Annotated in this window: 98 protein-coding genes and 2 tRNA genes (1 of these 100 cut by a window edge); 59 read left to right on the forward strand and 41 right to left on the reverse strand. The window is 69.2% G+C overall.

Going from position 1 to position 113,107, the window contains the following annotated elements; genetic code table 11:
• Positions 1-80: 80 nt before the first annotated feature.
• The gene (locus ACX9GQ_RS02725) at positions 81-731 is read right to left on the reverse strand and encodes an alpha/beta hydrolase (RefSeq protein WP_459628004.1); all 651 of its coding nucleotides are present in this window, start codon (positions 729-731) and stop codon (positions 81-83) included.
• Positions 732-1,024: 293 nt separating this feature from the next.
• On the opposite strand from ACX9GQ_RS02725, the gene ACX9GQ_RS02730 reads away from it, so the two are divergent.
• The 8 genes from ACX9GQ_RS02730 to ACX9GQ_RS02765 all read left to right on the forward strand — a co-directional run bounded on the left by ACX9GQ_RS02730 (position 1,025) and on the right by ACX9GQ_RS02765 (position 8,586).
• Complete coding sequence (locus ACX9GQ_RS02730; RefSeq protein WP_459628005.1) at positions 1,025-2,206, forward strand: cysteine desulfurase family protein; 1,182 nt, start codon at positions 1,025-1,027, stop codon at positions 2,204-2,206.
• A gap of 59 nt (positions 2,207-2,265) precedes the next feature.
• Positions 2,266-3,735, forward strand: a complete 1,470-nt coding sequence (sufB, locus tag ACX9GQ_RS02735; RefSeq protein ID WP_459628006.1) for a Fe-S cluster assembly protein SufB — start codon at positions 2,266-2,268, stop codon at positions 3,733-3,735.
• Between the two features lie 94 nt (positions 3,736-3,829).
• Positions 3,830-4,579, forward strand: a complete 750-nt coding sequence (gene sufC / locus ACX9GQ_RS02740) for a Fe-S cluster assembly ATPase SufC (protein ID WP_459628007.1) — start codon at positions 3,830-3,832, stop codon at positions 4,577-4,579.
• A 9-nt stretch (positions 4,580-4,588) separates the two neighbouring features.
• Complete coding sequence (gene sufD / locus ACX9GQ_RS02745) at positions 4,589-5,920, forward strand: Fe-S cluster assembly protein SufD (RefSeq protein WP_459628008.1); 1,332 nt, start codon at positions 4,589-4,591, stop codon at positions 5,918-5,920.
• A gap of 116 nt (positions 5,921-6,036) precedes the next feature.
• Entirely contained in the window at positions 6,037-7,275 is a 1,239-nt protein-coding gene (locus ACX9GQ_RS02750) for a cysteine desulfurase (protein ID WP_459628009.1), read from the forward strand.
• A gap of 15 nt (positions 7,276-7,290) precedes the next feature.
• Positions 7,291-7,668: an SUF system Fe-S cluster assembly protein gene (locus ACX9GQ_RS02755; protein ID WP_459628010.1), complete on the forward strand. Its 378-nt coding sequence runs from the start codon at positions 7,291-7,293 to the stop codon at positions 7,666-7,668.
• Between the two features lie 128 nt (positions 7,669-7,796).
• Positions 7,797-8,180: a HesB/IscA family protein gene (locus ACX9GQ_RS02760; RefSeq protein WP_459628011.1), complete on the forward strand. Its 384-nt coding sequence runs from the start codon at positions 7,797-7,799 to the stop codon at positions 8,178-8,180.
• 4 nt (positions 8,181-8,184) lie between these two features.
• The gene (locus tag ACX9GQ_RS02765; protein ID WP_459628012.1) at positions 8,185-8,586 is read left to right on the forward strand and encodes a TfoX/Sxy family protein; all 402 of its coding nucleotides are present in this window, start codon (positions 8,185-8,187) and stop codon (positions 8,584-8,586) included.
• On the opposite strand, the gene ACX9GQ_RS02770 is transcribed toward ACX9GQ_RS02765, so the two are convergent.
• The 9 genes from ACX9GQ_RS02770 to ACX9GQ_RS02810 form a co-directional block, all read right to left on the reverse strand.
• Positions 8,558-9,613, reverse strand: a complete 1,056-nt coding sequence (locus ACX9GQ_RS02770) for a GGDEF domain-containing protein (protein WP_459628013.1) — start codon at positions 9,611-9,613, stop codon at positions 8,558-8,560. The two genes, ACX9GQ_RS02765 and ACX9GQ_RS02770, sit on opposite strands and share 29 nt — an antisense overlap.
• Positions 9,614-9,703: 90 nt before the next feature.
• Positions 9,704-11,254 carry a DEAD/DEAH box helicase gene (locus tag ACX9GQ_RS02775; RefSeq protein WP_459628014.1) on the reverse strand — a complete coding sequence of 517 codons (1,551 nt, stop codon included), beginning with the start codon at positions 11,252-11,254 and terminating at the stop codon, positions 9,704-9,706.
• A gap of 424 nt (positions 11,255-11,678) precedes the next feature.
• Positions 11,679-11,927: a hypothetical protein gene (locus ACX9GQ_RS02780; RefSeq protein WP_459628015.1), complete on the reverse strand. Its 249-nt coding sequence runs from the start codon at positions 11,925-11,927 to the stop codon at positions 11,679-11,681.
• A 102-nt stretch (positions 11,928-12,029) separates the two neighbouring features.
• Positions 12,030-12,599 carry a cytochrome b gene (locus tag ACX9GQ_RS02785; protein ID WP_459628016.1) on the reverse strand — a complete coding sequence of 190 codons (570 nt, stop codon included), beginning with the start codon at positions 12,597-12,599 and terminating at the stop codon, positions 12,030-12,032.
• 170 nt (positions 12,600-12,769) lie between these two features.
• Positions 12,770-14,851 carry a DNA topoisomerase IV subunit B gene (gene parE, locus ACX9GQ_RS02790; protein ID WP_459628017.1) on the reverse strand — a complete coding sequence of 694 codons (2,082 nt, stop codon included), beginning with the start codon at positions 14,849-14,851 and terminating at the stop codon, positions 12,770-12,772.
• A 182-nt stretch (positions 14,852-15,033) separates the two neighbouring features.
• Positions 15,034-17,016 (reverse strand): PhoX family protein, encoded by a 1,983-nt coding sequence (locus ACX9GQ_RS02795; RefSeq protein ID WP_459628018.1) that lies wholly within the window; start codon positions 17,014-17,016, stop codon positions 15,034-15,036.
• Positions 17,017-17,097: 81 nt separating this feature from the next.
• Positions 17,098-17,274: a hypothetical protein gene (locus ACX9GQ_RS02800; RefSeq protein WP_459628019.1), complete on the reverse strand. Its 177-nt coding sequence runs from the start codon at positions 17,272-17,274 to the stop codon at positions 17,098-17,100.
• A 184-nt stretch (positions 17,275-17,458) separates the two neighbouring features.
• Positions 17,459-18,868, reverse strand: coding sequence for a type I glutamate--ammonia ligase (gene glnA, locus ACX9GQ_RS02805; RefSeq protein ID WP_459628020.1), 1,410 nt, complete (start codon positions 18,866-18,868; stop codon positions 17,459-17,461).
• A gap of 85 nt (positions 18,869-18,953) precedes the next feature.
• Positions 18,954-19,292 carry a P-II family nitrogen regulator gene (locus ACX9GQ_RS02810; RefSeq protein ID WP_293857627.1) on the reverse strand — a complete coding sequence of 113 codons (339 nt, stop codon included), beginning with the start codon at positions 19,290-19,292 and terminating at the stop codon, positions 18,954-18,956.
• Between the two features lie 278 nt (positions 19,293-19,570).
• Between ACX9GQ_RS02810 and ACX9GQ_RS02815 the strand changes: the two genes are divergently transcribed.
• Positions 19,571-21,076, forward strand: a complete 1,506-nt coding sequence (locus tag ACX9GQ_RS02815) for an NAD(P)H-hydrate dehydratase (protein WP_459628021.1) — start codon at positions 19,571-19,573, stop codon at positions 21,074-21,076.
• 15 nt (positions 21,077-21,091) lie between these two features.
• On the opposite strand, the gene ACX9GQ_RS02820 is transcribed toward ACX9GQ_RS02815, so the two are convergent.
• Positions 21,092-22,561 carry a multicopper oxidase family protein gene (locus ACX9GQ_RS02820; protein WP_459628022.1) on the reverse strand — a complete coding sequence of 490 codons (1,470 nt, stop codon included), beginning with the start codon at positions 22,559-22,561 and terminating at the stop codon, positions 21,092-21,094.
• A 227-nt stretch (positions 22,562-22,788) separates the two neighbouring features.
• On the opposite strand from ACX9GQ_RS02820, the gene ACX9GQ_RS02825 reads away from it, so the two are divergent.
• The 7 genes from ACX9GQ_RS02825 to ACX9GQ_RS02855 all read left to right on the forward strand — a co-directional run bounded on the left by ACX9GQ_RS02825 (position 22,789) and on the right by ACX9GQ_RS02855 (position 30,197).
• Positions 22,789-22,873 (forward strand) — tRNA-Leu (locus tag ACX9GQ_RS02825).
• Positions 22,874-22,939: 66 nt separating this feature from the next.
• Positions 22,940-24,379: a trigger factor gene (gene tig, locus ACX9GQ_RS02830; protein ID WP_459628023.1), complete on the forward strand. Its 1,440-nt coding sequence runs from the start codon at positions 22,940-22,942 to the stop codon at positions 24,377-24,379.
• Positions 24,380-24,548: 169 nt separating this feature from the next.
• Positions 24,549-25,172 carry an ATP-dependent Clp protease proteolytic subunit gene (locus ACX9GQ_RS02835; protein ID WP_459628024.1) on the forward strand — a complete coding sequence of 208 codons (624 nt, stop codon included), beginning with the start codon at positions 24,549-24,551 and terminating at the stop codon, positions 25,170-25,172.
• Positions 25,173-25,461: 289 nt separating this feature from the next.
• Complete coding sequence (gene clpX, locus ACX9GQ_RS02840) at positions 25,462-26,727, forward strand: ATP-dependent Clp protease ATP-binding subunit ClpX (RefSeq protein ID WP_459628025.1); 1,266 nt, start codon at positions 25,462-25,464, stop codon at positions 26,725-26,727.
• Positions 26,728-26,956: 229 nt separating this feature from the next.
• Positions 26,957-29,380 carry an endopeptidase La gene (gene lon, locus ACX9GQ_RS02845; RefSeq protein WP_459628026.1) on the forward strand — a complete coding sequence of 808 codons (2,424 nt, stop codon included), beginning with the start codon at positions 26,957-26,959 and terminating at the stop codon, positions 29,378-29,380.
• A gap of 275 nt (positions 29,381-29,655) precedes the next feature.
• Positions 29,656-29,931, forward strand: coding sequence for an HU family DNA-binding protein (locus ACX9GQ_RS02850; protein ID WP_459628027.1), 276 nt, complete (start codon positions 29,656-29,658; stop codon positions 29,929-29,931).
• 190 nt (positions 29,932-30,121) lie between these two features.
• A tRNA-Val gene (locus ACX9GQ_RS02855) sits at positions 30,122-30,197 on the forward strand.
• Positions 30,198-30,434: 237 nt separating this feature from the next.
• Here ACX9GQ_RS02855 and ACX9GQ_RS02860 read toward each other — a convergent pair.
• On the reverse strand, positions 30,435-31,157 hold the full coding sequence (locus ACX9GQ_RS02860; RefSeq protein WP_459628028.1) for a helix-turn-helix domain-containing protein: 723 nt from the start codon (positions 31,155-31,157) through the stop codon (positions 30,435-30,437).
• A 499-nt stretch (positions 31,158-31,656) separates the two neighbouring features.
• On the opposite strand from ACX9GQ_RS02860, the gene ACX9GQ_RS02865 reads away from it, so the two are divergent.
• From ACX9GQ_RS02865 to ACX9GQ_RS02875, 3 genes are all read left to right on the forward strand, one after another.
• Positions 31,657-32,013 (forward strand): HdeA/HdeB family chaperone, encoded by a 357-nt coding sequence (locus ACX9GQ_RS02865; RefSeq protein WP_459628029.1) that lies wholly within the window; start codon positions 31,657-31,659, stop codon positions 32,011-32,013.
• Positions 32,014-32,129: 116 nt separating this feature from the next.
• Positions 32,130-32,465 carry a hypothetical protein gene (locus ACX9GQ_RS02870; RefSeq protein WP_459628030.1) on the forward strand — a complete coding sequence of 112 codons (336 nt, stop codon included), beginning with the start codon at positions 32,130-32,132 and terminating at the stop codon, positions 32,463-32,465.
• 213 nt (positions 32,466-32,678) lie between these two features.
• Positions 32,679-34,433: an ABC transporter ATP-binding protein/permease gene (locus ACX9GQ_RS02875; protein ID WP_459628031.1), complete on the forward strand. Its 1,755-nt coding sequence runs from the start codon at positions 32,679-32,681 to the stop codon at positions 34,431-34,433.
• A 6-nt stretch (positions 34,434-34,439) separates the two neighbouring features.
• Here ACX9GQ_RS02875 and ACX9GQ_RS02880 read toward each other — a convergent pair whose 3' ends face one another.
• Complete coding sequence (locus tag ACX9GQ_RS02880) at positions 34,440-36,605, reverse strand: mechanosensitive ion channel family protein (protein ID WP_459628525.1); 2,166 nt, start codon at positions 36,603-36,605, stop codon at positions 34,440-34,442.
• A gap of 227 nt (positions 36,606-36,832) precedes the next feature.
• Here ACX9GQ_RS02880 and ACX9GQ_RS02885 point away from each other — a divergent pair, with 227 nt between their 5' ends.
• Genes ACX9GQ_RS02885 through ACX9GQ_RS02895 form a run of 3 tightly spaced genes read left to right on the forward strand, consistent with a single transcriptional unit; the run spans position 36,833 to position 39,271 of the window.
• Entirely contained in the window at positions 36,833-38,221 is a 1,389-nt protein-coding gene (locus tag ACX9GQ_RS02885) for a sensor histidine kinase (RefSeq protein ID WP_459628032.1), read from the forward strand.
• Positions 38,211-38,618, forward strand: a complete 408-nt coding sequence (locus ACX9GQ_RS02890; protein WP_459628033.1) for a response regulator — start codon at positions 38,211-38,213, stop codon at positions 38,616-38,618. Before ACX9GQ_RS02885 ends, ACX9GQ_RS02890 begins: the two co-directional genes overlap by 11 nt.
• Positions 38,615-39,271 carry a helix-turn-helix transcriptional regulator gene (locus tag ACX9GQ_RS02895; RefSeq protein WP_459628034.1) on the forward strand — a complete coding sequence of 219 codons (657 nt, stop codon included), beginning with the start codon at positions 38,615-38,617 and terminating at the stop codon, positions 39,269-39,271. Before ACX9GQ_RS02890 ends, ACX9GQ_RS02895 begins: the two co-directional genes overlap by 4 nt.
• An 85-nt stretch (positions 39,272-39,356) precedes the next feature.
• On the opposite strand, the gene ACX9GQ_RS02900 is transcribed toward ACX9GQ_RS02895, so the two are convergent.
• The 3 genes from ACX9GQ_RS02900 to ACX9GQ_RS02910 form a co-directional block, all read right to left on the reverse strand.
• The gene (locus tag ACX9GQ_RS02900; RefSeq protein WP_459628035.1) at positions 39,357-47,504 is read right to left on the reverse strand and encodes a peroxidase family protein; all 8,148 of its coding nucleotides are present in this window, start codon (positions 47,502-47,504) and stop codon (positions 39,357-39,359) included.
• Positions 47,505-48,052: 548 nt separating this feature from the next.
• Positions 48,053-49,771, reverse strand: coding sequence for a hydantoinase B/oxoprolinase family protein (locus tag ACX9GQ_RS02905; RefSeq protein WP_459628036.1), 1,719 nt, complete (start codon positions 49,769-49,771; stop codon positions 48,053-48,055).
• Positions 49,768-51,813 carry a hydantoinase/oxoprolinase family protein gene (locus ACX9GQ_RS02910; protein ID WP_459628037.1) on the reverse strand — a complete coding sequence of 682 codons (2,046 nt, stop codon included), beginning with the start codon at positions 51,811-51,813 and terminating at the stop codon, positions 49,768-49,770. The genes ACX9GQ_RS02905 and ACX9GQ_RS02910 overlap by 4 nt, the downstream gene beginning before the upstream one ends.
• Positions 51,814-51,996: 183 nt before the next feature.
• Here ACX9GQ_RS02910 and hydA point away from each other — a divergent pair, with 183 nt between their 5' ends.
• The 3 genes from hydA to ACX9GQ_RS02925 all read left to right on the forward strand — a co-directional run bounded on the left by hydA (position 51,997) and on the right by ACX9GQ_RS02925 (position 55,275).
• Positions 51,997-53,463 carry a dihydropyrimidinase gene (gene hydA, locus ACX9GQ_RS02915; RefSeq protein WP_459628038.1) on the forward strand — a complete coding sequence of 489 codons (1,467 nt, stop codon included), beginning with the start codon at positions 51,997-51,999 and terminating at the stop codon, positions 53,461-53,463.
• Positions 53,464-53,572: 109 nt separating this feature from the next.
• A complete protein-coding gene (locus ACX9GQ_RS02920) occupies positions 53,573-54,280 on the forward strand; it encodes a GntR family transcriptional regulator (RefSeq protein WP_459628039.1) in 708 nt (235 codons plus the stop codon).
• Between the two features lie 68 nt (positions 54,281-54,348).
• Positions 54,349-55,275 carry a DMT family transporter gene (locus ACX9GQ_RS02925; protein ID WP_459628040.1) on the forward strand — a complete coding sequence of 309 codons (927 nt, stop codon included), beginning with the start codon at positions 54,349-54,351 and terminating at the stop codon, positions 55,273-55,275.
• On the opposite strand, the gene ACX9GQ_RS02930 is transcribed toward ACX9GQ_RS02925, so the two are convergent.
• Genes ACX9GQ_RS02930 through ACX9GQ_RS02940 form a run of 3 tightly spaced genes read right to left on the reverse strand, consistent with a single transcriptional unit; the run spans position 55,259 to position 57,155 of the window.
• Positions 55,259-56,386, reverse strand: coding sequence for a DegT/DnrJ/EryC1/StrS family aminotransferase (locus tag ACX9GQ_RS02930; protein WP_459628041.1), 1,128 nt, complete (start codon positions 56,384-56,386; stop codon positions 55,259-55,261). The two genes, ACX9GQ_RS02925 and ACX9GQ_RS02930, sit on opposite strands and share 17 nt — an antisense overlap.
• A 5-nt stretch (positions 56,387-56,391) precedes the next feature.
• The gene (locus ACX9GQ_RS02935) at positions 56,392-56,796 is read right to left on the reverse strand and encodes a RidA family protein (protein ID WP_459628042.1); all 405 of its coding nucleotides are present in this window, start codon (positions 56,794-56,796) and stop codon (positions 56,392-56,394) included.
• Entirely contained in the window at positions 56,793-57,155 is a 363-nt protein-coding gene (locus ACX9GQ_RS02940) for a hypothetical protein (protein ID WP_459628043.1), read from the reverse strand. The genes ACX9GQ_RS02935 and ACX9GQ_RS02940 overlap by 4 nt, the downstream gene beginning before the upstream one ends.
• Before the next feature lie 59 nt (positions 57,156-57,214).
• Between ACX9GQ_RS02940 and ACX9GQ_RS02945 the strand changes: the two genes are divergently transcribed.
• Positions 57,215-58,819, forward strand: coding sequence for a GMC family oxidoreductase (locus ACX9GQ_RS02945; RefSeq protein ID WP_459628044.1), 1,605 nt, complete (start codon positions 57,215-57,217; stop codon positions 58,817-58,819).
• Positions 58,820-58,845: 26 nt separating this feature from the next.
• Here ACX9GQ_RS02945 and ACX9GQ_RS02950 read toward each other — a convergent pair whose 3' ends face one another.
• Entirely contained in the window at positions 58,846-59,871 is a 1,026-nt protein-coding gene (locus ACX9GQ_RS02950) for an ABC transporter ATP-binding protein (RefSeq protein WP_459628045.1), read from the reverse strand.
• Complete coding sequence (locus ACX9GQ_RS02955) at positions 59,868-60,884, reverse strand: ABC transporter ATP-binding protein (protein WP_459628046.1); 1,017 nt, start codon at positions 60,882-60,884, stop codon at positions 59,868-59,870. Before ACX9GQ_RS02955 ends, ACX9GQ_RS02950 begins: the two co-directional genes overlap by 4 nt.
• Positions 60,885-61,065: 181 nt before the next feature.
• Here ACX9GQ_RS02955 and ACX9GQ_RS02960 point away from each other — a divergent pair, with 181 nt between their 5' ends.
• The 11 genes from ACX9GQ_RS02960 (at position 61,066) to ACX9GQ_RS03010 (ending at position 71,606) form a co-directional block, all read left to right on the forward strand.
• A complete protein-coding gene (locus ACX9GQ_RS02960) occupies positions 61,066-61,830 on the forward strand; it encodes an SDR family NAD(P)-dependent oxidoreductase (protein WP_459628047.1) in 765 nt (254 codons plus the stop codon).
• A complete protein-coding gene (locus ACX9GQ_RS02965) occupies positions 61,827-62,576 on the forward strand; it encodes an SDR family NAD(P)-dependent oxidoreductase (protein WP_459628048.1) in 750 nt (249 codons plus the stop codon). The genes ACX9GQ_RS02960 and ACX9GQ_RS02965 overlap by 4 nt, the downstream gene beginning before the upstream one ends.
• On the forward strand, positions 62,573-63,817 hold the full coding sequence (locus tag ACX9GQ_RS02970; protein WP_459628049.1) for an amidohydrolase family protein: 1,245 nt from the start codon (positions 62,573-62,575) through the stop codon (positions 63,815-63,817). Before ACX9GQ_RS02965 ends, ACX9GQ_RS02970 begins: the two co-directional genes overlap by 4 nt.
• A gap of 78 nt (positions 63,818-63,895) precedes the next feature.
• Positions 63,896-65,491 carry an ABC transporter substrate-binding protein gene (locus tag ACX9GQ_RS02975; protein WP_459628050.1) on the forward strand — a complete coding sequence of 532 codons (1,596 nt, stop codon included), beginning with the start codon at positions 63,896-63,898 and terminating at the stop codon, positions 65,489-65,491.
• A 72-nt stretch (positions 65,492-65,563) separates the two neighbouring features.
• A complete protein-coding gene (locus ACX9GQ_RS02980; RefSeq protein ID WP_459628051.1) occupies positions 65,564-66,490 on the forward strand; it encodes an ABC transporter permease in 927 nt (308 codons plus the stop codon).
• Complete coding sequence (locus tag ACX9GQ_RS02985; protein ID WP_459628052.1) at positions 66,487-67,368, forward strand: ABC transporter permease; 882 nt, start codon at positions 66,487-66,489, stop codon at positions 67,366-67,368. Before ACX9GQ_RS02980 ends, ACX9GQ_RS02985 begins: the two co-directional genes overlap by 4 nt.
• Positions 67,368-68,564, forward strand: a complete 1,197-nt coding sequence (locus tag ACX9GQ_RS02990) for a pyridoxal phosphate-dependent aminotransferase (RefSeq protein WP_459628053.1) — start codon at positions 67,368-67,370, stop codon at positions 68,562-68,564. Before ACX9GQ_RS02985 ends, ACX9GQ_RS02990 begins: the two co-directional genes overlap by 1 nt.
• Positions 68,565-68,584: 20 nt before the next feature.
• Positions 68,585-69,076, forward strand: a complete 492-nt coding sequence (locus tag ACX9GQ_RS02995; RefSeq protein WP_459628054.1) for a VOC family protein — start codon at positions 68,585-68,587, stop codon at positions 69,074-69,076.
• A gap of 2 nt (positions 69,077-69,078) precedes the next feature.
• On the forward strand, positions 69,079-70,107 hold the full coding sequence (locus ACX9GQ_RS03000) for a succinylglutamate desuccinylase/aspartoacylase family protein (protein WP_459628055.1): 1,029 nt from the start codon (positions 69,079-69,081) through the stop codon (positions 70,105-70,107).
• 52 nt (positions 70,108-70,159) lie between these two features.
• Positions 70,160-71,104: an allantoinase PuuE gene (locus ACX9GQ_RS03005; protein ID WP_459628056.1), complete on the forward strand. Its 945-nt coding sequence runs from the start codon at positions 70,160-70,162 to the stop codon at positions 71,102-71,104.
• Between the two features lie 13 nt (positions 71,105-71,117).
• Positions 71,118-71,606, forward strand: a complete 489-nt coding sequence (locus ACX9GQ_RS03010; protein ID WP_459628057.1) for an ureidoglycolate lyase — start codon at positions 71,118-71,120, stop codon at positions 71,604-71,606.
• 55 nt (positions 71,607-71,661) lie between these two features.
• Here ACX9GQ_RS03010 and ACX9GQ_RS03015 read toward each other — a convergent pair whose 3' ends face one another.
• Entirely contained in the window at positions 71,662-72,510 is an 849-nt protein-coding gene (locus tag ACX9GQ_RS03015; protein ID WP_459628058.1) for an NHL repeat-containing protein, read from the reverse strand.
• A gap of 244 nt (positions 72,511-72,754) precedes the next feature.
• On the opposite strand from ACX9GQ_RS03015, the gene ACX9GQ_RS03020 reads away from it, so the two are divergent.
• From ACX9GQ_RS03020 to ACX9GQ_RS03070, 11 genes are all read left to right on the forward strand, one after another.
• Positions 72,755-74,365 carry an ABC transporter substrate-binding protein gene (locus tag ACX9GQ_RS03020; protein ID WP_459628059.1) on the forward strand — a complete coding sequence of 537 codons (1,611 nt, stop codon included), beginning with the start codon at positions 72,755-72,757 and terminating at the stop codon, positions 74,363-74,365.
• A gap of 71 nt (positions 74,366-74,436) precedes the next feature.
• Positions 74,437-75,372, forward strand: coding sequence for a nickel ABC transporter permease (gene nikB / locus ACX9GQ_RS03025; RefSeq protein WP_459628060.1), 936 nt, complete (start codon positions 74,437-74,439; stop codon positions 75,370-75,372).
• Positions 75,369-76,271, forward strand: coding sequence for an ABC transporter permease (locus ACX9GQ_RS03030; protein ID WP_459628061.1), 903 nt, complete (start codon positions 75,369-75,371; stop codon positions 76,269-76,271). Before nikB ends, ACX9GQ_RS03030 begins: the two co-directional genes overlap by 4 nt.
• A gap of 29 nt (positions 76,272-76,300) precedes the next feature.
• The gene (locus ACX9GQ_RS03035; RefSeq protein WP_459628062.1) at positions 76,301-77,746 is read left to right on the forward strand and encodes a hypothetical protein; all 1,446 of its coding nucleotides are present in this window, start codon (positions 76,301-76,303) and stop codon (positions 77,744-77,746) included.
• 19 nt (positions 77,747-77,765) lie between these two features.
• Positions 77,766-78,989: an amidohydrolase family protein gene (locus tag ACX9GQ_RS03040; protein ID WP_459628063.1), complete on the forward strand. Its 1,224-nt coding sequence runs from the start codon at positions 77,766-77,768 to the stop codon at positions 78,987-78,989.
• 2 nt (positions 78,990-78,991) lie between these two features.
• Positions 78,992-80,176: a pyridoxal phosphate-dependent aminotransferase gene (locus ACX9GQ_RS03045; RefSeq protein ID WP_459628064.1), complete on the forward strand. Its 1,185-nt coding sequence runs from the start codon at positions 78,992-78,994 to the stop codon at positions 80,174-80,176.
• Between the two features lie 11 nt (positions 80,177-80,187).
• The gene (locus ACX9GQ_RS03050; RefSeq protein WP_459628065.1) at positions 80,188-81,240 is read left to right on the forward strand and encodes a Gfo/Idh/MocA family protein; all 1,053 of its coding nucleotides are present in this window, start codon (positions 80,188-80,190) and stop codon (positions 81,238-81,240) included.
• A complete protein-coding gene (locus tag ACX9GQ_RS03055) occupies positions 81,237-82,217 on the forward strand; it encodes an NAD-dependent epimerase/dehydratase family protein (RefSeq protein ID WP_459628066.1) in 981 nt (326 codons plus the stop codon). Before ACX9GQ_RS03050 ends, ACX9GQ_RS03055 begins: the two co-directional genes overlap by 4 nt.
• Positions 82,214-83,203 carry an ABC transporter ATP-binding protein gene (locus ACX9GQ_RS03060; protein WP_459628067.1) on the forward strand — a complete coding sequence of 330 codons (990 nt, stop codon included), beginning with the start codon at positions 82,214-82,216 and terminating at the stop codon, positions 83,201-83,203. Before ACX9GQ_RS03055 ends, ACX9GQ_RS03060 begins: the two co-directional genes overlap by 4 nt.
• An 8-nt stretch (positions 83,204-83,211) precedes the next feature.
• Positions 83,212-84,252: an ABC transporter ATP-binding protein gene (locus tag ACX9GQ_RS03065; RefSeq protein WP_459628068.1), complete on the forward strand. Its 1,041-nt coding sequence runs from the start codon at positions 83,212-83,214 to the stop codon at positions 84,250-84,252.
• A 131-nt stretch (positions 84,253-84,383) separates the two neighbouring features.
• Positions 84,384-85,445, forward strand: coding sequence for a Gfo/Idh/MocA family protein (locus ACX9GQ_RS03070; RefSeq protein ID WP_459628069.1), 1,062 nt, complete (start codon positions 84,384-84,386; stop codon positions 85,443-85,445).
• Positions 85,446-85,545: 100 nt separating this feature from the next.
• Here the strand turns inward: ACX9GQ_RS03070 and ACX9GQ_RS03075 are convergent, their stop codons facing one another.
• The 4 genes from ACX9GQ_RS03075 to ACX9GQ_RS03090 form a co-directional block, all read right to left on the reverse strand.
• Positions 85,546-86,541 carry an ABC transporter ATP-binding protein gene (locus tag ACX9GQ_RS03075; RefSeq protein ID WP_459628070.1) on the reverse strand — a complete coding sequence of 332 codons (996 nt, stop codon included), beginning with the start codon at positions 86,539-86,541 and terminating at the stop codon, positions 85,546-85,548.
• Entirely contained in the window at positions 86,538-87,515 is a 978-nt protein-coding gene (locus ACX9GQ_RS03080; RefSeq protein ID WP_459628526.1) for an ABC transporter ATP-binding protein, read from the reverse strand. Before ACX9GQ_RS03080 ends, ACX9GQ_RS03075 begins: the two co-directional genes overlap by 4 nt.
• Positions 87,516-87,586: 71 nt before the next feature.
• The gene (locus ACX9GQ_RS03085) at positions 87,587-88,768 is read right to left on the reverse strand and encodes a M24 family metallopeptidase (RefSeq protein WP_459628071.1); all 1,182 of its coding nucleotides are present in this window, start codon (positions 88,766-88,768) and stop codon (positions 87,587-87,589) included.
• Positions 88,765-89,814: an Ldh family oxidoreductase gene (locus ACX9GQ_RS03090; protein WP_459628072.1), complete on the reverse strand. Its 1,050-nt coding sequence runs from the start codon at positions 89,812-89,814 to the stop codon at positions 88,765-88,767. The genes ACX9GQ_RS03085 and ACX9GQ_RS03090 overlap by 4 nt, the downstream gene beginning before the upstream one ends.
• A 303-nt stretch (positions 89,815-90,117) precedes the next feature.
• On the opposite strand from ACX9GQ_RS03090, the gene ACX9GQ_RS03095 reads away from it, so the two are divergent.
• From ACX9GQ_RS03095 to ACX9GQ_RS03110, 4 genes are all read left to right on the forward strand, one after another.
• Complete coding sequence (locus ACX9GQ_RS03095; protein WP_459628073.1) at positions 90,118-91,692, forward strand: ABC transporter substrate-binding protein; 1,575 nt, start codon at positions 90,118-90,120, stop codon at positions 91,690-91,692.
• Between the two features lie 106 nt (positions 91,693-91,798).
• Positions 91,799-92,776, forward strand: coding sequence for an ABC transporter permease (locus ACX9GQ_RS03100; protein WP_459628074.1), 978 nt, complete (start codon positions 91,799-91,801; stop codon positions 92,774-92,776).
• 13 nt (positions 92,777-92,789) lie between these two features.
• Positions 92,790-93,728: an ABC transporter permease gene (locus ACX9GQ_RS03105; RefSeq protein ID WP_459628075.1), complete on the forward strand. Its 939-nt coding sequence runs from the start codon at positions 92,790-92,792 to the stop codon at positions 93,726-93,728.
• Positions 93,729-93,732: 4 nt separating this feature from the next.
• The gene (locus ACX9GQ_RS03110) at positions 93,733-95,106 is read left to right on the forward strand and encodes a M20/M25/M40 family metallo-hydrolase (RefSeq protein ID WP_459628076.1); all 1,374 of its coding nucleotides are present in this window, start codon (positions 93,733-93,735) and stop codon (positions 95,104-95,106) included.
• A gap of 99 nt (positions 95,107-95,205) precedes the next feature.
• Here ACX9GQ_RS03110 and ACX9GQ_RS03115 read toward each other — a convergent pair whose 3' ends face one another.
• Both ACX9GQ_RS03115 and ACX9GQ_RS03120 read right to left on the reverse strand, forming a co-directional pair.
• The gene (locus tag ACX9GQ_RS03115; protein ID WP_459628077.1) at positions 95,206-95,952 is read right to left on the reverse strand and encodes a glycerophosphodiester phosphodiesterase family protein; all 747 of its coding nucleotides are present in this window, start codon (positions 95,950-95,952) and stop codon (positions 95,206-95,208) included.
• On the reverse strand, positions 95,952-96,419 hold the full coding sequence (locus ACX9GQ_RS03120) for a RidA family protein (RefSeq protein WP_459628078.1): 468 nt from the start codon (positions 96,417-96,419) through the stop codon (positions 95,952-95,954). Before ACX9GQ_RS03120 ends, ACX9GQ_RS03115 begins: the two co-directional genes overlap by 1 nt.
• Before the next feature lie 183 nt (positions 96,420-96,602).
• Here ACX9GQ_RS03120 and ACX9GQ_RS03125 point away from each other — a divergent pair, with 183 nt between their 5' ends.
• The gene (locus ACX9GQ_RS03125; RefSeq protein WP_459628079.1) at positions 96,603-97,427 is read left to right on the forward strand and encodes a cell envelope integrity EipB family protein; all 825 of its coding nucleotides are present in this window, start codon (positions 96,603-96,605) and stop codon (positions 97,425-97,427) included.
• 16 nt (positions 97,428-97,443) lie between these two features.
• Here the strand turns inward: ACX9GQ_RS03125 and ACX9GQ_RS03130 are convergent, their stop codons facing one another.
• A complete protein-coding gene (locus ACX9GQ_RS03130) occupies positions 97,444-98,784 on the reverse strand; it encodes a DNA polymerase IV (protein WP_459628080.1) in 1,341 nt (446 codons plus the stop codon).
• A 7-nt stretch (positions 98,785-98,791) separates the two neighbouring features.
• On the reverse strand, positions 98,792-99,091 hold the full coding sequence (locus tag ACX9GQ_RS03135; RefSeq protein WP_459628081.1) for a DUF3572 domain-containing protein: 300 nt from the start codon (positions 99,089-99,091) through the stop codon (positions 98,792-98,794).
• Between the two features lie 122 nt (positions 99,092-99,213).
• Here ACX9GQ_RS03135 and ACX9GQ_RS03140 point away from each other — a divergent pair, with 122 nt between their 5' ends.
• Together ACX9GQ_RS03140 and ACX9GQ_RS03145 are read left to right on the forward strand one after the other, a co-directional pair.
• Complete coding sequence (locus ACX9GQ_RS03140) at positions 99,214-99,585, forward strand: response regulator (protein WP_459628082.1); 372 nt, start codon at positions 99,214-99,216, stop codon at positions 99,583-99,585.
• Between the two features lie 13 nt (positions 99,586-99,598).
• On the forward strand, positions 99,599-100,978 hold the full coding sequence (locus tag ACX9GQ_RS03145; RefSeq protein WP_459628083.1) for a PleD family two-component system response regulator: 1,380 nt from the start codon (positions 99,599-99,601) through the stop codon (positions 100,976-100,978).
• Positions 100,979-101,553: 575 nt separating this feature from the next.
• Here ACX9GQ_RS03145 and rpmG read toward each other — a convergent pair.
• The 6 genes from rpmG to ACX9GQ_RS03175 form a co-directional block, all read right to left on the reverse strand.
• Positions 101,554-101,721 (reverse strand): 50S ribosomal protein L33, encoded by a 168-nt coding sequence (gene rpmG, locus ACX9GQ_RS03150; protein ID WP_459628084.1) that lies wholly within the window; start codon positions 101,719-101,721, stop codon positions 101,554-101,556.
• 200 nt (positions 101,722-101,921) lie between these two features.
• Positions 101,922-102,233, reverse strand: a complete 312-nt coding sequence (locus tag ACX9GQ_RS03155; RefSeq protein WP_459628085.1) for a hypothetical protein — start codon at positions 102,231-102,233, stop codon at positions 101,922-101,924.
• 67 nt (positions 102,234-102,300) lie between these two features.
• Entirely contained in the window at positions 102,301-103,782 is a 1,482-nt protein-coding gene (gatA, locus tag ACX9GQ_RS03160; protein ID WP_459628086.1) for an Asp-tRNA(Asn)/Glu-tRNA(Gln) amidotransferase subunit GatA, read from the reverse strand.
• Positions 103,783-103,795: 13 nt separating this feature from the next.
• Complete coding sequence (gene gatC / locus ACX9GQ_RS03165) at positions 103,796-104,083, reverse strand: Asp-tRNA(Asn)/Glu-tRNA(Gln) amidotransferase subunit GatC (RefSeq protein WP_459628087.1); 288 nt, start codon at positions 104,081-104,083, stop codon at positions 103,796-103,798.
• Positions 104,084-104,509: 426 nt separating this feature from the next.
• Positions 104,510-104,857, reverse strand: coding sequence for a hypothetical protein (locus ACX9GQ_RS03170; protein ID WP_459628088.1), 348 nt, complete (start codon positions 104,855-104,857; stop codon positions 104,510-104,512).
• 101 nt (positions 104,858-104,958) lie between these two features.
• The gene (locus ACX9GQ_RS03175; protein ID WP_459628089.1) at positions 104,959-105,657 is read right to left on the reverse strand and encodes a metal-dependent hydrolase; all 699 of its coding nucleotides are present in this window, start codon (positions 105,655-105,657) and stop codon (positions 104,959-104,961) included.
• A gap of 192 nt (positions 105,658-105,849) precedes the next feature.
• Here ACX9GQ_RS03175 and ruvX point away from each other — a divergent pair, with 192 nt between their 5' ends.
• On the forward strand, positions 105,850-106,344 hold the full coding sequence (ruvX, locus tag ACX9GQ_RS03180; RefSeq protein WP_459628090.1) for a Holliday junction resolvase RuvX: 495 nt from the start codon (positions 105,850-105,852) through the stop codon (positions 106,342-106,344).
• 33 nt (positions 106,345-106,377) lie between these two features.
• Here the strand turns inward: ruvX and ACX9GQ_RS03185 are convergent, their stop codons facing one another.
• A complete protein-coding gene (locus ACX9GQ_RS03185) occupies positions 106,378-106,893 on the reverse strand; it encodes a hypothetical protein (protein WP_459628091.1) in 516 nt (171 codons plus the stop codon).
• Between the two features lie 232 nt (positions 106,894-107,125).
• Here ACX9GQ_RS03185 and ACX9GQ_RS03190 point away from each other — a divergent pair, with 232 nt between their 5' ends.
• Positions 107,126-108,052: an AEC family transporter gene (locus tag ACX9GQ_RS03190; RefSeq protein ID WP_459628092.1), complete on the forward strand. Its 927-nt coding sequence runs from the start codon at positions 107,126-107,128 to the stop codon at positions 108,050-108,052.
• Between the two features lie 165 nt (positions 108,053-108,217).
• Positions 108,218-108,454, forward strand: a complete 237-nt coding sequence (locus ACX9GQ_RS03195; protein WP_459628093.1) for a hypothetical protein — start codon at positions 108,218-108,220, stop codon at positions 108,452-108,454.
• 3 nt (positions 108,455-108,457) lie between these two features.
• On the opposite strand, the gene dprA is transcribed toward ACX9GQ_RS03195, so the two are convergent.
• From dprA to ACX9GQ_RS03215, 4 genes are all read right to left on the reverse strand, one after another.
• Positions 108,458-109,729: a DNA-processing protein DprA gene (gene dprA, locus ACX9GQ_RS03200; protein WP_459628094.1), complete on the reverse strand. Its 1,272-nt coding sequence runs from the start codon at positions 109,727-109,729 to the stop codon at positions 108,458-108,460.
• Positions 109,726-110,316 (reverse strand): glycerol-3-phosphate 1-O-acyltransferase PlsY, encoded by a 591-nt coding sequence (gene plsY / locus ACX9GQ_RS03205; protein ID WP_459628095.1) that lies wholly within the window; start codon positions 110,314-110,316, stop codon positions 109,726-109,728. Before plsY ends, dprA begins: the two co-directional genes overlap by 4 nt.
• Positions 110,317-110,443: 127 nt before the next feature.
• Positions 110,444-111,751: a dihydroorotase gene (locus ACX9GQ_RS03210; protein ID WP_459628096.1), complete on the reverse strand. Its 1,308-nt coding sequence runs from the start codon at positions 111,749-111,751 to the stop codon at positions 110,444-110,446.
• Positions 111,752-111,755: 4 nt separating this feature from the next.
• A complete protein-coding gene (locus ACX9GQ_RS03215) occupies positions 111,756-112,706 on the reverse strand; it encodes an aspartate carbamoyltransferase catalytic subunit (protein WP_459628097.1) in 951 nt (316 codons plus the stop codon).
• A 240-nt stretch (positions 112,707-112,946) separates the two neighbouring features.
• Here ACX9GQ_RS03215 and topA point away from each other — a divergent pair, with 240 nt between their 5' ends.
• Positions 112,947-113,107, forward strand: partial view of a type I DNA topoisomerase gene (topA, locus tag ACX9GQ_RS03220; RefSeq protein WP_459628098.1) — the 5' end (the start) only. Its footprint extends 2,569 nt past the window's final position; 161 of the gene's 2,730 nt are visible here — the first part of the coding sequence; the start codon lies at positions 112,947-112,949; the stop codon falls past the right edge of the window.

Genomic DNA, 113,107 nt, shown 5'->3' on the forward strand with positions numbered 1-113,107 from the left:
ATGACAAGGCTCCTTTCCAGAAGCCTTGAATCAGCATCGCCACCGCGCCGCTAGACCTTATTGAGTACAGACCCTAGGGGTCAGGCGTCCTTCGGGCCGAGGCGCCGGTCGAGATAGGTGCCGACGACACCCATCAGGTCCTCGACCTTGTTCTCGAAGAAGTGGTTCGCGCCTTCGACCGTGGCGTGCTCGATCTGGATGCCCTTCTGCGTCTTCACCTTCTCGATGACGCTCATGACGTCCTTGATCGGGGCGACGCGATCCTGCGAGCCGTGCACGAACAGGCCCGACGAAGGGCAGGGGGCGAGGAAGGAGAAGTCGAAGCGGTTGGCGGGCGCGGCGACCGAGATGAAGCCCTCGATCTCCGGTCGGCGCATGAGCAGCTGCATGCCGATCCACGCGCCGAAGGAGATGCCGGCGATCCAGCAGGCCCGCGCCTCGGGGTTCACCGCCTGGGCCCAGTCGAGCGCCGCGGCAGCGTCGGAGAGCTCGCCCTGGCCGTGGTCGAAGAGCCCCTGGCTGCGGCCTACGCCCCGGAAGTTGAAGCGCAGCGCGGAAAAGCCGCGCTCCACGAAGCCGTAGTAGAGGGCGTACACGATCTGGTTGTTCATCGTGCCGCCGAACTGCGGATGCGGGTGCAGCACGATGGCGATCGGCGCGCCCTTGGTCTTCGACGGGTGATAGCGGCCTTCGATGCGGCCTGCGGGACCGTTGAAGATGACCTCGGGCATGGGCTTTTTCGACCTCTCGTCCGCCGTTCCTGTCCGGCGTGTTGTCAAGGGTGGCATGGGACCGCCGCGCGCCTTGACTCCGGAGAGCGGTGGCCCCACAATTCTCTTAGAATAATTCTAACAGCGTCGTGCTTCCTCGTCCCTCGCGGGACGGCTCGCGTCGCTGGGGAGCGCAGCTTTTAGCACGGTCGCGGGGGTCGCTTGCAAGCGTTTGCTTGCGGGCGCACCGGTCTTGCGTCCCGAAAAGTTCGCGCAGCGGCAGGCGACGGGATTTCGGGCGGGATTCTTCGGGAATGGCGGGCGCGGCGCGCACCTATCTCGACCACAACGCGACGACGCCCCTGCGGCCGCAGGCGCGCGACGCCATGCTGGCTGCCTTCGCCCATGTCGGAAATCCCTCGTCCGTGCATGCCGAGGGCCGTGCCGCCCGCGCGCTCGTCGAGGCGGCTCGTGAGCAGGTGGCCGCGCTCGCGGGCACCCGACCGGCCGACATCGTCTTCACCAGCGGAGGCACAGAAGCCGCGGCCACGGCGCTGTCGCCGCATGTCGAGGCGGGCGGCAACCGTCGCCCCTTCGACCGCCTTCTGGTGGGTGCCACCGAGCATGCCTGCGTGCTGGCCGGCGGCCGGTTCGCGCCCGAGCGGTTGGAGCGGCTCGCGGTGACCGCCGACGGCCTCGTCGACCTCGGTCGGCTCGACGAGCGGCTGCGCGAGATGACTGCGGCGGGCGAGCGGCCGATGGTCGCCCTGCAGGCTGCAAACAACGAGACGGGCGTCGTGCAACCGGTTGCGCGGGCGGCGGAGGCGGTCCATGCCGCCGGCGGTGTGCTCGTTTGCGATGCCGTGCAGGCGGCCGGGAAGCTCGACTTGCGCGAGGTGGTGGAGGGGGCCGACATCGTCCTTCTGTCCGCCCACAAGATCGGCGGCCCGCAGGGCGTGGGCGCCGTCGCGATCCGCTCCTGCGACGTTCGCCTCGGCCGTCCGCTGCTGGCCGGCGGCGGACAGGAGCGGGGGGCGCGCGCCGGGACCGAGGCAGTCGCCTTGATCGCCGGATTCGGCGCCGCTGCCGCGGCCGTTCGGGCCGAGGGCGAGGCCGAAAGGCTTCGCATCCGCGAGTTGCGGGACGACCTCGAGGCGCGCTGCCGTACGCTGGCGCCCGACGTCGCCGTCTTCGGCGCCGACGCGCCCCGCCTGCCCAACACCGTGCTTCTCGCCATTCCCGGCCTCGCGGCGGAGACGGCGCTGATCGGGTTCGACCTTGACGGGATCGCCGTCTCGTCGGGCTCCGCCTGCTCGTCCGGCAAGGTGCGCCGCTCCCACGTGCTCGATGCCATGGGCGTGGACGCCGCGCTGGCGCAGGGCGCGATCCGCGTCAGCCTCGGCTGGACGAGCACGCCGGACGACGTGATCCGCTTCGCCCGGGCCTTCGAAAAACGTCTTGAAACCCTATCTCTGCGTCGGGAGCGCGCGGCCTGACGCGCGACCCCGACGACGCCTACACCCGCGGCCCTTGAAGCCGTAGAGGAGGACCAGCAATGCCTGCCGTGCAGGAAACCGTCGAAACCGTCCGCTCCATCGATGTGGACCAGTACAAGTACGGCTTTGTCACCGACATCGAGGTGGACAAGGCCCCCGCGGGCCTGAACGAGGACATCGTCCGCCTGATCTCCTCGAAGAAGGACGAGCCGGCGTGGATGCTGGAGTGGCGCCTCGACGCCTACCGGCGGTGGCTGACCATGCGCGAGCCGACCTGGGCGCGCGTGTCCTATCCGGCGATCGACTTCAACGCGATCCACTACTACGCCGCGCCGAAGAAGAACGCGGCGCCGAAGTCGCTCGACGAGGTCGATCCGGCGATCCTGGACACCTACAAGAAGCTGGGCATCCCGCTGCGCGAGCAGGAGATCCTCGCCGGCGTGCAGACCTCCAAGGTCGCGGTGGACGCGGTGTTCGACAGCGTCTCCGTGGTCACGACCTTCAAGGAGGAGCTGAAGAAGGCGGGCGTCATCTTCTGCTCGATCTCCGAGGCGGTGCGGGAGCACCCCGAACTGGTGCGCAAGTACCTCGGGTCGGTCGTGCCGGTGACTGACAACTTCTACGCGACGCTGAACTCGGCCGTGTTCACGGACGGGTCGTTCGTCTACGTGCCCAAGGGCGTTCGCTGCCCGATGGAGCTCTCGACCTATTTCCGGATCAACGAGAAGAACACCGGCCAGTTCGAGCGCACGCTGATCATCGCCGACGAGGGCTCCTATGTGAGCTACCTCGAGGGCTGCACGGCGCCGCAGCGCGACGAGAACCAGCTGCACGCGGCGGTGGTGGAACTGATCGCGCTCGACGATGCCGAGATCAAGTACTCGACCGTCCAGAACTGGTACCCGGGCGACAGCGAGGGCCGGGGGGGCATCTACAACTTCGTCACGAAGCGGGGCGACTGCCGCGGCCGCAACGCGAAGATCTCCTGGACGCAGGTGGAGACCGGCTCGGCCATCACCTGGAAGTACCCGTCCTGCATCCTGCGCGGGGATGGCTCCCGCGGCGAGTTCTACTCGATCGCGGTGTCGAACGGCATGCAGCAGGTCGACAGCGGCACCAAGATGATTCACCTCGGCAAGAACACGACGAGCCGGATCATCTCGAAGGGTATCTCGGCCGGGCGCTCGCAGAACACCTACCGCGGCCTCGTGTCGGCCCACCGCAAGGCGACGGGGGCGCGCAACTTCACCAACTGCGACTCGCTCCTGATCGGCGACAAGTGCGGGGCGCACACGGTGCCCTACATCGAGTCCAAGAACGCCAGCGCCACCTTCGAGCACGAGGCGACGACGTCGAAGATCTCCGAGGACCAGCTGTTCTACTGCATGCAGCGCGGGCTCTCCGAGGAGGAGGCGACGGCGCTCATCGTCAACGGCTTCGTCAAGGACGTGCTCCAGCAGCTCCCGATGGAGTTTGCCGTCGAGGCGCAGAAGCTCATCTCGATCAGCCTCGAAGGCTCGGTCGGCTAACTCATCGCGGCCGCGGCCGGGCGTGCCCCGGCCGTCCGACCGGCGCCGGCCAGCGGCGCGGTCATCGGCCACACCAGTTGCAAGGACGACCCCCATGCTCGAAATCCGCAACCTGCACGTGCAGATCGAGGACAAGAAGATCCTCAACGGCCTCACCCTCACCGTGAACGACGGTGAGGTCGCCGCCATCATGGGGCCGAACGGCTCCGGCAAGTCGACGCTGAGCTATGTCATTGCCGGCAAGGAGGACTACGAGGTCCTCGACGGCGAGATCCTCCTCGACGGCCAGAACCTGCTCGAGATGGAGCCCGACGCGCGCGCCGCAGCCGGCGTGTTCCTCGCCTTCCAGTATCCGCTGGAGATTCCCGGCGTGGCGACGATGACGTTCCTCAAGGCCGCGATGAATGCCCAGCGCAAGGCGCGCGGCGAGGACGAACTGGGCACGCCCGAGTTCATGAAGCGAGTCAAGGCGGCGGCCGAACGCCTTCAGATTCCTCAGGACATGCTGAAGCGGGCGCTCAATGTCGGTTTCTCGGGCGGCGAGAAGAAGCGCATGGAGATCCTCCAGATGGCGCTGCTCGAGCCGAAGTTCTGCATCCTCGACGAGACGGATTCCGGCCTCGACATCGACGCGCTGAAGATCGCCGCGGACGGCGTCAATGCGCTGCGCGGCAAGGACCGGTCCTTCCTCGTCATCACCCACTACCAGCGGCTGCTGAACTACATCGTGCCGGATACGGTGCACGTGATGGCCAGCGGACGGGTGGTGAAGTCGGGCGGCAAGGAACTGGCGCTCGAGCTCGAGGCCAACGGCTACGCCGACTACCGCACCCTGGCGGCCTGAGGACGAGCCATGGCTGACGTGACTCCCATGCGCACGCCCGCCGAGGCGACGCTCGTCGAGCAGTTTCCGGCGGTGAAGTCCACGCTGCCGGGCGACCCGCGCGTCGCCGGCGACCGCGAGGCGGCCTTCGAGGCCTTCCGGGCGCACGGCCTGCCGCACCGGCGGGTCGAGGCTTACAAGTACACTGACCTGCGCACCCTGCTGCGCGAGGCGGCGCCCATCGCACCGGCTCCCGACGCCTCTGCGCTGCAGGCAGCGGCCGCCGTCAACGACATGCTGGCGGGCGTCGACGCCGTCCGGCTGACGCTCGTCGACGGGCATTTCGCGCCGACGCTCTCCGACCTCGCCCGGCTGCCGGCCGGCGTGGAGGCGACCCCGCTGGCCGAGGCGCTGGCGGCGGGGCATCCGCTCGTGACGCAGCACATGGGTGCCGTCGCGCGCGCCAAGGACGATCCGGTGCTGGCGCTCAACGCCGCGTTCATGAGCGACGGCGTCGTGATCCGCGTGAAGGCCGGGACCGCGGTCGGCAAGCCCCTCCTGGTGCGCTCGATCTCCCTCACCGACGCCGCAGCCGCAACCTATTCCCGCGTGCTGCTCGTCGTGGAGGAGGGCGCTTCGGTGACGCTGCTGGAGACCCACGAGGGCGCGCATGGCGGCAGGCAGCAGGCCAACACCGTGGTCGAGGTCGTCGCCGGTGACCGCACGGATGTCCGCCATGTTCGCGCCAACACGCGGGGCGGCCATGCCTTCGACCTGTCGTCGCTGGCGGTCCGCCTCGGCGGGCACGCGGCCTTCTCCTCGGTCGCGATGGCGATGTCGGCCGGCGTCAGCCGGCACCAGGTCATCGTGGCCATGGCCGGCGAGCACTCGACCCTGACGGTGGGCGGCGCGGCGCTGCTCAGCGGCCGCCAGCATGCCGACACGACACTGCTCGTGGAGCATTCGGCGCCCCACTGCGCCAGCCGCGAGCTGTTCAAGACCGTGCTCGACGGCGAGTCGACCGGCGTCTTCCAGGGCAAGATCGTGGTCGAGTCTCAGGCGCAGAAGACCGACGGCCGGATGATGAGCCAGGCGGTGCTGCTCTCCGACGACGCGACCATGAACAACAAGCCGGAGCTCGAGATCTTCGCCGACGACGTGCAGTGCGCCCATGGCGCGACCTGCGGTGCGCTCGACGACGACCTGCTGTTCTACCTGCGCGCCCGCGGGCTGCCGAAGCCTGACGCCGAGGCGCTCATGCTGCAGGCCTTCGTGGGCGAGGCGCTGGACCTCGTCGAGCACGAGGCCGTCCGCGACGCGCTCACGGCCGCCGTCGAGGGTTGGCTGCGGGCCCGCATGTGACGAACGGGGAGGGGAATCCCCTCCCTCGCGCCCGGCGGCGCGACGCGAAGCCCGCGCCGCCGGTCCGCGCTCCCCACGACGAAGAGGGCCCCCGGCGGCCCGGAAGGCGACGTGCAATGACCGCATCCCCCACGCGACCCTTCGACCTCGCGGCGATCCGGGCCGATTTCCCGATCCTGTCGACGGAGGTCTACGGCAAGCCGCTGGTCTACCTCGACAACGCGGCCTCGGCGCAGAAGCCGCGGCAGGTCATCGAGCGCCTGACGCACGCCTACGAGCACGAATACGCCAACGTCCACCGGGGGTTGCACTACCTCGCCAATGCCGCGACGGAGGCCTACGAGGGCGCGCGCGAGAAGGTCCGCGCCTTCCTGAACGCCGAGTCGACCGACGAGATCATCTTCACCCGCTCGGCCACCGAGGCGATCAACATCGTGGCCGGCAGCTTCGGCGAGATGGCGATCCGCGAGGGTGACGAGATCGTCATCTCGATCATGGAGCACCACTCCAACATCGTGCCGTGGCACTTCCACCGCGAGCGCAAGGGCGCGGTGATCCGCTGGGCCATGGTGGACGAGGACGGCAACTTCCTGATCGACGAGTTCGAGAAGCTGCTCAACGAGAACACCAAGATCGTCGCCATCACGCACATGTCCAACGTGCTGGGCACGGTGACGCCGATCAAGGAGATCATCCGGCGGGCCCACGCCCGCGGCATCCCGGTGATGGTGGACGGCAGCCAGGGCGCGGTCCACCTGCCGGTCGACGTGCGGGACCTCGACGCCGACTTCTACGTCCTGACCGGCCACAAGGTGTACGGGCCGACCGGCATCGGCGTGCTCTACGGCAAGCGCAAGTGGCTGGAGCGGATGCCGCCCTACAATGGCGGCGGCGAGATGATCCGCGACGTGACGCTCGACGACGTGACCTACGGCGCCCCGCCGCACCGCTTCGAGGCCGGAACGCCGCCGATTGTCCAGGCGATCGGCCTGGGCGCGGCCATCGACTACATGCAGTCGATCGGCCGCGACGCGATCCTCGCCCACGAGAACCGGTTGCGCGACTACGCGATGGAGCGCCTCGGCGCCATGAACTCGCTGCGCATCTTCGGCCGCGCGAAGGACAAGGGCGCCATCGTCGCCTTCGAGATGAAGGGGGCGCACGCCCATGACGTGGCGACGGTGATCGACCGGTCCGGCGTTGCGGTCCGCGCTGGTACGCATTGCGCGCAGCCGCTTCTGGCGACATATGGCGTGACATCGACTTGCCGGGCGTCCTTCGCCGTCTACAACACGCTGGAGGAGATCGACCGGCTTGCCGAGGCCCTGCAAAAGGCCGAAGCTCTGTTCGGCTGAGCGAAAGCATGGGAAATGACCGACATTGACGCCTCCGCGCCGAACCGGCCCGACATCGAGCCGGCGTCCGCGCTTCCCCCGGAGGAGATCGACCGGCTCACCGACGACATCATCGCCGCGCTGAAGACCGTGTACGACCCGGAGATCCCGGCCGATATCTACGAGCTCGGCCTCGTCTACCGCGTCGAGATCGACGACGACCGCAACGTCTCGATCGACATGACGCTGACGGCGCCCGGCTGCCCCGTCGCCGGCGAGATGCCCGGCTGGGTGGAGAACGCGGTGGCTGCCGTGCAGGGGGTGCAGTCGGTGAAGGTGAGCATGGTGTTCGACCCGCCGTGGGACCAGAGCCGCATGTCCGACGAGGCGCGTGTCGCCCTCGACATGTGGTGAGCCGCGCGGGGGGCGTCCCTCCGCATTGCCGTCGCGGGCCTTCACACCCGCGCAATCGTTGCTAGATTAGGCTGATGATCCGGATCCTGCCCGGGCCTTGAACCCGGCTGGCGAGGTGAGGACGACGAATGGGACTTCCCAAGCTCAAGGTGATGACCGTCACCGATGCCGCTGCCGAGCGCGTGCGCTCGATCGTGGCCAATGCCGACCGCCCCATCGTGGGTGTGAGGGTCGGTGTGAAGAACGGCGGCTGCGCCGGCATGTCCTACACGCTGGAGATGGCGGACGCGGTCCGTCCCGGCGACGAGGTGATCGAGGACAAGGGCGTCACCGTCCTCGTCGATCCCAAGGCCGTGCTCTTCCTGCTCGGCACTGTGATGGACTTCAAGACCACCAAGATGGCGTCGCAGTTCGTGTTCGAGAACCCGAACCAGACGGCGGCTTGCGGCTGCGGTGAATCCGTGGCGCTGACGCCCGCCAAGCCCGAAAGCCTCGCCTCGCTGGGCGGCTGAGGCCATGGACCGGACGGCGCTCGAGGACCTGTTCGAGCCCGTCGGTCCCGTCTCCATCCGCCGCATGTTCGGTGGCTTCGGCGTGTTCGTCGACGGCCTGATGGTGGCCATCGAGGCCGGGGGTACGATCTTCCTGAAGTCCGGTCCCGCATCTGCCGCGCGCTTCGATGCGCTCGGCTGCGAGCCGTTCTCCTTCATGCGGGCGGGCAGGCCGATGGTCACGAGCTACCGGCGGCTGCCGGAGGCCGCGTTCGAAGACCCCGACGAACTGAGGCAGTGGTTCGGGATCGCGCGGGCGGCGGCCATGCAGGCTGCGCAGGACGAAGGTGGCGCGAAGCGACGGGCCCGCCCGGCCGGCATGAAGCCGGCCGATCCGGTCAGGCGACGTCGGACAGTTCGGGATTGAGTTCGCCGTCGGCGACGCAGCGGTTGCGCCCGGTGCGCTTGGCTTCCAGCAGGCAGCGGTCGGCGCGCTCCACCAGCATCGCGGCGGTGTCGCCGCGGGTGTAGGAGGCGATGCCGATCGACACGGTCAGGCGACCCAGCGCCTCGCCGCTCGACCGCTTCACCAGTTCGCGGCCCATGACGGTCTGCCGGATGCGCTCGGCAACCAGCAGGCCCGACTTGAGCGAGGACGCCGGCAGGATCACGGCGAACTCCTCGCCACCGAAGCGGGCGGCGGTGTCGGTGGGGCGCACGGCACCCTTGATCGACATGGCCACGAGCCGGAGCACCTGGTCGCCCGTGAGGTGGCCCCAGGTATCGTTGAACTGCTTGAAGTGATCGACGTCGATCATCATCAGCGTCAGGGGCTCGCCCGAGAGCGCGGCGTGGTCCACGGCGCTCAGCAGCATGTTGTCGAGGTGCTTGCGGTTGGCGAGCGTCGTCAGCGGGTCGGTGAGGGATTCCGTGCGGATCGACTCCAGCGTCTCGCGCAGGTCCTGGATCTCGCCGCGGGTCTCCTGCAGGCGCGCCTCGAGCGTCTGGTTGGTCGCCACCGTTTCCTTGGTGGCGCGCACCAGCCGCGAGATGATGTCGCGCAGGCGGTTGCGGTCGACGAAGCCGTCGAGGTCGCTGGTCAGCGTCTCCAGCGAGCGGCTGTACTGATTGGTCGAGCCCATCGCCAGGTCGATCATCTCCATCACGGAGTTGATCTCGTTGAGCACGCCGAGGCTGGTCTTCTCGGCGTGGCTGGCGAAGCGGGTGGGGGAGAGGAACTGCTCCCAGAGCTGGTCGACGTGCGCCTGCGAGAGCTCGTCGGCCTTGGCGAGAATCTCGTTCAGGGACTTGCTGAGGGCCGGGTTCTGGCCCGAGACGTGAGTGTACCACACCTCGAACGACCGGGGGCCGCCCGATGGCCCGTGGGTCTTCAGCAGCGCGAGGGTGTCCTCGGCGCGCTTGAGGCTGAGTTCCTGATCGCCCGACCGACCCATGGGCATACTCCGACTTTCTGTCGGCGGAGCATGGACCGGTGCGACTTAATGGACGCCTAACAGTTCACAACCTGATGGCGTAGAAAGGAGTTAACGCACCCTCACGGAACGCAACAAAAACGACGGCACATGGTCGCCGAGACCGACCACGGGCGGGCCGTCGTCGCGGTCTTCGCGGCGCGGGCGGCGCCCTTCGTCGCGCGGGCGCGGGGCCTCCTGCGGGCGCGGTGCACGCGGGGAGGGGGCAGCGCCCTCGGCCTGCTGCGGCCTGTCCTCGCGCCGGGGTCTCTCCTCCCGACGCGGCCGGTCCTCGCGGCGGGGCCGCTCTTCGCGATGAGGGGCCTCGGAGCGCTCCTCGGCTACGGGTTCGGCGGCCGGCGCGGCCTCGGTGCGACGCGAACCGCGCTCGCCCCCGCGTTCACGGCGGCCTCTCTCGCCGCGTCCGTCCCGCTCGCGACCGCCCCGACGACCGCGCCGGTCCCGGCTGCCATCGCCGTCGCCATCGCCGTCGACAACGGAGGTCGGGCCCTGCCACTCGACGGGCTGGCCGATCATGCTCTCGATCGCGGACAGCGCCTTCGAGTCCTCGCTGGTGACGAGGGTGAAGGCGGTGCCCTTCTTCCCGGCACGGCCGGTGCGGCCGATGCGGTGGACATAGTCCTCCGCGTGGTGCGGCACGTCGAAGTTGACGACGTGGCTGACGTCCGGGATGTCGAGGCCGCGCGCCGCCACGTCGCTGGCGACGAGGAGCTGCGTCGTGCCGTTGCGGAAGCTCTCGAGCGCGGCCATGCGGGCGCGCTGGTCCATGTCGCCGTGAAGGGCGGCGACGCTGAACCCGTGCCGCTCGAGCGACTTGTATAGCACCTGCACGTCGCGCTTGCGGTTGCAGAAGATGATCGCGTTCTTCAGGTCCTCGGCCCCGCGCAGCACAGTGCGCAGCGCGTCGCGCTTGCTGTGGGGCTCGCGGCCGGCGGCGATCAGGCGCTGGGTGATGGTGGAGGCGGTCGTCGCCTGCCGGGCCACCTCGATGCGCGCCGGGTTATGGAGGAACGTCTCGGTGAGACGCTGGATCTCCGGCGGCATGGTGGCCGAGAAGAACAGCGTCTGGCGGGTGAAGGGCACCAGCCGGCAGATGCGCTCGATGTCAGGAATGAAGCCCATGTCGAGCATGCGGTCGGCCTCGTCGATCACGAGGATCTCGATGCCGGTGAGCAGGAGCTTGCCGCGCTCGAAGTGGTCGAGCAGGCGGCCGGGGGTGGCGATCAGCACGTCGACGCCCCGGGTGATCTTGGCGTCCTGGTCGCCGAAGGAGACGCCGCCGATGAGCAGCGCCACGTTGAGCCGCTGCTGCACGCCGTACTTGTTGAAGCTCTCCTCGACCTGCGCAGCGAGTTCGCGCGTCGGCTCGAGGATGAGGGTGCGGGGCATGCGCGCCCGCGCACGGCCCTGCTCCAGCAGCGTCAGCATGGGCAGCGTGAACGCCGCCGTCTTGCCGGTGCCGGTCTGGGCGATGCCGAGGACGTCCCGGCGCTCGAGAACATGGGGAATGGCCTGGGCCTGGATCGGCGTGGGCGTCGTGTATCCCGCGGCCGTGACCGCATCGAGGACCTTCTGGCTCAGTCCGAGTTCGCTGAAGTTCATCTGTGTGAGCCGCCTCTTGCCGCGGCGATCGACGCTCTGTCGGGAGAAAGGAAGGGCGGCCGGATGAGACGCGTCGATGACAATCGTCGGCCTGACCTTCGAAGGTTCGGCGCAACATAGGCAGATTTGACGGCAAGTCAATCTGTTGCCGGGAAACGCGGTGAAAGAGACGACACCAGATGAGGGTGAGCGGCGGCCCTGTCGGCGACCTTTCGCCGTTCGGGTTGACCTTGAGGTGCCGAAATCGACGCCGGGCCCGCCGATCCGTGAAAAACGCGGCCCAGGCCTTGGAGCCGATGCTCCTTCGGGGCCATGCCCTGACGAAGGATGAAGGTCCTCAGGGCCGAATCGGCACACAAGAACCGCCGATCTCCGGCGGCGACGACTTGGCTTTGCTTTCGAAAGGCGCGACGAAGCGTCCGTGTCAGGACTTCCGCTGGCCGGTGCACGGATCGAGCACCACCGGGCGGCCGCTGACCGAGCCGGTGGTCAGAGGATCGAGGATCGAGCGCATGCCCTCGATGGACTGGCGCGGCGGCGACTGCTGCGCGGCGAGCATGGCGTAGTCCGTGAGGCGCAGGCCGGAGAGGTGGTGCACCGCCGCGACGCCGCCGATGCACAGGATGCCGCCGGCCAGCAGGGTCGTCTTCAGCAGCGTGAAACTTCCGTCCATTCCAGCCTCCATCCTCGGTCCGAAGATGGAGACGCCATGGTTAACCGCCGGTTAGCGGCACGGCCGGGCCGGTGACCGCCCGGCTATCGCTTCTCCACGCCGTCACGGCCTGCCGGGTCCGGACATGCGGGCCATGGTGCCGTCCCGCAGCACCACCTGGTGCCAGATCGCCGCGACCATATGGAGACCGGCGAGCCCCATGAGCGCGAAGGAGAGCAGCTCGTGGATCTCCTTGGCGGGGCGGGCGAGGGTGCGGTTCGCGGCGACGGGGGAGGGGATCTCCATGAAGCCGAGCTCGATGCCGCGCCCGCGCAGGAAGAGCGTCGCGAGGCCCGCCGCCAGGACGGCGGCCATCAGCAGGTAGAGGGCCAGATGGCCCCAGTGCCCGAGCCGCTCGACGAGCGGGCTGACACCCGCCACCGGGGGCGGCGCGCCGCGGACGAGGCGCCAGAATACGCGGAAGCCGAGCAGGACGACCAGCGACACGCCCACGAGCACGTGCACCTGGACGACCGCGTCCTCCATCGTCTTCGGAAATGCGTCCACGCCGAGGCCGAGCGCGAAGGCGACGACGATCAGCAGTGCCATCGACCAGTGGAGGGCGCGGGCCACGGCGTCGTAGCGGGCGGGCTCGGCGGCTGGGAGCGTGGTAGACGTGATCGAAGCGGACATGATGGACCCCTTTCTCTGCGGCATCGGCGGGGCGTCCGCGGGGGTCGGATCCCGTCACGACGCCAGCTTGCACCCCGCGCGGTGGCACGATGCTGACCGGATCATGACGAAACGGTCATGATCCGCCTTGCGACGGATCATGGTCCGGGGGATCGAGCGTGCGCCGGCGGCTAGAGATCCACGAGGTCCGTGGCGAAGGCGGCGCGCTCCTGGATGAAGCTGAAGCGGGCCTCGGGCTTGTTGCCCATCAGTCGCTCGACCGTGTTGGTCGTGTCGAGCCGCTCGTCGGCCTCGACCCGGACCTTGAGGAGCGTGCGCTTCCTCGGGTCCATCGTCGTTTCCTTGAGCTGCCCCGGCATCATCTCGCCGAGGCCCTTGAAGCGACCGATCTCGATGTTGGACTTGCCCTTGAAGACCGTCTTCATGAGTTCGTCCTTGTGGGCGTCGTCGCGGGCATAGACCGTCGTGGCGCCGTGGCTCAGCCGGTAGAGGGGCGGCACAGCGAGGTAGAGATGCCCGTTGTCCACAAGCCGTGGCATCTGCCGGAAGAAGAACGTGATGAGCAGCGATGCGATGTGGGCGCCGTCCACGTCGGCGTCCGTCATGATCACCACCTTCTCGTAGCGCAGGTCTTCGTCGCGGTAGTGGGAGCCCGTGCCGCAGCCGAGAGCCTGGACGAGGTCCGACAACTGCTGGTTGGCCGCGAGTTTGTCGCGCGTCGCGTTGGCGACATTGAGGATCTTGCCGCGCAGGGGCAGTACCGCCTGCGTCTGGCGGTCGCGGGCCTGCTTGGCCGAGCCTCCGGCCGAGTCACCCTCGACGATGAACAGCTCCGACCCTGCCGCGCCCGCCGCCGAGCAGTCGGCGAGCTTGCCGGGCAGGCGCAGCTTGCGCACGGCGGTCTTGCGGGCGACCTCCTTCTCGGCGCGGCGGCGCAGGCGCTCGTCGGCGCGGTCGATCGTCCAGTCGAGCAGCTTCGTGGCCTGCGAGGGCGAGGCGGCGAGCCAGTGGTCGAAGGCGTCCCGCACCGCGTTCTCGACGATGCGGGAGGCCTCAAGCGTCGCCAGCTTGTCCTTGGTCTGGCCCTGGAACTCCGGCTCGCGGATGAACACCGACAGCATGGCGGCGCAGGTCACCATGACGTCGTCGGCAGTGACGTTGGCGGCGCGCTTCGACTGGCCGATGCGCTCGGCGTGGTCGCGCAGTCCGCGCAGCAGGGCGATGCGCAGCCCACTCTCGTGCGTGCCGCCCTCGGGCGTGGGGATGGTGTTGCAGTAGGAGTTGACGAAGCCGTCCTCGCCGCCGCCGAGCCAGGTCACGGCCCATTCGAGCGATCCGTGGCCGCCGGGCTTCTCCACCTTGCCGGCGAAGATCTGCTCGGTGACGAGGTCGCGGCCCTCGATTTCGCGTGCAAGGTAGTCCTTGAGGCCGGCGGGGAAGCGGAACGTCGCCTCCGGCGGCACGCCCTCGACGCCCTCGAGCAGGGCCGGCGCGCAGGACCAGCGAATCTCGACGCCGCCGAAGAGGTAGGCCTTCGACCGCGCCATCTTGAACAGCCGCCGCGGCTGGAACCGTGCCTCGGCGCCGAAGATCTGCGCGTCCGGGTGGAAGCGCACGCGCGTGCCGCGGCGGTTGCGCACTTCGCCGAGGTGCTCCACCGGGCCCTGCGGGATGCCGCGGGAGAAGATCTGCCGGTAAAGCTGCTGGCCGCGCGCCACCTCCACCTCGAGCCGGTCCGACAGCGCGTTGACGACGGACACGCCGACGCCGTGCAGGCCGCCGGACGTCTCGTAGACCTTGCTGTCGAACTTACCCCCGGCGTGCAGCGTGGTCATGATGACCTCGAGCGCCGACTTGTCCGGGAACTTCGGGTGTGGGTCCACGGGGATGCCGCGGCCGTTGTCGGTCACCGTGAGCGAGCCGTCCTCGGCGAGCGCCACCTCGATGAAGGTGGCGTGGCCGGCGACCGCCTCGTCCATCGAGTTGTCGATCACCTCGGCGAAGAGGTGGTGCAGCGCCTTCTCGTCCGTGCCGCCGATGTACATGCCCGGCCGGCGGCGGACGGGCTCCAGCCCCTCCAGCACCTCGATCGAGGCGGCCGTGTAGCCGGCCTCGCCGGGCGTCCCCTGCGGCGAAGTCTGCGGTGTGACCTGGGCGAGCTGCGGCTTCTTCTTCGCCGCCTGGGCTCCGCCGCCCTCGGGCAGCTTGCGGGCCGCCGAGCCGTCACCGAAGAGATCGCCCGAATTCGCCATGCCGCGCTGGTCCTTCCGAAGCCCGTCGCCCGTCCGATTCGCGGGCGTGCATCTTGCCACGGGGGCTGGTGTGACGGGAACGGATCGGAAACGCAAGGCCCCGCCGGCGGGGCCGGCGGGGCTGTGGATGAATGCAGGCACCGCGCGGCACCCCGCGCGGACGCCGGGAGACGGGCCTGCCGTCAGGACGCGATCTTCCCGCCGCCCTTGCGCGTCACCACCACCACGGAAGGGCGCGGCGGCATGCCGGCCTGGAAGTCCGGCCAGCGGGTCGACGGGGCCTCGAACGTCGCCGGGGGTGCCTTCGGGTCGTCCTCGTCGCCTTCGCCGGGATGCTGGACGGCGAGGAAAAGGGTCTCGTCGTCTGCCGTGAAGTAGGGACCGCACATCTCGGCGCCGTTGGGGCAGCGGAAGAACAGCCTGGAGGTGCCGCGGGCGGCGCCCTCGGTCTCCAGCGCCCAGAGGCCGTCGGCGCGCCCCGTCTTCGCCGGCGAATTGCCGTCGGTGGCGATCCACAGCCGCCCCTGCGCGTCCACGGCGCAGTTGTCCGGCATGCCGAACCAGCCGTCCTTGCTGGTGGCGGGGTTGAAGCTGGCGCCGACGGCGGCCACCGAGGGGTCGCCGCAGCGCAGCAGCACGTCCCAGCGGAAGCTGCCGGCCGCATGGTCGCCGTCCGGCGGGATCATCTCGACGATGTGGCCGAAGCGGTTGTCCGCTCGGGGATTGGCCGGGTCGACCTGTTCGGCGCGGCGGCGGGAGTTGTTCGTCAGCATCACGTAGACGCGGTTCGTCTTCGGGTTCGCCTCGACGTCTTCCGGGCGGTCCATCTTCGTCGCGCCGAGGAGGTCGGCGGCCCGCCGCGTCTCGATCAGAACGTCGGCCTGGCTGCGGAAGCCGTTCGCCTCGGTGAGCGGTCCCTGGCCGAAGACGAGCGGCAGCCACTGAAGGGTACCGTCGGCGGCGAACTTCGCCACCGACAGCGTGCCCCGGTCGAGCAGGTCGCGGTTGGCGGCGCGGTCCTGCGGATCGACGCGACCCTCGGACACGAAGCGGTACACGTAGTCGAAGCGCTCGTCGTCGCCCTGGTAGACCACGTAGCGCCCGTCGCGGTTGACGATGCCGGCGGCGCCCTCGTGCTTGAAGCGGCCCATGGCCGTGCGCTTCACCGGGGTCGAGGCGGGGTCCGTCGGATCGATCTCGACCACCCAGCCGAAGCGATTGGCTTCGTTCGGCTCTTTCGCGACGTCGAAGCGGGGGTGGTGGACACCCCAGTTGTAGAAGCCCCCGGGCGCCCCGTACCGTTTCAGGTTGCGCTCCTCGGGGTGGCCGTCGGCCTTGCCCCAGAAGTAGCCGTTGAAGTTCTCCTCGCAGGTGAGCCACGTGCCCCACGGGGTCACGCCGCCCGCGCAGTTGTTGAGCATCCCGAGCACCCGACGCCCCTCGGGGTCATAGGAGGTCTTCATCCGGTCATGGCCGGCGGCGGGGCCGGAGATGGCCATCGGCGTGTTGGCGGTGATGCGGCGCGCATAGCGCGAGCCGGGCACGACCGCCCACTTGCCGGCCGTGCGGCGGATCTCGAGGACGGATCCGCCGTGGGCGGCCATCTCGATGTCGACGAGGTCCTTCGTCATGGCCCGGAAGGCCGCTTCCTTCGTGTCCTGCCGGCCGATGGTGGGAAACATCAGCTCCTCGTTCGTGTATTCGTGGTTCACGACGAGAAGGCCGTGGTCCGGCCCCGAGAGGGGGATGAACCCGAGATAGTCGTTGTTGTAGCCGAACTGCTTCTCCTGCGCGGCCGCCGTCTGTTTCAGCGGGTCGAAGGGCGGTGCGTCCGGCAGGACGGGGTCGCCCCAGCGGATCAGGATGTCGGCGTCGTAGCCCTCTGCGACGTAGTGGCGCTCGTCCGAGCCTGCCGCCACCTCCTGGAACCTGAACGAGGGCGTCACCGCCGCGCCCTGCGCGCGGGCCTTGTCCGCGGCGGCGATGGCGAGGGGCGAGGCGGTGGCGCCGATCGCGGCGACGGCGAGGGAGCCGCGCAGCACGTCCCGGCGGCTGAACCGCGCCGCGACGAGTTCTCCCATGGTCGGGTTCGCGCTGGCGTTCGTCCCGGCGTCCTCCGACGCCTCGTACGCGACGGAGATCGGCATCTGCGGGGGCTGGGTCATCGGCGCTGCTCCGGGAGTGTGTACCGCAGAGCTAACGGCTGATGATGACGCTCTTGCAACAGCGGTGACGGCGCAGGCGCGTCAGATGCCAGCGAGCCGCAGGACGATCCAGGCAATCAGGAAGGCGAGGCAGAAGACGAAGAGCGCCGGCAGCAGCGCGGCGGGCGCGAGGGCGCGACCGCGGGCGCGCGGAGCGGCCAGAAGCCACGCGAGCGCCACCACCAACCCGACGATGGCGGCGATCTCATTGCGCGGCATGGGGGCTCCCGGATGTCGTTGGGGGTGCGGTCCCAACGCGGCAGCCCTTGCGGCGGTTGCCTGACGCGGGCGAGGCCCCTTCGCGATCTGCGACAGGCGTGGGAGGGGGCCGAACGCAGACGGGGCGCCGTGAGGCGCCCCGTCGCGTGGAGACGTGCGGGCCGACAAGGCGGCCCTGAAAATCTCAGTAGGAGTAGTACATCGAGAACTCGACCGGGTGCGGCGTCATCTCAAACTTCATGACGTCCTGCATCTTCAGCTCGATGTAGCTGTCGATGAAGTCGTCGTTGAAGACGCCGCCGGCCTTGAGGAACGCGCGGTCCTTGTCGAGATTCATGAGCGCCTCGCGCAGCGAGCCGCACACCGTCGGGATCTTCTTCAGCTCGCGCGGGGGCAGGTCGTAGAGATCCTTGTCCATCGCGGCGCCGGGGTCGATCTTGTTCTGGATGCCGTCGAGGCCGGCCATCAGCATGGCCGCGAAGGCGAGGTAGGGGTTCGCCATCGGGTCGGGGAAGCGCACCTCGACACGCTTCGCCTTCGGCGAGGTAGTGAAGGGGATGCGGCAGGACGCCGAGCGGTTGCGGGCCGAGTAGGCCAGCAGAACCGGGGCCTCGTAGCCCGGGACGAGACGCTTGTAGGAGTTCGTCGACGGGTTGGTGAAGGCGTTCAGCGCCTTGGCATGCTTGATGATGCCGCCGATGTAGTACAGGCAGGTCTCGGAGAGATCGGCGTACTTGTTGCCGGCGAAGGTCGGCTTGCCGCCCTTCCAGATCGACTGGTGGACGTGCATGCCCGAGCCGTTGTCGCCGTAGATCGGCTTCGGCATGAACGTGGCCGTCTTGCCGTAGCTCTGGGCGACGTTGTGGATGCAGTACTTGTAGATCTGCATCTGGTCGGCCATGAGCGTCAGCGTGTCGAACTTCATGCCGAGCTCATGCTGGGCCGAGGCCACCTCGTGGTGGTGCTTCTCGACCTTGACGCCCATGGACGCCATGGCCGCGAGCATCTCGCCGCGCATGTCCTGGGCGCTGTCCTGCGGCGGGACCGGGAAGTAGCCGCCCTTGGTGGCGATGCGGTGGCCGAGGTTGCCGCCCTCGTACTCGGTGTCGCCGTTCGTCGGCAGCTCGATCGAGTCGAGCTTGAAGCCCGTGTTGTACGGGTCGGCCGTGAAGCGGACGTCGTCGAACACGAAGAACTCGGCCTCGGGTCCCACGAAGATGGTGTCGCCGATGCCGGTCGACTTCAGGTAGGCCTCGGCCTTCTTGGCCATGCCACGCGGATCGCGCGGGTAGGGCTCGCCGGTCGTCGGCTCGAGCACGTCGCAGACGATCGACATCGTCGAGGCCGCAAAGAACGGGTCCATGGTCGCCGTGGACGGATCCGGCATCAGCGTCATGTCGGACTCGTTGATCGCCTTCCAGCCGGCGATGGACGACCCGTCGAACATCGTGCCTTCGGCGAAAATGTCCTCGTCGATCATCGACACGTCGAAGGTGACGTGCTGCCACTTGCCGCGCGGGTCGGTGAACCGGAAGTCGACGTACTTCACGTCGTTTTCCTTGATCGCCTTGAGGACATCCTTGGCGGTCTTCATCAGTAAAATCCCTCTGAACGGAGTAGGTCTCGATGGTGGGTGTCTCTGAACGGCCGCGGGAGCGACGATCAGGGTCTCAGCGGCGTCAGATCGCGTCCAGGCCGGTTTCGCCGGTCCGGATGCGGATCGCCTCCTCGACCGGCGATACAAAAATCTTGCCATCGCCGATGCGGCCGGTCTGTGCGGCGCGGCGGATGGCGTCCACCGCCCGTTCGACCATGTCGTCCGGAAGCACGATTTCGATCTTCACCTTCGGCAGGAAGTCGACGACGTATTCCGCGCCCCGGTAGAGCTCGGTGTGCCCCTTCTGCCGGCCGAAGCCCTTGGCCTCGGTCACGGTGATGCCCTGAAGTCCGACGTCCTGAAGGGCCTCCTTCACGTCGTCGAGCTTGAAAGGCTTGATGATCGCCTCGATTTTCTTCATCGCATGCCCGCTGATACGGTCCGTCCAGGGCTGAGAGCCGCGCCCGGAACACGACCGTGGCTGCTTAGCATCAACCATGCCTGACCGCCATCGCCATCTGGCTGCGGGCGACGGGTGAGGCGGACCGGCAGACTGACCGCGGCGTGCGGCCAATCAGTGGGCATAGTTCGCCTATAAAATAGGCAAATGCCCCATTCGAGAGCAAGTCATCCTGCCGGTGGCGTGCCGGCGGCGTAACGGCAGGGCAGGGACTGCCCGCCCCTGAGGCAGGTGAGGGAATGGGCGACGCTTTGCTGAGCACCTCGGAGATGGGCGAGGCCGACCGGCTGACGATCGCCGGCGGGACTGCCGGACTGGCGCTCATGGAGAAGGCAGGCCGCTCCGTCGCCGACGTCGTCGTGCGCCGTTTTCCGGCCGGGAGCCGCGTCCTCGTGCTCTGCGGGCCGGGAAACAACGGTGGCGACGGCTTCGTGGCGGCGCGAGTGCTGGTCGCGCGCGGATACCGCGTGGCGCTTCATCTTCTCGGCGCGCGGGATGCCCTGAAAGGCGACGCGGGGCTGGCGGCGGCTGCGTGGACGGGGTCGGTCGAGCCTCTCTCGACGGCCGATCCCGGCAGCGCCGACGTGGTGGTCGACGCCCTCTTCGGCGCGGGCCTTGCGCGAAAGCTCGACGGCGAGGCGCTCGCGGCCGTGCAGCGCCTGAATGCCTCCGGCGTGCCCGTCGTCGCCGTGGACGTGCCGTCCGGGGTCGATGGCAATTCGGGGCAGGCGCGAGGCGAGGCGGTGCGCGCGAGCGAGACCGTCACCTTCTTCCGGTTGAAGCCCGGACACCTTCTCTATCCCGGCCGTGGCCTGTGCGGGCCGGTGCGGGTCGCCGACATCGGCATTCGCGATGAGGTGCTGGAGAGCATCCGGCCCCGGGCGTGGCGGAACGGGCCCGACCTGTGGCGCGGGGCGCTCCGGCCTCCGCGCGAGGAGGGGCACAAGTACGGTCGCGGTCACGCGCTCGTACTGTCGGGCGGACTCGAAGGCGGCGGCGCCGCGCGGCTTGCCGCCCGCGCGGCGCTTCGCGTCGGGGCGGGACTCGTGACGGTTGCGAGCCCCTCCGATGCGTTGCCCGCCCATGCCGCCGCCCTCGACGCGGTCATGGTGCGTCGCTGCGACGGCGCCCCGGGGTGGGCGGACCTGCTGGCGGCCGATCCGCGACGCAACGCCGTCGTGCTCGGTCCGGCGGCAGGCGTGGGGGAGGAGACGCGCTCCCGTGTCGCCGCAGCGCTGGCGGCAGGCCGGCACTTGGTCATCGACGCGGACGCGCTGACGAGCTTTGCCGGCGAGGCGGCCGCCCTCGCGAGCCTTGTTGCGCCGGCGGCAGCAAGAGGCCAAAGCGTGGTGCTCACGCCGCACGACGGAGAATTCCGGAATCTCTTCCGCGGCATCGCGGAGGTTCTTGATCCGGACTCGAAGCTTGAGCGGGCCCGGGCGGCGGCCCGTCTGACGAGCGCCGTCGTGGTGCTCAAGGGGCCGGACACGGTGGTGGCGGCGCCGGACGGGCGGGCCGCCATCAACGCCAACGGGTCGCCTTTCCTCGCCACCGCCGGGTCGGGGGACGTGCTTGCGGGCCTCGTCGGCGGCCTTCTGGCTCAGGGCCTGCCGGCGTTCGACGCCGCCTGTGCAGGCGTCTGGATCCACGGGGCGGCGGGCAGCGCGCTGGGCGCTGGACTCATCGCCGAAGACCTCCCGCAGGCCGTCCCGGGCGTGCTCCGGGAGCTTTTCGACGCCGGGTGACGCCCCGTATGCCCGTCACGTCACCTCGAACCAGCACGACAGGCCGGTGTCGAGCCGCTCCAGGACGGTGGAGCCAATCAGCCACTTGCCGCGGTTGTCGGCGACGAAGGCGATCCGCTGCGTCTGGTTCTCGAGCAGGATCATCGTGTCGAGCCAGTAGGGTTCCCAGCCGTCGTCGAAGGCGTGGAGCAGCCTGAAGCAGTGGCCGTGGACATGCAGCACTTGCGGGAAGGCGGTGCGGTTCGTCATCGCGAGCACCACCGGGGTGCCCCTTTTCACGCTGAGAACGGGCTTTCCCGGCTTGTCGGCCCCGATGGCGCCGGACACGCCGTTGACGGTCCAGATGCGCTGGGGATCGCCTGTCCACGTGCCGCGCCCGTCGGAGGCGCCGGGGCGTACGCCGCCCTCGATGACGACGTCCGCGCGCTGGGCCTTCTGCAGCGTGATCGCCTCGGGCAGAAGGCGGTTGGGCGCCAGCGGGCCGATCGGCGGAAGCACGGGCCGGCGGGTGATGGCGGGGTCACCCTCGGCCGTGACCTGCACCAGCGGCAGGCCCTCGCCGATCAGCGCCGTGACGGCGGCCGTGGCGCCGGGCTCCGCCGGGACGTCGAAGAGCACGTCGTAGCGGCTGCCCGGGGCGAAGGGCAGGGTGGAGCGCAGCGGTTCGAAGGTATCAGTCGGCTGGCTGTCGACAGCGATCACGTAGGCCTTCATCCCGTCGAAGCGGATGCGCATCAACCGGGCATTGCAGAGACTCGCGAGGCGCAGGCGCACGCGCGAGCCCGGCGGAACGGACAGCTTCAGCGGCGCTCGCATGCCGTTGACGGTGAGAATCGTGCCCAGCCGACCGGCGCCGGCCCGCTCCTCCGGCAGTTCGAAGGCGGCGTGCCGGCCTTCGGCGTCGAGCCGCCAGTCGTCGACGGCGACGATCCGGTCGACATCGACCGGCGGCGCGTCGGGCTCCGTCACGGCGAGAACGCCGGCCAGGCCGCGCTCCTGCAATTCGCCGGTCATGCCGGGGACGAGCGGGCGGTAGATGAAGGTCCCGGCGTCGGGCGGCACGAAGCGGACGTCGGCCGTGGCGCCGGGGGCGGTTGCCTCCTGCGTCAGGCCGGCGACGCCGTCCGCCTCGTTCGGGCCCCGGACGCCGTGCCAGTGCACGCTCAGCGGGCGCTTGATGCCGTTGACCACCCTGACGCGGAAATCTTCGCCGCGCTTCGTGCGGATGTCCGGGCCCGGAGCCTTGCCCCCGAAGGCCCACAACTCGGTCTCCTGGCCGGGCTGGAAGGCGACGAAGGAGGGCTTGGCCTCGAGGAGGACCGTCGGAAGCCCGTCCGCCGGGAGCGGCGACGCCGCCGGGGCGGCCGTGGCCGGTGCCTTCTGCGCGACGGCGGCGGCCGGAAGGAGCGGGAGCGCGGCTGCCCCGCCGAGACCAGCGGCGAACCGCCGCCGGGTCAGGGAGAACGTCTTCGGGTGCGCGGCCATCGGGTCGGAGCCGTCCTCGGGGGTGATGGCCTGACTTCCGCGAGGGACGCCGGCCGGCAGGTGCGTCTGCGCCGCTTTCTCGCATGTTCGCGCAGGAGAGGCGAGACGTCCGTGCCGTCGGCCGTAGGCCGGCATGGCGCCCGTTTTTTCGCTGGCGCCGCGCCGCCGCCATGCTATAGAGCGCGCCACCTCGCGGGGCTCGCCCCGCGGCGGGCTCCTGTGCGCTTGCGGGCGTGGCGGAACTGGTAGACGCGCCGGATTTAGGTTCCGGTGACGCAAGTCGTGTGGGTTCAAGTCCCTCCGCCCGCACCAGAGCCGCCGCCGTCGGCGGCGGGAGTCCTGTTCATCGATCTCTCTTTGGCGAAGGCAAGTCCAATCATGCAGGTCACGCAAACGCTGTCGGAAGGGCTGAAGCGCCAGTTCTCGGTCACCCTCCTGGCCAAGGATCTCGAGCAGCGCCTGTCGAACGAGCTCACCGAGCTCAAGGACAAGGTGCGCATCAACGGATTCCGCCCCGGCAAGGTGCCGGTCCAGCACCTGCGCCGCCTCTACGGCCGGTCGGTGATGGGCGACGTGCTGCAGAACCTCGTCAACGAGGCGAACCGCAAGATCGTCGAGGACAACGGCCTGAAGCTCGCGCTCGAGCCGAAGATCGAGTTCCCCGAGGACAAGGCGGCGGTCGAGGCGGCCATGGAAGCTCGCGGCGACCTGTCCTACACGGTGTCGCTCGAGGTGCTGCCGAAGTTCGAGCTTGCGCCCTTCGCCGGCCTGTCTGTGACGCGCGAGACGGCCGAGGTGCCGGAGGCGGAGGTCGACGCGGCGCTCGAGCGCATGGCCGGCCAGAACCGTCCGTTCAGCCCGAAGGAGGGCGACGCTCCGGTGGCCGAGAGCGGTGACCGCGTCGTCGTCGACTTCACCGGCACGATCGACGGCGTCGCCTTCGAGGGCGGCACCGGCTCCGACATCTCCGTGGACCTCGGCTCGGGCGGCTTCATCCCGGGCTTCGAGGAACAGCTCGTCGGCGCGAAGAAGGGGGAGACGCGCACCGTCAACGTCACCTTCCCGACGAACTACGGTGCCGCCAACCTCGCCGGCCGCGCCGCCTCGTTCGAGGTGACCGTCAAGGACGTGCAGGCGCCCGGCGCCGTCACCGTCGACGACGAACTGGCCAAGACCTTCGGCATGGAGAGCCTCGACAAGCTGAAGGACGCGATCCGCGACTCCATCGGCCGCGAGTATGGCGCCGTGTCGCGCCGCAAGCTGAAGCGCCAGCTGCTGGATGCGCTCGACGCCCAGTACACGTTCGAACTGCCGCCGACGCTCCTCGACCAGGAGTTCGACAACATCTGGCGGCAGGTCCAGAGCGACATGCAGGAGCAGAACAAGACGTTCGCGGACGAGAACACGACCGAGGACGAGGCCAGGGCCGAGTACCGCCGGATCGCCGAGCGTCGCGTGCGCTTGGGCCTCGTGCTCGCCGAGATCGGCGAGAGCGCCAAGGTGCAGGTGAGCGACGAGGAACTGTCGCAGGCGCTCGTCGAGCGCGCCCGCCAGTTCCCCGGTCAGGAAAAGATGGTGTGGGACTTCTACCGGAAGAACCCGCAGGCGCTGGCCGAGATCCGGGCTCCTCTGTTCGAGGACAAGGTCGTCGATCACATTCTCGCGTCGGCCACGGTCACCGAGAAGGCGGTCTCCAAGGACGAACTGCTCGACGAGAGCGACGGCACCGAGAAGTCGGCTGCGGCCGAAGAGGCCCCGGCCAAGAAGCCGCGCGCCCGCAAATCCGCCGCAAAGCCGGCCGACAAGACGGAAGAATGAGCGGGGGCGGCCGAGGGCCGCTCCTTCTCCCTGCGCCCGGCAGCGTCGCCGGTTCCGCCACACGATCGTTCACCAACCGAAGCCGGCCCCATTGTGCGGCCGGCTTCCGGCATTATGTTGGGTCCAGCGCCCCTCGTGGCGCCCCCGATTCACGACACAGGGCACGGCCATGCGCGATCCGATCGAAGTCTACAACAACATGCTCGTGCCGATGGTCGTGGAGCAGTCGAACCGCGGCGAGCGGGCCTTCGACATCTATTCCCGCCTGCTGCGCGAGCGCGTGATCTTCCTGACCGGCCCAGTCGAGGACAACATGGCCTCCCTCGTGGTGGCGCAGCTGCTGTTCCTGGAGTCCGAGAATCCGAAGAAGGAGATCTCGATCTACATCAACTCCCCGGGCGGCATCGTCACGTCGGGGCTCGCGATCTACGACACGATGCAGTTCATCCGCCCGCCGGTGTCGACGCTGTGCGTGGGGCAGGCCGCCTCGATGGGTTCGCTGCTGCTCGCGGCGGGCGAGGCTGGCATGCGTTTCGCCCTGCCCAACGCGCGGATCATGGTCCACCAGCCCTCCGGCGGCTACCAGGGCCAGGTCACCGACATTCTGATCCACGCCCGCGAGGTCGAGGGGCTGAAGCGCCGCCTCAACGAGATCTACGAGAAGCACACGGGCAAGGACTACAAGGCGATCGAGGAAGCGCTGGAGCGCGACAACTTCATGACCGCCGAGGGCGCCAAGGCCTTCGGGATCGTCGACCAGGTCATGGAGAAGCGCCCGGTGGAGGCGGCCTGACGCCGACGTGAGCGAGCCCATCGGGGCTTCCGCGCGCGTGGCACGGCGGTCCCCGTCCTGTTGCACCCCTGCAATGTCCCCGACCATCGGGGATGCAGCCTATTGATCCCCATCCGGCACCATGTTTGCATCGGCAGACGTGGCGGCGAATCCGTGAGGGTTTACAGCCGGTGGGGATTGTCCCTGGGAAAGGGCCTTCGAAGCGCTACCGTTTCTTAGGTTCCCGCCCCATAACCTGATCGAGGGCGCTGCGGCCTGCGGCCCGCGCACCGGTCGAGTGGAGGATGCCATGAGCAAAGTCGGCGGCGGCGATTCCAAGAGCACGCTGTACTGCTCGTTCTGCGGCAAGAGCCAGCACGAGGTCCGCAAGCTGATCGCAGGCCCGACCGTGTTCATCTGCGATGAGTGCGTCGAGCTCTGCATGGACATCATCCGCGAGGAGAACAAATCCTCGCTGGTGAAGTCGCGCGACGGCGTGCCGACGCCGAAGGAGATCCGCAAGGTTCTCGACGACTACGTCATCGGCCAGGACCACGCGAAGAAGGTGCTCTCCGTCGCGGTCCACAACCACTACAAGCGGTTGAACCACGCCACGAAGCACAACGACGTCGAGCTGGCGAAGTCCAACATCCTGCTGGTCGGCCCCACCGGATCCGGCAAGACGCTGCTCGCGCAGACGCTGGCCCGCATCCTCGACGTGCCGTTCACGATGGCGGACGCCACGACCCTCACCGAGGCCGGCTACGTCGGCGAGGACGTCGAGAACATCATTCTCAAGCTGCTCCAGGCCTCCGACTACAACGTCGAGCGGGCGCAGCGCGGCATCGTCTACATCGACGAGATCGACAAGATTTCGCGCAAGTCGGACAACCCCTCGATCACGCGCGACGTGTCGGGCGAGGGCGTCCAGCAGGCGCTTCTCAAGATCATGGAAGGCACGGTGGCCTCGGTCCCGCCCCAGGGCGGCCGCAAGCACCCGCAGCAGGAGTTCCTGCAGGTCGACACGACGAACATCCTGTTCATCTGCGGCGGCGCCTTCGCCGGGCTCGAGCGCATCATCTCGGCCCGGGGCAAGGGCACCTCGATCGGCTTCGGCGCCAAGGTCGAGGCTCCGGACGACCGGCGCACCGGCGCCATCTTCCGCGAGGTGGAGCCGGAGGACCTGCTCAAGTTCGGCCTGATTCCCGAGTTCGTCGGCCGCCTGCCGGTCATCGCGACGCTCGAGGACCTCGACGAGGCCGCGCTCAAGAAGATCCTGACCGAGCCGAAGAACGCGCTCGTGAAGCAGTACCAGCGCCTCTTCGAGATGGAGGACGTGGAGCTGACGTTCGCCGACGAGGCCGTCTCGATGATCGCCAAGAAGGCCATCGAACGGAAGACCGGCGCCCGCGGCCTGCGCTCCATCATGGAGGGCATCCTGCTGGAAACCATGTACGACCTGCCGAGCCTCGAGGGCTGCGAGCAGGTGGTGATCGGCCCCGAGGTGATCGAGGGCAAGGCGCGTCCGCTGTACATCTACTCGGACAAGGCGGGCGAGACCGCCTCGAGCGCCTGATCACGCGAAGTTGGCCCTCCTGCCGTGGGGCAGGGGGCCGGGGCTCGGCTTGAAGTCGGGTCCGCGAGGAGCCATCTCAGGCTCAGTGTAGCCGGTTCGCTCATCCCAACAGGTCCCTTCGACCTGGAGGAGCCGGGTGCGTCGCGACGGCCGTCGGCCGCCGCACCTCGTTCGCCGGGTGGCCCATTCCGGGCATCCATGCGGGCGCACCAGAAAGGACAACTGTTCGATGACGACTTCCAGACAGCGTCCCCAGCTGCAGCCGGGTGCCGTGGACACGTATCCCGTCCTGCCGCTGCGTGACATCGTCGTCTTCCCCCACATGATCGTGCCGCTGTTCGTCGGCCGCGAGAAGTCGATCAAGGCGCTGGAAGAGGTGGTGAAGAGCGAGAAGCTCATCCTCCTCGCGACCCAGAAGAACGCCGCAGACGACGATCCCGCCACGGACGCGATCTTCACGATCGGGACGCTCGCCAGCGTGCTCCAGCTCCTGAAGCTTCCCGACGGCACCGTGAAGGTGCTCGTGGAGGGCGTGGGCCGCGCCCGCGTGCGCGAGTACGTGCGCTCAGAGGACTTCTACGAGGCGACCGCCGAGGCCCTGCCGGACGCGATCCCGAACCGGATCGAGGCCGAGGCCCTTGCGCGCTCCGTCGTCACGGAGTTCGAGAGCTACGTGAAGCTCAACAAGAAGGTGTCGGCCGAGGTCGTCGCTGCCGTCGGGCAGATCGAGGACTACTCGAAGCTCGCCGACACGATCGCCTCGCACCTCGCCGTCAAGATCACCGACAAGCAGGACGTCCTCGAGATCACCGACGTGACCAAGCGCCTGGAGAAGGTGCTCGGCTTCATGGAGAGCGAGATCTCGGTGCTCCAGGTGGAAAAGCGCATCCGCTCGCGCGTCAAGCGCCAGATGGAGAAGACCCAGCGCGAGTACTACCTCAACGAGCAGATGAAGGCGATCCAGAAGGAGCTCGGCGACGAGGACGGCAAGGACGAGGTCGCCGAGATCGAGGAGCGCATCAACAAGACGAAGCTCTCCAAGGAGGCCCGCGACAAGGCGCTGGCCGAGGTGAAGAAGCTGCGCCAGATGTCGCCGATGTCGGCGGAAGCCACGGTCGTGCGCAACTACCTCGACTGGCTGCTGTCGCTGCCGTGGGGCCGCCGCTCCAAGGTGAAGAAGGACCTCGCCCACGCCCAGCAGCTGCTCGACGACGAGCACTACGGGCTGGAGAAGGTGAAGGAGCGGATCGTCGAGTATCTCGCGGTGCAGAGCCGCGCGAACAAGCTCACCGGCCCGATCCTGTGCCTAGTCGGCCCGCCCGGCGTCGGCAAGACCTCGCTCGGCAAGTCGATCGCCAAGGCGACCGGCCGCGAGTTCGTGCGCATGTCGCTCGGCGGCGTGCGTGACGAGGCCGAGATCCGGGGCCACCGGCGGACCTACATCGGCTCGATGCCCGGCAAGATCGTGCAGTCGATGCGCAAGGCCAAGACGTCCAACCCGCTCTTCCTGCTCGACGAGATCGACAAGATGGGCATGGACTTCCGCGGCGATCCGTCGTCGGCCCTCCTCGAGGTGCTGGATCCGGAGCAGAACTCGTCGTTCAACGACCATTACCTCGAGGTCGACTACGACCTGTCGAACGTGATGTTCGTGACCACGGCGAACACGCTCAACATCCCGCCGCCCCTCCTCGACCGCATGGAGGTGATCCGCATCGCCGGGTACACCGAGGAGGAGAAGGTCGAGATCGCCCGCCGCCACCTGATCCCGGAGGCCGTGAAGAAGCACGGCCTGCAGGAGAAGGAGTGGACGATCGACAACGAGGCCCTGCTGATGCTGATCCGGCGCTACACGCGCGAGGCCGGCGTCCGCAACCTCGCCCGCGAACTCTCCAACCTCGCCCGCAAGGCGGTGAAGGAGATCCTGCTGTCCAAGAAGAAGAAGGTGGCGGTCACGACCAAGACGCTGCCTGACTTCCTCGGCGTGCCGAAGTACCGCTACGGCGAGACGGAGAGCGAGGACCAGGTGGGCGTCGTCACGGGTCTTGCGTGGACCGAGGTGGGCGGCGAACTGCTGACCATCGAAGGCGTGATGATGCCCGGCCGCGGCAAGATGACCGTGACGGGCAACCTCAAGGACGTGATGAAGGAGTCGATCTCGGCTGCGGCGAGCTACGTCCGCTCGCGGGCCATCGACTTCGGCATCGAGCCGCCGCTGTTCGACAAGCGGGACATCCACGTGCACGTGCCGGAAGGCGCGACGCCGAAGGATGGTCCGTCGGCGGGCATCGGGATGGCCACGGCGATCGTCTCCGTGCTCACCGGCATCCCGGTGCGCCACGACATCGCCATGACCGGCGAGGTGACGCTGCGCGGCCGGGTGCTCCCGATCGGCGGGCTCAAGGAGAAGCTTCTCGCGGCGCTTCGCGGCGGCGTGAAGAAGGTCCTGATCCCCGAGGAGAACGCCAAGGACCTCGCGGACCTTCCCGCCAGCGTGAAGAGCGGCCTGGAGATCGTGCCGGTCTCGCGCATGGAGGAGGTCATCAAGCACGCCCTCGTGCGCCAGCCGCAGGCGATCGAGTGGGAAGAGGACGTCACGCCCCGCAAGGCCGCGACGGCCGAGGACGAGGCCTCAGGCGTCGTCGCCCACTGAGTCGATCCGCATTCGCATCGAACGAGCCCCGCGGCTTTGCCGCGGGGCTTTTCGTTTGCGCGGAGCGGCCAGCCGGAGAATTCGGTCCTCTCTGCGGCGTCCCAGGCACCGGACATGTGGGAAATCGGCCACAAGCTTGGCCGGCGACACGCGAAAAAAACGAGGATTTCCCTCGGATTCTGGCCGCTTCGGCCTTGCCAGCGCGGCCCTTAACTGGAACAACGCCCGGCAGCGCCGCCAGAGTCGGTGCGCAGGACAACACAAGGAGTATTCCGATGAACAAGGGCGATCTCGTCGCTGCCGTCGCGGAAGGCGCGGACCTCACCAAGGTTCAGGCCGCCGCCGCCGTCGACGCCGTTCTGGAGGCCATCACGGCGTCGCTGAAGAAGGGCGACGAGGTTCGCCTCGTGGGCTTCGGCACCTTCCTCGTCTCCAAGCGCCCGGCGGGCGAGGCGCGCAACCCGCGCACCGGCGAGACGATCAAGACGAAGGCCTCGCTGGCCCCGAAGTTCAAGGCCGGTGCCGGCCTGAAGTCGGCCGTCAACGGCTGACAAGCGTCGTCCCGGCAGTGCGCCGGGCGCCGCCGAGTTGCCACGGGCCGGTTCGCCGGCCCGTTTTTCTTTCCGGTCATCCGTCTTGCCACAGGCGGGGGCCGCAGGCATATGAATGCCGCGGGCCGGACGTCGTCTGTCCCGCACGCGGGTCTCGCTACCCGAAAACGGACGGCCGAGGCCGTCCCTGGGGCGGTTAGCTCAGTCGGTAGAGCATCTCGTTTACACCGAGAGGGTCGGCGGTTCGAGCCCGTCACCGCCCACCAATACGATCTCTATCGCTTCCGGCCGCCCGTCGGGCACGCGGAACAACACGGCGGAGGCTGGCCTGAAGTGGTGCCGGTGGCGTGCCATAACCGGCCTTGCTCGGCGTCCTAGATGCGGTGGGCCGCGAGACCGCCGCCGAACAATGTAAGCTTGAACGTTACATCTTTCGCGAATGTGAATGTGTCGCGGGATCCGTAAACCTACGGACCCAGCGGTGAATTCCGGGGATGCGCACGTCAGGCCCGCGTGGCGATCGACTTCACGACCGTGCTTCCTTCGATGACATTGACAGGCCCCACGAGGCGCTTGAGGGCTTCGATGTCGGTGAGGGTGACGGTCGAACCCGTCATCTGAGCGCCGTGAGACGCGATCTGTCCGATCGCGCGCGAAAGGCTTTCCGGAGTGAGGCCTAGCAACGACGCCAGCGTCCGCTTGCTCATTCCGAGCGGAAACGATGGGGCTTCTCCCGAGGCGACGTATCGCTTGAGGATCCAGCTTCCGACGCGCTGGATTCCGTTTCTCATCTTGTGATTGTTCATTTCGCGGGCGAGACCGATGTAGTTTTCGGCCATCAGGCGCGCGACCTTCTCGGCCAGCACGGCGTCCGACCGCACACTGTTCCTGAACATGTTCGCCGGGATCATGATGACGCTCGACGGCGTCAGCGTCTTCGCGGACGAAATGGCCGGCTCATCCGTGATGACCGTGGCGAGCAGGAAAGGGCGTCCGGGCGGGACGATGGCGATGACCGCCTCCGCGTCACTGTTTCTGGACGTCAGCTCGACTTCGGTCGCCAGCGCCAGGAACAGAGTATCCGTCAGAGTATCCTGTTCCACCAGCGTCGTGTTCGCGGGCAACAACTGCATGACCGACGAGCGGAGGAGTTGTTGGATCGTATCGGGGTGGAGATCGCTGAAGAAGGAGAGGTGACGGACGGATTCGATTTCTTCGGGGGTCATTTGCCAGCCAGGGTCCGGGATCTTGCTTGATTATTGTCGACGGAACGGGCCGCCCACGCTGTGCTCCCGATGTCGTTGATCACTCGATATTCCGAGTCGTGAATGGAAGTCCAGATCGTCGCTTTCGCCGCCGGACGATCCCGACGTCGCTGACGCTCCTTGTCTTCATCACCTGCCATTTGTGGCACAGGTGGCAACGACGCTGTCATGCCCCTCACGCAGGGCCGCTCAACCGTGCCGACGACGTCTCCGCCCCAGCGTCGGCGGGCGCCGCACGGACGGTGCCCTGCGGGAACTGCCGGTGGGCCGGCGCCCGGCTCCGTGTCCCATAAAGGCAAAGCACCGCCTCGGCCCTCGGCTAAGCTCGAGGACCGACTCGGCGGCGGGGGCTGCCGGCGGTGCGTCCGGGCCCGGAGGCCCGCGGCGCAGAGGGTTCGCCTGCCGCGCGACCGAGGGTCGCGCTCGTCAGCGCAGGCGCCCAGCCAACGAGGAGAGACCCATGAGGATGTCCATCGCCGCCGCGGCCCTTGCGCTGTCGACCGCGGGAGCGCTCGCGCAGACGCCGACCCCGCTCACCGCCTATGCCGATGCCAACGGCTTCATCGATGTGCAGGCGCTCACCTGCGACCAGTTGGCGAACACGTTCCAGGAAGACGCCGACGGCCTGATGGCCTGGTACAGCGGCTGGTACAACGGCCTCGCCAAGAAGCACTTCATCAACATGCCGCGCTCCAAGGAGGCCGAGCACGAGGTCATCGTGTACTGCAAGGCCAACCGCGGCGTGAAGATCATCAAGGCGATCGACATCGTCTTCACGAAGATGCGCAAGGAGAAGGGCATCGTCCTCTCCAAGTGAGAACCACAGGCGGCGGGGGCAGGGGCCTCCGCCGCCTTCGTCCGACGTGGCCCGCTTGACGCCGACGACCCGGGCAGGGGAGAACGACGCTGCTCCCGGTTCCTGGAGGCCTTACGATGGTCCATCGCCTGATCGCCCTCGCCCGGACGACCGTTCTCCTCGCCGCCGTCGCCACCGTCGCCGGCCCGACCGGTGTGCAGGCGCAGAAGCGGCCTGACACCCTCACCATGACGTGCGCGCAGGCTGCGGCTCTGGTGCGCCAGCAGGGCGCGATCGTGCTCGGCACCGGCCAGTACGTGTTCGACCGCTTCGTGGCCGACGGCCGCTTCTGCTCCATCAACGAGGTGGCGGCCCCGACGCGGGTGCAGACCAAGGACCAGAAGGCCTGCATGCTCCTGTCGAAGTGCACGCCCAAGCGCGACTACTGGGAAGACAACTTCTTCTGGCGCTGATCGAGCCTGCATCCGAGGAGCCTGTCCGCCGCGCCTCGTGCGCCTGGGTTCGTCGAGGGCTGTAGCGGAACCGTCCGCCGACCCTGCCCGTTGCCCCATTGGCAACGGTGAGGGCCCCGAATGGCCGTGCAAGACGATCCGGCGTCCGCCCCCTTCGCCACGGAGGACGCGGTCAGTGAGCCGCCGGGACGGCTCCGTCGGGACTTCCGGGCGATGGCGTTCGGTTTCTGGACGGGCTGCAACCGGCGCACCGCGTGGCTCTACACGGGCGCCATCGTCGCTCTGATCCTCGCCAACATCGCGCTCCAATACGGCATCAACCGCTGGAACCGTTCGTTCTTCGACGCGCTGGAGGCTCGCAGGACGGACCTCCTCGCCGGACTGGTCCTGGCCTTCGCGGCGCTTGCGGTGGCGGCCATCCTGCTGATGGCCTCCCAGGCCTACGCCCGCCTCGCGCTGCAGGCGCACTGGCGACGGTGGCTCTCCAGCTCCCTGCTGGCGCAGTGGCTTCGGCAACGGCGCTTCTACCAGCTCGCGATCGTCGCGCCGGAGGTGGACAGTCCCGAATTTCGGATGACGGACGACGTGCGCTTTGCCGTCGACCCGCTCGTGGACTTCGCCATCGGCCTGTCGAACGCCGTGCTGATGGCGCTCGTCTTCGTCGGCGTGCTCTGGACGGCGGGCGGAGGCATCACGGTCATGGGCGTGACCATCCCCGGTTACTTCGTGGTGGCCGCGGCTCTCTACGCGCTCGTGACCTCGACGGTGATGGTCCGGCTCGGCGGCCCACTCGTCGTGCGCACGGCGGACAAGAACGCTGCGGAGGCGGCGGTCCGCTTCGAGATGGTGCGCGTGCGCGAGAACGCGGAGAGCATCGCGCTGATCGGCGGCGAGGATGACGAGCGGGCGTCGATCGGCGAATCCCTTGCCGTCGTCCTCAGGCGCTGGAGCGCGGTGGCGGCCCAGCAGGCCCGGATGACGCTGATCATCCACGGCAACACCACGCTGGCCCCGGTGCTGCCGCTGCTCCTCGGTGCACCGAAGTATTTCGCCGGCACGATGACGCTCGGCCAGCTCATGCAGATCGCAGCCGCCTTCGTGCAGGTCCAGATCGCCTTCAACTGGCTCGTCGAGAACTACATCCGCTTCGCGGAGTGGCAGGCGTCGGCCGGGCGGGTCGTGGGGCTGTGGCGCACGCTGCGCGATCTGCCCGCCGACGCCGAGGGGGCGGGGCGCATCGTCCTCGGGACAAGCCCCGACGAGGCGCTGCACCTGCGCGGACTCGTCGTCGCGCGGCACAACGGGCGGGTGATGATCAACGGGGCGGAGGCCGTGTTCTCGCCGGGCGAGAAGGTGCTGCTCAAGGGCGATTCCGGCAGCGGGAAATCGACCCTGATCCGGGCCATCGCCGGCCTGTGGCCGTGGGGCTCGGGCGAGGTTCTGGTCCCGGCCGGCCAGGAGGTGCGGTTCATCCCGCAGAAGCCCTATGTGCCCAACGGGACCCTGCGCGAGGCGCTGCTCTACCCGGTCCCCGACCGTCCCGTTCCCGACGAGGAGTTGGTGCGCGCCCTTCATCGCTGTGGGCTCCGGCACCTCGCGAACGACCTCGGCCGGACCGAGCGATGGGACAAGGTCCTGTCGGGCGGCGAGCAGCAGCGCCTCGCCTTCGCCCGGCTCCTCGTCCACCGGCCCGCCATCGTCATCATGGACGAGGCGACATCGGCTCTCGACGAGGCGAGCCAGGACTCGATGCTGTCCCTGTTCCGGGACGAACTCGCCGCCGCGACGGTGCTCAGCGTCGGGCACCGACCCGGCCTGGACGACTACCACGACCGCGTCCTCGTGCTGGCGCGGCAGGCCAGCGGGGCGGTGGTGGATGCCCCGCCCGCCGGCCCTGGCCTTCGGCGCTGGATCCGTCGCATCGCCGGAGGCGGGCGGGAGGCGAGCCCGGGGGCCGCGCGCGGGTGACGGATCTCACTCGGCCGCGGGGACCTTTGCCGCCGTGGCTGCGGCGCTTGCGGCCACCGTCTCCGCCACGGCACGGTGATCGTCGCTGCCGCGCGCCAGCACGGATACCAGCGGCTCGGGGAAGCGGATGCCGGCAGCCGGCAGGTCGCGGAGCAGGCGCTTCACCGCCTCACGCTGGATGAGGCTGGGGCGGATGGGCTTCACGGTGAACTTGAAGCGCGCCACCAACGCCTCGTCGAGAATCTCGAACACGCCCTGCATCTTCAGCGGCTGGATGAAGTCCGGGGCATACTCCGGGTCCTCCATCAGCGCGATGCCGATCTTCTTCGTCGCCTTGCGCAGGGCCTCGAGGTCGGTGTCGCGAGCGAAGCGGAGGTTGAACTTCACGGTCGACCAGTCGCGGCTGAAATTCGTGACCTGCCCGAGCTGTCCGAACGGGATGGTGTGCAACTGGCCGTTCTGGTGGCGGAGTTTCAGCGAGCGGAGCGCAAATCCCTCGACCGTCCCCTTCGCCTTGCCGCAGTCGATGTACTCGCCCACGCGGAAGGCATCCTCGGCGAGGTAGAAGATGCCCGACACGATGTCGCGCACCAGCGTCTGGCTGCCGAAGGAGATCGCGAGGCCGACGATCGAGGCGCCGGCGACGAGGGGCGTGATGTTGACGCCCAGCATCGCCAGCACCGCCAGCGTACCGACGGTCACGACCAGCACGAGCGCTGCCACGCGCAGGAGGGGTGCGAGCGTGCGGGCCCGGGACCCGGCCGTGTCGCCAGGCCCGTCCTCGGCGTCCTCAGGCGTCCCGGTTCGGGCGGCGACGTAGGGGTCGGTCGCGGCGCGCACGCCTTCCCACAGGAGGAAAGCGGCCATGCCGGCCATGGCGGCGTGCAGAAGGGTCCGCCCGAGGGGCCGCCATTCGGCCTCCGTGTAGAGGCCCAGCGCGTCCACACACCAGACGCGGGCCAGGACCAGCAGAACCGCGAGGCCGACGATCACCCTGGCGATGCGCGCAACGGAGCGGGCGATGCGAACGGGGAGGGCGATGCCCTCGCTTGGGAGTTGCGGGTGGCGAAGGACCCAGCGCAGGAGGGTCTCCGACAGCAGCAGCACGATGATCGACGAGACGGTGGCGATCGTGCCGAGCGGTACTGACCCGCGCCCCGAGAGCGCCGCGTAGAGCCGCAGCATCAGGATGATGCCGATCAGCGGCCACGCGACGGCGTGGAGGAGGGTCGTCGCCCGGCGGACGAGCGTGTCGTCCGGGTCCGGGCGCCTGAGACCGGCGAGCCAGCGGCCGAGCCCGCGCGAGCCGAACCCGACCACGGCGGCATAGGCGCTGGTCACGACCAGCGCGTTGATGAAGAGCGTCGCGGAGATGGTGATGGGCATCGCCATCAGCGAGAGCCAGCCGCGGGTGACCGCGACGACGGACACCGCCGTCACGAGCCATCTCTTCAGCTGCTTCGCGTCCATGTCGCCGACGGGGGCGAGGCGGGCCGCGGGGTGGGACGGCCGGAGCCAGATCTCGAAGACACAATTGGCAGCCATGGCTAGCACCACCGTGTCGAGGACGGTGTGGGCGAAGGCACCCCGGGCCCCGGACGCGGGCAGGACGGAGCCGAGGGCCACGCGTGTCACGAGCCATGCGGCCAGCAGCGCCGCGCCCTCGAGAAGCGCGAGAAGCGCGACGGCCCGCGGGGACGCAATCCCGGGCCCGGACGACAGCCGACGGCGCAGCGGCGTCGCGGTCGCGCGGACGAGGAAGCCCGCCGCCACGGCCGCGGCAGCGCAGAGAGCCAGAAGGGGAAGGAACGTTCCGTTTGGGCCGTCCGGACCCCGGCCGAGCCGGTCCAGGACCCGACCGGTCTGCGCCGGCAGATCCGGCACGGCGGCGATCACGGACGGCGTCCGCTTCACCAGTTCGCCGACGCGTTCGGCCACGACGTCGACGGCGTCCTCGCCGTCCTCTGAGGTGGATTCCGGATGGGCAGGCGCCGGAACGAGCGTCTTCGACAGGGCCTCGGCCACCGCGGCGACGACCCTGTCGAACTGGTCCTGCGTCATGCCGGGAGGCGGGTCGGTCGCCGGCGCGGCCGGACCCGTCGTCGCCACGACGCCACCGAGCAATCCCGCGGTCACCACCAGGAGCCGCAGCGCGCGGCCGATGCGTCCCATCACGTGCATGTCCCCGTCCGGCGCGCGGATTCGACCCTCGTGCAGTCTAGCTGACGCTCGACAAAAGCCCACCGCCGCGCGGTTGGCCCGTCGCAACCGGGAGGGCGTTTTCGCCGACCGTTAACTCTGGGAGTCGAAGGGACCGCGGCGTTCAGCGGATTTTTTCCCACCGTCGGGCATCACGAAGGCGGTGCCGGAAGGTCGGCTGCGAGACGACGGAGAACAGCGTGGCGGTGCAGTGGCGCGCCCTGACGGTGATCCAGCAGTTCATGCTGGTCAGCCTGTGCGTCGTCGTGGCCGGCATGATGGTCCTCGGCGTGTGGGTGTCGCGCAACATCACCGAGTCTTCCGGGTCCAACGCGGCAACGGCTGCCGCGCTGTACATGAACAGCATGCTTGCGCCGCATCTGACGAGCTACGCCCTCACCGGCCGGATCGATCTTGCGGACCGGGAGGCGCTCGACGAGGTGACCCGGATCGCGCAGTCGCAGCGGCAGGTGTTCTCGATCAAGATCTGGTCCCCGGACGGGCAGGTCGTGTACGCGACCAACCGAGAGCTGGAGGGGGCGCGGTTCGAGCCCGGCGACTCCCTCAGGGCCGCAGCGGGCGGGCGCGTGGCTTGGGAGTACGACGACCACTCCGACGCCGAGAATGAGCACGAGCGCGCCTCCAACATCCGATTCCTCGAGATCTACGCGCCGGTTCGCGACGACCATGGCCGGATCTTCGCCGTGGCGGAGTTCTACGAGAACGCCCAGTTCATCGGCGGGGAGGTGGCGACGGCGCGCCAGCGGACCTGGTTCGTCACGGCGCTCGTCAGCATCTCGACGGTGCTCGCGCTCTACGTGATCGTGGCGCGTGCCGACAAGACCATCGAGCAGCAGCGGGAGGCCCTCGGCCAGCGGGTGAGCGAGCTGTCGCGGCTCCTGGCGCAGAACGACGAGTTGCGCCGCACCACCCAGCGCCTCTCCCGCCATGCGGCCGAGGAGAACGAGCGCGTGATGGGCCAGCTCGGGGCGGACCTCCACGACGGTCCCGCCCAGCTGCTGGCGCTCGCGCTCCTGCGCCTCGACCCGGCGCGGGCGACGCCCGAGCGGGCGCGCGACGAGATCGGCCGCGTCCGGCCGATCCTGATCGAGGCGCTCGAGGACATGCGCGCCATCTGCGGCGGCCTGGTGATGCCCGGCATCCGCGACATCGGCCCGCGGGACGCCTTCCGCTTCATCGTCGACAGCCACGAGCGGCGTACGCAGACGACGGTCGACCTGGAGGTCGGTTCGCTTCCGGACGGCCTGCCGGAACACGTCAAGGTCTGCCTGTGCCGGGTGGTGCAGGAGGGGCTGACCAACGCGTTCCGCCATGCCGGCGGGGCCGGGCAGTCCGTTTCCATCCGGGATGACGGGTCCGGCATCACCGTCGAGGTGTCCGACCGTGGACCCGGGCCGATCGCCGAGCCGGACACGAACGAGCCGCCCCGCATGGGCCTCGCCGGCCTGCGGGCGCGCCTCGCGCTGCTGGGTGGCGCCCTGCGGATCGAGCCGCGGGCAGGCGGCGGGACCACGCTCACGGCCCGGCTCCCGTACAGGTTCGAAGAGGAGATCGCACATGTTGCATGACCCGAAGATCCGGATCGTCGTCGTGGACGATCACGCCTCGTTCCGGGCTGGCGTGGTGGACGAACTCGGCCGGGAACCGGACATGGTGGTGCTGGGGGAGGGGGCGGACGCGTCTTCCGCCATCGACGTGGTGCAGGCGCTGCGCCCTGACGTCGTGGTGCTCGACATGAACATGCCGGGCGGCGGCCTCGCCGTGGTGGCGAGGCTCGCCAACACCTGTCCCGAGGCGATCCTGCTGCTGTTCACCGTCGTCGCCGATCCGGACCAGATCGAGGCCGCAATGCGGATGGGGGCCGGAGGCTACCTGCGCAAGGGCGCGACGATGAGCGAGCTCATGGACGCGATCCGCGCAGTGTACCGGGGCGAGGCGCTGGACATGGCGGGGCCGCTGCAATGAACGCACCCTCCATGCCCCCGGTCGCGACCCGGCGGCCGCCCGTCCCGGGGTTCCCCGGGGCTCCGCCCGTCCTGCTGCGGACCTTCGACCTGATGCGGCAGGTCAGTCCGTGGCCGCTCGTGATGGTGGACGAGACCGCTCGCGTCGTCGTCGCGTGCATGGCGTCCCACGCCATGCTTGGTGCGTCGCGGGGGATCTCCCTGCGTGACGGAAGCCTCTGGCTGGATCGCTCCCGGGCGCTGCGCCAGACGCGGGAAGCGGTTGCCGCGGCCGTGGCGGCCGCGCACGCAGCCGGCGCGGGCGACTACCCGTCGTGGCTCGTGGGCGTGCCCGACGGCAACGGCCGGACGGGCATCGTCCTGAAGATCATGCCGGTCGCCGCGGAGGGCGCCGAACCCTGCGCTCTCGTCGCCCTCGTCGACCTGCAGGAGACCGCGAGCGTCAGGCGCGCGTCGGTGATGACCCTGTTCGGGCTTTCGGAGCGCGAGGCGGATCTGGCCGAGAACTTCTCTCAGGGCCTGAAGATCGACGAGATCGCCGGCCGAATGGGCGTGGCGACCAACACGGTGCGCGTGCACCTTCGGAATGTCTTCCAGAAGACGGGCTGCTCGAGCCAGGTCGAGCTCGCCCGGCTGTTCCTGCTGCTGCCCTAGGTCGACGGATCGCCCGGCGGGCTTCATCGGCCCCGCCGGGACGGAAGGGCGGCGGACCCCCCAGCCCGCCGCCCCGCCAGCCCCCTTACAACGACGCGGAGCCGTTGCCGAGGTCGTGGTGACCCGCGATCCGCAGGGTGAAGTCGGCACCGAGGTCGGCGTCGATGTTGCCCTGGACGACCGTGAAGTCGCCCTGCGCGGTCTGCTCGAAGGTGACGAGCAGCTGGCCCGCCGCCGAGAAGGCGCCACCCGACACGATCGTGAAGGCGTCGTTGGTCGCCGTCCCGGTGTTGGCGTCGATGGCCGAGAGGTCGATCCGGTCGCCGGGCTCGAAGCCGAGGATCGTATCGCCATCCGCGGCGCTCGCCGAGACGAAGCGGAAGACGTCGTTCCCCGCGCCGCCGTCGAGCACGTTCACCGCGTTGGAGGCCGTGATCGTGTCGTTGCCGGAGCCGGCGACGACATTCTCGAAGCCCCAGATCGTGTCCGACCCGATGTCGAGGCCGGAGACGCTGCCCTTGCCGCCGAAGCCCGTGCCCACGTCGATGGTCAGGTTCGCGGTCGAGACCGACGCGTCGTAGGTATCGACACCCGCGTCGCCCCAGTAGACGTCGTTGCCGTCGTTGAGCTCTGCGGTCACGAGGTCGTCGCCGGCTCCGCCGAAGACGCTGTCGTTGCCCAGCCCGCCCGAGAGCAGGTCTGCGCCGTCGCCGCCGAAGAGGCGGTCCGCCCCCGCGTCGCCGAAGATCGTGTCCAGCCCGGTCGAGCCGAGGAGGATGTCGTCGCCATTGCCGCCGGCGAGGATGTCGTCGTCCGCGCCGCCGTTGACGATGTCGTTGCCCTCACCACCGGCCACGACGTCCGAGCCGCCGTGGGTAACGACCGCGTCATCGCCGGAGAGGGCCTGGACGTGGTCTTCGCCGCCGGTGCCCGTGAGGGCATCGTGGTCCGCCGTGGCGACCAGCGCGGCCATGGGAAGCGGCGTCGTCGTGCCCGGGATCGTGGAACCTCCCGTGCCGCCCGTGGTCCCGCCGTTGTTGCCGCCGGTGGATCCGCCGGTGCTGTCGTTGTTCCCGGAGCCGCCACCGGACGTGTTCCCACCCGAAGTGTTTCCACCGGAGGTGGAGCCGCCCGAGGTGTTGCCGCCGGACGAGCCGCCAGAGCCGGTGGTGGCATCGTCGCCGCCGTTGGAACCGCCACCCGTGGAGCCGCCCGTGTCGTCGGCGCCGCTGCCCGAGGTGTTGCCACCCGAGGTGTTGCCACCGGAGGTGGAGCCGCCCGAGGTGTTGCCGCCGGACGAGCCGCCGGAGCCGGTGGTGGCATCGTCGCCGCCGTTGGAACCGCCACCCGTGGAGCCGCCCGTGTCGTCGGCACCGCCGCCCGAGGTGTTGCCACCTGACGTGTTGCCACCAGAGGTGTTTCCACCCGAGGTATTGCCGCCCGTCTGGGTCTCTCCCTCGTTGCCGGTGTGCTGGCCGCCGTTCAGCCCGCCATTGTGCACGCCGTCGCCGGCCGTGCCGTCACCGGCACCGTTGCCGCCCGAGCCCACCTCGCCTCCGGTGCCCGTCGTCGGCTTGCCGCCGTTCGTGACGTCGGTCGGCGTCGGCGTCGTGTCGACGAGCCTGCCCGACCCGTCGTGGACCTCGGGCGTGCCGTCGGAGTCGAAGGTGACGGAGGACGTGCCGTCGCTCACCGTGGTGGTGCCGTCGGCGTTCACCGTCACAACCGCCGGCTGCGAGCCGGACGGCATCTCGATGACGTCCTGGGGACGCAGCGTGCCGAGGATGACGTCGGTTCCGCCCTTGGGCTTGAACACGATGCGGTGCGCGGACTGGAGCGACGAGATGTCGATCGTATCGCCTTCCTCGGACCCCTCGATGGTGATCGTGTTCAGCCGCAGGTTGGTGTTGGTGAAGTCGCCGACGATGGCGAACGTGTCGTTGCCGAGCGGGCCGGTGATCGGCCCGACGGTGGTGTTGCCGGCTCCGAGGCGGATCTCCTCGATGCCGCGCAGCTCCGCGGCCACTCCGGCGGCAAGCTGCGTCGCCGTCGGGTTCGCCACCGTCGTCCGGACGGCGACGATCTCCGTGCCGTTGGCAAGGCTCGCAGCGGGGAGGCCCGTCGCGGCGAGGAACGCGTCCTTCGTGAAGACGAAGAAGTGTTCCGTCTGCGTGTTGCGGTTCATGACGAACGTGTCGCCGCCGATGTCGTTGGCGCCGCCATCGACGATGTCCCGGTCATTGCCCGGCGTCCAGACGATGGTGTCGTCCCCGGCGCCGCCGCTGATCAAGTCGTTGCCTCCGGAGCCCTCGATCCGGTCGTTGCCGTTGCCGCCGTCGATGACGTCCGCTCCGACCGAGCCGATGATCGTGTCGTGCCCGTCGTCGCCGAACAGGTTGTCGGCGCCCGCCTGGCCGTCGATCGAGTCGTTGCCCTCGTTGCCGTGGATGACGTCTGCCCCATTGCCACCGAGAAGGGTGTCGTTGCCGAGGCCGCCGTTGAGCTGGTCGGCCCCGTCGAGGCCGTCGATCGAGTCGTCGCCCGCGCCGCCGGACAGCGTGTCCGCCGCTCCGTTTCCGGTCATCAGGTCGTTGCCGCTGCTCCCGGTGACGTTCCGGTCAGCTGCGCTGGCGCCGGTGGCGACCGCGAAGGTCGTGCCGACCACGACGTTGCTGGACACCGCCGTGCGGGTGAAGCCCTGCAAGTCGGTGTAGGTCGCCTCGGCGGTGATGACCGTGCCGACCGTGGTTCCGGCAGGGATGTCGAAGCGGGTCGTCGTCGCGCCGGTCACGAGAGTGCCGTCGACCTTCCAGGCCCAGGTCACGGGGCCCGTGCCGTTGCCGTCCGGGTCGGTGCCAAGCGACGCCGTCAGGCGCTGGTTGGGTCGGGCGTTGGCCGTCACGTTCACCGGGGCCTCGCCGTCGTTGACGGCCGTCACGTCGATCGTCGCCGTGGTGACTGCACTGGTGCCGGTGGTGGTCTGCGCCACGTACGTGAACTGGTCCTGACCCGAGAAGTTGGCGTTCGGCACGTAGGAGAACGAGCCGTCCGCGTTGAGGTGGATCGTGCCGTGCGTCGTGCCGCTGACGAGGGCCGCCGTGGTGCCACTGGCGGGGACGTCGTTGGCGAGCACGCCGCCGGCGGCGGCGACCGTGAGCGGGGTGTCCTCGGTCGCATTGAAGCTGTCAGCAGTCCCGGCCGCGGCCGGGATCGCCGGGTTGATGACGATCGCGAAGGCGTCGGTCACCGCGAGGCCGCCGGTGTCCGTCACCGTCATGACGAGGTCGATCTGACCGGCTGCGTCCGCGGGGATGATCCCGAGGAGCTGGCCGACCGTGTTGCCGTTGGCGTCCTGGAGAACGTCGAAGTAGAGCTCGCCTTCCACCGGGGCTCCCGGGAAGGGCGTCAGCTCGATGCCGTTCCACGTCAGGGTGAAGGTCAGGTTCGCCGTGATGTCCTGAGCGTCGCTGAAGATCTGGTAGAGCGGGATCGTCTGGTTGAAGACCGCGCCCGCATCGGTCGCCGTATCCGGGACGCCGACCAGCTGCTGCTGCTGGATGATGATCGGCGCGGTGTTGACGCCGCCGGGCGTTCCCACCGGCGCCGTGATCGCCGAGACCACCGTCTCGCGGGCACCCGCCAGGTCGGTGAACTGCGCCAGTACGCGCAGCGGCTTGCCCTCGTAGAAGGCGGTCGGCGTGAACTGGCCGTTGATCGGCCCGTAGGGGATGTTCACCCACTGGCCGCGCGCGGCGTCCTGGTACTGCCACTGGAAGTCGACGATGGGCCTGTTGTTCGCGTCGCGCGGGATCCCGTCGAGGTCATTCAGGTTGTTCGCATTCGCGGTCAGCAACTGCCCCACGGCCGGGGTGGCGTCGCTGATGGTGACGGCACCGGTCGGGATGCTGTTCGGCGTCGGCAGCGTGTTGGCGCCCTGGACGACGCTCCGCAGCGTGAACAGGCCGTCGCTGAACTGGATGCGCTCGATGTTGCGGATGAGGTCGAAGGCGCCGTCGTTGATGACGCCCGCCGCGGTCTGGCTCGTGACCTTGTAGAAGCCCATGAGGCCGGCGTCGCCATCGGCCACTTCGACGCGATAGTCGCTGCGGGCCCCTGTGTAGCTCACGACGTCGATGTCGCCGGCCTGGCCACCCCACTCGATGCGGCGGTCGATCTGCAGGCCGTTCACGGTGTCCCAGGTCCGCGACACGGTGAGATGCGCGTCGCCGTCGATGATGTCGTTGCCGCCGCGACCGAAGATCGTGTCGCTGCCGTCGCCACCCAGCATGAGGTTGCCGCCGGAGTAGTGGACGCCGTCGGCACTCGGCATGAAGAAGGCGTGCTCGAGGTCGGTGAACTCGCCGGTCGCCGGGTCCTGCTTCGCCAGCAGGCCGTCGATGAGGTTCACGTTCGACAGCTCGTTCAGCGGGTCGAGGCGCGAGTCGATCGTGCCGCTGAGGAAGTCGTCGAAGCGCGAGCCGCTGACGCCCTCGGTCTCGATGAAGTTGTCGCGCACCGCGTCACCGCCGGGCGTGCCGGGGATGAAGTCCTTGCGCTCCATGTCGACGTCGACGCCGTGGGTCTCCTGCTCGTAGACGGCCCAGTCGTAGCCGTACTTGCCGAGGAACTTGTCGAAGCCGCCGAGGCCGAACATGATGTCGTCGCCGGTGAAGCCGAGCATCTTGTCGCCGCCGGCGCCGCCGTCGAGCACATCGTTGCCGGAGATCAGCGGGACCTGGCCGGTCGGCGCGCCCTGGTCGCCGACCAGGAGGTCGCCGCCGAGGCCGCCCTCGATCCAGTCGTCGCCCTCGTTGCCCTCGACCTCGTCGTCGTCCTCGCCGCCGATGATCAGGTCGTTGCCTTCGCCGCCGACGATGCCGTCGATGCCGGCGCCGCCGTCGAGATAGTCGTCGCCGTTGCCGCCGAAGAGCAGGTCGTCGCCGATGCCGCCGTGGATCTCGTCGTTCCCCTCGTCGCCGTGCATGTTGTCGTCGCCGGCGCTGTCGGTGATCAGGTCGTTGCCGTCGCCGCCGAAGAGGAAGTCGTTGCCGTTGTTGCCGTCGATCGTGTCGTCGCCGCCCTTGGCCCAGATCGTGTCGTCGTCGGCCTGGCCGGCGAGGATGCGGTCATCCTGCTCGGTGCCGTCCATGACGATCGTGTTGCCGAAGAAGTTGTCGGAGCCGATGAAGTGCACCCAGCGCGGCCCGGCCGGATCGTTGGGATCCTCGAAGGTCTCGACGAGAGCCTTGCCGTCCTCGTTGCGCAGGTAGTCGGACACGTTGTGGCCGTTGGCGGCGTCGAGGGCGTTCACCTCGGCGACGTCGACCACGTATTCCGGCGTCAGGAAGACGCTGGCCGAGAGACCCTTCACGCCCGGGTTGTTGCGCATGATCATCTCGGCGAACGAGTTCGCCTCGATCTCCGAGCCCCAGTGCAGGCCCTCGATGCGCGGCAGGTAGTAGAACCGGTCACCGTCCTGCAGGTTCTCCATCTGCGTTTCGAAGATGAAGTTGAACGTCGAGCCGAGCAGGCCGCCGAAGAGGTTCTGCTTCTCGGCGAGGCCGCCGATCCACAGGTCGACGCGGTCGAGGCCGGTGATCGAGCCCGTGCTCCACTGCGCAGCCGTCGAGGTGCCCGTCGTCGGGTCCGTCACGTGCACGGCGAGGTCGTGCGCCTTGTTGTTCGCGTAGGCGCCGGAGCTGTGCATGAAGTTCCAGGCGTCGCTGCCGATCTTCGTCGGGTCGAGGCCGTCCTTGATCAGGTTGACGGCGGCGGTGCGCAACTGGACGAGCGCGTCCGTGGCCGTGCGGTCGATGGCCAGAAGCGAACTGTGCGTGCCGTAGGAGGCCACGAAGTTCACCAGCGAGCCCTCGTGCTTGAGGTACTCGCCGAACTCGGCCCAGTTGGCGTAGGGCTTCAGGCTCGTGTCGTGCGTGAGCGAATAGAGCTCGGCGCGCAGCAGGTTGAGCGGCGGGATGCCGGTGTCGCGGCCACGGGCGATGTTGAGCGCCGCGAGGTCGAGCGGCAGGCCGAGCAGGTTGTTGCGCAGGGCGCCGGTGACGAATTCGTCGATCTCGTTGCCTACCTGGTGGGCCGTGCCGTTGACGATCTGCGCGACGGCGTCCTCGCCCTGGGCGGCATAGGCCAGCGGGTTGAGGAACGCCTTGAGCAGTGCGGTCTGGTTGCCGTCGGCCGTCTCGAGGCCGGGCAGGGACTCGTCGAGCATCGAGTGGCCGAAGCGGTAGACCGCGTGGGCGAACTCGGCCGTGATCGCGCTGTCGAGGTGGATGTCGAGGTTGCCGAAGAGGTGGATGGAGGGCGCCACCTTGCGGGCGAACTCCTCGAAGACGAGATGCTGGTACTGCGTCTCGGTGGCGAACTTGGCCGCCTGCCAGAGGCGCTCGCCGTTCCAGGCGTTGGCCGGCACCACCGCGTCGGCCTGGCCGGCCAGCGCCGTCAGCTGCGCCGGGGTCAGGCGCACCCAGTTCTGCACGAAGGAGGTGTCGCCGGCGGCCAGCGCGGCGTTGACGGTCGCCTTGATGTGCTCGACCTGCCGGTTGTGCTCGCTGTGGAACACTTCGTGGACGGCGGTCAGGCCGAAGTTCTCGTTCACGCGGCCGTCGCCGGCGATGAAGTGGGAGTCGAGGAGTTCGTCGTCGTAGGCGAGCTTGTTCCCCATCCTGTCGACGACGATGGCGTTGCCGGCCTCGTTGTCGGTGTCGGCCTCGATCGCGTGGACGCCCGTGCTGTCGATGAAGACGCCGTTCGGGTCAGCGAAGAAGGCGATGTCGTTGAGGAACTGGTGGCCGGTCGAGACGTAGGGCACGACCGAGAGGTCGAGCGGGTTGTCGTGGGTCCCGGCGGACACCAGGTGAGTGGTCCCGTCCGGCGAATGCACCACGACCTGGGCGCGGCCCGTGTTGCTGAGGATGAGGTTGCCGTAGTCGTCGGTCGCGAGCAGCGGGATGTCGCCGACCATCTTGTCGGAGATCTTGATCCCGAGGTTCAGCGCGTTTTCCTTCAGGTCACCCCAGGTGGGCATGCCGCTCGAGCCGTCGGGACGGCTGCCGTTCAGCAGGCGGCCCGTCGCGTGGGGCGTCCCGTTGGGATCGAAGGTGTATTCGCGCAGGAACGCCTGGTGCGAGGGATGCGAAGTGTAGGTCTGGCTCTGGTCGACGAACGGCGTGATAACGTTGGTGCCGGCGGTGTCGTCGGCCGTGCCGCGGATGCCATCCGGCCCTGCCGTGCCGGTGGCCCGCGACAGGATCATGAAGTTCTGGGCGCCGGGCGCCGTGGAGTAGAGCGGGTCACTCGGCTGCAGCCAGATGATGACCTTCTCGGTCGACGACTTCGGAACGAGGTCGAGGCCGTGGTCGAAGAACTGCCCGAACAGCGTCATCCAGGTGTTGTAGGGGGCCGACAGCGCCGCGTCGGGGGTCTGGTTCTCGATGACGAGCGACGTCTTCGCGAGCCCGTCGACGAACTCTCCGACGGTGTCGCGCGGCGCCTCGAAGGCAAGACCCATCGTGTCCATCATCGTGAGGAAGTCGAAGTACGGCTTGGCGGTCGTGTCGGTCGCCAGTGCCGTCTTGTGGGCCTCGTAGGCGGCCGTGGCCTGGGCGTCGGCGGTGGCCAGCGCGGCGTAGTCGGCATCTGCAGGATTCGCGGCGATCAGGGCCTGGCGGGCGGTGACCGCCGCGTCATGGTCGACCAGGAGCTGGGCGCGGACGTAGCCTTCCGCCGCGATCGCGTCCTTCCAGGCCGCGGTGAGGAGGTTGATCACCGTCGGCGTCGCGGGAAGGCCGGCGATCTTCAGGGCTGCCTCGATCGCGGCCGGATTGCCGATGCTCTGGTCGGAGACCAGGTTCGAGATCACGCGCGGATCGGCGTCGTTCGTGGCAGGCGCGCGGGTGAACGGGCTGACGGCCGGATTCAGGTAGTTCGGCGTCTCGATGGTGAACTCGGTCGGGTTGGCCGACAGGCGGGTCGGGTTGAAGATCGAGTCCGCGGCCAGCGTGATCGGCTTGCCGTCCAGATAGATCGCCTGGCCGACGCGCGGGAAGGGCTGGTCGGCGGCGCCGTAGGTCTCCTGCCCGGGCACGAGGCTGTTGTTCTCGCCCGATACCGTCCGCAGCCCGTAGGTCAGGTGCTCGTTGACGGGAGGCTGGTTCCCCTCCGCCATGAGGATCTGCTGGAGAATGAACTCGAGATCGGTGCGGTTGAGATCGGCCATGGGGGCAACGCCTTCGTTTGAGAGCCGGAATGGACACCGATGCCGGTGCCGGTTCGCTCTGGCCATGACCTCGCCGTTCCCTGAACACGACGCCTGTCGGGCGGTCGCAGGGCAAACAGCTGGTTACGGTTGCTGCGTCGATTTTGACGAAATCACCGGTTGTATTTGTCAGAAACTGCCCAGAGGTCTTGCGCCCGGACTTCCAGGTGCGGCGCGGCCTCGGCAATGGTCCGAAGCGGGGGCTCGACCATGGTCCGGCTGATCCCGCCGACGCCGGTGACCCGATGGGCCGTGGCTGGATCAAGCTTCTGAAATAAAACAGGTATTACGCCGCGTGCCGGCCGACCTCGGTCCCTTCGGCAGGCGCGGGCAGGGGCCGGCGCACGGTTAACGGGTCCTCACATTCATCGGACCAACTGACCATAAGCGGGCTGGATTAATCCAAATGGAGTAGTATTCGCCAAGAAACGGCGCGACGGGGGCCCGCAGGGCGCAGCGGTCCCCCGAACCCGGGTACGACGGCCGCGCCCCTCGGAGGCCCTGCGGGATCAGTCCCGGGGCAGGGCGAGCGCCGCCGCGACGCGCTCCGATCCGTAGTCCCGTTCGGCCGCGGCGCGGGTGACCTTGCCCTGGCGGAGGTCCCTTGCAAGAAGGTCGAGCGGGCGCTCGGCAGGGGCGCCCCATCCGCCGCCGCCCAGCGTCTCCACCCGGACGGTCTCGCCGGCCTTCATGACCAGCCCCGAGGCCTTGGAGTGCAGTTCCTGCGCCTCCGGCGTGCCCGGATTGCGGATGATGCGGGTGACGTTGCTCGGTTTCCCGCCATGTACGCCCGGTGCCGGAACGAGATGCGCGTCCGAGCGGGCGGAGAAGACGGTGCCGTCGTGCCGGAAGCGGATCTGCCGCGCCATGCCCATGCCGCCGCGGTACCGTCCGGCGCCGCCGGAGTCCGGCACGAGACAGTATTCGTCGAGCAGGAGTGGGTACTCGAGCTCGAGCGCCTCGACGGGAAGGTTGGTGGAGTTGACCGTGTGCACGTGGACGGCGTCCTGCCCGTCGCTGTCGGCGAAAGCGCCTGCGCCGCCGCCCATGCTCTCGGGATAGACGTAGGTGGTCCGGCGCCGGGGATGCCAGCCCGCGACCGACGTCGCGGAGGTGGAGTCGTTGCAGGAGGCCATCGTCTCCTCAGGCGGGAGGGCCTGGTAGAGGGCTCCGAACACTGCGCCGCAGAGCCGGTTGGAGGTCACTGCCCGCGCCGCGACGGCAGCCGGCGGGCGCGGATTGACGATCGTGCCGGCGGGCGCCGAGATGCGGATCGGGTCGATGATGCCCTGGTTCGGCATCAGTCCGGGGTCCAGCACCGCCTTCACGCAGTAATAGACCGAGGCCTTGAGGGCGCTGTCGGGCAGGTTCACGGCACCACGCGCCTCGGGCCCTGAGCCCTCGAAATCCAGTTCCAGCGTGTCCCCGGCAATGCGAGCCGTGCAGACGATCGGAACCGTGGGGCCCTCGTAGCCATCGTCGTCGAGCGCGCGCTCGAAGCGGTACTCCCCGTCGGGCAGGGCGGCGATGCGGCTCTTCAGGCGGCGGTTCGTGTAGGTGAGGATGTCCTCGATGGCCCGTTCCACGGTGGGCCAACCCATGCGGCGGGTCAGCTGCAGCAGCATCTCGGCGCCGCGGGCATTGCTGCCGATCTGGGTCTTCAGGTCGAGGATGCGCTCCTCGGGATCGCGCGTGTTGTGGGCGATGAGCTCCAGCAGGTCGGTATCGATCGTTCCTGCGCGTGCGATGCGGATCACCGGCAGCCGGATGCCCTCCTCGAAGATCGAGCGCGACGTGCCGGAGGTCGAGCCCGGCGTGCGGCCGCCGACGTCGGCATGGTGGGCGATGTTGCCGCAGAAGAAGCGGACGACGCCGTCATGATGCACGGGCGTGATGATGGAGATGTCGGGCAGATGGCTGCCGCCGGCGAGGTATGGGTCGTTGCAGATGAAGGCGTCGCCCGGCTGCATGTCGTCGAGCCGGTACCGGGCGAGGATCGTCTCCACGGCTCCGATCATGGCGCCCAGATGGATCGGGATGTGGTCCGCTTGGGCGATCAGCCGCCCGGCGGCGTCGAAGAGCGCGGTCGAGCAGTCCCGCCGCTCCTTGATGTTGGTGGAGAACGAGGAGCGGATCAGGATCGAGCCCATGTCCTCGGCGATGGCGAGGAGGCGGTTGCTGAACACCTCCATCTGGATGGCATCGAACAGGCCGGCGTCGGTGGTCATGCGGACACCTTGAGGATCATGTTGCCGTACTCGTCGACCCGCAGCGTCTGGCCGGGCAGGACGACCGTGGTGGCGCTCATCTCGTTGACGATGGCGGGACCCTGGACGGGCTCGCCGACCGGCAGCCGCTCGCGCTGGTAGACGGTCGCGGTGCGCCAGCCGTGGGCGGCGTCGATGTAGACGGGGCGCTCGCCGATGATTGCCGCCGCCAGGGACGGGCCGCCCTGGTGCCGGCGGACCGGAGGCTTCGGCACCGTGCCGATCGCCTGCACGCGGCAACTCACGAACTCGATCGCGCGGTCGGGGATGCTGTAGCCGTATTCCCGGTCATGGGCGGCATGGAAGCGGCGCACGAGCTCGTCGAAGTCCTCCTCGCCGAGACCCGAGCAATCGACCTTCACCTCGAAGTTCTGGCCGCGGTAGCGGGCATCGAGCATCCGCCGCTCGCTGCGCAGGTCGCCCGCGATGCCTTCACGGTCGAGCCATGCATGGCCCTCGCGGCTGAGTTCGCCGAGGACCGAGAGGACGGCGCGCCAGCTGGCGGGGTCGGCGTCCCCGAAGCAGCTGCGGACGTAATCCGACGAGAGATCGGTGTAGAGCATGCCCCGGGCACAGAGGGTCCCCGGCTCGATCGGGATGAGCACGGTGGGGATGCCGCATTCCACGGCGACTTCCGCCGCGTGGAGCGGACCCGCGCCCCCGAAGGCGGCGAGCGCGAAGTCCGCGATGGCGTAGCCGCGCTCGATCGAGACCGCGCGGATCGCGCGGCTCATGTTGGCGTTGGCGATCTGGATGATGCCGTGCGCCGCCGCCTCCAGCGTCAGCCCGAGCGGCTTTGCCACGGTGTCGGCGATCACCCGCCGCGCCGCGTCGAGGTCGACCGTCATCCGCCCGCCGAGGAAGGAGAGGGGGTCGAGGCGCCCGAGCGTCAGGTTGGCGTCGGTGATCGTTGCCTCGGTGCCGCCCTGGCCGTAGGCGACCGGACCCGGATGGGCGCCGGCGGAGCGTGGCCCGACCTTCAGGGCGCCGGCCTCGTCGACCGCGGCGATCGAGCCGCCGCCCGCGCCGATCACGTGGATGTCGATCATCGGCGTCTTCACGGGGTAGCCCGCGACGAGCCTGTTGCCGGTGAACTGCGGCCGTCCTTCGTGGATCAGCGAGACGTCGGTGGAGGTGCCGCCCACGTCGAAGGTGATCAGGTCCGGCAATCCGGCCAGCGTGCCGATGGCCGCCGCGCCGACGACGCCGGCGGCCGGCCCGGAGACACAGGTGCGCACCGGGCACTCCCGGGCTGTCTCCACCGACATGAGGCCGCCGTTGGAGTGGATGGTGTAGGGCTCGGCCGGGATGCCGATCTCGGCCACGCGCCGGCGGAACTCGTCGAGGTAGCGGCCCATGCGAGGGCCGGTGAACGCGTTCACCACGGTCGTGGACATGCGCTCGAACTCCCGGAACTCCGGGAGGATCCGCGAGGAGACGCTGACATAGACCCCCGGAAGCAGGCGTTCCACCGCTGCCCGCGCCGCCTCCTCGTGCGAGGGGGCGAGATAGGAGTGGAGGAAGCAGATGGCGACCGCCTCCACGCCTTCGCCCTTCAGGGCCAGCACGGCCTCGTCGAGCGATGTGTCGTCGAGCGGCTTCAGGACCGTTCCTTCGGGGCCGACCCGTTCCGAGACCTCCTGCCGGCGCTCGCGGGGCACGAGGGGCGGGGGCTTGCGGATGCGGTAGTCGTAGATCGACGGCCGCGCCTGGCGCCCGAGTTCCAGCACGTCGCGGAACCCCTTCGTCGTGAGCAGGCCGGTGCGCGCGCCGCGCCGCTCGATGACGATGTTGGTCGCGACCGTCGTGCCGTGCCCCAGGTATCCGACGTCCGCCCCTTTTCGACCGGCGAGATCCAGCAATTGCCGGAGGCCGTTCTCGATGGCTTCCGACGGATCGGACGGTGTCGAGGGCACCTTGAAGTAGCGGATCGTCCCGTCCGCCTCGTCCATCAGGATGAAGTCGGTGAAGGTGCCGCCGACGTCGAGGCCGATCCTCAGCATGCCCATCCCTCCGAAGGAATGAGAAAGGTCGGCCGCGCGGCGCTTGCATTCCGTCGACGCATATGGAAAAGCCCCATTTCCAGCGACTGTCAGTTTGTCTTAATGTATACAAAGTAGCGTCGCAAGGATGCGGGTCACCGGCCCGGCCGGCGGGCGACCCCAGGGCAGGAAGGACCTCAGGCGATGGTTGAAGCCCCCGACCTCGTTATTCGCGGCGGCACCGTGGTCACGGCCGTCGACAGCGTGCGGGCCGACGTGGCGATCGCCGGAGAGAGCGTCGTGGCGGTCGGCCTCGGGCTCCCGGCGGGAAAGCGCGAGATCGACGCGACGGGGCGGCTGGTGATGCCGGGCGGCGTCGATGCGCACTGCCATATCGAGCAGATGACGGCCGCCGGCCTCGTCAACGCCGACAACTTCGAGAGTGCGACGGTCTCCGCGGCGTTCGGCGGAACGACCACGGTGATCCCGTTCGCCGCCCAGCACGTCGGGCTCAACCTCCGGCAGGTGGTGGCCGACTATCGGGCGCTGGCCGAGAGGGGCGCCGTCGTCGACTACGCGCTGCACATGATCATTGCCGACCCGACGCCCGAGACGGTCGCGTCGGACATACCGGCGATGGTCGAGGCCGGCGTCGGCTCCATCAAGATGTTCATGACGTACGACCGGCTGAAGGTCGACGACGAGAAGTTCCTCGACGTCCTGCTCGCGGCACGCCAGTCCGGCGCCATGGTGTGCGTGCACGCCGAGAACCACGGCATGATCTCCTGGATGAGCCGCCGGCTCGTGGAGAAGGGCTACATCGCGCCGAAGTACCACGCGATGTCCCATCCGCGCCTCGCCGAGACCGAGGCGTTCACCCGGCTCATCGCCATGGCCGAGCTCGTCGACCAGCCGATCATGATCTTCCACGTCTCGACGGGGGAGGGCGCGCAGGTGATCCGCGACGCTCGCGGCCGCGGCGTCAAGGTGTTCGCCGAGACGTGCCCTCACTACCTGGTGTTGACCGCCGAGGACGTGGACCTGCCCGGGCTGGAAGGCGCCAAGCGCATGTTCAGCCCGCCGGCTCGCTCGGCTGCCGACCACGAAGCCCTCTGGCGCGCCCTGGACCTCGGCGACCTTCAGGTCGTCTCGTCCGACCATGCCCCCTTCCGGTTCGACGAGACGGGCAAGCTGAGGGCCGGTCCGACGGCAACGTTCAAGCAGATCGGCAACGGCATGCCCGGCCTGGAGAGCCGCCTGCCGCTGATGTTCGACGCCATGGTCTCGAAGGGCCGGCTCGGGGCGCAGAAGTTCGTCGAGCTCACGTCGACGAACCCCGCGCGGCTCTACAACCTGCATCCGCGAAAGGGCACCATCGCGCCCGGCGCGGACGCGGACATTGCCATCTGGGACCCCGACCGCACCTTCACCTTCGCGGACGACCTCATGCATGACGCGACCGGATACACGCCCTATCCCGGTCGCACGGTCCGGGGCTGGCCGGAAACCGTGCTGGTGCGGGGCACCCCGGTCGTCGAGGGGGGCGCCCTGCGCGTGAAGCCCGGCTTTGGCCGCTTCCTGCCCCGTTCCGGCGGCGAGCCGGCGCGGCCCACCGGGCGATTGCAGCGGGAGGTCGATCCCCACAGGAATTTTGGAGCAACCATTCTGTGACGACTGGCGCGCATCATCATTTGAGCGATGGATGGATCGGTTCGGACGCGATCCGAATCGCTTTCGCTTGCGTTTTGCAGATCCAGCACCCCTGCCGGAGGACGCACCCGTGACGGCTGCCCCCAAGATCGATGCCAACATCGAGGCCTTTCCGCAGCCCAAGCGGCTTCTCCTTGCCGAATCCATCGCCGACTCCGTTGCCGAGGCGATCGCCACACGGCTGCTGATGCCGGGCGAGCGCATCGTCGAGACGACGCTGGCCGACCGCCTCGGGGTGAGCCGGGTGCCGATCCGCGAGGCGCTCAAGGTGCTTCACGCCCAGGGAATCCTCTCCGGCGGCGGCCACCGCGGCTACCGCGTGGCGTCCTTCGAGCCGGAGACGATCGAGAAGGTCATGGAGGTCCGGCTGATGCTCGAGACCTTCCTGCTGCGCGACGCCATCGCCAACTGGGCGAGCGGGCTGGAGGATCCGGCCGAGCTCAACGTGCCGATCGAGCAGATGCGGATGTCGGCGAAGGCAGGCGACGGCCGCGCCTCGCTTCGTGCCGACCTCGAGTTCCACCGCACGATCTGCCGCGCGTCGCGCAACGAGATCGCCGCCACGCTGTGGAATGCGATCGCGCGCCACGTGCTCGTCATCTTCAGCCTCGAGCCCTACCGCGACAAGGACCTGTCCAAGGTGGCGCGCCAGCACGAGGCGTTCCGCGACTGGATCCTCGAGCAGTGCGGCCGCAAGCCCCGCCTGCAGGACCTGCGGACGGCACTCGAGGATCACCTGCTGCTCGTGGCGCGCACGCGCCGCAGCGCGGCCGGCTGAGCACGCTCCGCTCCGTCCGGCCCAACGGAAACTAGGGAGAGCGGTGCGCTCCGGCGCCCGCATGCGCCATGGACCGGGCGGTTCTGCGGGCCTATGGCCTCGCCTTTCTGGCGATGGCGATGTTCACGGTCGAGGCCGTGCTCATCCGGCTGATCGGTCCACAGGCCAACGCACCGCAACTCGCGCTGGTGCGCTGTCTCATCCAGTTCGCGTTTCTCGCGCTTTGGTTGCGCGGCTCCTTCCGCATCGCCTTCACCAGCAGCCGTCCGATGATGCACGTCATGCGGGGCATGCTGAGCGCCGTGGGGTCGGTCGCCTATTTCTACGCCTTCGCCCACCTGCCGCTGGCTACCGCGACCGTCATCTTCTTCGGCAATGTGATCTTCACGACCGCCGCGGCCGGTCCGCTGCTCGGCGAGACGGTGGGGTGGCGTCGCTGGACGGCCACCATCGTCGGGTTTCTCGGGATCCTCGTCGTGGTGCGCCCCACGACGATGACGTTCGACGTTCCGATGCTCGTCGCCCTGTTCCTGGCCCTGAACTCGGCGGGGATCACGCTGGCGACCAAGGGGCTGACGCGGACGGAGCCGACGGCGACCATCATGGGCTACATCGCGCTGATGACGACGGTGGTGAACCTGCCGTGGGCCGTCGCGACCTGGGACTGGCCGTCTCCCACGATCTGGGTCCTCACCGTGGCCATCGGCGTCGTCGGCACTCTGGGGCAGTGGGCCTCGATCAGCTCGTTCCGCGGCGCCGACGCGTCCGGCATCGCCCCGGTCCAGTACCTGCGCATCGTCTTCTCGGCGATCGCCGGAGCCTGGCTTTTCGCCGAGATGCCGGACGCGCAGACCGTCGTCGGTGCTGCGCTGGTGACGCTCTCGGCGCTCTACATCACCATCCGCGAGGCGACGCTGTCGCGGCGCGCGCCGCCTGCGTCGGCAGCGGCCAGCGAGGCGGGAGAACCCGCCGGCAGGCTCACACGACCGCCCTGATCGCGGCGGCGACCTCCGCGATGGCGTCGTCGTCGAGGTGCGGACCGATCGGCAGGCCCATCAGGCGATCGCCCGAACGTTCCGAGACGGGCAGGGAGCCGCGCTCGCAGCCGAGATCGGCGAAGGCCGGGTGCAGGTGGAGCGGCGGCGCATAGGACACGGCGGTCGGGATGCCGCGGGCGGCGAGCGCCTCCCGCACCGCGTCCCGCCGGTCCACATGCACCACGTAGTTGCGGAAAGCGTGCCGCACGCGATTCGAGGGTTGCGGGACGTCGACCGGCGCCGCCGCGAGCGCCTCGGCGTACAGTTCCGCCTGTCGGCGGCGCACCGCGAGGCTCTCGTCCACCCGCGGGAGCTTGGCCTGCAGCACCGCGGCCTGGATCTCGTCCAGCCGTTCGTTCAGGCCGAGCGTCTCGTGGTGCAGTAGCATCCTCGCCGCGCCGCCCATGTGCCGGTCGCGTGACTGGCCATAGGCCGCGATCATCTGCATCCGCTGCGCGAGCGCGGAATCCGCCGTGGTGCAGGCCCCGCCCGAGCCGATGGAGCCGAGGTGCTTGGTCGGGGCGAAGCTGAAGCAGGTGATGTCCGCGATCGTGCCGACGCGCTGCCCATCGATTTCGGCCCCCAGCGCAAGGCACGCGTCCTCGACCACGGCGATCCCGCGGGGGCGGGCGAAGGCGACGATCTCCGGCATCGCAGCGGGATGGCCGAAGAGATCAACGGGCAGGATTGCCTTCGTCCGGGGCGTGACCGCCGCACGCATCGCGTCGAGGTCCATCGTCAGCGACTGCGGGTCGACGTCGACGAAGACCGGCCGCGCGCCGACGAGCCTGATGGCGGATGCGCTGGCGATGTCCGTGTTGGCGACGGTGACGACCTCGTCGCCCGTGCCGACGCCCAGCGCCATCAGCGCCACTTTGAGCGCTGCGGTCCCGGAGTTCGTCGTCACCGCGTGGGGCGCGCCGACCCACGCGGCGAAGGCCGCCTCGAAGGCCGGCACCTCCGGCCCCCAGTCCAGGCGACCACTCTCCAGAACCCTCGCGATCGCGGCGTCGATCGCCGCCTTGTCGCGGCGATAGAGCCGGGCGTGATCGTAGAAGGGGACCGCCATCGCCGTCAGGCCCCGCGCCGGGCGACAGCGATGGCCTCGACCTCCAGCCGGACCTCCGGGGAACCGAGTGCCTTGATGACGACGCCGGTATGCGGGGGCCGGTGCCCGTCGAAGAAGGCGAGGCGGATGGGCGTCACCTTGGGCGCGTCGGCCGAGTCGACGAGGTAGGTCGTGACCTTCACCACGTCGCGCGGGGTGACCCCGCAATAAGCCAGGACCTTGCCGAGGCTTTCGAAGACCGCGCGGGCCTGGGCCTCGGCGTCGTTGGGGCCGATCACCTTGCCTTCGATGTCCTTGGCGACCTGTCCGGCGATGAAGATGAAGTCGCCGACGCGCGCCGCGTGCTCGTAGGTCGGGCCGCGGAACATGTCGGGCGGGCTCAGCAGTTCGATCTCGGATCCGGTGCTCATCTCATCCTCCAGGGTCCTCCCTGCCGGCCGCGGACGGCGGCGAGCAGGGTCTCGTCGAAGTCGGGCGAGGCGTCCCGCGGCCCTGCCTCGGCCAGTTCGCGGATCACGGCCTGCACGGCGGGCGTGGTGTAGTAGGCGCGGTAGACGATCTCGCAGAGGCGCCGCGCGCTGTCGGGGGCCGTGCGCGACAGCGTTGCAAGGGCTGATGCGCCGTTGGCGGCGGTCGCGATCACCGCTGCGCCCTGCGGGCCGAGGGCATCGGCGACGGCCTGCGCCATGCGTCCGGCGTCGAGCACGTCCGCCGCCGCGGGCCATCTGTTCGCGTGGCCGGGGATCATGGCATCCAGTACGCTTCTCATGCGGACCGCATCGATCATCGCGAGCTCCGTGAGCGCCGGCGCGGCAGGGGAGGCTGGGGATGCCCGATCTCGAGGCGGACGTGGTCATCGTGGGAACCGGCCCCACCGGCGCCGCCGCCGCGTGGCGGCTCGCCACGCGCGGGCTCAGCGTCCTGTGCATCGAGCGCGGTGGCTGGGTGGAGGCGTCTGCCGTCCCGCGCACCGAGCCGGACTTCGAGCTGCGTCGCCGGTCCGCCTGGCATGCGAACCCCAACGTGCGCCGGTGGGGGGAGGACGAACCCGTCGACGACACCGACAGCCCCATCCGACCCATGGTCGGCCACGCCGTCGGTGGAAGCTCGGTGTGGTGGTCGGCCCACATGCCGCGGTTCCGCGCGGAGGATTTCCGGATGCGCACGCTCGACGGGGTGGGCGACGACTGGCCAATCGACCACGAGGACCTCGCCCCGTGGTTCGAACTCAACGAGACGGAGATCGGGCTTGGCGGCGTCGCCGGCGACCCGTCCGCCCCCTTGCGGCGCAACCCCTTGCGGACCTTGCCGACCATCGGGCCGTGCGGGCGCCGCTTCGCGGCGGCCTTCGACCGGCTGGGGTGGCACTGGTGGCCCGTCGACCTCACCCTCGGGCGCTCCGAGGACGGCGACGAACCCTGTACGCATGTCGGGCCCTGCGACGTCGGTTGCCCGGCGCGGCTGCGGCAGTCCGCCGACCGGATCTACATGCGGCGGGCGCTGGCAGCCGGGGCCCGGCTCCTCACACGTACCCGCGCGCTGGAACTGGAGCACGACCGCGACGGCCGCGTGACGGCGCTGGTCTGCGCCGGGGAGGAGGGCCGTTTCCGCGTTCGCGGCTCCCAATTCATGCTGGCAGCCAACGGCATGGGCACGCCGCGCCTGCTGCTGCTGTCGCGGTCGGGGGCGTGGCCCGAGGGGCTCGCCAACCGGTCCGGCCTCGTGGGCCGCAACCTCATGCTGCATCCCTACGCGAAGGTGGAAGGCCTGTTCGACGGGCCGCTCGGCAGCTGGACCTCCGGGCAGAAGGCGGGGATCATCTCCTTCGAGTTCTTCTCCACCCGGCCCACGCACGACTTCGTGCGAGGCTTCAAGCTGCAGCTGAACTTCGGTCCGCAACCGGTTGCACTGGCCCTCGGGGCCTCTCTTGGCTCGGCCCTGCCACTCGGCGGGGCCCATCACGCGGAGTTCGAGCGCCGGTTCGACCGGATCGCCGGCATCAGCATCTGCGCGGAGGACCTGCCCGAGGCGGAGAACCGGATCGCGCTGTCCGAGCGGATCATGGACCGCGACGGTCTTCCGGCACCGCGAATGATCTATCGCCTTTCCGAGAACTCGCGCCGGAGCCTCGACTTCGGCATGGCGCGGGCCGGGGAGGTGCTGAGGGAGGCGGGGGCAGGAGACCTCTTCCACACGCCGCTGCAGACGGACGCGGGGTTCCACATCATGGGCACGGCGCGCATGGGCACCGACCCGGAGACGTCGGTGGTCGATCCCTACGGCCGTTGCCACGACAGCGACAACCTGTTCGTCATCGACGCCAGCGTGTTCGTGACCTCGTCCTCGGTGAATCCGACCGCGACGGCCCAGGCCTTCGCCCTGCGGGCCGCCGATCATCTCGCCGACACCTCCGGCGGTCGCGCCGCGGCCTGACCGCGACCGGCGCGGACCGCCGCGGGTCATGCGACGTCGTCCCGGATGCAGGCCTTGAGGTGACCCGGCGCCACCTGGCGCAGCGGCGGCACGGTCCGAGCGCACTCGGCGATGGCGAAGGGGCACCGCGTCCGGAAGACGCAACCGGACGGCGGGTTCGCCGGGCTGGGAATGTCGCCCGCCAGCACCATGCGCCGGCGCGGTGCGTCGGGATCGGCCACGGGCGCGGCGGCGAGAAGCGCCATCGTGTAGGGGTGCTGCGGCGCCGAGAACAGGCGCTCGACCGGCGCCATCTCCATCACCTTGCCGAGATAGAGCACGATGACGCGGTCGCAGATGTACTCGACGACGCTGAGGTCGTGGGAGATGAACAGCATCGCCAGCCCGAAGTCGGACTGGAGGCGCGCCAGCAGGTTGATGATCTGCGCCTGGATCGACACGTCGAGGGCGGAGACCGGCTCGTCGGCGACGATCAGGTCGGGTTCGACGGCGAGCGCGCGGGCGATGACGATGCGCTGGCGCTGGCCGCCCGAGAACTCGTGCGGATAGCGGTCGAGGTGCTGGGCGGAGAGGCCGACCCGCTCGAGGATCTCCACGACGGCGTCGCGACGGTCGCGGCCATTCCAGAGGCCATGGATGGTCAACGCCTCGGCGAGGGCGGCGCCGACTCGCAACCTCGGGTTGAGGCTGGCGAAGGGATCCTGGAAGACGATCTGCATGCGCCGCCGGAACGGGCGCATGGCGCCACGGTCGAGCGTCGTGATGTCGGTGCCGTCGAACCGGATCGTGCCGTCGGTCGGATCGGTGAGGCGCAGCACCGTCCGCCCGATCGTGGTCTTGCCGGAGCCGCTCTCTCCGACGAGCCCGACGACTTCTCCGCGTGCGACGCTGAAGCTCACGCCGTCAATGGCCCGGATGACGGGCTTCTGCGGGCCGAAGAAGCCCTTGGCCCCCCCGAAGTGCTTGGTGAGGCCCGCGACGTCGAGGAGCGGCTCGCCGTGGGCGGGGACTTGCGCGGCCGCGCGGCCGGCGAGGGCGGGGGCGTCGGTCACAGCTCCCTCCAGCGGAAGCAGCGGGTGGCGTGGCCGGGCGCGACCGTCTCCAGCGGCGGAGCCGCGGCGGAGCACGCCGCAACAGCGTGGGCGCACCGTGGCGCGAAGGGACAGCCCGGCGGGAGGGCCAGCGGATTGGGCACGTTGCCGGGGATGGCCGGCAGCGGCTCCCGGCGGCCGTCGGCCCGGCGGGACGCCCGCGCGATGCTGCCGAGCAGCCCCCTGGTGTAGGGGTGGCGCGGGTTGCGGAAGATCTCGCGGACGGGACCCGTCTCCACGACGCGGCCGGCATACATCACGGCCGTGCGGTCGGCCATCTCGGCCACCACGCCCATGTTGTGCGTGATGAACACGATGCTCATGCCGCCGCCCTCGCTGCTGCGCAACTGGCGCAGCAGGTCGAGGATCTGTGCCTGGATGGTGACGTCCAGCGCGGTGGTCGGCTCGTCGGCGATGAGCACCGATGGACGGCAGGCGAGAGCCATGGCGATCATGACGCGCTGGCGCATGCCGCCGGACATCTGGTGCGGGTAGTCGTGGACCCGCCGCTCCGGATCGGCGATACCGACGCGCCTGAGGCTCTCGACGGCGATGTCCCACGCCCGCGCCCGGCTCTCCCGAGCATGCTCCTCGACCGCCTCGGCGATCTGGTCGCCGACCGTGTAGAGCGGGTTGAGGCTCGTCATCGGCTCCTGGAAGATCATGGCGATCTCGTTGCCGCGGATCGCGCGCATCTCCCGGTCGTCGAGCCTCGCAAGGTCCCGCACCTCGCCGCGCCGGTCGCGGAACAGGATGGAGCCGGCCGCGATCCGCCCTGGAGCCTGCACGAGGCCCATCAGGCTGAGGCAGGTGACGGACTTGCCGGACCCCGATTCCCCGACGATGGCGAGCGTCTCGCCGCGGCGAAGCACGAGGTCGACGCCGTCCACCGAACGGATGGGGCCGTCCTCGGTCTCGAAACGGGTCTCCAGACCCTCGATCCGGATGATCTCGTCCTCGGCGAGCCTGGTCATCGGAACCCTTGCACGAACCGCCCGCATCCGACCACGACGCGCGGTCCCCCTCAAGAGCAAAATATTAGCTTGTTATACAATTAGACCGCCGCTAGCATTCCTGACGTGGTCGGTCGTGCTCCTCGGGCCGGCAATGACCAGGCAATCCGGATGCCATCCGGAGCATGAGCAGGGGCAAGGCGTGAGGCTCGCAGGCAAGGTCGCGATCGTCACGGGTGCGGGAAACGGCATGGGCCGCTCGACGGCGGTGCTCTTTGCCCGCGAAGGAGCGGCCGTCGTCATCGGCGACGTGGACGTGGAGGGCGGACGCAGCGCCGTGGCCGAGATCGAGGCGGCCGGCGGGAGGGCGACCTTCCTGCGCTGCGACGTGTCCCGGGAAGCGGACGTGGCAGCGCTCGTGGCGACCGCCGAAGAGCGCTACGGCAAGCTCGACACCATCTTCAACAACGCCGGGATCGAGCAGCCGGTCACGCCCTCGCACGAGGTGAGCGAGGCGCTGTTCGACCGCGTCATCGGCATCAATCTCAAGGGCACGTTCTTCGGCTGCAAGCACGCCATCCCGGCGCTGCTGCGCAATGGCGGCGGAACGATCGTCAACAATTCGAGCGTCAGCGCCTTCGCCAATGTCGGCGGCAACATCTCCTACGCCTCGTCCAAGGGCGCCGTGATGTCGCTGACGCGCGTCTTGGCCATCGAGTACGCGCAGCGCAACATCCGAGTGAACGCCATCAATCCCGGCGTCATCGACACGGACATGAACCGTCGCAACGCTGCGCGTTCCGACGATCCCGCCGCCGTCGAGGCGAAGTGGCGCGCCATCACGCCCATGGGGCGCATGGGCACGGGCGAGGAAATCGCGCAGACGGTGCTCTACCTCGCTTCCGACCAGTCGTCGTTCGTCACCGGCGTCGGCCTCCTGATCGACGGGGGGAGGGTGGCGACGTGACGGGGCGGCTCGCCGGCAAGGTCTGCGTCGTCACCGGAGCCGCACGCGGGATCGGTCGAGCCGTCTCGACGCTCTATGCCGCCGAGGGTGGCCGGGTGCATCTCATCGACCGGCTGGGCGACGAGCTCGCCGTGGTGACGGCGGCCATCCATGCCGCGGGAGGTCACGCAGCGGCGCATGAACTCGACCTTCGGTCGCCGCCTGCGGTCGCGCAGACCTTCGCCGCCATCGAGGCGGGGGAGGGGCGCATCGACGTCCTCGTCAACAATGCGGGCGTCATCTTCTTCAAGCCCATCGACGCCACCACCGTCGACGAATGGGACTGGATGCACGACATCAACCTCCGTGCGCCTTTCCTGTGCTGCAAGGCGGTCGCGCCGGGCATGAAGGCCCGCCGCAGCGGCTCGATCATGAACGTGTCGTCCAACGCCGGTATCAAGGGCGGCGTGGACGAGGCCGTGTACTGCGCCACGAAGTTCGGCATCGAGGGGCTGTCGCGGGCGCTGGCGCTCGAGCTTGGACCCTACAACATCGCGGTCAACAGCATCACGCCCGGTCATCCCGTCCACACGGCGATGAGCGAGACGACCTACGGCGAGGCGCAGCGCAAGATCTGGAAGGATCCCATGGAGATCGCGCCCGCCTTCGTCCACCTCGCATTGCAGGATCCGTCCGGCATCCACGACCAGTACGTCCGGGCGTGGGACCTCGTCGTCCGTTTGCGCGAGGAGGGCGCCATCGCATGAAGGCTGCCGCGCCGCGCCTCGTGATCCGTGCCGGCCGCCTCGTCGACGGGCGCGGCGGCGCGCCGTTGGACGGTGCCGCGGTGCTGGTGGAGGGGGAGCGGATCGTCGCGGCCGGGCGCGCGGCGGACGTCGGACTGCCGGACGGCGCGACGGTGATCGACGCGCCGGGCAAGACCCTCATCCCCGGCCTGATCGACGCCCATGTCCACCTTGCCTACAGCGGCATTCCGCACAAGCGCGCCTTCCGGGCCGAACTGGTGGAGATGTCCTATCCGGCCATCGCGCTGCGGGCGGCCGCCTACGCCCGCAACAGCCTGCGCCGTGGGTTCACGGCCCTGCGCGACATGCACGCCCCGGGGGGCACGATCATCGACCTGCGCCGCGCGATCGACGCCGGACATGTCGAGGGGCCGCGCATCAAGGCGTGCGGGCGCGGGCTCTCGGTCACGGGCGGCCACATGGACCAGCCCGGCTGGGCCGACCACACGGAGTTTCGCGACCTGACGCGCCCCTGCGACGGCCCGGTCGCGTTCCGGCAGGGCGTGCGCGAGGAGATCAAGCGCGGCGCCGACTTCATCAAGCTGAACACCTGCGTCTCCTACTGGCGAACGCCTGGCGTGTGGTGCCGGCAGGAGATGACCAACGAGGAGATCGCCGCTGCCTGCGACGAGGCCCACATGCAGGGCTATACCGTCGCTGCGCACACCTCGGGCGACGAGGGCCTCGCCAACACGATCATCCAAGGCGTGGACTGCGTGGAGCACGCCCACTTCTGCGACGAGCGGATCATCGAGCTGATGGTGAAGCACGGCACCTACTACGTGCCGACGCTGCTCGTGAACGAGCGCAACTTCGACTTCACGCCCGAGGAGCAGGGCGTCTCCCCGGGGGCATGGCGCTGGCTGAATGCGGCCCGCGAGGCGAAGTGGACCTCGCTCGCCATGGCGCGCAAGGCCGGGGTCAGGATCTGCTCGGGGACGGATGCCGGCTTCATGCTGGAGCACGGGCCGGTCAACTGGAAGGAACTCGCCCTGCTCGTGCAGGGCGGCCTGACGCCGCTCGAGGCGATCACCGCCGCGACGGCGACGAATGCCGACCTGCTCGGGATCGAGGCGGGGCGGATCGTGTCGGGGAAACTCGCCGATCTCGTCCTCGTCGACGGCGACCCGACCGCCGATATCGCCGTGCTCGGCGATGTCGGGCGGCTGCAGGTCTTCAAGGGAGGCCGACTCGTCGCCTAGCCGCCTCAGAAGCGGGGACGACGACATGTTGAAACGGACCCGCGCAGCTGGCGTGGGCAGGTACGAGAGGGGAACACGATGACAGGACGCCGCAATTTCCTCCTGGCCGGAACGTTGATCATCGCCGGCCTGCTGGGACCCGCCACGTTCGCACAGGCGCAGGATCTCACGATCGTCTGGGCCGACGACAGCAACAGCGACGTGACCTACGACCCGCGCGTGACGCAGTCGCGCCACGAGGAGCAGGTGATCGTGCAGGTCTTCGACCAGCTCGTCGCAGCCGACGAGAACGGCAAGCTCTATCCGGGCCTCGCCAAGTCGTGGACGGTGGCGCCGGACAACAAGTCCGTGACGCTGAAGCTGCGCGAGGACGTCAAGTTCCACGACGGCACGCCGTTCAACGCCGAGGCCGTGAAGTTCACCTTCGACACCATCGCCGACCCCAAGACGGGCTCGCAGGGCGCCATCGACATGCTCGGCCCGTACGAGGGCACGGACGTCCTCGGCCCCTACGAGGTGCGGGTGCGCTACAAGCGGCCGTTCGCGGACGCCGTCTCCTCATACTCGGAGAACGAACTGTCGCCCGTGAGCCCCACGGCGGTGCAGAAGCTCGGCAACACCGGCTTCGCCCAGGCGCCCGTGGGCACCGGGCCGTTCAAGTTCGTTTCGTGGGAGAAGGGGCGCGAGGTCATCCTCGAGCGCAACCCCGACTACAAGTGGGCCCCCGAGTTCTCGACCAACAAGGGGCCGTCGAAGGTCGCCAAGATCGTCCACCGGTTCATCCCGGCCGCGGCCACGCGCGTCGCCGCGCTGGAGGCGGGCGAGGTGCAGATCTCCGACATCACCCCGCCGCTCGACACCAAGCGGCTCGCGGACAGCGGCAAGTTCAAGGCCGCCGTCGGCGTCGCCGCGGGCCTGCCCTACGGCATCCTGCTCAACACCTCGCGCGGCCCGTTCCAGGAAAAGGCCGTCCGCGAGGCGTTCATGACGGCCGTCGACCGGCCGAAGCTGTCGCAGAACCTGTTCTTCGGGCTCGCCAAGCCGGCGTGGGGGCCGCTTGCCCCCTCGTCGCCGCATTATGACAAGGCGGTGGAGGCCTACTATCCCTTCAACCGCGACAAGGCGGCGAAGATGCTGGAGGACGCGGGCTGGAAGGTCGGCGCCAACGGCATCCGAGAGAAGAATGGCAAGCCGCTCAGCGTCTACGCGCCGTGCCTGCTCGAGCCGGAGACCTGCGTGGCCATCCAGGGCGATGCCAAGCGCGTCGGCATCGACGTGAAGGTCGAGAACGTCCTCAAGCAGAAGCAGGACGAGCTCATCTTCGCGAACGAGTACGACCTGCTGCCGATCCGCTGGGTCAACAACTCCGCCTCGGTGCTGACCATCCCGTTCACGAGCGCGAACATCCCGGAGCCGGGCAAGTTCAAGTTCAACTGGGCGCGGTGGGCTGACCCGAACCTCGACAAGCTGCTCGCCGACGCCGGCTCGGCCACCTCGCCGGCCGACGCCGCCAAGCTCTACTCGCAGGCGCAGAAGATGATCATGGACGCCGCGATCTTCTTCCCCGTCCACGACCAGGTCCAGACGGTCGTGCACTCGTCCAAGATCAAGGGCCTGCGGTACGCCGCCGGCCAGTGGCAGGTGCGTCTCCACGACGTCGAGCCGGCCAACTGACGCAACGGGCGGAGCGCCCGCGCGGCGCTCCGCCAGCCTTCCCTCTGCTTCACCGAGGATCCGCAGCCGACCATGGGCTACGTCCTTCGCCGCATCGCCGGGATGATTCCGGTTCTCCTGTTCACCTGGACGGTCGTGTTCGTCGTACTCCAGGTGATCCCGGGCGACCCGGTGAACCTCATGCTGGCCGGCGTGCCGGCCTCCGAGGAGGTCCGGGCCAACGAGCGCGCTCGGCTCGGCCTCGACCGGCCGGTGGTGGAACGGTACTTCACCTTCCTCGGCAGGGCGGCGCAGGGCGACCTCGGCGAAAGCTTCCGCACCCGCCAGCCCGTTGGGAAGATGATCCTGGAGCAGGCCGACTCGACGCTCCAGCTGGCGTTGGGCGGCCTTCTGGTCGGTCTGGTGGTGGGGCTCGTTCTGGGGATTCTCGCCGGCATCAGACCGAACAGCTGGGTCGATACGCTGTGCATGACGCTGGCGCTCGTCGGCGTGTCGCTGCCGTCCTTCTGGATCGGCATGCTGCTCATCTATGTCTTCGGCAACGTGCTGGGCTGGGTGCCGATCGTCGGACGCGGCCTGCCGGCGCTGATCCTGCCGTCGATCACGGTGGGCCTCTTCATCGCCGGTGGTTTCGCCCGCCTCGTGCGCTCCTCGATCATCGAGGCGATGGGGCAGGACTACATCCGCACAGCGCGGGCGAAAGGCCTGCCGCGGGCGCGCATCGTGCTCAAGCACGCCCTGCGCAACGCGATGATCCCGCCCGTGACCCTGCTCGGCGTCCAGATCGGCGTGCTGATCGGCGGGGCCGTGGTGACGGAGAACGTCTTCGCCCGACCGGGCCTCGGCACCATGCTGGTCGACGGCGTGCTCACCAAGGACATGCCGCTCGTGCAGGCGCTCGTCGTCTACACGACGGCGGCGTACCTCTTCGTCAACCTGATGGTCGATATCCTCTACGGCATCATCGACCCGCGCATCCGCATGGGGAGGGCCGCATGAGCGCGGTGGCCGCTCCCGCCCCGGTTGCCGTGCGGTCACGACGCTTCCGCACGTTGCGGCGGTTCATGCGTCATCCCGGCGCCGCGGCCGGTGCCTTCGTGCTCGCGCTCATCGTCGTGATGGCGATCGTGGCGCCGTGGGTCGTCCCCTACGACTGGAACGAGACGGACCTGGGCCCGCGGCTCACCGGACCCTCGGCCGAGTTCTGGTTCGGGACGGACCTGCACGGCCGCGACGTGTTCTCGCGCGTCGTCTACGGGGCGCGGTACTCGATCACGATCGGCATCGCCACCGTGACGCTGTCGCTGCTGGCGGGCAGCTTCATCGGCATCCTGCTGGGCTACGTCGGCGGGCGGATCGACGAGTGGGGCTCGCGCTTCATCGACGTGATGCTGGGGTTCCCGCAGATCGTCATGGCGATTCTCGTCGTGTCGGTGCTCGGCGTCGGCCTCGTCAACGTCGTCATCGCGGTCGCCATCGCCGGCGTGCCGCGCTTCGCGCGCGTCGTCCGAGGCGCCGTGCTGGTGGTGAAGGAGCAGCCGTTCATCGAGGCGGCCCGGGCGCTCGGCGCCGGCGACCTGCGCATCATGGCGCGGCACCTGCTGCCGAACGCGGTTCCGACTCTCGTCGTGCTGGGCACGCTCGACCTCGGCAACGCCATCCTGACCACGGCGACGCTGAGCTTCCTCGGCCTCGGCGCCCAGCCGCCCACGCCGGAATGGGGCGCCATGCTCAACTCCGGCCGCGAATACATGCGCTACGCGCCTTGGACGATGATCTTCCCGGGCCTTGCCCTCTTCCTGGCCGTCATGGCGGTGAACCTTCTCGGCGACCGCCTGAGCCAGGTCCTCGACCCCCGTTCCGTGGATCGCAAGTGATGAACGCACCCGTTACCCCCGCCGCAGCCCGCTTCGCCGACCGGGTGAAGATCAAGCAGTCGTCCGTCCGGACGAAGATGCTCGACATCGCCGCCAAGCTCACCGACGTCATCGCGCTCGGCCGCGGCGATCCCGACCTCGACACGCCGGCGCACATCGTGGAGGCGGGGAGGGCGGCGCTCGCCAAGGGAGCAACCCACTACACCCATCCGCTGGGGATGCCCGAGCTGCGCAAGGCGATCGCCGAGTCGATCCGCCGCGACGGCGGGGCGGAATACTCGCCCGACGAGATCGTCGTCACCGCCGGCGCACAGGAATCGATGTTCGTCGCAATGCTGGCGCTCGTGAACCCGGGGGACGAGGTCATCATCCCGTCCCCGGGCTACAACTCCTATCACCAGGCGGTCGAGCTCGCCGAAGGCAAGATCGTCACCGTCCCGACCTACGAGAAGGATGGGTTCGCGCTGACGGCGGAGTCGGTGGCGAAGGTCCTGACCCCCAACTCGCGCATTCTCTGCCTCATCAACCCGTCCAACCCGACGGGCATGGTGATCCCGCCGTCCGAGATCGAAAAGCTGTGCGCGCTCGCCATCGAGCACGACCTGATCGTGATCTCGGACGAGATCTACGCGAAGCTCACCTATGACAACGCGCGCGTGCAGCGCGTGGCGGCGCTTCCCGGGATGCGGGAGCGGACCATCACCATCGACGGCTTCTCCAAGGCCTACTCGATGACCGGATGGCGCGTCGGCTACTTCGCGGCGCCGAAGGCGTTCACGACGCCGATGGCGGAGATCCACCACGGCCTCGCCATCTGCGCGCCGGCGGTGAGCCAGCATGCCGCCCTTGCCGCGCTCACCGGCCCGCAGGACTGCGTGGAGGACGCGCGCCGGCTCTACGACGAGCGGCGCAAGCTGATGTGTGCCGCGCTTGACAGGATGGGCCTGTCCTATGCGCGGCCGAATGGCGCGTTCTACGTCTACGCCAACGTCTCCTCCACCGGCCTCAGCGCGTCAGACTTCTGCGTGAAGCTGCTCGAGGAAGGGAAGGTGATGATGTTCCCGGGGTCGCTCTTCGGGGACCATTGCGACGACTACGTCCGCATCTCGCTGCTGCAGCCGCTGGCCAAGGTGCAGGAGGCGGCCAACCGCATGGAAAAGGTCGTGAAGGCACTCGTCGCCGCGCGGCGCGCCTGACCGACCGGAGGAGGAAACCCATGAACGCACCCGTCAAGTCCGACAATCCCAACGTCATCGGCATCAAGCACATGGCCTTCGCCGTGAAGGACGCGAAGAAGGCGCTCGAGAGCTACTCGCGCTTCCTGTGCGTGCCGGGCGACACGAAGATCATGGAGTACGAGAAGTCCCGGAACCGGGTCGCGCTCTTCAATCTCGGTGGGATCGAGTACCAGCTCTGCGAGTCGATGGACCCGGGCGGCCGCTTCGACACCTGGATCAAGGAGCGGGGCGGCGAGGGGCTGCACCACATCTGCTACGAGGTCGACTCGATCGACAAGGCGCTGGAGCACGCCCAGAAGCAGGGCGCCGAGCTGCGCCTGTGCAAGGCGTGCGGCGTGAAGGGCAGCCACGCGCATCCGGAGGGCTACGTGGCCTTCCTCGACAATGACGCGGGCGGCATCGAGATCGAGTTCATGCAGGTCTACACGCCCGAGGAACTGGAACAATACAAGCAGGTGAAGGGGATCTGACGATGGCGGCGGGGGCAAAGGCGGCGGCGAAGGCGAAGCCGGCCAAGGCGAAGGCGGTGCAGGTGGGCACGGCGAAGGCCGCACCCGGCACCATGGTGCGCGGCGCGATCCCCACGGTGACGCTGGCCGGCGGGTCGAGCGTCGACATCCCGGTGGTCGTCATCAACGGCGTGCAGCCGGGGCCCGTCCTGTGGATCGACGGCGCCATCCACGGCGACGAGCCGGAGGGGCCGCTCGCCTGCCAGATCCTGATGCGCGAGGTGAAGCCGGAGAACCTCTCCGGCACGCTGGTGCTGGTGCCGGTGATCAACGTGCCGGCCTACGAGGCGGCGTGCCGCGGCAATCCGCTGGACACGTTCAGCCACGACATGAACCGGATCTATCCGGGGCGCGAGAACGGCTACTTCTCCGAGCGGATCGCCTGGGCCCACTCGCAGTGGATGCGCAAGGTCGCCGACCTCGAGATCTCCATCCACTCGGGCGGCGCGCACTCCTATCTCGCCGAGGCGATGTTCGTCGACGAGCGGCCGGAGTCGGTGGAACTCGGCACCGCCATGGGGCCGGGCTGGGGCTGCATCATGTCCTCGCCCAACCCCAAGGGAAACCCGATGGCCGTGATGGCCGAGGAGGGCAAGGTCGGCATCACAGTGGAACTGGGCGGCCGCTCCGCCACCTCGCCGAAGGCCTTTGCCGAGGTGGGCCGGAAGCTCGCGGACGCCATCCTCAACGTGCTGCGCCACTACAAGATGCTGCCGGGCAAGGCGAAGTACGACAAGAACCGGACCAAGGGATCCCAGGAGGCCCTTCTGGCTCCCGCGTCCGGCCTGTTCCTGCCCGAGCCCGGGGTCGACTTCCTCAAGCCGATGAAGAAGGACGCGGTCATCGCCCGCATCTTCAACCTGTTCGGCGACGAACTCGCGGTGCTGAAGGCACCCGCCGACGGGATGATCTTCGGCCTGCGTGCGCTGCCCAACGTCACCATCGGCGACTGGTGCTGTTTCTTCAACAAGGTCACGGGCCGGCGCACGTGAGCGGTTTCGTCCACCGCGTGCGGTGATCCCGGCTCGTCCGGGGGGAGGTCACATGCCAAACAGGCACGAGCGCGACTTCGTCGGCTATGCCGGCCGTCCGCCGCATGCGGATTGGCCGGGCGGGGCACGGATCGCCCTGAACTTCGTCCTCAACTACGAGGAGGGATCCGAGTACTCGGTCGGCGATGGCGACGGCCGTTCGGAGAGTGCGCTCACCGAAGTGTCGGCTCCGCGCGTGCCGCTGGGCGAGCGGGATCTCGCCTCGGAGAGCATGTACGAGTACGGCACCCGCGTCGGCTTCTGGCGCATTGCGCGCCTGTTCGCCGAGCGCGGGCTGCCGATGACGGTGTTCGGGTGCGCCGTGGCGCTCGAACGGAATCCGCCCGCGGCCGCGTTCATGGCCGCCCATGGCTGGGACGTGTGCTGCCACGGCTGGCGCTGGATCGAGCACTACCGCCTGTCCGAGGACGAGGAGCGCGAGCACATCCGTCGTGCCGTCGCGTCCATCCAGCGGACGATGGGCGAGCGCCCGGTCGGGTGGTACTGCCGCTACGCGCCCTCGACCGCGACCCGCCGGTTGCTCGTGGAGGAGGGCGGCTTTCTCTACGACAGCGACGCCTACAACGACGAGTTGCCCTACTGGACGACCGTTTCGGGCAAGTCCCACCTTGTCGTGCCGTACTCGCTGGTCACCAACGACGTGAAGCTGACGAGCGGCCTGTTCACGGGCGACGACTTCCATGCGCTGCTCGTGAACGCCTTCGACACGCTCTACGCCGAGGGAGCGAACGCGCCCAAGATGATGTCGGTGGGCCTGCATCCGCGCCTGATCGGCCACCCGGCCCGCATGGCGGGTCTGATCCGCTTCGTCGACTACATCCAGTCCCGCCAGGGCGTCTGGGTGTGCCGACGGGCGGACATCGCGCGCCACTGGATCGCCCGTCATCCCCATGCCGCGGCCGTTGCGCCGGTGCGGCACGCGGCGGCCGGCGAATGAGGCGGGTGTCGCGATGATCCGTCTCTCCCCCGCGGGCAGCGGCGACTTCTCTCGCTTCGGTCGCTGGATCGTGCCGCCGGCCGAGGCGGGGACGCGCCTCGACCTCACGGACATCCTGACGCCCCTCGACCCGGGCACGGTGGCGCGGGCCCACGTCAACCACGTGCGCCCCGCGACGCTTCCAATGAGCGTGGCGGCACTCGAGCACCACCCTCGCGCGTGGCAGGCCTTCATGCCGCTCGACGTCGCCGAGTACGTGGTCATCGTCGCCGGCCGCCGCGGCGACGGTCAGCCGGACCCGGCTGACCTGCACGCGTTCCGCGTGCCCGGCACTGTCGGCGTCGCCTATGCGCCCGGCGTCTGGCACATGGGGGCGACCGTGCTCCACCGCGTGGGCCACTTCACCGTGTTGTGGCCGCGCGAACCAAGCGGGCCCGACGGCGGGCCCGGCGACACCATCGTGACGCGCCTGGATGCGGCGGTGACGGTCGGCGAGGCGTAGCCAAAGGTGCCGGGGCGGGCCGTCCTGGCCGCGACCCTGGGCACGCCGGGACCGTCTACCGTTCCGGCACCAGGCGCGTGACGCGGTTGGGGTTGCTTTCCGCCAGATAGAGCGTCCCGTCCGGCGCACCCCACAGGCCGTGCGCGCCGTTCAGCACCGGGCGGCAGCGGCCGTCCGGGCGCAGGTCGGGGGTGAGGCGGGTCAAGGTGGGTATGGCGTCGGTGATGTAGAGGCGCCCTTGCGCGTCTCCCCAGATGTCAGAGGGACGGTGGAACGCATCCAGCACGGCGATGAGCTCGCCGGCCGGCGTGAAGACCTGCAGGCGGTTGTTTTCCCGATCGACGACCACGACCCGGCCATCCTGCATGACCCAGATCCCATGGACCGTCAGGAACTCGCCGGGCCGCGTTCCCACGCCACCCCACCGCCCGAGGGGGCGCAAGGCGGGGTCGAAGCGGTGGACGAAGCCGTGGCCGTAGCCGTCAGCGACGAAGACGTCGCCGGAGGGGGCGACGGCGACGTCGGCGGGATGACTGAACGGAGAAGCCGGCCTTCCGCGCCTGCCCAGTTCGGCCATCGGCGTCCCATCGGCGTCGTGGACGGTGATGACGTGGGCGTCGCGATCGACGAGCCAGAGGCGGCCGGCGGCATCGCAGGCCAGCATGTGGGCGTCGACCGCCGTGCCCCACGTTCCAATGCGGCGGCCCGCCGGATCGAAGACGATGACCGAAGGATGCGGCGCCTCCACCAGGGAATCCCGGCGGACGGCGACGTGGACGCGACCGGCGAGATCGACGGCGACGTCCGTGATCCGGCCCTCCGCGGGCGCGACGTCTCCGAACGGCCTCTCGACCCGATACACGTCATCGCCGAGCGCGACCCGCAACACCGTCTCGCTCGCCATCAGCGTCCCTCCGAGGGCCTGCCGGCCCGGCAGGCAGGATGCCGCCCGAGGCGGCGTTGACTGTATGTTTGTTATACAATAAACCAGTGTGACAACAAGAACAGCACGGCTCCGGGCCGTGCCGCGGCTGGCACTCCGCTTGCTGACCCTGTCCGTCGACGCCTCTGCGGTCCGTCCGACGAGCGTCGCATCGCCGACCCAATATCCTGGCTTCGCCGTCTTTCTGAGGGAAAGGACTGCTCCGATGGCCCGTAGGTCCGCTTCAGGCTCGCTCCGCACGTTGCTCTTCACCACCGCGCTCGCCGCCGGCCTCTCCGGCACGGCCTTCGCGCAGTCCAACCTCACCATCGCCTTTCCGGCGAACCAGGAGCCGGCGTCGCTCGACGGTCATATCGACCCCTACCAGTCGACGTGGCTGTTCAACTCGTTCGTCGCGGATCCGCTCGTCATCCTCGACCCGGACGGCAAGTACCAGCCGGCGCTGGCGACCTCGTGGGAAAGCTCCCCCGACGGCAAGGTGTGGACCTTCAAGCTCCGGTCGGGCGTGACCTTCCAGGACGGCACGCCATTCGACGCCGCCGCGGTGAAGTACAACCTCGAGCGCATCAACGACCCCAAGACGGCCTCGGCGCAGCTCAAGAGCGATGTCGGCCCGTGGAAGACGGTGGAGGTCGTCGACCCGCTGACCGTCCGCATCACCTACGAGACGCCCTGGGTGACGCTGCTCGACGCGCTGCGGCGCACGCCGATCTGGTCGCCGACGGCGGCCGAGAAGCACGGGCTCGCCAACTTCTCGAAGAACCTCGTCGGCGCCGGACCCTTCCTGCTCGACAGCTGGGTGCCGAACGATCGCATCGTCTTCAAGAAGTGGCCCGGCTATGGCGGCTGGAACCCCGTGCAGAAGACGAAGGGGCCGGTTGCCGTCGACCAGGTCACGATCCGCTTCATCGGCGAGGGCGCGGTGCTCGGCTCGGTCGTGAAGACCGGCAACGCGCAGATCGGCTTCACCATCCCGGCGCAGTACATCGAGGACTACAAGAACGACAAGAACGTCCAGTTCATCTCCAAGGACCAGTCCGGCACCGGGCTGCAGATGGTGATGAACATCCGCAAGCCGCCGCTCGACAACATCAACGTGCGCCGTGCGCTGCACCACGCCTCGGACCAGGCTGCGGTCAACAAGCTGCTGTACGACGGCTACTACGCGCCGTCGGAGGGGCCGCTCAACAACAACCACCGGTGTTACTGGGACGGCGCCGGCAAGATGTACGAGCGCAGCGTCGACAAGGCGAAGGCGCTGCTGGAGCAGGCCGGGTGGAAGGCGGTGGCCGGCAAGCCGATCCGCGAGGCGCAGGGGGTGGCCGGCGTGCCGGACGGGACGCCGCTGAAGATCCGCTACAACGTGCTGCACCACAAGGAGATCGGCGAGGCGCTGCAGGCCCAGATGCGGCGCGCCGGCATCGACCTCGCGGTCGAGGTGGTTCCCGGTCCCGTCCAGCTCGACCGCGTGCGCAAGCGCGACTTCGAGCTGATGTACGAGCGCCAGCGCTCACCCGACCCGCTGATCCTCGACCAGGTGTGGAACTCGAAGTGGGACCAGCCCGGCGGCTGGGCCTGGACCGGGTTCAAGGACGACACGCTCGACGCGACGCTGAACAAGCTGCGCGCGCTGCCCTCCATCGACGAGCGCTGCGAGGCCGCCCGTCAGGCGCAGAAGATCATCATGGAGAACGCGCTGATGCTGCCGACGCTGTCGGACCCGGTGTTCGTCGCCGTCTCGGGCAAGGTGAAGGGCTTCACCATGGGGGCCGAGGGGAACTGGTTCTTCCTGAACAACGTGACGCTCGACAAGTGAGCCGAGCGTCCCCCGGGCGCGGGTCCTCCCGCCCGCGCCCGGGCCATCCCGCCTGCTGCCTCCGGTGAGCCATGGGTCGCTACGTCCTCGGCCGCATCCTCCAGTTGCTGCCCGTCCTGTGGCTGATCTCGCTGATCGTCTTCATGATCATGCATGTCCTGCCGGGCGACCCTGCCGAGCTGATGCTCGCGGGCGCGGAGGGTGGGGCGATCTCGCCGGAGCGGCTCCAGGAGCTGCACAGGGAGATGGGCCTCGACGACCCGCTCGTCGTCCAGTACGGCCGCTTCCTCCTGAACGCACTGATGGGTGACCTCGGCACGTCGATCCGCTTCCGCCTGCCGGTCACCGAACTCATCGCCGACCGCTTCGCCTCGACCATCGAGCTCAGCGTCGCCGGCCTCGCCTGCGCCCTGCTGATCGGCGTTCCGCTCGGCATGGTCGCGGCGCTGCGCCAGAACAGCGCCGTGGACGCCGCTGCGATGGGCATCGCCTATGTCGGCGCCTCGATGCCGGTCTACTGGCTCGGTCTCGTATTCATCCTCGTCTTCTCGTTCATTCTCGGCTGGTTCCCGCCAGCGGGCGCTGACGACTGGCGCAGCCTCGTCCTGCCGGCACTGACGCTGGGGCTCGTCTCGTCGGGCCTCATCGCGCGCCTGATCCGCTCCAGCATGATCGAGGTGCTGTCGGAGGACTACATCCGCACGAGCCGGGCCAAGGGCCTGCCCGAGCGGCTGGTGCTGTGGCGCCACGGCCTCAAGAACGCCCTGATCCCCGTCGTAACGATGGTCGGGCTTCAGTTCGGCGGCATGCTGGCCGGTGCTGTGGTGACCGAGACCGTCTTCAGCCGCCCCGGCGTCGGCCGCCTCGTCGTCAGCGCCATCCTCTCGAAGGACTATCCGCTGGTACAGGGGTGCATCCTGTTCCTGGCCACGGTCTACCTCGCGGTGAACCTCGCGGTGGACATCGCCTATGCGTGGCTCGACCCGCGCATCCGGTACGGCTCATGAGCGCTGGAGCCGACACCGCCGCGGCCGCCGCGGGAGGCGAGCTGGCGCCGCGCCGCCGCTGGGCGTCGGCGCCCTGGCTGCGGCGCTTCCTGCGGAACAAGGGAGCGGTCGGCGGTGCGATCGTGCTCCTTGCCTGGGGCGTCGTGGCAGTGCTCGGCACGCGGGTCGTGCCCTATGACCCGACCGAGACCGTCGACATGGCGCGGCAGGCGCCGTCCGCGGCGTTCTGGTTCGGAACCGACCTCCTCGGACGCGACGTCTTCAGCCGTGTCCTGGTGGGCTCGCAGATCTCGCTGCAGCTGGGCTTCATCAGCGTGGCGCTCGGAGCGGTCCCGGGGGTGTTCCTGGGCCTCGTCGCCGGATATCGCGGCGGATGGTGGGACACCGGCATCTCGCGGGTGATGGACGCGCTGCTCGCCTTTCCCTCGATCCTTCTCGCGCTCGTCGTCATCGCGGCGCTGGGGCCCTCGATCCAGAACGTCATGATCGCGGTCGGCGTGGCGACGGTGCCGCAATACGCCCGGCTGGTGCGCGGCAGCGTGCTGTCCGTCAAGCAACTGCCCTTCGTCGAGGCCGCAAGAGTGGTCGGCAACCCCACGTGGCGGATCATGACCCGCCACGTGCTGGCCAACTGCTACGCGCCGGTCGTCGTGCTCTCGACCCTGCAGGTCGGCAACGCCATCCTGATCGGTTCCGGCCTGTCGTTCCTCGGCCTCGGCGCCCAGCCGCCCATCCCCGAATGGGGCCTCATGTCGGCGGAGGGCCGCGAGGTCCTGCGCCGGGCCTGGTGGATCTCGACATTCCCCGGCATCGCCATCCTCACCGTCGTCGTTGCCTGCAACCTCGTCGGCGACGGCCTGCGATCCGCCTTCGACCCGCGCATGCGCGTCGACGGCTGAACCCCTTGCCCCACCGGAAGACCGGAACCATGAGCCAAGCCAACGCCAAGCCCGCCGGCGATCCCTTCGTCGGGATGCAGATCAGCCCGATCAGCTTCATCGACGAGGGCGTCGACACCGTCCTCGACACGCTGCAGAACCGGGTCGGGGTCAACGTGCTGCTGATCGGCACGATCTCGTGGCTCGGCCTCAAGGTGGGCCGGCGCATTTCCCACGCGCTGGAGGGCTGGCCCGACCACGGCGTGCCGGCGCCCTACACCATGCAGGGCGGCAGCTACATCCGCTCCCGGCCCGAGTACTACAACGACACCTTCATCAAGGAATTCGCCTCAGCCGACCCGGAGATGGGCGGGCAGGACATCCTCGAACTCGTGCTGCCCAAGGCCAAGGCGCGGGGCATGAAGGTGATCCCCGAGTTCATGGAGCCGCTGTTCAAGTACGCCGGCCATGGCTCGGCGGCGGCGGTGCTCATCCCCAACATGCCGCAGTGCCTGGAGATCGACCTGCTCGGCCGGGTGGCGGGCGAACCCTGCACGAGCAACCCGCACTACCGGAAATGGTGGCACGGCATCGTCGAGCAGCACTGCCGCAGCTACGACATCGACGGGATCATGTGGTGCAACGAGCGCAACAGCCCCCTCGACCGCATGCTGCAGGGCCAGGCGCCGGGCTGCTTCTGTCCGCACTGCCGGCGCGAGGCCGCCGAGCGCGGCATCGACGTGGAGCGGGTGAAGGTGGCGTTCCATGCCGTGTGGGACGTGGTGAAGGGCCTGCGGGCGGGAAAAACGTTTGCCGACAACTCCCTGATGGAGTTCATGCGCGTCCTGCTGCGCAACCCGGAGATCCTGCTCTGGGAGAAGCTGTGGCTGGAGCGCTCGAAGGACCTCGACCGGGAGCTCTACGGCATCACCAAGTGGTGCGATCCGAAGCTGTCCTTCGGCCTCAACGTCTGGAACCGCAACCACTTCAACCCGATGCGCAAGGCGCAGTGGGGCTGGGAGGAGCAGACGGATTACGCCGACTGGGTGAAGCCGATCACCTACCAGCACCAGTCCGGCCACATCTTCGCGAAGGAGATGGAGCACTATCGCCGGACGATCCTGCGCGACTTCGACGCCAACGACTTCACGCCCGCCATGTATTCCATCCTCGGGCTCGACGAGGCGCCGTGGGGCGAAGTCATCCAGAAGGGCATGGACCCTGACACCTACGTCTACGGCCAGTGCGCGGACGCCGTCCGCGGCTGCGCCGGCAAGGCCAAGGTCTACATGGGCATCGGCGTCGATGCGCCGCGCGAGCGCAAGGACCAGGCCGTGTGTACGCCGGACATCGTCTACCGCAGCGTGCTGGCGACCTACCGGGCCGGCGGGGAGGGGATCGTCTATTCGCCCAACTACGCCGGCATGAACCTCACCAACCTCGACGGCGGTGCGCGTGCGCTCGAGGAACTCGGCCTGAAGCCGCGCGCGAACTGACGACACGAGGGAGGACACGATGCCCGAACAGGCGCCCTGGCGGTTCCAGAAGATCATCCGGCCCATGGTCGACATCGCGCCCGAGCACGTCGTGCTCGTCGGCCGCGTGCTGACCTGCGTGGGCGACGAGGTGATCGAGAACGGCTTCGTCGAGATCGAGGGCAAGGCGATCAAGCGGGTCGGCAGGGTCTCGGACCTCGGCGCCACGGCGGCGCGTGTGATCGAGACGGGCGGCACGATCCTGCCCGGGCTCATCCAGAGCCACGGGCACCTCGCCTGGGACGGCATCCACGACCTCGCCGCCCAGTCGATGGACGATCCGCCGGAGATCGCCGCCTACAAGTGCGCCAGCAACATGCTCATCAACCTGAAGGCGGGCGTCACCACCTTCCGCGACCTGGGCGTGAACCGCACGAACCTCTTCGCCAAGCAGGCCGTCGCGCAGGGCATCTTCCCCGGCCCGCGCCTGCTCGTCTGCGGCCAGGCGATCGTGCAGACGGGCGGCCACACCTACTGGTGCTGCCGCGAGGCCAGCGGGCCGGACGAGATGCGCCGGGCCGTGCGCGAGCAGGTGAGGGGCGGGGCCGACCTCATCAAGATCATGGCCTGCCACGACACGCTCGAGTTCACCGACGCGGAACTCGAGGCGGTGATCGACGAGAGCCACCGCAACCGGCTGCCGATCACGGCGCACGCAACCTACGACGCCTGCATCAACCGCGTGGTGCGCTTCGGCATCGACGTCGTCGAGCACGGCGGCTCGATGAGCGAGGAGACGATCGGGCTTCTCAAGGAGAAGAACGTACCCATTGTCACGACCTTCGCGCCCGTGGTGGTGCAGAGCCAGCCGGAGATTGCGCGCAAGTTCAACATTCCCGAGTGGAAAATCGCGGAGCGGCAGAAGGCGGTGGCCGACCCCAAGCGCTACGAAGGCCTCGTCAACGCGGCCAAGGCCGGCGTGACAATCGCCTTCGGCACCGACTGCGGCAGCCCGGCCGTCGCCCATGACGTCATCGCGCCGGAACTCAAGTTCATGGTCAAGGTGGGCGTGAAGAAGGACGCCTACGATGCGATCCGCAGCGCCACGGTGGTGGCGGCGGGCATCAACAAGCTCAAGCAGGTCGGGACGCTGCAGGACGGCATGTTCGCCGACGTGATCGTCGTCGACGGCAACCCGCTCGTCGACCTCGACGACATCGCGAAGGTCCGGATGACCTTCCTCGAAGGCAAGCGGATGATCTGACGATGAACGAGACTTCTCCCCGGCTGATGCGGTCCCTGTCGAAGCGCATCCGCGCTCACGACGAGAGCTACCGCACCAAGATGCTCGCCATGGCGGCGGGCCTGCCCGACGTCATCGCCATGGGTCGCGGCGACCCGGACTTCCACACGCCGAAGCACATCGTCGAGGCGGCCAAGAAGGCGATCGACGAGAACCAGCACCACTACACGCTTCCGGCCGGCCTGCCGCAGCTGCGCCAGGCAATCGCCGACACGCTCCGCAAGGAGAACGGGCTCGACTACGGCGCCGACGAGGTCGTCGTCACCGCGGGCACGCAGGAAGCAGTCATGCTGTGCATGCTCGCCCTCATCGACGAGGGCGACGAGGTGCTGATGCCGACCCCGCGCTTCACCTCCTACGACACGGCGGTGGAGATGTGCGGCGGCGTCTGCGTCGACGTGCCGACGGTCGAGGCGTCCGACTTCGCGCTGGTTCCGGCCGAGATCGAGAAGCGCATCACGCCGCGCACGAAGGTCCTGGTCCTCATCACGCCCAACAACCCGACCGGAGCCGTCACGCCGCCGTCCGCGGTGCGCGAGATCGCCGAGATCTGCAAGCGCCGCGACATTGTCGTGATCTCGGACGAGATCTATGCGCGCATCATCTTCGAGGGCAGCGAGCACCTCTCCATCGGCACCTTGCCGGGGATGAAGGAGCGCACCATCACGATGAACGGCTTCTCGAAGTCGTACGCCATGACGGGCTGGCGTGTCGGCTACGTCGCCGCGCCAGCGCCGGTCGTGGCCCGCCTGACGGAGCCTCGGCACACGCTCTCGATCAACGCCAACACCCCGGCCCAGTGGGCTGCACTCGCCGCGCTGACAGGGCCGCAGGAGCCGGTCGACGCCATGGTGCGCGCCTATGCCGAGCGCCGAGCCTACATGATGGAGGCCCTCGACGAGCTCGGCTTCACGTACGGGCATCCCGGCGGCGCGTTCTACGTCTACGCCAATGTCGAGAAGAGCGGACGCGCGGCGCCGGACTTCTGCGAGCGGCTGCTCAAGGAGGCGCGGGTCCTCGTCTTCCCCGGCACGCTGTTCGGGGACAAGGACGACCGCTACATCCGCCTCAGCCTGCTGCAGCCGGTCGAGCGCATCCGCGAGGCGGTGGCCCGTCTCCACGCGGCGAAGTCCCGCATCTTCGCCTAGGCTGACGCACCATGACCTTCCGGCTTCTCCAGATCGGGCTCGGCAACCGCGGCGGCATGTGGGCCGACATCGTCGCCTCGAAGCCCCATGTGGAGATCTCCGGGGTCATGGATCTCGATCCGGCGCGGCTGGAGGCCTTCGCCGCCCGCCATCCGGGTCCGAGGGGCTTCTCGTCCCTCGACGAGGCGCTCGCGGCGGGCGGCTACGACGCGGCGCTGCTCGTGACGCCGCCGGACGGCCATCTCGACCAGGCCCGGCGGATCTTCGCCGCCGGGCTGCCGCTTCTCGCCGAGAAGCCGCTGGCCACGACGCTCGCGGATTCCGCGGAGATCGTGCGGCTGGCCGAACAGCACGGGTTGCCGCTGACGGTGGGGCTCAACTTCCGGTACCTGCCCGTCACGCAGGCGATCCGCGACCTCGTCGCGCGCCGCGTCTACGGCGAGCCCGGCTTCGGGCAGTTCACCTACCAGCGAAACCGCGACGGCATGCGGCCGGGGCTCAACAAGTATCCTCTGACCATGCGCCACCCGATGATGCTGGAACAGAGCGTGCATCACCTCGACCTCATCCGGTTCGCCTATGGCCGGGAGGTGGAGGCGGTCACGTGCCGGACCTGGAACCCGTCGTGGTCCATGTACGCCCATGCCGCGAACGTCTCCTGCCTGCTGACGATGGAGGGAGGCATGGAGGTAAACTACCTGGGGACGTGGACGGGCGGCTGGAACGAGATGCGCTTCGAGTGGCGCACGGATTGTGCCGGCGGCGTCATCGTCCAGCGCGAGCTCTTTGCCGACCTCGCCGCGGCGACGACGGGTGACGCGGCGCTGACGCCGGTGCCGATCGCCGACGAGAAGCCGTTCTTCGACGACACGGCGCATCTTCTCGACGCCTTCATCGCCGCCATGCGGGACGGGACGCCGCCACCCTGCGACGGACGCGACCACCTGCGCACGCTGGCGCTCTGCTTCGCCGCCATCGAGAGCGACGACACCGGCCGTCGGGTGTCGCTGTCGGAGTTCATGGACCGTCAAGGCCTCTCCGACCTCGCGGGGCCGGCGTCATGACGGTGCTCGTCACCGGTGCGGCGGGCTTCGTCGGCTGCCATCTCATCGAGGCGCTGGCCGCCGCCTTTCCCGATTCTCCCATCGTGGCCGCGGACGCGGAGGCGCCTGATCCTGTCGCGCGCCAGGTCTGGAGGGGACTTGGCCGGCGACTGATCCCGGCCGCGGTGGACGTGACGGACCGGGCAGCCGTGGCCGGGCTCGTCTGGCGGCACCAGCCTGCCGTGATCGTCCACGCAGCGGCCGTCACGCCGACCCCGGCGCAGGAGCGCGCGTCGCCGATGCGGGTCATGGACGTCAATCTCGGCGGGCTCGCCAACATGCTCGACGTCGCGGGCGTCGTGCCCGGCGTCAGGCGGGTGATCTTCCTGTCGTCGACCGGCGTGTTCGGCCCCGGCGTGTCGGTGGACGAGCCCTGCGCCGAGACGGTCGATCCCCGCCCGTCGAACCTCTACGGTATCTCCAAGCGGGCCGGGGAGGACCTCGTGCGCCGCTGGGGCGAACTGACCGGCATCTCGGCGACCAGCCTCCGGCTGGGCTCCGTGTTCGGGCGGCATGAGCGCAAGACGCCCAAGCGCGGCCGGACCAGTTCGATCGCTCGCCTGGTGGCTGCGGGTCGGAAGGGACGCACGGCCAAGGTGCATGGCGGGGCGATCGTACGCGACTGGCTCGACGGCGATGATCTCGGGGCCGCCGTGGCCCGTGTCGCGACAGCCTACGCCGTCGGCCACCCGCTCTACCACGTCGTGGGGCCACGGGTGCCCTTCGCCGCCATCGTCGAGATGCTGGAGGCGGCCGGCATCTCCGCCCGCTGGGTCGACGATCCTAAGCTCGCCGACGTCGCCCTGCTCGAAGCCGACGTCCGGGCCTTCGTCTCGCCGGCCCGTTTCGAGAACGAGTTCGGCCCAATCGCCCGGACCCCGATGGAGGCGGCTCTCGGGCGCCTGGTGCTCGAGCCCGTCGGCGAGGCAGCGGAATGAGCGCGCTTCTCGAGGTCGAGGACCTGTCCGTGACGTTCGCGTCGCAGGGCGACCTCGTGCGGGCAGTGGATGGCGTCTCGTTCTCGCTCGATCGCGGCGAGACGCTCGGGATCGTCGGTGAATCCGGGTCGGGCAAGTCCGTGACCGCGCTGGCCGTCATGGGGCTGATCCGCCCGCCGGGGCGCATCCCGACGGGGCGGATCCTGTTCGAGGGGCAGGACCTGCGCACGGTTCCCGCGGAGGCCATGCGCTCCCTGCGCGGGCACGGCATCGCCATGGTGTTCCAGGACCCCATGACCTCGCTGAACCCGGTGCTCACCGTGGGCCGGCAGCTGACAGAGGTGATGGAGGTTCATCTCGGCCTCACGCCGACCCAGTCGCGCCGCCGCGCGGCGGAACTGTTGTCGCTGGTCGGCATCCCCGCGGCCGAGAGCCGCCTCGACGACTATCCCCACCGCTTCTCGGGCGGCATGCGGCAGCGCGTCATGATCGCGATGGCCGTCGCGTGCGGTCCGCGCCTCCTCATCGCCGATGAACCCACCACGGCGCTCGACGTGACGATCCAGGCCCAGATCCTCGACCTGCTGCGGTCGCTGCAGGCTGAACTCGGGATGGCGCTGATCCTCATCACCCACGATCTCGGGGTCGTGGCGGGGATGGCCGACCGGGTGAACGTGATGTACGCTGGGCGCATCGTGGAGGAGGGGCCGACGGAGTCGATCTTCGAGACGCCGCGCATGCCCTACACGATGGGGCTCCTCCAGTCCGTGCCGCGGCTCGACCGCCCCGAGGACACGCGCCTCGTGCCGATCCCGGGCCTGCCCCCGGCCGGCTCCCCGGGCGCAGGGCGCTGCAGCTTCCTGCCCCGGTGCCGGTACGCCGGCGAGCCGTGCCGTACCGCGGTGCCTGCCCTGAGGGAGGCGGGCCCAAGCCATCGCGTCGCGTGCTGGTTCGATCCGGAAGTGGCGCTGGAGGCCGAGGCATGAGCGGGGCAATGACCGCCAGGCCGCTCCTCGACGTGCGTGGGCTCGAGGTCCACTTCCCCGTGACCAAGGGATTCATCCTCGAGCGGCGCGTCGGCACCGTGAAGGCGGTCGACGGGGTTTCGTTCTCGATCGAGCGCGGCACGACGCTCGGACTCGTGGGGGAGAGCGGCTGCGGCAAGTCGACCGTGGGGCGCGCCATCCTGCGGCTCGTCGAGCCGACGGCCGGCACGATCCTGTTCGACGGGACGGACCTCGCGACGCTGGACCCGGAGGCACTGCGGCAGGTGCGCCGGCGGATCCAGATGATCTTCCAGGACCCCTATGCCAGCCTCAACCCGCGCATGAGCATCGGGGAGGCGCTCGCCGAGCCGATCCGCCTCCACGGCCTGAGGCAGGGCGATGCGGCGGTGAAGGAGCGGGTCCGGGAGCTTCTCGGGCTCGTCGGCCTCGATCCGGCCTATGCGGCCCGCTATCCGCACGAGTTCTCCGGCGGGCAGCGCCAGCGTGTCGGCATCGCCCGGGCGCTCGCCTGCGAGCCGGACCTGATCGTCTGCGACGAGCCCGTCTCGGCCCTCGACGTCTCGATCCAGGCGCAGGTGATGAACCTGCTGCAGGACCTCCAGCGGCAGCTGGGCCTCACCTACCTCTTCATCGCCCACGGCCTCAACGTCGTGCGCCACATCAGCGACCGGGTGGCGGTGATGTATCTCGGGCGGATCGTGGAGATCGGCGACCGCCGCCCGCTCTATGCCGACCCGCATCATCCCTACACCCGGGCTTTGCTGTCCGCCGTGCCGGTTCCCGATCCGCGCATCGAGCGGAAGCGGCGGCGGATCATCCTGCAGGGCGACGTGCCGAGCCCCCTCGATCCGCCCCCCGGATGCCGGTTCCAGACGCGGTGCCCGGTGGCGCAGGATCGCTGCCGGCGGGAGGATCCACCGCTCGTCGCCCTGGCAGAGGGCGCGCCCGCCGTGGCCTGCTGGCGGGCCGCGGAAGTCCCGGTACTACTCCCGCACGCCGTGGCGCCCGTTGCCGCGACGTCGGCATGAGCGGCCCGTCGCCGCTGCGTCCGCGTCTGCTCGGCCATAGCCGAACCGGGTGCCGGGAGCTTGTCGCCTAACGTCGTCGTAGCCCCGGGCCGCAGTGCAGGCACAATTCGGGGCGGTTGAGGGAGGACACCATGAAGGTCGGGATCATCGGGGCGAGCTTCGCCAAGGCGGCTTACCTGCCAGCGCTGCGCCACGTGGAGGGGGCGGAGGTCGTCGCCGTGGCCAGCGCGCGCCTCGCCAGCGCCGAGGCGGCCGCCAAGGCCTTCGGCGTGCCGCACGCCTACGACGACTGGCGCCACATGCTGAACCACCACCGGCTGGACCTCGTCTGCATCGCCACGCCGACGGTGACGCACGCCGAGATGACGCTGGCGGCCCTCGATGCCGGCGCCCACGTGCTGTGCGAGAAGCCGACCGCCATGAACGCGGCCGAGGCCCGCGCCATGCTGGACCGGGCCGAGACGCTCGGGCGTGTCCACATGATCGACCATGAGCTGCGGTTCAATCCGAACCGGAGGAAGGTGAAGTCGCTGATCGATGCCGGCGCCATCGGCGCCGTGCGGCACGTGGCGATCTCGAACGTCGTCCCTGCCTGGGGTGATCCCGCGTCCCGCGCCAAGGGCGACTGGTGGTCGCTCGCCAGCCAGGGCGGCGGGCGCCTCGGTGCCAACGGATCGCACCAGGTCGATCTCGTCCGCTGGTGGTTCGGCGAGGTCGGCGCCGTCGACGGCCTGATGCGCACGATGGTCCCCAACCGCGTCGACAAGGCCACGGGCGAGGCCTGGACGGCCGATGCCGACGATTTCTGCACCTTCACGTTGGAGATGGCCTCCGGACCGCTCGTCCAGATCCTGATCAGCGCGGTCGCCCGCCACGGTCTCGACAACACGACGCAGATCTTCGGCAGCGAAGGCACGATCCTGCTCCACAACACCGGCGAGAAGCTGCTGCTCGGCAAGCCGGGGGCGGCCTTCGAGGAGGTGCAGGTGGAGGATCCGAACGCCTCGCTCCCCGGGCTGAACCCGGGGATCTGGAACGTGTCGGTGGTCGGGGTCATGCGCGAGCTCGCCGCCGCGATCCGCGAGAAGCGGCCCGTCCGCGAGGGCGCGACCTTCTGGGACGGCTGGCGCAACCAGCTGGTGCTTGACGCGGTCGCGCAATCGAGCCGCGAGCGGCGGTGGGTGTCGCTCTGACGGGAGCGAAGCTGGCCGGTACCTTTCTGCATCGCGGTGCTGAAAAAGAACGCGCCCACAATGGGCGCGCTCCCATCCGTGAAGCCCTCCGGGGCCGAGGCTATTGCCGGATGCACGCCGCCAGGTGACCCGCGCCACGCTCCGTGAGCGGCGGCACGACCTCGCCGCACTCCTTCGTTGCCACCGGGCAGCGCGTGCGGAAGACACAGCCCGACGGCGGGTTGAGCGGGGAGGGGATGTCGCCCTGCAGGATCACGCGCTCGCGCCGGATGGTCGGGTCCGGGATCGGGACGGCGGACAGCAAGGCCTGCGTGTAGGGATGCCGGGGGTTCGTGTAGAGGTCGCGGGCTGAGGCGATCTCCATGATCCGGCCGAGATACATCACCGCGACGCGGTCGGAGATGTACTCCACGATCCCGAGGTCGTGGGCGATGAAGAGCAGGGTCAGGCCGAACTCCTGCTTCAGGTCCTCGAGCAGGTTGACCACCTGGGCCCGGATCGAGACGTCGAGCGCGGAGACCGGCTCGTCGGCGACGAGAAACGAGGGCTTCACGGCGAGCGCCCGGGCGATGCCGATGCGCTGGCGCTGGCCGCCGGAGAACTCGTGCGGGTAGCGCCGCGCGTGGGCCGGGGCGAGTCCGACCCTCACGAGGAGGTCGGCGATGCGCTCCTCGCGCTCCCGGCCCTTGGCGAGACCGTGGATGTCGATGGCCTGGCCGACGATCTCGCCCACGGTCATGCGGGGGTTGAGCGAGGCGAAGGGGTCCTGGAAGACGATCTGCATCTGCCGGCGCATCCGGCGCATGTCCTCCGGAGCCAGCGTCGTCACCTCGACGCCACCGAACAGGACGGAGCCGGAGGTCGGCTCGATCAGCCGCAGGATGGAGCGGCCGACCGTGGTCTTGCCCGAGCCGGATTCCCCGACGAGGCCGAGGACCTGCCCGGCGCCGATGTCGAAGGACACGTCCTGGACGGCCTTCACCTGCGCCACGACGCGTGAAATGAGGCCGCCGTGGACGGGGAACTCCTTGACGAGGTTGCGGACGGAGAGGAGCGGCTCGGCCGGTCCGGGCGTCGGGGCGAGGGCGGCGCTCATGCGGGGACCGTCTCCGAGGCGATGGCGCGCCAACGCGCGCAGCGGACCATGTGGCCGCCGCCGCTGTCCTCGAGCGGCGGGATGGCCATCGTGCAAACGTCCGAAGCGAACGAGCAGCGCGGCGCGAAGGCACAGCCGGGCGGTGGGCGCAACAGATTGGGCACGGTCCCGGGGATGCTCTCGAGCCGCCGGCGCTCGCCCGCGCGGTCGAGGCGCGGGATCGAGTTCATCAACGCCCGCGTGTAGGGCATGCGCGGTCGGGCGAAGATGTCGCGGACGTCCCCCTCCTCGACGACGCGGCCCGCATACATCACGACGACCCGGTCCGCCATTTCCGCCACGACCCCGAGGTCATGGGTGATGAAGAGGATCGACATGCCGAGCTCGCGCTGGAGCTTGCGCATCAGGTCGAGGATCTGGGCCTGGATCGTCACGTCCAGCGCGGTCGTCGGCTCGTCGGCGATGAGCAGCTTGGGCCGGCAGCAGAGCGCCATGGCGATCATCGCGCGCTGGCGCATGCCGCCCGACATTTGGTGCGGGTAGTTGTCGATGCGACGGCGGGGGTCGGGGATGCCGACGAGGTCGAGCATCTCGACCGCGACCTCGCGCGCGGCGCGCTTGTCCTTCTTCTGGTGCAGGGCGACGGCCTCGGCGATCTGGTCGCCGATGGTCTTCACCGGATTGAGGCTCGTCATCGGCTCCTGGAAGATCATGCCGATCTCGTTGCCGCGCACCGCCCTGATCTCCGCGCCGGACATGGCGAGGAGGTCGCGGCCATCAAACGTGATGGACCCGCCGACGATGGCGCCGGGCGGTGGGATCAGCCGCATGATCGACAGGCTCGTCACGGACTTGCCGGAACCCGATTCCCCGACGACGGCGACCGTCTCGCCACGCCCGACGTGGAAGCTGACGCCGTCGACCGCCTTGACGACGCCGTCCTCCGTCCGGAAATGCGTCTGGAGGTCCCGCATGGCGAGCAGCGGCGCCGCGGTCGCCCCGACCTGCGCCTGGACGGTCTCGCTCGCTCGGGCCACGGCCCCGCTCACAGCACGATCACCCTCTGCTCCCACGGATGGTCGGACAGGAACCGGCTCGGCAGTTCGACGCCATCCTCGCCGACGATCATCGTATTGATCGTGCGCCAGCCGTCGATCCCCGGCCGGTAGAGGCCGGGCTCGTTGGAGAACACCATGCCCACCTCGACGCGCGTGTCGTCGCCCGGCGCCAGCCACGGCGCCTCGTGGCCCTCGATGCCCATGCCATGGCCGATGCGGTGGCGAATCGCATCGCCGAATCCGGCCTTCCGGATCTCGCCGAGGGCGGCGTCGTTGACGGCGGTGCAGGCGACGCCCGGCCGGAGCGCGGCGATGGCGGCGTCGTTGCAGGCCTGCATGGCGTCCATGCAGCGGCGCTGGTCGGCGGTGGGCTCGCCCAGCACGAAGGTCGCGCCGCTCTCGGCATGGTAGCCGCCCAGCGAGGCGCCGATGCCGGCGATCATCGTGTCGCCCGGCTCAGGCCTGCGCGCCATCGTCTTGCCGTGGGGGAGGGCGCCGCGGGGCCCCGTATGGACCGTGCCCACGACGTGGAACTTGGTGTGGCCGAAGGCAACGCCGTGGTCCCGCTTGAGCGCGGCTGAGGCGACGCCGACGCCATGGGACAGGATGTCGAGTTCCGTCCCGCCGTCCCGGACGATCGCGGCCGTGTCGGCGAGGATCGCCTCGAGGCACAGGTCGGCGTAGGCGGCCGCGCACCGGGCGAGAGCCAGTTCCTCCGGCTCCTTCACGAAGCGCTGGCGCTCGACCATGTCGGTCACATGGAGGCGCTCGAGCCCGTCGCGCGCCGCCTCCACAAGGCGGACGGGCAGGGTGTCGACCGCGAGACGCCGCGCTCCGCACGCGCCGATCATCCAGAGCACGGGGTGCACGACGCCGGGAAACTCCTCATAGGTCCGGACGTCGCGGATCCAGCCCGCCTCGGCGTTCTCCTTCTCCAGGAGCGGGACGAACAGCACGGGGTCGCCATCGACCGGAACATAGGCCCCGATCGGCCGTTCGTTGGCCGAGTGGAAGAAGCCTGTGGCGTAGACGACGTTCCCTGTGCCGAGCATCAAAAGCCCGTCGACGCCCTCACGCGCCATCGTTGCCCGGAGTTTCGCCTGCACGCGCTCATAGAACGGGCGGGTGAGCGCCGGCGGAGCCGCAGCGACGGGCGATCCCGGGATCATGCTGCCTCCCTCTTCAGGGAAAAGGGCACCTGCAGGTCCCGCGCCAACGCCTCGAGGTCCTCGTAGACGAGCCGGTCGAGAGGGACGCCGCGGGACCGCTTCTCCGTCTCGCGCCGATGTTCCAGTTCCCCCGGCACGAGCACCTCCCGGAAGCCGGGGCGCAGGCGGCTCGTGCGGATGTCGTCGATGAGCCGGGCCATCCGGGCCTCGAAGTCCGCCAGGGGCATGAACCAGCCGATGTCGAGCGCGACGAAGGTGTGCGCGACGTCCTGACGGCCGGGATCGGAGTAGGGCGCGCGGCCGAAGGCGCCGCCGGACAGGACGCCCGTCATCACGTCCGTCATCAGCGACAGGCCGTAGCCCTTGTACTGGCCGATCCCGAGGAGGGCGCCCTGCATGGCCGCCGCCGGATCGTCGGTTTCGTGGCCCTCGGGGGTGAGTGCCCAGTCGAGCGGCATGGGCCGCCCCTCGCGCTCGTGCCAGCGCATCATGCCCTTGCCGGCGGTGGTGAGGGCGATGTCGAGAATCACCGGGAAGCCGCGCCCGCCCGGCGCGCCGATCGACCAGGGGTTGGTGCCGACCATCGGGGTGGCTCCGCCCCACGCGGCCATCTCGGGACCCGCGTTGGTGAAGGCGACGCCGATGCAGCCGGCATCGACGGCCTGGTGCGCATGCACCGCCGATGAGCCGTAGTGCGTGCTGCCGCGCACGACCACCGTGCCGATGCCGCATTGCCTCGCCTTGGCGACGGCGAGACGCATGGCCCTGATGCCGGTGACGCTGCCCAGCCCGTTGTGCGCATCGACGAGGGCCAGCGCCGGGCTTTCCTTCACGATCTCGAACGCAGAGTTTGGATCGATGACGCCTGCCGCAAGGCGATCGCGGTAGGCGCGCAGGCGGCGCACGCCCTGGCCCTGGCCGGGATGAAAACGCAGTTCGCTGTAGACGAGGGCGTGGGCGGTGAGCTGCGACTGTTCGTCGCTCAACCCCATCGCCCGGAAGGCGGCACGGGCAAATGCCTGCAGCGCCTCGACGTCGACGGTCACGGTCTCGATTTCGTGTGGGTCAGCAGATCGTTCTGGCAAGGCGCTTGCTTCGCCACCGGGCGCAGGAAGTCTGTCCGTGGTCACGCTGGGTCCTGTCCGTCAGCACTCAGGGAACGAGCGCGGTCCCGCATTGCAAAGCGGAGCCAACGGCTATTAGACTGTAGAAATGTATAACAATGCACAAGGGGTCGGCGACGGATTTCCGGGACCGCTCCGCGGCATGACGGCAACGGCCGGCACGGCGCAGAGGGGGTGCCGCAGCCGCCGATCCACTCCTCCCCCGCAACGCACGGAGACGTCTCCATGACGCGCAGGACAGGCTCGATCACCCGGCTGGCGGCCATGCTGGCCGGCGTCGCGGCGGTGCCGGCCATCGCCCTGGCCCAGGCCCCGAGCGCCAACACGCTGGTGATCGGCTACGGCACGGATGCCAGCACGCTCGACCCCGACGACATCAGCTCGCGCGACACCGCCAACATTGCGCAGCACATCTTCGGCACGCTCTTCCAGATCACCGAAGAGGGCAAGATCGTGCCCTACCTCGCGGAGTCCTACACGGAGTCCGAGGACGGCACGAAGCTGACCTTCAAGCTCAACTCCGGCCTGACCTGCCACGACGGCGAGGCGCTGACGGCGGAGGACGTCGTCTACTCGTTCAAGCGCGCCGCCGACCCGAACATGAAGTTCACGGGCAACACGCCGGGCTTCGTGTTCTCGTCGCTGGGCTACAAGGACGCCCGCGTGGTCGACGACCTGACCGCCGAGATCTCGATCGCGAAGTACAACCCGATCGCGCTCGGCATGGTCGCGGAGGTCTACATCCACTGCAAGGACAGCTACGAGAAGATGACCAAGGAGCAGGCGGCGCAGAAGCCGATAGGCTCCGGGCCGTACAAGTTCGTCGAGTGGGTCCGTTCCGACAGGATCGTCATCGAGAAGGTCCCGGGCTTCAAGCTGCGGCCCGCCAACTTCGACAAGGTGGTCTGGCGCGTCATTCCGGAGGCGTCGACCCGCACGGCCGAGCTTCTGGCCGGCAACGTCGACATCATCACCAACGTCGCGCCCGACCAGATCGCCACGGTCAACAAGAGCACCAAGGCGAAGGTCGCGCCGGTGAGCGGCACCCGCCGCATCTACATCGGCTTCAACCAGAAGGACATTTTCGCCAACACCCCCGGCGGCAAGGCGATCCAGAACCCGGCCGTGCGCCGCGCGCTGCAGTATGCGGTCGACGTGCCGGCGATCTGCGAGCAGCTGCTCAACACGACCTGCAAGCGGGCCACGGGCCTCGTGAACCCGCCGAACGACAACCCCGAGCTGCAGCCGTATCCCTTCGATCCGAAGATGGCCGAGAAGCTGCTCGACGAGGCGGGCTATCCGAAGAAGGACGGCGTGCGCTTCGAGATCACGCTGCAGTCCCCGCGCGGCCGCTATCTCAACGACGCCAACGTGGCGCTCGCCGTGGGCCAGTACCTCACCGACGTCGGCGTGAAGACCAAGGTCGAGCTGATGGAGTGGGCCTCGGTCTACACCCCGCTCATCCGCAAGAAGGAAGCCGGCCCGATGTTCCTGCTCGGCTCGGGCGGCGGCACGTGGAACGCGCTCTACGACATGGCCGACCTGTCGACCCCGTCGGCCGGCACGAACTACACCAACTGGGATGATCCCGACTTCTTCTCGGGCTGGGCCGAGCTCGCCACCAAGAAGCCGCTCGAGGAGCAGCGCAAGACCATCAACCGCATGCTGAAGGTCTTCTACGAGAAGGGGCCGTGGCTGCTGATGTACTTCCAGCCCGACTTCTACGGCGTGAGCACGCGCATCGACTGGAAGCCCCGCCGCGACGAGAAGATCTACATCAACGAGGCGAAGCTGAAGTAACCCGACGGAGCCCGGGCCGCCGGCGCAGGGCGTCGGCGGCCATGGCCCGCTCGCGGCTCCGCGGATCACTCCGCGGCGGCCGCATTTCGCCTCGCGAGACACCCGCATGTGGACCTATGTCGGCCGACGGCTGATCCAGAGCGTCTTCGTCATCATCGGGGTGACGGTGATCACCTTCTTCGCGCTGCATCTGGGGGGAGATCCCACCTTCCTCTATGTCAGCGAACGGGCGACCGCCGAGGAGATCGCTCAGACGCGTGCCAAGCTCGGCTTCGACCGGCCGCTTCCGGAGCAGTACCTGACCTTCGTGCTGGGCCTCCTGCGCGGCGACCTGGGCGACTCGCTGACCTACAAGACCTCGGCGCTCGACGTCATCGCCCTGCATTTCCCGGCGACGGTCGAGCTGACGCTGGTCGCCATCGTCCTCGCCATCGCGGTCGCCGTGCCCCTCGGCATCCTCGCGGCGCTGAAGCGCGGGACCGCCATCGACGGCGGCATCATGACGCTCGCCATGCTCGGACAATCCATGCCGAGCTTCTGGCTCGGAATCATGATGATCCTCTTCATCGGCCTGGGCCTCGGCTGGCTGCCGATCTCGGGACACGTCCCCGTGCTGGAACCGCTGCTCGCCGGCGAGTTCGCCAAGGCGTTCCGCAACATTCCCGAGGCGCTCACCTATGTCATCATGCCGGCGCTGACGGTGGCGTTCTTCTCCATCTCGCGGAATGCCCGCCTCGTCCGATCCTCGATGCTCGAGGTGCTGGGGCAGGATTTCATCCGCACGGCGCGCGCCAAGGGGCTCGCCGAGGGCGACGTCGTCGTCGGCCATGCCCTTCGCAATGCCTGGTTGCCGGTGGTGACCATGATCGGCCTCGAGTTCGGCTTCATGCTGTCGGGTGTCGTCGTGGTCGAGACCATCTTCTCATGGCCGGGCCTCGGACGCCTCGTCTTCAACGCTATCAACCAGCGCGACATCCCGCTGGTGCAGGCGGCGGTGGTGGTGTTCGCCATCACCTTCGTGACGCTCAATCTCGTCGTCGATCTCATCTACGCGCGGCTCGACCCGCGCATCAGGCTCACGTGAGGAGGCCGTGGCCGTGACCTCCGAACCCCTTGCCGCATCAACCGCGACCTCCGACATCGTCGACGGCGTCCGCGAGAACCGGCGCCGCATGGCCCGGCGCGCCTGGCGAAGCCTCCTGCGCGCGCGCTGGCCGGTGCTGGCGCTCATCATCCTCGCCATCGTTGGGGTCGCGGCGGCAGTCGGCCCGTCCTTCGCGCCGCGCGACCCCAACCGGCAGGCCATCATGGCGCGGCTCAAGCCGCCGATGGCCCTGGATCGGCAGGGGAACGTCGAGTACGTGCTCGGCACCGACGCGCTGGGACGCGACGTTCTGTCCCGGCTCATCTATGGCGCGCGCATTTCCGTGGTGGTGGGCCTCGCCGCCGTGGTGATCGGCGGCATCCTCGGAACGGTCCTCGGCCTCGTCGCCGGCTATTTCGGGGGGTGGATCGACGACGTCATCATGCGGGTGGCGGATATCCAGCTCGCCTTTCCCTTCGTGCTCCTCGCGATCATGTTCCTGATCGTGCTGGGGCCGGGGGTTTGGAACCTGATCATCATCCTCGGCATCGGGCAGTGGGTGACCTATGCCCGCATCGCGCGCGGGCAGACCATCGCGCAACGCGAGAAGGAATACGTCGACGCGGCCCGGGCGCTGGGCGCGCGCACCTCGACGATCCTCTTCCAGACCATCCTGCCCAACATTCTCGCGCCGCTCACCGTGATCGCGTCGTTCAACGTGGCGAGCGTCATCCTGTCGGAGGCGGCGCTGTCCTTCCTCGGGCTCGGCGTTCCGCCGACGGTTCCCACCTGGGGCGGGATGCTGGCCGAGAGCCGCGAGCAGCTGCTGGCCGGGCGCTGGTGGCTGGCGATCTTCCCGGGCGTCGCCATCATGGCGACCGTCCTCTCCTTCAACATCCTGGGCGACTGGCTGAGGGACTTCCTCGACCCGCGCCTGCAGACCACGGGCTGAAACCATGGCCGCAGACCCCATGCAGGACATCTACGACTGGATCGACGCGCACGCCGGGGAGGCGATCGCCGACCTGCAGGAGCTGGTGCGCCAGCCGAGCATCTCGGCCCAGAAGGTCGGGCTCGAGGAGTGCTGCGAACTGGTGCTGCGCCAGATGAAGCGCGACGGGCTCGACGCGCACCGGCACGAGCTCGACGGCGGGCCGCCGATCATCGTCGGCCACATGACGACGCCGCGCTCGAAGAAGACGATGCTCTGCTACTCGCACTATGACGTGCAGCCGCCGGAGCCCATCGAGGCGTGGAGCCACGGCGGGCCATGGTCGGGCGCCATCGTCGACGGTGTGCTCTACGGGCGCGGGGCGACCGACAACAAGTCCGGCGTGCTGGCCTTCAACAAGGCCGCCAAGGCGTTCCTCGCGGTGCGCGGCGAACTGCCGGTGAACCTCAAGTTCATCATCGAGGGAGAGGAGGAGATCGGCTCGCTCCATCTCGGGCCGTGGGTGGAGAAGAACAAGCAGCTCCTAGAGGCCGACGGCATGCACTGCCTCGACGGATCGGTCGACACCTCGACGCTGCTGCCCGACATCGACCTCGGCCTGAAGTCGGTGCTCTTCGTCGAGCTCATCGCGCGCGGCGCCAAGTCGGACGTCCACTCGCTGAACTTCCCGCTGCTGCCGAGCCCGGCCTGGGACATCGTGCGGGCGCTCAACACCATCATGGACGAGAACCGGCGGATCCTCATCGAGGGCTGGTACGAGGGGCTCTACGAGCTCGACGCCGACGACGAGCAGGAACTCGTCGACAAGGCGAAGCGCGTGAACCTGCAGGACATGCGCGACGAGTGGGGGATCAAGGAGTTCGCGCTGGGCCGCGACGGCGTCGAGGCCATCCGCGCGCGCACCTACGAGCCGACCGCCAACATCCAGGGCCTCGTCGCCGGCTACACGGGACCCGGCATGAAGACCATCGTGCCCAACGAGGCACGGGTGAAGATGGATTTCCGCCTGATCCCGAACATCCAGCCCGACAAGGCGATCGAGCGGCTCAAGGCCCACCTCGTGAAGCACGGCTTCGGGCACCTCGAGGTGCAGTACCGCATGAACGCCGAGCCGCCCTACAAGATCTCGGTGCGCGAGAGCATGGCGCAGGCGATCATCGCGGCGGCGACCAAGGTGTATGGCGAGGTGCCCATCGTGAACGGCGTCTCCGCCGAAGGCACGATCCTGCGCCACGTCTGGATCCCGTGCGTGCTGACGGGCTTCGCCAACCCCGGCGCCAATCTCCACGCGCCCGACGAGAACATCACCGTCGAGAGCTACATCAAGGGGATCAAGTACGCGGCTGCGATCATGGAGGAGTTCGGCAAGACGGGCTGAATTCGCAACCGCTGCGCGCAGACGGAACGATCAGCCCGCGCCGGCTGTGATGGGCAGGAGCCGGCCAGACCCGGAGGCGCCGGCTCCCCCTGGACACCATCAGGGCACGAAGCCCTCGAAGACCATCTGGTCGGCGTGCGTCGCCGCCAGCGCCCGGTGCTCGGGCGTGCGGACCGTCCACGTCATGACGGGAAGGCCGATGGCCTTGCGCGCCAGGAAGGGGACCGCCGTGTCGAGATCCTTCACCTGCCACGAGAGGAAATCCGGCTTCATGCTCTCGTAGAGCAGGAGATTCCGCAGTTCCTGGCGACGGCGCTGGGAGAGGTGTGACCAGTCCTTGTCGTGGTAGTCGTTCTCGCCCACGAAGCCGCGGGGATGGTGCGGGGCGAGATCGCGCAGAGCCGAGACCACGTCCGGATCGAAAGACTTCAGCGCCACGGGCCCGGCATAAGCCTTCACGACCTCGGCCGTGCGGCGGGCGAGGCGCAGGTCGCCGTCGAACGCGCTCTTGATCTCGCAGACGAGCGGGACGCGGCCGGCGAGGACGGCGAGGAAGTCGGCGAGCGGGGTGATCCGGTCGGCCGTGCCCTTCATCGGGATGGCAGCGAGCTCGGCCGCGGTCTTATCGACGACCTTCCCGGTGCCCTCGGTCAGGCGCTCGAGCCCGAAGTCGTGGAACACCACGGCCTCGAGGTCGCGGGTGAGCTGCACGTCGCACTCAATGGCGAACCCGCGCTCGATGGCGGCACGGGCTGCGCCGACGGTGTTCTCGATGACGCCCTTGTCCCGGACATGCAGGCCGCGATGGGCGATGGGCCTCGCCGTCAGCCAGGCGGGGGTCGGCATCAGGCCACCTCGAACATGGCTTCGACCTCGACGACCGCGTCCATCGGGAGTTCGGCGACGCCCACTGTCGTGCGGGCGTGCCGGCCCTTGTCGCCGAGGACCGCGACCATGAGGTCGGACGCGCCGTTCATCACGGCGGGGATCGTCGCGTAGGTCGGGACGCAGTTCATGAACCCGCCGAGGCGCACGCAGCGATGGATCGAATCGAGATTGCCGAGTGCCAGGCGGGCCTGGGCAAGCAGGTTGATGGCGCACAGGCGCGCGGCCGCGTAGCCCATCTCGGCCGAGACCTCTGCGCCGAGCTTTCCCTTGTGTTCCGGCGCCAGCTTTCCGTCGGCGCCGAGGCACAGCTGGCCGGAGATGACGAGCAGGGAGCCCGTGCGCACGAAGGGCACGTAGTTGGCCACCGGCGGCACGGGAGAAGGCAGCGTGATGCCGAGTTCGGCGAGCTTGGCGTCGATGCTCATGGGAATCCTCGGAGGGAAGCGGACGGAACGGGCGCCGCGGCGGGCGCGCCGACCGTTGTCGCGCATCGGCCCGGCGGCGGCAAGACGGTCCGGGTGAGGGCCGGCGATGCCGCCGCATTGTCGCCGTCCTCCGGGAGCCCTAATCTTTCCGAAGCGGCAAGGGGCCGCCCCCGGGAGTCATCCATGCGATCTGCGCCGTTCGTCACCCTCGTCGCAGCAGTCGCGGTGTTCGCCGCCGTGCCGGCGCTGGCGGGGCAGCAGGTGTCGCTGGCCTCCCACCGGGCCGTCTACGAGCTGTCGCTGGCCGACGGTGCGACGAGCAAGACCATTGAGGGGGCGCGAGGGCGCATCCTCTACGAGTTCACCGGGAGTGCGTGCGAGGGCTACGCCCAGACGTTCGGTCAGGTCGTCGAACTGTCCGGAGGGGACATCGGCACGCGCGTCACCGCCACGCGATCGACCACCTTCGAGGACGGCGACGGAGGCACGCTTCGCTTCAACACGCAGAACCGCGATGCGTCCGGCGATACCGACGAAACGGACGGTACCGCCGAGCGCAAGGCGGGCGCCATCAAGGTGACGCTGCGCAAGCCCGAGAAGAAGTCTCTCGACCTGACCGAGGCGCTCTTTCCCACCGCCCACATCAAGGCCGTGATCGAGGCGGCGCGGGCTGGCGAGACGACGTTCTCCGCCAACGTCTATGACGGGTCCGAGAAGGGCGTGAAGTACTACGAGACCTTCGCCGTCATCGGAAAGCCCGTTGCGGAAGGCGCCGAGGCGGTCGAGGAACCGCTGAAGGCTGCGGGCTGGGACAAGGTGCCCCGCTGGCCGGTCTCGATCAGCTATTTCGAGCCGGGCGCGTCCAACCAGACGCCGGTCTACGTCGTCTCCTTCGAGCTTCTGGACAACGGCGTGTCCCGCAAGCTGAAGCTCGACTACGGCGAGTTCGCCCTCAAGGGCGACATGACCCGGCTTGAGACTCTCAAGGCGAACCCCTGCGACAAGTGATGCGCAGGCATCTGGGTCAGTCGGCGTCGCGCTCCTTCGCCTTTGCCTGCCGCGCGCCGAAGACGAGCCCGCGCTGGACGGCGTCGCTGCCGAACCGCTCGCGCAGCCGGTCGATGGCCCGTTCCATCGTCGCGTGACGGGCGGAGCCCGTATCGACGAGGTCGCCCCGATCGGCCTCCTCGGCGGGAGCGAGATCGGAGGCACCGATCCCGATCAGCCTGAAGCGCGTCCCGTCGATCTCCGCGGCGAGGAGCTCCCGCCCGATCTCGTAGATGCGCGAGGACAGCTGGGTCGGCGGAAAGCCCGACCGCGCCCGTGTCCGGGTGCGGAAGTCGGCGGTCTTCAGCTTCAGGGTGATTCCGCGGGCGGCGAAATCCGCCCGTCGCAGCCGCAGCGCGACCTTCTCGCTGAGCTGCAGAAGGATCGGCAGCAGCGTGTCCAGGCCGCCGATGTCCTCGTTGAAGGTCGTCTCGGCCGAGATGCTCTTGGTGTCCCGCTCCGGCTCCACGCGCCGGCTGTCCCGGCCGAAGGCGAGCCGCGCAAGGCGCAGCCCCTCCTCGCCGTATCGTCGGGCCATCTCGGCCTCGTCGCGTCGCTGGATGTCGCCGACCGTGCGGATGCCGTCACGCGCCAGCCGCTCCTGGGTGACCCGGCCGACGCCCGGAATGATGCCGACGGGCTTGTCCGCGAGGAACGACACCACCTCCGCGCGGCCGATCACCGCGAAACCGCGCGGCTTGTCGAGGTCCGACGCGATCTTGGCGAGGAACTTGTTGTAGGAAAGGCCCACCGACACCGTGAGGGCGAGCTCGTCCTCGACCTTCCTGGCGAAGCGGGCGAGGACGACGTCCGCGCTTGCACCGTGGAGCCGGCGCGTCCCCTCGAGGTCGAGGAACGCCTCGTCGATGGAGAGCGGCTCCACCAGCGGGGTCAGGTCGCGCATCATCTGGCGGATCTGCCGGCCGACGGTGGCGTACTTCTCCATGTTCGGCTTGATCACGACGGCGTCGGGACACGCCTTCAGCGCCTTGAACATCGGCATGGCCGAGCGCACGCCGTAGGTGCGGGCGATGTAGCACGCCGTCGAGACGACCCCCCTCCGTCCGCCCCCCACGATCACGGGCTTGTCGACCAGCGAGGGATCGTCCCTCTTCTCCACGGCGGCGAAGAAGGCGTCGCAGTCGATGTGCGCGATCGAGAGCTCGCCGCGTTCAGGATGGCGGAGGAGGCGAGGGGAGCCGCAATGGGGGCAGCGCGAGAGGGCGGCCGAGCCCTCCTTGAGGCAGTCGCGGCAGAACGGCGCCGGGGTGGGCGTGCTGCCGCCGGCGGCCTCGGCTCCGGGCGCCTCGACGGTCATGCGCTCCCTAGCCCTCCCGCAGTCCGTGGGCGAGCGGGCCGGCAAGACGCGCCTGCGCGTCCAGCACCGCCTGCGGGTTCCGGCCGGCATTCGCCGCGAACGCGACGAGCAGCGATTCGTCCTGCGCGAGGTGATCCAGCACGGCGGCGAGGAAGCCCGGTGTGCCCGCCGCCGCGCGAATCGTCTCGGGCGACAGGCCCGTCAGGGCCAGGAAGCGGTCGAGCCGTTCTGCATCGGAAGCCAGAAAACCAAGGGCCTCGACGGCGATGGCTTCGGATTCGGCCTGTCCCGCCCCCCTTTTGTTCACGCGCCGTCTCCCGTCGGGTTTGTGTTTCGTCAACGTGTAACTGTTATAACCCCGACGTCGCGCGGTGACGATGGCGGGCAGGGCAGGCTGCAGCCCCGAGCGGCGCGAGAAGGACCTGGCCGATGCCGAAGAAGGTGCTCATCGTCGAAGACAATGAGCTCAACATGAAGCTCTTCAACGATCTTCTCGAGGCGCACGGCTATGCGACCCTGAAGACGTCGAGCGGCGTGGAGGCGATCGAACTCGCCCGCCGGCACACGCCGGACCTGATCCTCATGGACATCCAGCTTCCCGAGGTGTCCGGCGAGGACGTCACGGAGTGGATCAAGAGCGACGACGACCTCAAGGCCATCCCGATCATCGCCATCACCGCGTTCGCGATGAAGGGCGACGAGGAGCGCATCCGCCGCAAGGGGTGCGAGGCGTACCTGTCGAAGCCGATCTCGGTCTCGAAGTTCCTGGAGACGGTGCGCAACTACGTCGGCGACGCCTGACGGAGCGCACGCCATGACCGCCCGCATCCTCGTCGTCGACGACATCGTCACCAATCTGAAGCTCCTCGAGGCGTGGCTGACGGCCGAGTACTTCGACGTCGTCACCGCCATGAGCGGCGCGGAGGCCATCTCCGTCTGCCGACAGGGGCAGTGCGACATCGTCCTGACCGACGTGATGATGCCGGGCATGGACGGCTTCGAGCTGACGCGGCGGCTGAAGGCCGATCCGCTGACGGCCCACATCCCCGTCGTCATGGTCACGGCGCTCGACCAGCCCAGCGATCGCCTCAAGGGGCTGGACGCCGGCGCGGACGACTTCCTGACCAAGCCGATCAACGAGATCGCGCTCCTCGCCCGCGTCCGCAGCCTCGTGCGCCTGAAGTCGGTAACGGACGAGCTGAGGAGCAGGGCCCTCACGTCCCGCGAGCTCGGCTTCGCCGATCCCCTTGTCGAGGCCGCCTCGGACAGCGGCCTCGGTGGCCGCGTGCTGGTGGTCGATGACCGGGCAAGTTCCGTGGAGCGCATGGTGTCCACGCTCTCGTCCCAGCACGCCGTGACGGTCGAGGCCGATCCCCAGCGGGTCCTCTTCGCCGCCGCGGACGAGGCGCCCGACCTGGTGATCGTCAGTGTCGACCTCGCCGGTTACGACGGGCTGCGCATCTGCAGCCAGCTCCGGTCACTCGACCGCACGCGCAACGTGTCGATCCTGATCCTCGCCGAGCAGGACGACACGCCCCGGGTGCTGCGTGGCCTCGATCTCGGCGTGAACGACTATCTGGTCCGGCCGATCGACCGGAACGAATTGCTCGCCCGCGTGCGGACGCAGGTGCGCCGGAAGCGCTACGCGGATCGGCTGCGCGACAGCGTCCACGCCTCGATCGAACTCGCCATCGTGGATCCGCTCACGGGCCTCCACAACCGGCGGTATCTCGACAGCCACTTCGCCACGCTCGTGGACGAGGCGCTCGACCGGGGGCGTCCGCTGTCCGTGATGGTTCTGGACGTCGACCGCTTCAAGGCGATCAACGACACCTATGGCCACGATGCGGGCGACGACGTGCTGCGGGAGTTCGCGCAGCGCGTGCGCCGCAGCCTGCGCACTGTCGACCTTGTCGCCCGCTTCGGGGGCGAGGAGGTGGTGGTGCTCATGCCGGACACGCCGCTCGAAACGGCGCGGCTGGCGGCCGAGCGGATTCGGGAAAGGGTGCAGGGCGAGCCGTTCCGCGTCCATGGCGGGCACACGAGCATCCCCGTGACGGTGTCCATCGGCGTCGCGACGGTGGACGCGCTGGACGAGACCCCGCAGTCGCTCCTGAAGCGGGCGGACGAGGCGCTCTACGAAGCGAAGTCCGGCGGTCGCAACAGGGTGATGGTTAAGCCGCTCGCGGCGTAAACCTTATTTGTCCTCAATTTTACCTTAATGCCGAGTAAAGGCTGGAAGTCTGCACGAGTCGGTTGGACTCGGGGCAGGGCTTTGTTAGTGTCCAGTCATCGAAGGGACGCGGCGATGTCCGCCGAAAACGTCGGGCGAATTCAGACCCTTCACATGAATACCCTACGGATGCTCAGGTCCGCCGCATCTCCTGGGTCCCGTGGGGTTCGGCCGGCTCGGAAGCGGCCGGAGTGGCCTCCTCGCAGGTCGCTTCCGGCCGGCCACCACCTCCTCGATTGAGGCCGCACGTTTAACGTGCGGCCTTAATTTTTACCCGCTCTGATCGCAACATCCGACAGGTGCTTGATAGGCCCGGGAGGGTGCGGGCCGATGCAAGCCTCGCCAGGAGGGCGGGGACGAATCCGCGCCGAGTCTCGAGCCTTCGGATGCGGCTCGCGGGAGCCGTCCAGGGGGTGTGTCGTCCGTTGCGGCCGGATCGTTCTCCACCGCTGCACGGTGCGGTTTTCGCCGCGGGGCACCGGACACGAAAAAGCCGCCCGGAGGCGGCTTCGTTCGGAGCGCGGATCAGCCACCGATCACTTGATCTTGGCTTCCTTGAACTCGACGTGCTTCTTGGCGACGGGGTCGTACTTCTTCTTCGACAGCTTGTCCGTCATCGTGCGCGAATTCTTCTTCGTCACGTAGAAGTACCCGGTGTCGGCCGACGACACGAGCTTGATCTTGATGGTGGTCGCCTTCGCCATGGCGGTGTTCCTTCAGGGGCCTGCCGCCAAAGCGGCGTCCGCAGTTCGTGATTCCATAAGCAAGACGGCCGGTCCGGGGACCGGCCTTCGCGTGGCGCGCAAACTACGCATCGGCGGGCGAATGTCAAGGAAGCGGTGCGGTCCCCGGGCAGCGGGCTGGATCCTCGCGCCGGCTCGCGCGGACGCGCCCTGCGGCACCCTCAGCCGCGACGCAGGGCCCGCGCTGCCGCGTAGCCCACGGCCGCCCAGAGAACGCCCGCCAGGACCCGGAAGAAGGCGTGGGCTCCGCCGAAGGCGTAGCCTCCCTCGAACCACGAGAGCCCGACGAAGCGGACGAGAAAGGTGATGACGACGCCGGCGAGGCCCGCCGCGAGGCCGGCGAGCACGATCTTCGCCTTCTGGTCGGCCCGCCAGCCCATCCACAGCCCCAGGGCGACAACCACGGGGTCGATGAAGGCGAACAGGATGACGAAGCGGAACGGTGCGAGGTCGGACCAGAAATGCGGGGGCATGGCGGGCTCGGGGCGGGGAGGGGGCGTCAGGTGTCCGCTGGCGGGTTCGTCGGGCCCGCCGGCCGGCTCAGGCCCACCACGCCTCCGGCAGCGTCACGCGGCCCGCTGCCTGCTCGATCACCTCGGCGACGGAGAACAGCGTCTCCTCGTCGAAGGCGCGCCCGATCAGCTGCAGTCCGAGGGGCAGGCCTTCCGAGGAGAAGCCGGCGGGAACGGCGATGCCGGGCAGGCCGGCCATGTTCACCGTCACCGTGAAGACGTCGTTGAGGTACATCTCCACCGGGTCCGCGCCTCCCTTCTCGCCGATGCCGAAAGCGGCCGACGGGGTCGCGGGTGTGAGGATGGCGTCGACGCCGGCGGCATAGACGTCCTCGAAGTCCTTCTTGATCAGCGTGCGGATCTTCTGCGCGCGGACGTAATAGGCGTCGTAGTAGCCGGCCGAGAGCACGTAGGTGCCGATCATGACGCGCCGGCGCACCTCCTTGCCGAAGCCGGCGGCGCGGGTCTTCTCGTACTGCTCGACGATGTCCTTGCCCGGCACGCGCAGGCCATAGCGCACGCCGTCATAGCGGGCGAGGTTGGACGACGCCTCGGCAGGCGCGACGATGTAGTAGGCGGGCAGGGCGTACTTGGTGTGCGGGAGCGACACCTCGACGATGTCGGCGCCGGCATCGCGCAGCCACCTGGCGCCCTTCTCCCAGAGCGCCTCGATCTCCGCCGGCATGCCGGCGACGCGGTACTCCTTCGGGATGCCGATGCGCATGCCCTTGATGGAGCGCCCGACGGCGGCCTCGTAGTCCGGCACGGGCAGGTCGACGCTGGTCGTGTCCTTGGGGTCGTGGCCCGCCATGGACCGCAGCAGGATGGCGTTGTCGCGCACCGTGCGCGCGATCGGCCCTGCCTGGTCGAGCGAGGAGGCGAAGGCGACGATGCCCCAGCGCGAGCAGCGTCCATAGGTCGGCTTGATGCCGACGGTGCCGGTGAAGGCCGCCGGCTGGCGGATGGAGCCGCCGGTGTCCGTGGCCGTGGCGCCGAGGCACAGTCTTGCGGCAACGGCGGCGGCAGAGCCGCCCGAGGAGCCGCCCGGCACGAGCGGGGTGTTGGAGCCCTGCCGGCGCCAGGGCGAGGTCACGGTGCCGAAGGCCGACGTCTCGTTGGACGAGCCCATGGCGAACTCGTCGTTGTTCAGCTTGCCGAGCATCACCGCGCCGTCCCGCCACAACTGGGAGGTGACGGTCGATTCGTAGGCCGGCACGAAGTTGCCGAGGATGTTTGAGCACGCTGTCGTGCGCACGCCCTTCGTCGCGTAGAGGTCCTTGATGCCGAGAGCGAGGCCCTCGAGCGGGCGGGCCTCGCCGCGAGCGAGGCGCGCGTCGGACTCCGCCGCCATGGCGAGCGCCTGGTCGGGCGTCTCCAGCACGTAGGCGTTGAGGGCGCGGGCCTTCTCCATGGCGTCGAGGAAGGCGCGCGTCATCTCGGTGGCGGAGAGGCGCTTCGACTTCAGCGCGTCGCGCGCCTCGGCGAGGGAGAGCGAGAGGGCGTCGGTCATGCTCTGGCTCCGCTCACTCGACGACCTTGGGGACGAGGAAGAAGTGGTCCTCGGTCGCCGGCGCGTTGCCGACGACGACGTCGGGGTAGCCGCCGTCCGTCACCTCGTCCTGCCGCTTCTTCATCACCATGGGCGTCACCGAGGTCATCGGCTCGACGCCCGTCACGTCGACCTCGCCCAGCTGCTCGACGAAGGCCAGGATGGCGTTGAGCTCGCCCTGGAGGTGCGGGACCTCCTCCTCGGTGACGGCGATGCGCGCGAGATGCGCGATGCGCCGGACGGTCGCCTGGTCGACGGACATGAAAACCTCTTGGAAAACGGGCCCGAAAAGCCACGCGCGGCTATAGCACCGGCGCGTGACGGGCGGCAACCGGGGGCGGCCGGGCATGACGTGCCAGCGACCCCGACAGCAGGACCGCCGACTTCAGGGCTCCCGATTGGAATTGATGGCGCGCGCAAAGGGGCAGATGAACCCCTCCCCCTTGTGGGGAGGGGCAGGGGTGGGGGCTTTCCCCGTCCCCGATGGATGCCGGCAGGGCTGGTACCCTCTTCCCCTCGCCCGGAGCGACCCCCACCCTCGATCCCTCCCCACAAGGGGGGGGGAGGCCGGTTGCGGCCTTGATGGATGGGCTGCTTCACTCCTGGAATTCCTCTGCGCGGGTGGGTTTTCCGCCGCGCGTCATGCCGACCCGGGCCGCGCGCTCCGTCGATCACCTGCGCCCGCGCTTCACTCGCGGATGACGGTGCCGCCGAAGCCGAGCAGCTCGGCGCAGATGGCGACGACGATGCCGAGCGCCGTCAGGCTCATGCCGACCTTGAACACCTTCACGTACCGCCGGTGGTTCCGGGCGAGCAGGCTGTCGACGTCGAGGAACCGGTAGAGCGAGTGCATCTGCAGCACGATGCCGCCCACGATCAGCACGAGCGCCACCACGTCGCTCGCCACCCACTTCCCCGGCACGCCGGCCCAGCGGGTGAGGAACCCGAGCGAAAACGCCACGACGAGGCCGATTCCCGTCAGGGTGCCATTGCGGAAGGTGGAATCGATGCGGTCGTCGTCGGAAGGGTGGGTCATGGGGGCGTGCCGTTGTCGCGCGGCATGGGTGGCACGACGGGCGCCCGTTGGGAAGGGCGCCGCGAAGGCTGGTACCGCACGCCGCGACTCCGCGATCCGGCCTAGACGCTGACCCCCACCCCCTTCTCCGGCACCACCACCGTCGTCCCGGATCCCTCCATCTCCTTCACGAACGCGTCCGCCGAGCCGTCAAGCAGGCCGAAGGTGGCGTAGTGACAGGGGATCACGGTCTTGAACTTCAGGAAGCGGCGACAGGCGAGGGCGGCGGTGCGGGCGCCCATGGTGAAGCGGTCGCCGATCGGGACGAGGCCGACGGTAGGCTGGTGGATCTCGGCGATCAGGGCCATGTCGGAGAAGATGTCGGTGTCGCCCAGCGCGTAGACGGTGGGTTCGCCCGGCGCCTTGACGATGAGGCCGTTGGCGCTGCCGAGCGGGAAGCCGACGCCGCCCTCGACCATGCCGGCCGAGTGGTCGGCGCGCACCATCGACACGGTGAAGCCGCCGACGTCCACCGTGCCGCCGGTGTTCATGGGGCTGAAGGTCTCGAGCCCCTGCGAGGCGAGCCACATCAGGAGGTCGTAGTTGGACACCACGACGGCGCCGGTGGCCTTGGAGATGGCCAGCGTGTCGCCGACATGGTCGCCGTGGCCGTGGGTGACGAGGATGTGCGTCGTCCCGGCCGTGGCCTTCTCCATGTCGCCGCCGAAGGTGGGGTTGCCGGACAGGAAGGGGTCGATGAGCACGACCTTGTCGGCGAAGTCGAGGCGGAACGCGGAATGACCGAACCAGGTGATCTTCATGGCAACCTCTCGCAGGAACCTCTCGCAGCCTCGGGCGCGGCCCGCCGGCGTGGAAGGGATTATGGAGAGGGCGCGGCGCGGGGGAAGTCCCTGCACGCGCGGCCAGGGGTGCCTCGGCGTTCTCCGGGGGGCGCCACGCGGGGGGCTTTGCCGGCGCGGCCGGACCCGTGCTAAGGCCGCGCGAGGAGCATCATGCCGCCCGCACCCGCCACCCTGACGCTCGATGAACTCGCCGACCTGCCGCGCGGCGCGCGATTGATGGGGCTCGACCTCGGGACGAAGACCATCGGGCTGGCGCTGACGGACGTGGACCGACGCATCGCCAGCCCGCTCGACACGGTGCGGCGGACGAAGTTCCGGGCCGACGCGGACGCCGTGCTGGCGCAGGCGGCCCGGCACGGAGTGGCGGCGCTGGTGCTCGGCCTGCCGCTCAACATGGACGGGTCTGAGGGGCCGCGGGTGCAGAGTACGCGCGCCTTCGCCCGCAACATCGCGGCGCTGACGCCGCTGCCCATCGTCTACTGGGACGAGCGCCTGTCGACGGCGGCGGTGACGCGCACCCTCATCGAGGCCGACGCGTCCCGCGCGCGGCGGGGGGAGGTCGTGGACAAGCTCGCGGCCGCCTACATCCTGCAGGGCCTGCTCGATCGGCTCGCGTCACTGCGGCGGTCGCGCGACGAGGGATAGGGCCGGCGGTGTCGCCGGCCCCTTGAGCCGCAATCAGCGGTACGCGTCGCGGAAGTTGTCCATCTGGCGCTTCGCCGGCCCGCCCGCATGGTGGCGGCGCGGCGGGCGGTAATCGTAGGTCGGGATGTCGTCCCCGTAGGGCGCGACGTAGACCGGGGCCGGGGCGTAGTAGCCGTAGGCCGGGGCCTCGACGACGACGGGGGCCTCCTCGTAGCCGTAGGCCGGCTGGCCGTAGTAGCCGTAGGAGGGCTGCGCGTAGCCGTAGGAGGGCTGCGCGTAGTACCCGCCGCCGCCGTAGTAGCCGCGATTCTGCGAGGCGATGGCGGCGCCGATGCCGAGCGCGGTGAGGCCCGCGATGGCGGCGATGCCGGCGGCCTTGCGGCCGTTCTTGACCTGGACGAGGGGGAGCCCCGGGGCGCTGACCGACGCGGCCGGGCCGACAGGGCCCATCGGTGCGGCCTGTGCGGGCGCCGACAGCGCCAGCGCGGCGGCGACGCCCGTGGCGACGACGGTGCGGCGAATGACGGAATCGAAGGCGGCGGTACGCATGATCGTCTCCCGAGAAAGGCGGTTGTTGGGATCCGCCTTGGTCCTGATCATCCGAGAGCGCGGCTGAATACGCCTTGAACGGACCGTGGCAGGATCGTGGCGCCGGCCCTTGCGCGGCGCGTCGACCCTCTCAATCGGCCGGACGCCGGGTTCGTTCCCGAGCCGACACGACGACGGCATTGGCATCGGCGCGCGGGCGTGCTTAACCGCAGCCATCCGCCGGAAGCATGCCATGTCCCCCATTCTCGCCAGCCTCGTGCCCGTGTTCCTGCTGATCGTGACGGGGTGGGCGACACGTGTGACCCGCGTCATCGACGACCGGCAGTGGGCGGGATTCGAGCGCGTCACCTACTACGTGCTGTTCCCGGCACTGATCGCGGGAACGCTCGCGTCGGCCGACCTCGGCTCCGTGCCCATCGTGCCGGTCGGCGGGGCGCTGGTGACGGCGATCCTCGCGGTGACGGCACTGCTGCTGGCGACACGCGCGCCGATGGAGCGGCTCTTCGGCATCGACGGCCCGTCCTTCACGTCCGTCTTCCAGGGCGCCACCCGCTGGAACACGTTCGTCGCGCTGGCGCTCGCCGGCAGCCTCTACGGGCGGAGCGGCACGGCGCTATGCGCCGTCGCCATCGCGGCCATGATCCCGCTGCTCAACGTTCTCGCCGTTCTCGTGCTGTCGCGCTACGCCGCGCCGGCGCGGCTGTCGCTGCGCGACGTCGTCCTGACGCTGGTGCGCAACCCGTTCATCTGGTCGAGCGCCATCGGGATCGCGCTCAACGTCACCCGCTTGCCGGTCCCGGCGGTCGTCGTCTCCTATGCCGACATCCTGGGCCGCGCATCCCTCGCGGCCGGGCTGCTCGTGGTGGGGTCTGGCCTGCACCTCACGGCGTTGCGCCGCGTGCAGCCGGCGCTGGTGATCGCCAGCGTCCTCAAGCTCGCGGTGTTGCCGGTGATCGCGGCCACCGCCGCCGCCGCCTACGGGGTCGGCGGCGTGGGCCTCGCCGTGGTGGTGCTCTGCACAGCGGTGCCCACGGCCAGCGGCTCCTACGTGCTGGCGCGGCAGATGGGCGGCAACGCGCCGCTCATGGCGGAGATTCTCACGGTGCAGACCCTGGTGGCGATGTTGACGCTGCCGATCGCGCTCGAAGTTCTAGCTTAGGTTGTATTCGCCCGATACAACCTTAAGAAGAACATCAACGAAATCAAATCCAAGGCGTGTCACAACCTTGGCGTCGTAAATTGTCTCTGTACATTTTTTGCGATTAGTGGAATCGTCTCGCGACTCGATTGCGAAGCGTGCATTTTCATGACGAGGAGATCGCAGATGAGACCATCCATGGACACGTCGAGCGAGACGGTGACGGCGTTGCCGGTGCGGCAGGCCGCAGGCCCGGCGAAGACGCCGGCGCCGCAGCATCCCGCCGAAGTTGCGCGCTATGTCGCGCAGATCACAGGCGAATTGTCGGCTCTCGCACGCTCGGCGCGGCTCGACACGCTGGTGTACTTCCTGGAAATGGCGCGGCACGAGGCGCAGAGCCAGTCCCGGACCGGCCGGCGCTGACGGTCAGGTCGCGCGTCGGGAGACGAGGCCGCCGGCGTGGCGGTCGACGATCCCGCGCCGCTCTAGGTCGAACACGGCCACGGCCACCAGCCGCGCCGGCAGCGAGGCGGCACGAGCCAGTTCGTCGATCGAGACCGGGACGGCTCCGATGAGGGCGTCGACCCGGTCCTCGGCCGGCGGCTCCGCCGCGATGCCTGCACCCTGCGGTTGCGCAGGCACGGTCGGCGGCGCTTGCCGGACATCAGGGACAGGGACGGCCACCCGTGGCGGTCCGGCGACATACGTGCGTCGGGGTTCCCCGAGGAACTCGAATTCATCCCACAGCGGATCGCCGTCGTCCTCCGCCGCCGAACCTTCGGTGACGAAGGGGTCCTGCGGCCCGTCGCCGGCCAGCAGCGGGCGCAGCCCTTCCAGAATGTCCTGGGCGGAAAGCACCATGGTCGCGCCCTGTCTGATCAGGGCGTTGGGACCTTCGGCGCGCGGGTCCAGCGGGGAGCCGGGCACGGCATAGACGTCGCGCCCGTGGTCGGCGGCAAAGCGCGCCGTGATCAGCGAACCCGATCGGCGCGCGGCCTCGACGAGGACGATGCCGAGCGACAGGCCGGAGACGAGCCGGTTGCGCCGCGGGAAGTCGCGGCCGCGAGGCTCCCAGCCCATCGGCATTTCGCTGACCAGCGCGCCGTGCTCCGTAATGCGGTCCGCGAGGTCGGCATGCTCCGGCGGATAGATCTTGTCGTGGCCACCGGCGAGGACCGCGACGGTGCCGGTCTCGACCGTCGCCTCGTGCGCGGCGGCGTCGATGCCGCGCGCCAGTCCGGAGACGATGACGAGGCCCGCAGTGGCGAGGTCGCGGGCGAAGGTCGCGGCGAGCTTGATGCCGCCGGCGGATGCGTTGCGGCTGCCGACGATGGCGGCGCAGGGGCGCAGCATGACGTCGGGCCGGCCACGCACCAGAAGGAGCGGCGGGGCATCCGGGATCGCGCCGAGCGGGACCGGATATTCGGCTTCGCCCGTGGCGACGATGCGGACGCCGGCTCTCCGGCAGGCCTCGAGCTCGCGTTCCGCCTCCTGCGCCGAGGTGACGCGAACCGGACCGAGCCCTCGCTGGCGGGCGAGGTCGGGCAGGGCCTCGACCGCCGCCCGGGCGCTGCCGAAGTGGTTGACGAGCTTGCGGAACGTCCTCGGGCCGACACCCTCGCTGCGGATCAGGCGGAGCCAGTCCAGTCGCTGCGCGTCCGTGAGCCGGACCGGAGGAGGGCGTCCGCCTGGGATCATTCCTTCTTCGCCCCGATCTTGTGCTCCCGCCCCGCCCGCAGCCGGCTGATGTTCTCGCTGTGCTTCCACCACAGCGCCGCGGCCAGCACGGCGTAGACGACGGCCGCCTGCCAGCGGCCGACGAAGGCGAGCAGCACGGGCGTCATCGCGCTGGCGACGAGAGCGGACAGCGACGAGTAGCGGAAGGCGTAGGCCATGCCGATCCAGATGGCGGCGAAGCCGGCCGCGACGGGCCATGCGAGGCCGATCAGCGTGCCGAGGAAGGTGGCGACGCCCTTGCCGCCCTTGAAGCCGAGCCAGACCGGGAAGAGGTGACCTGCGAAGGCGCCGATGGCCCCTGCCAGCGCAGCCGGCTCTCCCCATCGGGCCGCGATCAGGACCGCTGCCGTGCCCTTCAGCGCGTCCCCCACCAGCGTGGCGGCGGCGAGGTCCTTGCGGCCCGTCCGCAGGACGTTGGTGGCCCCGATGTTGCCCGACCCGATGCTGCGCAGGTCCTGCGTGCCGGCGAGGCGGGTCAGCAGCAGGCCGAAGGGAATCGACCCGAGGAGGTAACCGAGGACGAGCGCTGCGGCGAGGGTGACGAACACGGTGGGCGGCTCCCGACGACGCGACCTTGGGGCGGGGCCCGCGAGCGCGTCAATCGCGGGCCGACATTTTCAGCCCATACGAGCAACAACCTGAAAATGCACGCAAGACCCTGCGTGGCGCGCCTTGTCAGGCGGTTTCGTGCACCACGCGACCCTCGACGACGGTCATATGGACCCGTCCCTGCAGGCGGGCGCCCTCGAGCGGGGTGTTCTTCGACTTGGAATGCAGGTCGGCGACGTCGAGCACGAAGGGCTCGTCCGGATCGAGCAGGATCAGGTCGGCGGGCGCGCCCTCCGCGATGCGGCCCTGCGGCAGGCCGAGGATGTCGGCCGGCCCGGTCGTCATCGAGCGCAGTAGCGTCATCAGCGGGATCTCGCCGTTGTGGACGAGCCGCAGCCCGGCCGCCAGCATCGTCTGCAGGCCGATGGCCCCGTCGGCGCACTCGGCGAACGGGACGCGCTTCGTCTCCACGTCCTGCGGGTTGTGGTCCGACACCACGACGTCGATGAGCCCCTCCGCCAGCGCATCGACCATGGCGAGGCGGTCGTCCTCATGGCGCAGCGGCGGCGAGAGCTTCAGGAAGGTCCGGTAGGGCCCGATGTCGTTCTCGTTGAGGGTCAGCGAGTTGATCGAGACCCCGCAGGTCACGTCGAGGCCCTCCGCCTTGGCCCGCGCGATGACGGCGAGGCTGTCGGCGCACGACACCATGGCGGCGTGGTAGCGCCCGCCCGTCAGGCGCACGAGGCGCAGGTCGCGCTCCAGCATGATCGTCTCGGCCTCACGCGGGATGCCGTGCAGGCCGAGGCGGCTGGCGAGTTCGCCCTCGTTCATCACGCCGTCGCCGACGAGGTCGGGATCCTCGCAGTGGTGGACGATGAGCGCGCCAACGTCGCGGGCGTAGGTCAGCGCTCGTCGCAGGACCTGCGCGTTCGTCACCGAGCGGGCGCCGTCCGTGATGTAGGCGGCGCCGGCCTCGCGCAGCAGGCCGAGTTCCGTCATCTCGCGGCCGGCGAGGCCCTTGGTGAGGGCTGCTGCCGGGATCATGCGCACGATGGCCGTGTCGCGGGCGCGCCGGACGAGGTAGTCGACCACGGCGGGATCGTCGATCGGCGGGTTCGTGTCCGGCATGCAGACGACGGTGGTCACCCCGCCTGCGGCGGCGGCGCGGCTCGCCGAGGCCAGCGTCTCGCGGTGCTCCGCGCCGGGCTCCCCGACGAAGGCGCGCATGTCCACGAGGCCCGGCGCCAGCATGCGGCCGCCCGCGTCGATGATCCGCGCGCCGGCCGGGCAGCCGCCGGAGAGCCCGGTGCCGATGGCACGGATCACGCCGTCGACGGCGAGCAGATCGCCCATGCGCTCCGTGCCGGAGGCAGGGTCGACGATCCGGGCGTCGAGGATCAGGAGGGGCGGGGCGGGGAGGGGGGCTATGGTCATGTCCTCACCCGTTCGGCAGGTGGCTGGCGAGTGCCTCGAGCACCGCCATGCGGAGGGCGACGCCCATCTCGACCTGCTCGCGGATCAGCGACTGCGCGCCGTCGGCCACGTCCGAGGCGATCTCGACGCCCCGGTTCATGGGGCCCGGGTGCATCACCAGCGCGTCGGGCGCCGCGAGCGCGAGCTTCTCCGCGTCGAGGCCGAAGTAGCGGAAGTACTCCTTCACGGATGGCACGAACGAGCCGTTCATCCGCTCGCGCTGCAGGCGCAGCATCATGACGATGTCGGCGCCCGCGAGCCCCTTGCGCATGTCCGTGAACACCTCGACGCCCATCCGCTCGATGCCCGGCGGCAGCAGGGTCGACGGGCCAATGACGCGGACGGCCGCGCCCAGCGCGTTCAGAAGGATGATGTTCGAGCGGGCGACGCGCGAATGCAGGATGTCGCCGCAGATGGCCACGGTGAGCCCGTGGATGCGCCCCTTGTTGCGGCGGATGGTGAGGGCATCCAGCAGCGCCTGCGTCGGGTGCTCGTGCGCGCCGTCGCCGGCGTTGATGACCGAGCAGTCGACCTTGCGGGCGAGCAGGTGGACAGCCCCCGCCGCGTGGTGGCGCACCACGAGGAGGTCCGGCCGCATCGCGTTCAGCGTCATCGCCGTGTCGATCAGCGTCTCGCCCTTCTTGATGGAGGACGAGGCCACGGCCATGTTCATCACGTCGGCGCCGAGCCGCTTTCCCGCCAGTTCGAACGAGGCCTGCGTGCGCGTGGACGCCTCGAAGAACAGGTTGATCTGCGTGCGGCCGCGCAGCGTCGACTTCTTCTTCTCCACCTGCCGGGACACCTCGATGGCGTCCTCCGCCATGTCGAGGAGCGTGGTGATGTCGCGGGCCGACAGGCCCTCGATCCCCAGCAGATGGCGGTGCGGGAACAGCGGGGCGTGCGCGGAGAGGGTCATGAGACGGTTGGGATAGGGGAAAAGCCGTCGCGCGGCAATCGCGCCCGGGGCTTTTGAACAGGCAGCACAGGGCCTCCGGCCTGTCGCCGCACCGACACGGCCGCGAGCGGATCGGCGGCGACCCGTTTGACAGCCCCGCCCTCCTGACCCACTTTCGCGCGTGAAGAGAGGGGTCCCTCCCCATCCAGAGAGATCGGAGCGGCCGCGGCGAGAGCCGGGCGGCCGCGGAAGGCTGTTCGCATGAAGGTCGTCGTCGTCGAGTCTCCGGCCAAGGCCAAGACCATCAACAAGTACCTGGGGTCCGACTACGAGGTCATCGCCTCGTTCGGCCACATCCGCGACCTGCCCGCCAAGGACGGCTCGGTGGAGCCGGAGCAGGACTTCGCGATGGTGTGGGAGGT

The organism is Alsobacter sp. R-9, assembly GCF_054612375.1.

Bases quoted from the DNA above. Each gene is read 5' to 3' on its own strand.
- ACX9GQ_RS02725 (WP_459628004.1), bottom strand. From the start codon at position 731: ATGCCCGAGGTCATCTTCAACGGTCCCGCAGGCCGCATCGAAGGCCGC.
- ACX9GQ_RS02730 (WP_459628005.1), top strand. From the start codon at position 1,025: ATGGCGGGCGCGGCGCGCACCTATCTCGACCACAACGCGACGACGCCC.
- sufB (WP_459628006.1), top strand. From the start codon at position 2,266: ATGCCTGCCGTGCAGGAAACCGTCGAAACCGTCCGCTCCATCGATGTG.
- sufC (WP_459628007.1), top strand. From the start codon at position 3,830: ATGCTCGAAATCCGCAACCTGCACGTGCAGATCGAGGACAAGAAGATC.
- sufD (WP_459628008.1), top strand. From the start codon at position 4,589: ATGGCTGACGTGACTCCCATGCGCACGCCCGCCGAGGCGACGCTCGTC.
- ACX9GQ_RS02750 (WP_459628009.1), top strand. From the start codon at position 6,037: ATGACCGCATCCCCCACGCGACCCTTCGACCTCGCGGCGATCCGGGCC.
- ACX9GQ_RS02755 (WP_459628010.1), top strand. From the start codon at position 7,291: ATGACCGACATTGACGCCTCCGCGCCGAACCGGCCCGACATCGAGCCG.
- ACX9GQ_RS02760 (WP_459628011.1), top strand. From the start codon at position 7,797: ATGGGACTTCCCAAGCTCAAGGTGATGACCGTCACCGATGCCGCTGCC.
- ACX9GQ_RS02765 (WP_459628012.1), top strand. From the start codon at position 8,185: ATGGACCGGACGGCGCTCGAGGACCTGTTCGAGCCCGTCGGTCCCGTC.
- ACX9GQ_RS02770 (WP_459628013.1), bottom strand. From the start codon at position 9,613: ATGGGTCGGTCGGGCGATCAGGAACTCAGCCTCAAGCGCGCCGAGGAC.
- ACX9GQ_RS02775 (WP_459628014.1), bottom strand. From the start codon at position 11,254: ATGAACTTCAGCGAACTCGGACTGAGCCAGAAGGTCCTCGATGCGGTC.
- ACX9GQ_RS02780 (WP_459628015.1), bottom strand. From the start codon at position 11,927: ATGGACGGAAGTTTCACGCTGCTGAAGACGACCCTGCTGGCCGGCGGC.
- ACX9GQ_RS02785 (WP_459628016.1), bottom strand. From the start codon at position 12,599: ATGTCCGCTTCGATCACGTCTACCACGCTCCCAGCCGCCGAGCCCGCC.
- parE (WP_459628017.1), bottom strand. From the start codon at position 14,851: ATGGCGAATTCGGGCGATCTCTTCGGTGACGGCTCGGCGGCCCGCAAG.
- ACX9GQ_RS02795 (WP_459628018.1), bottom strand. From the start codon at position 17,016: ATGACCCAGCCCCCGCAGATGCCGATCTCCGTCGCGTACGAGGCGTCG.
- ACX9GQ_RS02800 (WP_459628019.1), bottom strand. From the start codon at position 17,274: ATGCCGCGCAATGAGATCGCCGCCATCGTCGGGTTGGTGGTGGCGCTC.
- glnA (WP_459628020.1), bottom strand. From the start codon at position 18,868: ATGAAGACCGCCAAGGATGTCCTCAAGGCGATCAAGGAAAACGACGTG.
- ACX9GQ_RS02810 (WP_293857627.1), bottom strand. From the start codon at position 19,292: ATGAAGAAAATCGAGGCGATCATCAAGCCTTTCAAGCTCGACGACGTG.
- ACX9GQ_RS02815 (WP_459628021.1), top strand. From the start codon at position 19,571: ATGGGCGACGCTTTGCTGAGCACCTCGGAGATGGGCGAGGCCGACCGG.
- ACX9GQ_RS02820 (WP_459628022.1), bottom strand. From the start codon at position 22,561: ATGGCCGCGCACCCGAAGACGTTCTCCCTGACCCGGCGGCGGTTCGCC.
- tig (WP_459628023.1), top strand. From the start codon at position 22,940: ATGCAGGTCACGCAAACGCTGTCGGAAGGGCTGAAGCGCCAGTTCTCG.
- ACX9GQ_RS02835 (WP_459628024.1), top strand. From the start codon at position 24,549: ATGCGCGATCCGATCGAAGTCTACAACAACATGCTCGTGCCGATGGTC.
- clpX (WP_459628025.1), top strand. From the start codon at position 25,462: ATGAGCAAAGTCGGCGGCGGCGATTCCAAGAGCACGCTGTACTGCTCG.
- lon (WP_459628026.1), top strand. From the start codon at position 26,957: ATGACGACTTCCAGACAGCGTCCCCAGCTGCAGCCGGGTGCCGTGGAC.
- ACX9GQ_RS02850 (WP_459628027.1), top strand. From the start codon at position 29,656: ATGAACAAGGGCGATCTCGTCGCTGCCGTCGCGGAAGGCGCGGACCTC.
- ACX9GQ_RS02860 (WP_459628028.1), bottom strand. From the start codon at position 31,157: ATGACCCCCGAAGAAATCGAATCCGTCCGTCACCTCTCCTTCTTCAGC.
- ACX9GQ_RS02865 (WP_459628029.1), top strand. From the start codon at position 31,657: ATGAGGATGTCCATCGCCGCCGCGGCCCTTGCGCTGTCGACCGCGGGA.
- ACX9GQ_RS02870 (WP_459628030.1), top strand. From the start codon at position 32,130: ATGGTCCATCGCCTGATCGCCCTCGCCCGGACGACCGTTCTCCTCGCC.
- ACX9GQ_RS02875 (WP_459628031.1), top strand. From the start codon at position 32,679: ATGGCGTTCGGTTTCTGGACGGGCTGCAACCGGCGCACCGCGTGGCTC.
- ACX9GQ_RS02880 (WP_459628525.1), bottom strand. From the start codon at position 36,605: ATGGGACGCATCGGCCGCGCGCTGCGGCTCCTGGTGGTGACCGCGGGA.
- ACX9GQ_RS02890 (WP_459628033.1), top strand. From the start codon at position 38,211: ATGTTGCATGACCCGAAGATCCGGATCGTCGTCGTGGACGATCACGCC.
- ACX9GQ_RS02895 (WP_459628034.1), top strand. From the start codon at position 38,615: ATGAACGCACCCTCCATGCCCCCGGTCGCGACCCGGCGGCCGCCCGTC.
- ACX9GQ_RS02900 (WP_459628035.1), bottom strand. From the start codon at position 47,504: ATGGCCGATCTCAACCGCACCGATCTCGAGTTCATTCTCCAGCAGATC.
- ACX9GQ_RS02905 (WP_459628036.1), bottom strand. From the start codon at position 49,771: ATGACCACCGACGCCGGCCTGTTCGATGCCATCCAGATGGAGGTGTTC.
- ACX9GQ_RS02910 (WP_459628037.1), bottom strand. From the start codon at position 51,813: ATGCTGAGGATCGGCCTCGACGTCGGCGGCACCTTCACCGACTTCATC.
- hydA (WP_459628038.1), top strand. From the start codon at position 51,997: ATGGTTGAAGCCCCCGACCTCGTTATTCGCGGCGGCACCGTGGTCACG.
- ACX9GQ_RS02925 (WP_459628040.1), top strand. From the start codon at position 54,349: ATGGACCGGGCGGTTCTGCGGGCCTATGGCCTCGCCTTTCTGGCGATG.
- ACX9GQ_RS02930 (WP_459628041.1), bottom strand. From the start codon at position 56,386: ATGGCGGTCCCCTTCTACGATCACGCCCGGCTCTATCGCCGCGACAAG.
- ACX9GQ_RS02935 (WP_459628042.1), bottom strand. From the start codon at position 56,796: ATGAGCACCGGATCCGAGATCGAACTGCTGAGCCCGCCCGACATGTTC.
- ACX9GQ_RS02940 (WP_459628043.1), bottom strand. From the start codon at position 57,155: ATGAGAAGCGTACTGGATGCCATGATCCCCGGCCACGCGAACAGATGG.
- ACX9GQ_RS02945 (WP_459628044.1), top strand. From the start codon at position 57,215: ATGCCCGATCTCGAGGCGGACGTGGTCATCGTGGGAACCGGCCCCACC.
- ACX9GQ_RS02955 (WP_459628046.1), bottom strand. From the start codon at position 60,884: ATGACCAGGCTCGCCGAGGACGAGATCATCCGGATCGAGGGTCTGGAG.
- ACX9GQ_RS02970 (WP_459628049.1), top strand. From the start codon at position 62,573: ATGAAGGCTGCCGCGCCGCGCCTCGTGATCCGTGCCGGCCGCCTCGTC.
- ACX9GQ_RS02975 (WP_459628050.1), top strand. From the start codon at position 63,896: ATGACAGGACGCCGCAATTTCCTCCTGGCCGGAACGTTGATCATCGCC.
- ACX9GQ_RS02980 (WP_459628051.1), top strand. From the start codon at position 65,564: ATGGGCTACGTCCTTCGCCGCATCGCCGGGATGATTCCGGTTCTCCTG.
- ACX9GQ_RS02985 (WP_459628052.1), top strand. From the start codon at position 66,487: ATGAGCGCGGTGGCCGCTCCCGCCCCGGTTGCCGTGCGGTCACGACGC.
- ACX9GQ_RS02990 (WP_459628053.1), top strand. From the start codon at position 67,368: ATGAACGCACCCGTTACCCCCGCCGCAGCCCGCTTCGCCGACCGGGTG.
- ACX9GQ_RS02995 (WP_459628054.1), top strand. From the start codon at position 68,585: ATGAACGCACCCGTCAAGTCCGACAATCCCAACGTCATCGGCATCAAG.
- ACX9GQ_RS03000 (WP_459628055.1), top strand. From the start codon at position 69,079: ATGGCGGCGGGGGCAAAGGCGGCGGCGAAGGCGAAGCCGGCCAAGGCG.
- ACX9GQ_RS03005 (WP_459628056.1), top strand. From the start codon at position 70,160: ATGCCAAACAGGCACGAGCGCGACTTCGTCGGCTATGCCGGCCGTCCG.
- ACX9GQ_RS03010 (WP_459628057.1), top strand. From the start codon at position 71,118: ATGATCCGTCTCTCCCCCGCGGGCAGCGGCGACTTCTCTCGCTTCGGT.
- ACX9GQ_RS03015 (WP_459628058.1), bottom strand. From the start codon at position 72,510: ATGGCGAGCGAGACGGTGTTGCGGGTCGCGCTCGGCGATGACGTGTAT.
- ACX9GQ_RS03020 (WP_459628059.1), top strand. From the start codon at position 72,755: ATGGCCCGTAGGTCCGCTTCAGGCTCGCTCCGCACGTTGCTCTTCACC.
- nikB (WP_459628060.1), top strand. From the start codon at position 74,437: ATGGGTCGCTACGTCCTCGGCCGCATCCTCCAGTTGCTGCCCGTCCTG.
- ACX9GQ_RS03030 (WP_459628061.1), top strand. From the start codon at position 75,369: ATGAGCGCTGGAGCCGACACCGCCGCGGCCGCCGCGGGAGGCGAGCTG.
- ACX9GQ_RS03035 (WP_459628062.1), top strand. From the start codon at position 76,301: ATGAGCCAAGCCAACGCCAAGCCCGCCGGCGATCCCTTCGTCGGGATG.
- ACX9GQ_RS03040 (WP_459628063.1), top strand. From the start codon at position 77,766: ATGCCCGAACAGGCGCCCTGGCGGTTCCAGAAGATCATCCGGCCCATG.
- ACX9GQ_RS03045 (WP_459628064.1), top strand. From the start codon at position 78,992: ATGAACGAGACTTCTCCCCGGCTGATGCGGTCCCTGTCGAAGCGCATC.
- ACX9GQ_RS03050 (WP_459628065.1), top strand. From the start codon at position 80,188: ATGACCTTCCGGCTTCTCCAGATCGGGCTCGGCAACCGCGGCGGCATG.
- ACX9GQ_RS03055 (WP_459628066.1), top strand. From the start codon at position 81,237: ATGACGGTGCTCGTCACCGGTGCGGCGGGCTTCGTCGGCTGCCATCTC.
- ACX9GQ_RS03060 (WP_459628067.1), top strand. From the start codon at position 82,214: ATGAGCGCGCTTCTCGAGGTCGAGGACCTGTCCGTGACGTTCGCGTCG.
- ACX9GQ_RS03065 (WP_459628068.1), top strand. From the start codon at position 83,212: ATGACCGCCAGGCCGCTCCTCGACGTGCGTGGGCTCGAGGTCCACTTC.
- ACX9GQ_RS03070 (WP_459628069.1), top strand. From the start codon at position 84,384: ATGAAGGTCGGGATCATCGGGGCGAGCTTCGCCAAGGCGGCTTACCTG.
- ACX9GQ_RS03075 (WP_459628070.1), bottom strand. From the start codon at position 86,541: ATGAGCGCCGCCCTCGCCCCGACGCCCGGACCGGCCGAGCCGCTCCTC.
- ACX9GQ_RS03080 (WP_459628526.1), bottom strand. From the start codon at position 87,515: ATGCGGGACCTCCAGACGCATTTCCGGACGGAGGACGGCGTCGTCAAG.
- ACX9GQ_RS03085 (WP_459628071.1), bottom strand. From the start codon at position 88,768: ATGATCCCGGGATCGCCCGTCGCTGCGGCTCCGCCGGCGCTCACCCGC.
- ACX9GQ_RS03095 (WP_459628073.1), top strand. From the start codon at position 90,118: ATGACGCGCAGGACAGGCTCGATCACCCGGCTGGCGGCCATGCTGGCC.
- ACX9GQ_RS03100 (WP_459628074.1), top strand. From the start codon at position 91,799: ATGTGGACCTATGTCGGCCGACGGCTGATCCAGAGCGTCTTCGTCATC.
- ACX9GQ_RS03110 (WP_459628076.1), top strand. From the start codon at position 93,733: ATGGCCGCAGACCCCATGCAGGACATCTACGACTGGATCGACGCGCAC.
- ACX9GQ_RS03115 (WP_459628077.1), bottom strand. From the start codon at position 95,952: ATGCCGACCCCCGCCTGGCTGACGGCGAGGCCCATCGCCCATCGCGGC.
- ACX9GQ_RS03120 (WP_459628078.1), bottom strand. From the start codon at position 96,419: ATGAGCATCGACGCCAAGCTCGCCGAACTCGGCATCACGCTGCCTTCT.
- ACX9GQ_RS03125 (WP_459628079.1), top strand. From the start codon at position 96,603: ATGCGATCTGCGCCGTTCGTCACCCTCGTCGCAGCAGTCGCGGTGTTC.
- ACX9GQ_RS03130 (WP_459628080.1), bottom strand. From the start codon at position 98,784: ATGACCGTCGAGGCGCCCGGAGCCGAGGCCGCCGGCGGCAGCACGCCC.
- ACX9GQ_RS03140 (WP_459628082.1), top strand. From the start codon at position 99,214: ATGCCGAAGAAGGTGCTCATCGTCGAAGACAATGAGCTCAACATGAAG.
- ACX9GQ_RS03145 (WP_459628083.1), top strand. From the start codon at position 99,599: ATGACCGCCCGCATCCTCGTCGTCGACGACATCGTCACCAATCTGAAG.
- rpmG (WP_459628084.1), bottom strand. From the start codon at position 101,721: ATGGCGAAGGCGACCACCATCAAGATCAAGCTCGTGTCGTCGGCCGAC.
- ACX9GQ_RS03155 (WP_459628085.1), bottom strand. From the start codon at position 102,233: ATGCCCCCGCATTTCTGGTCCGACCTCGCACCGTTCCGCTTCGTCATC.
- gatA (WP_459628086.1), bottom strand. From the start codon at position 103,782: ATGACCGACGCCCTCTCGCTCTCCCTCGCCGAGGCGCGCGACGCGCTG.
- gatC (WP_459628087.1), bottom strand. From the start codon at position 104,083: ATGTCCGTCGACCAGGCGACCGTCCGGCGCATCGCGCATCTCGCGCGC.
- ACX9GQ_RS03170 (WP_459628088.1), bottom strand. From the start codon at position 104,857: ATGACCCACCCTTCCGACGACGACCGCATCGATTCCACCTTCCGCAAT.
- ACX9GQ_RS03175 (WP_459628089.1), bottom strand. From the start codon at position 105,657: ATGAAGATCACCTGGTTCGGTCATTCCGCGTTCCGCCTCGACTTCGCC.
- ruvX (WP_459628090.1), top strand. From the start codon at position 105,850: ATGCCGCCCGCACCCGCCACCCTGACGCTCGATGAACTCGCCGACCTG.
- ACX9GQ_RS03185 (WP_459628091.1), bottom strand. From the start codon at position 106,893: ATGCGTACCGCCGCCTTCGATTCCGTCATTCGCCGCACCGTCGTCGCC.
- ACX9GQ_RS03190 (WP_459628092.1), top strand. From the start codon at position 107,126: ATGTCCCCCATTCTCGCCAGCCTCGTGCCCGTGTTCCTGCTGATCGTG.
- ACX9GQ_RS03195 (WP_459628093.1), top strand. From the start codon at position 108,218: ATGAGACCATCCATGGACACGTCGAGCGAGACGGTGACGGCGTTGCCG.
- dprA (WP_459628094.1), bottom strand. From the start codon at position 109,729: ATGATCCCAGGCGGACGCCCTCCTCCGGTCCGGCTCACGGACGCGCAG.
- ACX9GQ_RS03210 (WP_459628096.1), bottom strand. From the start codon at position 111,751: ATGACCATAGCCCCCCTCCCCGCCCCGCCCCTCCTGATCCTCGACGCC.
- ACX9GQ_RS03215 (WP_459628097.1), bottom strand. From the start codon at position 112,706: ATGACCCTCTCCGCGCACGCCCCGCTGTTCCCGCACCGCCATCTGCTG.